Origin of the sequence: Pedobacter soli, from assembly GCF_900101435.1 — a bacterium.
Classification (GTDB): domain Bacteria; phylum Bacteroidota; class Bacteroidia; order Sphingobacteriales; family Sphingobacteriaceae; genus Pedobacter; species Pedobacter soli.
The window spans coordinates 115344-201572 of record NZ_FMZH01000010.1 but is presented as its reverse complement, the minus strand read 5'-3'; the positions used below and the strand labels follow the sequence as shown (position 1 = coordinate 201572).

Genomic DNA, 86229 nt, shown 5'->3' with positions numbered 1-86229 from the left:
AACGCATAGGCACAATGAAGCACATCGTACTCCTTGCCTGAAAAATTTAATCTAGCTTTGAAAGCCATAGTTTTAAAATTTAAAGGTTTATAAATCGATTATGAGTAGCCTCTGCTACATCGCATATTCAAAACCAAATATCAGGCCAACAATTCCTATAATACTCATACAGAAGCACTAACAAAATGCAAAAGCGGTTCAGAAAGCGTTATTACGAATTGTTAAAAGCGTTTTACAAAAAATAAAAATGTGGAAAAATTCTAAACTGATCGAAATCAGATACAAACAATTATTCAAAAGCATACAAAAACTGATTAATAAATCTACAATTTGATGCATCTATCAACAGTTTGAATTTCAGGATAACAGCAAAAAAAATCCCCCAATTAAATTGGAGGATTTATATTTAGCCTGACTGAATTAGTGTTGCAATACTTTAGCAATTTCTTTTTCAATCGATTTGATTTCTTTTGGCTTTAAGTTTTTGGTCACATCTGCTTTTGTTTTTTTCTCATCGGCATATTTTACACCAACCCTTAAAGCTTTTAAACCCGAAACACCTTGCAATTCTTCCAATTCAAGCTGCTCTAAATCATCGTTTAAAAAGCCCTGCACCTGCATGTATTTAATGTACTCTAAATACTCTTTGGCTTCTTCGGGATTAAAGTAAACCATGGCAATTTTATGCGGTTGTGTTAATCGCTCTGCAGTACCTTTAACCAATACTTTGTCGATACGTTTTTTAACCACTTCGTAACGGATGTTGTACGCTCCTTCTACATCGAAACGGCGTTCATCGTTCCTGAAACTAATATCGATAGCATTAGAATGAATAAAAATCAATTGCGTAGTTTCAAGCTCGCGCGGCATTTCGGCAATCAAGCTTTTGGATAAACGGGCAATATCAACCATAGAAGTCAGTTGCCACAGGCGGATATTTTTCAGGTAAAGCAAATCGAAAGGTTTTTCGGGTGCAATTTCCTGACCAATGTAAATATCATACTCCACCCCATCTGTTCTGAATTTGGCAAAATAGCAAGGATAAGAAGCCTGCAGCTTCGATTGCGATTTTTCCAGGTACTGACTTACTTCGGTATTGATCAGCTGCATGGAAACTTCCAACTGCCTGCGATTTTCGAATGCAGCACCAGTTTCGGGCACCACTACTTCGAAATACTGATCAATAACTTCGGCTGTTTTAGGGTGATTACCTTTAATGATTGACAGGAAAGGATAAACCTCTACCTCCAAAAACTCATTCAGCTGACTTTCCTCGTTCGATGAAGCAAAATCGCCAATACGTTTAATCCAATCCTGACAGTTGAAAATCAGCTTATCAATCAGCTCTAAAGAAACATGCTTGCGGATGAGTTTTAAAGTATCAATCAACGTATTCAACTGCACTTCCATATCATCTTTAAGTGCCTTATTACGTTCGATAGTGGAGTTTCGGATATCAATAGCACCAAAAAGCGGATACAAATGCTTAAAGGTGATGGTTTCGATCTCCTTTAACTTGTGATAACCATTGTTTTGCTGAAGGAAATGCCAAACGGCTTCGTTAAATTTCCACTGCACCGAAGGTTGCAAAGCGGTAAATTTATCCATCAGGATTTCATCCATTTTGGCATCAAACTCTTCAATACTGTATTGAAAAAGCTGACCAATTAAAGGCAATGCGGGACGTAACCTTGACAATAATTTATCGTCAACCACTACTTCATCGTTAGAATAAACCTCCAACACGCCTGCAAGCTGCTTATTGTAGTAAATAGGCAATACAGAGTAAGAACAAACGCCTGCGGCCTTTAAAACCTTTAAAAAAGGATCTTTTTCGATCTGATCATCGTTAATGGCACTTACAAAAATAGACCGTGGATTTTCCTTATATTTATCAACCAGCGAATAAAAAACTTCTTCTTCTAAATTGGAAGCTTTTGCCGAATTGATGAGCATGCTCTGCGAAAATTCCTGATTATCGAATACCAGCTTATCGTTAACAGTTAAAAATGGCATTAAACCAAATTCGAGCTTACTGTTACCACTTAATGTTTTTAAAGCATGTATTACGTGGGTGTAGGCTTCGGTTTGGTAATTGTGATCAACCAGAGCACCACGAATGCCTTCAATAGAGTGCTGCAAAGTAACATCGGTAATGGAAATGATGCTAAAACCTTCAAAATGAAAGTTTTTTAAAGGCAGGTGTTCTACGAGGTATTCTAACTCTGTTTCTTCCTGAAAATGTTTACCCAGTGCCTCAAAATTCAGCTCAGGTAAATCGCCCTTATGCATAATATCTACAAACTTGGTATCGGTTTGGATATTATAGTATTGCGTAAGTTTGGTTTCCTGATTTAAATGGGCATAAATAATTTCATTTTTAAGTACCGAAGTAAAATTGTAAAAACGAGCTAAAATGGTATTGTAAATAAATTTCAGCTGTTTCTTTTCTACCGGCTCATTATCTTTGGTTACCTTGTTTTTAGGATCATGATCTTTAAAAAACTGGTAAAAAGCATTGGTACTAAAAAAGATCTGATCTGGAATTGGGGTACTTAATGCCCAAAACAAATCGTCTTCATTATCCATTAAAGGTGTTAGAATGGTAAAAATCAATTCTAACGTATCTTTATATTTTGATAAATCTTCGGCGCTAATGCCACCTAAAAGCACATCGTCTTTTTCTATTTTTTGAAGTAGAAACCTGTAAAATTCTGATTTTACCGATTTCTCTGTTTTCAAACGGCCCTTTAAATACTCCACAAGTGGACGAAAAGACAGACTTGATTCTACCTGGCAATGAATACATTCATTTTTATGTATCTGTATTACATTGGTGTTCATTGTATAAGTTTTGCTATAGTGTAAAAATTATAGTTATCTAATTAGTTACTAAACTATTGCAAAGGTAGTTACTACCTGATGCAATGTTAGTCTGCTGAACGTAATACTTCGATAAAACATCCATAATTATGTTACACAAATTTAGTACCTAAAATTCAACGATACGTACGGATACCAGCCATCGCTCGAGTGTCCCATCACAAATCGTACAACTGTTAGTGATGCAGGTGCGAAATAAACTCCTCCTCCAACACCGTGGTGCCATATTGTTGATGGTTCGTCACGTTTCCAAACTCTGCCAACATCGTAAAATCCTAACAAGCCAACTTGTCCGGGTAAAACATAACTTACCAAATCTCCAAGCTTTGCTCTGAGCTCCAAATTGTTGTAAAACATGTGCTCGCCGGCAAACCTGAACTGGCGGTAACCTAACAGATTGCCTTGTCCGCCTAAATATAAAGCCTGATAAAAAGCCGGTTTACCTACCGTAACCCCACCGCCAAAACGATCGGCCAGGATAAAGTTCTTTCTGCCATCTAAATTTTTATACAGGGCAATACTGGCGGTAAACTGTGCTATAGAATTGGAGTACTTGTTTACACCCTTGTAGCCCAAAAGTTTAAAATCGACAAAACTGCCCAATGTTGGCAGGAGGTCGTTATCGCGGGTATTGTTGGTAAAGTTTACAAATGCACCGGCAAACATCTTTTCGTTGCGTACAGTTAAACTATCGGATGAGTGCAACTGCGCGCCATTTTCGATAAACCTGCCGGCATTATCTTCTTCGTTAAATTTATAATACTGAAAAGCAGGTCCCACGCTGAAAGTAGATTTTGGCCGGCGCCAGCGGATGGCAGCATCGAACTGGTAAATGTTAAAACGTGCCCGATAATACCTGATATCGTCGCCATGCTCATCGAAATGGGTTTCGTTACCAAAGCCAAAGAAATTTTGGGTGTTATTAGGCGCATTGATGTCGGCTTTTGCCACAATATCGCCTTTCCCTAAAGCTTTTAACCACTCGCCTTTGTAGTTAAACCTGAAAGCCTTTGTAGAAAAGGAATGTAAAAACGAAATGGTTTGCGCATTGCCGTAAGGTTGCTTTCTAAAACCCGGATTGGTTTGTTTATAAATTAAACCTAATAAAACCCCATCATCATTATTGTAGCCTGCGTTTAGCAACCAGGTATTACGGCGGTACATATCTTTAGGAATGTAGCTAAAGTTGGCGGTATCGTTTGAGATAATTTTCCTGATTTTATGCTGATCTTCGCCAAGGTAAGTTGCCTTATCTGTGCGGCCATAAAGTTTCACATTGCCATTGCTGTTCGCAAAATCGTAAACTTTAGCTCCCTTGCCACCAATGATGCGAATTTTGATGCCTGAATTTTTATTATTCAGGATCAGGCTGTCGTTTCCGTTGTGCATGTACACCCGAAGCTCTTTGGTTACTTTGGGATCGAAAGAGCGGTTAAAGAGTTCGTCTTTAATGTTACCTTCTTTCGAAATTTTATTGATTTTAACGTTCAGGCCATTTTCGGGTGCATCGGTAATTTGTATGCGCTCGTTCTTATTGGTTACTTCTATATCTACAATGCGGTTAAAGAAATGATAATACTGGTTCATTAATTTAGGCAAAGTGGCAATCCTGTTGCGCAATTGTGCCAAAAAGGCATCGTGATGCAGCGAGTAGCTCGGCTCCGGCAGTTTTTTCAATGCTTTTTCAAAAACAGCATCGTTATAATTAGCACAAAAATCTTTTACAATCTTATCAAATTCTGCTTCACCGATATTGGCTGTCCAGCGACTGCTGATTTCTCTTCCTTCCCATAAAAACCAGTTAATATTCTGAATACCGCGTTCGTAACCCTGCATCATAGGCAAAAGCGACGATGATTGGGTATAGCGCTGCAACTTGCCATCTGAGCTGAAAAATACCTGATCACGATCGCGTGGTACAGGCGTATAGCGCGATCCGTCTTTGGTTTTGGTTTCTTTCCAGCGCCACTGGTCTTCGTGCCTGTCCCAGTCGCCCAGTAACACATCGAAAGCCCTGGCCTTTACCCAAGCGGGGCCATCCAGGCGGTTATCATTATCTTCGGTTAATTTTTTATCCATTTTAGGCGAACTGTCCGATTCGCCAACAGGTTCGCGTTCTTCAAAAAGACATAAGGTATTGGCAAAAGCGGGTTCAAATTCGCCCAGATTATCGTCAGGAGAAACCCAGCCTATAATGGGCGTACTGTGTGGAATGCCTGCAGCTTTTGCCAAATCTGGCACTACCAACGCCGAAAAGGGATGCTGTGCCGACATGTTATCTTTAATTACATCTTTGGCAAAGGTTTCGCGTAAGGCCGGGGGTAAAAGTACTTCAGGGTATTTTTCTACGCTGCGCAGTACATATTCTTTCCCGTTTTTATCTTCTAAACGTAAAGACCGCGATTGGTTACCACCACCACGTTGCGTAGCTTTTAAACCACCCATCATTTGCGAAACCCTGAGTACCGGCACCTTGGTACGTTCGGCATATTCTTTACGGTAGTTCTCGCCAAAAATATAACGGTGGAAACGCCCAACACTATCATATTCGGGTTTGATGCGTACAAAAATACTATCGGCAGGAATGGGTTTATCGCGGTTGCGCACTTTTTGGCTAATGGTTTCGTATTTCTTGGTGTAGCTGTAAACACGTTTAACGCTGGTATCGGAATAGATGTAATATTCGTAGCGCATATCGTTGTTCATTAGCTGATCGGCCACTACATAGCCCTGCTGCATTTCGTGAAACAGTGAGGTTTTACCTTCCTTATTGGGCGAAACTTTTGAACCTGAGCCACTAATGATCTGTAAATGTTTGCCTTTAATTAACTGCAGGCCATGTTCGTGCCCCGCCACATAAGTAACGTTTGGATAATCGCCAAATACGCCAGTAACAGATTTGATCATATCTTTATAGGCGGGGTGGTTTAAATCTTCGGGGCTTAGTAAAGTTGAACGCAACAAGGGATAAACCGAGCCCAAAACCGGCATAGGAATATACAGGTTTTTGTTTAGCGAAGTGAGCGGAAAAATGTGGTTGCGCAAGTTGAAATAGCCGCCATGCGGCCCATAACTTTGAAACGGATGGTGCGATGCCAGAAGAATCATTTTATCTTTATTTTCTTCGAGCAACTGCTCCATTTTTACCAGTATTTCATCTTTGGTACGGCAATCGCAATCGCCGCTATTGTTGAATTTGTTGTACGGGAATAACCACCATTCGCTATCGTAGGCAATAATGGTCAATTTATCGGTTAATTTAATGGCTACGGGATCGGGGCAACCGTTATCGGGAATCAGTTTTAGCAATGGATCGTTCTGGGCACGGAGGTAATCGCCCTGGGCCTGTATTTTGGCCAGCCCTTTTGGTCCCGATTTATCCCAGTCGTGGTTGCCGGGCAAAAAATATACTGCAGCCCCCATTTTACGCATGGGATCGAACTGAGAGTGTAATATCTTTTTGGTTTCTTCTTCTTCAACACTGCCGGGCAAGCCCATTCCGGTTGGATAAATGTTATCGCCAAGATAGAGTACGGTAGTCTTTTTAGGGATGACTTGTTTGGCGGCATTTTTTAAATCCTGCATTTGTGCAGGGTTCATTTCACCGGCATCGCCAAAAAGAATTACGCGGTATTTTACGTCATCCTGTGCAAAAGCAATGAGGTTGGTTAAACATAAGATTGAAAAAAGGGTAAATCTTTTAATCATATTCCGGTGTTTGTATAAAGATAGTTAATTTTAGAGTTTGTTTATCTATTCATCAGTTATCCATATCGATCGTCACCCTGATCCGATAGCTATCGGATTTCGGCCCGGCCAGTCGAACAGGTATTTCAAGGTTTATGAGATGCTGAAACAAGTTCAGCATGACGATCGCAAGGAAGTAAGCTCCGCGAGCCTACTTTTTCAGTTTAAACATTAAAATATTTCCGGCGGCTAAAGTGCCTCCCTCGTTGGAAATGTAAAGATTGTTGTCTTTATCGAAAGCAATACCCTCTGGCTGGTTGTAGAAACTGCCCGGTAAAGGATAAGTAGCCTTCACTTTAAAACCGGCATCGGTTACCACCAGCAGTTTATTGATTGATGAAAGCACATACCATTCGTTGGTAGCTACGTTTTTAGCCAGGGCCGACGGGCGGAATTTGGTTTTTCCGGCTCCAGATTTCTCTTCGATTTCTTTGTGCGAAATACCAAATTCACCAGCTGGGGTAAAAGTTCCATCAGCGGCTACTTTAAAGCCATAAATACTTGTTGATTTTGCTTTGGCATCGGCTTTACTGTCTTTCGTCAGCACGTAAATCATCCCTGCTTTTTCATCGGCTGCCAAACCTTCATACTCGGCCTTTGGCACAAGATCTTTCGTTTTAACCACATTAGCAACTTCAGGAGCATTAATGCCCGAAATAGGGAAAGTATGCAGTTCGCCATTGCTTTTTAACACCACTACATAATTATTGATAATGGCCAAATCTTCGTAATCGCCTTTGCCGCCAAATTTGGTAAACTTTGCTGTTTTATCGGTTAAACCGAGGTGAAAAAGATCTCCGTCCTCATCCTGAATGGCAAATACCTCTTTAGCATCGCCGTTATGGAAAACAATACCCGAAATTTCGAACAAACTTTGCGGCATATTGTATTTCACTGGTTTGCTTAAATCGTAGGGTAAGCCTGTTTTTTGGGCTTCGGCTACAGCTGTATTTTCGGCACCTGTGGTTTCTTTATCATCACGGGTACTATTTACGCATGAAATGCCTAAAAAAGCTGTTGCTACCAAAAGGCCTGAGGCAATGAAAGTTCTTTTATAATTCATAGGAAGTAAAATTTAATGCTTGTTTTTTAATAGTTGGTAAATACCGTATTGCGAAGCAACAGGCGTTCCTGTGGTTTCAACCGGTATATTATCCATATTTTCATCAATACAAACAGCCTGCACATTATCTTGTTTTTGAATGGCTATGATATCGATAATTTCCTGCCTGATTTGTGCATCGTAAATCGGGAAACAGACTTCAATACGCCGGTAAATGTTGCGGTTCATCCAATCGGCTGAGCCAAGGTATACCTCTTCTTTACCTAAGTTATGGAAAATAAAAATACGGCCGTGCTCTAAATAGCGATCAACAATACGCGTAACTTTAATGTTTTCGCTCATTCCCTGTACACCGGGTACCAGGCGACAAATACTGCGCACAATCATATCGATTTTTACACCAGCAGCTGAAGCCTCATAAAGTTTATCGATCAAAACCTTCTCTTCGAGGTTATTCATTTTAATGGTTATTGCTGCTGCTTTGCCCTGTTTGGCATGTTCAATTTCGCGGTCAATTAAGCTTAGAAAAACCGTTTGCAGGTTAAACTGTGCGACTAAAAGATGCCTAAAATGAATCAGATCGGAAGCGCGTGGTTTTACCCTTTTGGCCAGAAAAATAAACAAGAGCTCAACTTCCCGCAGCATTTCTTTATTGGCGGTCATTAAAACATGATCGGTATAAAACGCGGCTGTACTTTCGTTAAAGTTTCCGGTTGAAAATAATCCCGAATAATGCATCCTGTCGCCCACCTGCCGTTTAACCAGCGCTACTTTGGCATGTACTTTTAAAGCGGTTACACTATAAATAATATTCACCCCCACTTCGCGCATTTTCTTTGCCCATTTGATGTTATTGGCTTCATCAAAACGGGCTTTCAGTTCGACCAAAACGGTTACTTTTTTACCATTTTTAGCTGCGCTGATGAGTGCATTTACAATTTTCGAATCGCTGGCTACACGGTAAAGGGTTACATAGATCTCGCGTGTATCGGCATCAATGGCAGCTTCGTTAAAAAACCGCAAAATGCTGTCGTAACTCTGGTAAGGAGTATGTACAATGATATCCTTTTTATAAATGGTTTCGGTTAAAGTGCCTTCAATTAAATCGGTATTGCAGATTTTTGGCCAACTTTCATTTGATAGTTTTGGCGAATTTACCGGAAAAGCCATAAAATCTTTGAGATTGTGGTATTGCCCACCCTCTATCCTGTTGGCTTTTTTTAAATTGAAGAGTTTTTTCAGGCCATCCATCACTTCACCGGGGATACCGGGCTGATGCAAAAAGCGGGTAGCTAAGCCTAAATCGCGTTTTAAAAGCTGTTTTTCGAGCTGATCGGATAAACTGCCCGGATATTCATCTTTCAGATCGAGTTCGGCATCGCGGGTAATTTTGAAACTGTAACAACCGGTAATTTCCTGACCAGGAAAAATCCTGCCGAGATGAAAACGGATAATATCATCCAGAAAAACAATAAAGGTACCATCTGCGGCATCTACTTTGTAAAAACGCGGCAGCTGATTGGAAGGAATGTTCAGAATAACTGCTTCGGTTTCTTCTCCCTGCTTAAGCGTAACTAAAAAGTATAATTCGTTGTTGGCAGGAAAGAAGTCTTTGTTATCTTTCAAATGCACCGGTTGCAAAAAGGCCATTACCTGGCTCAAGAAATAACGGGTAAGATTTTGCTCAATTTGTGCCGGGATGGCTTGACCGTAAATTAAGTTGATCTTATTTTCTTTAAGCAACGGGATTAATTCTGTGCGCAGCACTTTACCATAGCGTTGCTGCTGATCGGAAATAAACTGATTAGCGGTATTTAATAAATTATCGTCGATTTTAATGTCGTTATCTTCGCGGTTGCTCAATTTCTCCAACGCGAGTAAAATAGGCATGCGTACGCGGTAAAATTCATCGAGGTTGGATGAAAATATGGCCAAAAACTTAATACGCTCCAGCAAAGGCACTGTACTGCGTTCGGCTTCCATTAAAATGCGCTCGTTAAATTTTAGCCAGCTTAAATCGCGGTTAAAGAAAGTGGTTTCGGTTATTTGTTCCATTACAGTTTACCGTAAGCTGCGTAAGCAATAACAAAAGCAAATACTGCGGCAATTAAGCCCCACATAAAGATGTTGTAGGCCAGACGAATCAATTTGTATTTACGGCCTAAAACCACACCTTGCGAGTACACATCTGTAATTAAGGTGCCGTATAAAAAGTCTTTATCGTTCATTACCTTAATCATCCCTTCGGTATAGCTGGGCAAACTCATTTTATAAAAGTTACCAAAAAACAGCAGGTTTACCTTTTTATTGTCCATATCTTCTTTGGTAAATTCTCCTTTGGGGATAGATGGACGGGTTGACAGGATGGAAACCACCACACAGGTTAAACTCACCAAAAGCAAAATAAAGGTGGGTATAATGAGGTTACCGTGATCTTCGAGCCTGCGCAACAGCAAACTCACAATTAACGATAGCATAATGGAGTTTACAGTAATTAAAATATGGGCCTTATTATCGGCCATATCGCTCAGGCGCTGGTTATTAGCCGAGGTAATGCGGAACATGGTTTCGATGCCTTTATCAGGGCGATCGTCTTTATCTTTCTTTTTCTTTCCGGTTACCACTTCTGGCGCAAAGTTTTTGGTTTCGGCCAGTTCGGCACTGATTTCTTCCTGGGCTGTAAGTTTACTTTTTAATTTGTCAATATTGGCTTGTTTCTGATCGCTTAACAACAGGTTTGCATAATCGGTATGGTAATGGTGCGATTCCATAAACTGAATATCTTTCTGGCGCCATTCGGTTTTGCTGATGTCCTTTTTGTAAATCAGTTCTACCTCTTTATGCATAAGCTTACCTTTTTTGCGAAAATCGGGTAATCCGAGGTGGAAAAGATCAGCATCACAAAGTATTTTATCAATTTGGTTGGTAGGTTGCTGTGGAATTTTAGTAGCCAGAATAGCGCTTTTAACCCCATCACAAATATTGGTACTTACGTTATGTTTCTCTAAAAAATGATCAGCCAATTCGGCCCCTTTAGCCTCGTGGTTTAATGCGTCTTCAAAATAGCCGGTATCGTGAAAATAAGCCGCAACGGTTACGGTGAAGAAATCTTCATCGCTTAACTGGTAGTGGTTGGCAATTTGCTGCGCGGCATTAACCACTTCTTCGGTATGTGCTAAATTGTGGTAAACCAGCCTCGGATCGTTATGGGTTTGGAAGTAATGGCTTACATGGCTGGCTACATCTTCCTGCAATTGTTTATAGTTCATGAGCGTATTCGGGCTGTGATAAAGTGTGGTTTTGAAGGAAATGCATTTTCTTTAAATCAATTAAAGCTAAAATTGTTTCGTTTTTATGATCATAAAATTACGCTAATTTAAACAAAAACAATGTTCATCTGCCTTAAACAATAATAATGCCTTTAATTTTTACATTGCTTCGCCAATGTAAAAAATAATCAACAATCAAAATGATACATTTCAAGAATAAAAATCACTTTTAAGAATCAAAGGTGTAAAAACAAAACTTAATGATCTTAATCTCTTAATGGTGAAGAGACTAGAGCTGAAAGCAGAAAGACCAAAGCAGAAAGTCGGAAGTCAGGAGACCGGGGTCGGAAGACATGGTGCAGAAGAGCGGAAAGCTTAAAGACTAAAGTAGAAAGTCTAAGATCCGGAGACCGGGGACGGAAGTTTTGGCGCAGAACTAAAACTTAATGACCTTAATCTCTTAATGATAAAAAGACAAAGACGCAAGACTAAAACTTAAAGCAGATCGTCATTTCGAGCGGCCCGAAGCAGGCGGGCGTTCTGCCGCGCGCCAGTCGAGAATGACGACTTACTTTTTGGTAGGGCAAGCCAATTACCTGATCTGGTAAATTACCTCATGTGCTTCCCAAAGAGCCGGCACTTCGAGTTTATGCACCAGTTTCTCTAAAACAGCCGCTGGCACTATGGCATCGCGGTTTTTATTCTGCTGAAACAGCAACTGATGTGGCACTTCGATATACACTACACGCACTTTCGCTTTATAGGTATTAAAAAGCTCGATCAGTTGCACACGCATCTGCCCGGTAATATTGGTCGCATTCCACACAAAAGGCTGTTGTTTACGCAGATACACGCGCGCTTGTTCTTTGGCCTCCTGTATTACCCTGCCATTACCAGCCTTATCGGTTGCTTTTATACCCCATTTTACACGGATGGCATCTAAAGAAATAACCGGCCAACCGGCATAATGCTGCCTGATAAAAGTATCTTTCCCTGCACCGGGCAGACCGCTCATTAACACTACTTCAGCTTGTGGCTCATCAAAAGGTACATAATCCAGATAGCTGTCTTCGTGCTGCAAATAATGTATTTTAGCTTCGGCTGAGACAAACGAGCGTGCCTGCCCCCAACACTGGTGCTCTTTACAAAATTCTTCGAAACAGGCTATCCGGTATAACATATCTTCCTGATCGATACAGATGCGACCAAGCATATCGGCACGTGCCAGTAAAGCCAGCCATTGGGTATTTACCTCCATGCTTACTTTAACCAAAGCCTTAAGCGGATCGGGTTTTTCGAACAACCAAATCGGAAAACCATGGTAACGCACCAGGCCAACAATCTGCTCGCGAATATGAAAAGGCACCTTACCATCCAGATACAACAATTTACGGGCAAACTGCGCGCCTTTACGTGCATGCCCATTTGATGTAATGCTCCCATCGGGTTCAAATACGGTTGTGCTGTACTTTTCTACATCGTGCAACAGCGCGGCTGTCCACAAAATTTCCTGCTCCTGTGCAGGTAAAGCTTTAAAATCAGCTTCATTTTGCAGGGCAGCCAAGACCATCTGTGTATGTATAGCCACATTGCCTTCGGCATGATATCGTTTATCCTGCTCCACCCCATTCATCCGATTTACCCAGTCGAACTGCGTTTCCAGGTATTCCCAGTTTTTATTTTCGCTAAAGGTCCACATGTTTACCTCCTTCGTTAATTAAGGCTGCACGTTTCCAGTTTCTGGTCCAATGTTCATCGGTTTTAACGTGCCCCTTACGTACATATTTAAATACATTTTGGGCAAAGGCATCAGCCTCGTAGCCCGCGGCATTGCGGCTAACAATTCCCTCCATGGTGGTTGCTTTGTTATCATACACATCGAATGGGTCGAAAGCGCCACGACCAGCAACCAAAGTCAGTATTTCGCTTTCAAATTGTTTCTGATCAACCGGTGTTTGTTCTGTTTTAAGTACCGGCACGGTTGGTAAATCAATCAGTTTTGCATAAAATTCGGTTTCTTCCCAACTTAGCCAGCGGCCATGCTCGCGGATGCCGAAAACGTAAAAATGATGTTCGAGTTTACGGTAAGCGATGGAATGTGTAGCATATAAATTTTCCATAAAAAATTCCAGATCGCCCAGATCATGTTTTACCATTTGCCAGAAACGCCTTAAGCTTGCTGTCCACGGTGAAGTAGTTGGCGCCGCATGCGAGCGAGCAAAAACCCCATAGCGGGACAGGCAGTTGTTTTCGCCATCTAATTTTTCGGTATGTATCAATGTTGGGATCTGTTGTATGTTATCCCAATAGTCGTGCTGTATCCGGTCATCGCTGGTTGTACCCGGCGAAAACGGATAATGATACGTACGACCATATTTTTGTGAAATAGTCATCTTGTAATCAGTAAAAATAAAAGAAATAGTAATTACTCCCTTCCAGATTTGGAAAGGTCATTTAACATGAATGTGCAAATGAGATTACATGACGCAATAGGTTATTATTTTTTAATACTGCTGCAAAGGTAGTAAAACCAATTTATAATTACACAAAAATCAGGGATAATGTATTTTTAATCAGCATACTAAGAAGATTGTGAGGTTTTAAGACGCACAAACTGGATATAATCGGTATTAACCGGATCAATGCCATGCTGTTTCATTTCTTTGGCAATTTGTGCCCGATGATAGGTGCCATGATTAAAAACATGCAGTAAAATATCTGGTACAGCAGTTTCGAAAGCTGTACCGGCAGAGTTGCGGTATTGAATTAAGGGTAAAGCGTGGTCTTCAGGATTTTCAATCGCTGCAAGCCCCTGCCCGCTTTCGGCCAGTAATACGCTGCAGGTTTCGAGGTTGTGCTCCTGCCAAACGCTAACTGTAGGCTGCTGTCCGTTAATACGATACAACCAAATCATCTGGGCATTCATGATATGGCTGAACAGATTGACACAGGATTGAGGCAGTACATCTGCATTTGTTTTTAAGGCAGCCAGCAAAGTTGAGTTGGCCCAGTTGTTATAGCTGCAAAATTGTTGGAGCATGGTGTTCGGATTTATTCAAGCATTTTATTCAAATTTTCTCTCAAAACAGGCATACGGTAATCGTTAGTCATTACGATGTTATTCTTCGCATCGAGTAAAAAAATGGCTGGAATAGCATTAATGTTATATTTTTTATAGATTTCATTTTTGTCGCCAGGCAGATTAGAAATATTTGGCCATTGCATCAATTCAATGCCCAATGCTTTTTTCCAGGCATTTATATCGTGATCAACAGAAATACTTACCATATTGACTCCTTTGACTTTATACTCATTGTATATTTTTTTCAATTCGGGTATTTCTGCCCGACAAGGGCCGCACCAGCTGGCCCAAAAAACCACTATGGTTCCGTTTTTACCTTTTACGGTGTTTAAGTTGATGGTTTTTCCAGCCGGATCTTTATAACTGAAAGCAGGAAAACTGGCACCAGCTACCAGATTCTTACTTTGCTCATTAAAAATCAATAAGCGCTTACCTTTTGGCGTATTGAGTACTTCCTGAGAAAATACTTTTGTAATTTCATTCAGTTCATTTGGAGTAAACAAATCAGCATTTTGATAAACATTGACCATCATCACCCAGCTTGAAGTGTTTTGTTTGCTTAGTGTTAAAAGCTTTTTTTTAAAAGAAATTAAACTATCGTTTTTAATGCTCAAAGCTTGTGAAAGGGCTTCCTTATTTCCAGCTTTCTTTAATGAGTCTATCCGATTGTTCATTTTATATACCCCCGGGATTAATAAACCAAACTGGTTCAATATCTCAGTTTCTGCTGCTCCTGCTAATACTAAACCTTTACTGTCCTTTATATCTCCGGCAATACTCATTTTAGCATTTTCAAGTATAAAACTAACCGACCTCGTTTTAGCATTAAATTTATTCTGAAAAGAAAGATTTGTTTTCTTTTTCGTCAATGAATCAACAAAATAAATGTCTGTTGCCCATGATGGTTCAAGAAGAGTTGTATCCCGGTGGAAAACAAAATGATCATCAGTTATCAATGCAGAATCGATAACAGGCTGGCTTAAATTATTAGCCAAATCTCGTTTCATCGTAGCCAGGTATAGCATGCGTGAGGGAATATTTTTCACCATACCATCGATCTCGTAAGATTTTACTTGTTGGCCTAAAGCAAAATGACTGATGAATATTATAGCAGAAAGCGTTAAGATTTTCTTCATAACTACTTTGATTTTATTTAAAAAATTGAACAACCAGCAAATGAACGACAAATGGAAATAAATAAAGGTCAGAATCTAACATCAAAAACGCCATCCTTTATTACAACCGAATCCTGCAGGTTATTAACATTATATAAGGTTCCGTTTAATTTACCGCCAACAAAGGGCACACCGCTATCTTTAGGCTTTTCGTACCTGGTAATCTGCACTTTGAAGGGTGGCTTTGTTTCATTAGTAGTGTATACTTTTAAATCGGCTGATCCTAAATTAGTAACCAGGTAAATGCTGCTAGCAAAACTTTGTTTGTATGGATCGCTGTCTGACAACAAATATTCCTTTTTCTCAATATCGAAAATACGAACCTGGAATTTTGAATCCGTTGTTGTGTTTAAAAACATTTTTGGCACCGTTACATTTACGGTATACATTTCTTTTTGTGTACCATCTCCGTAACCGATACCAGTCCAGCTTCCGCTAAATTTGTCCCTGTTTTGATCGATTGAACCCTTGATTTCAAGCGATTGCCCTGCAATTTGCATTTTGATAAATTGAACGTAGGGCATTTTAGCGGGTAACTCTGCATTTGGTTTCTTACAAGAGCAAAGCAACATGATTATGGCCAGGTTAAAAAAGAGTTTCGTAAACATTTTCATAAGACAGGTATTTGTGTGAGCGCTTTAAACAGCCCCCATGCATCAAAAAAAAGATTCATAAAAGCCAAGCAATGTAAAAATAACAAATAACTAATAAAATAGTAATTAATCAAAAATTCTTTACACAAACGTTTGCTCCATTCGAAAATCAGGGGTAAAAAAACCAACTAAAATTTTATTAACCAACTGATTTACAACAACATTCTATCTTATTTTACATTTAACTCTCAATACACGCTATTTAAAACTACAACCTCAATAAAAATTGTAGCATAAAAAATTGTAGCTGTGTTTATTTAAAAATACAAGTTGTAAACAGGCAAACGTTTGCGCTTAGAAACTTATTTTTTTTCTGCTTCCAGTGGCTAACTTGAGTGAGGTTAGCAACAATAATTTATCTTTTATTGTGCTACAGTCTTCTATTTCGGGTTAGCGGCTAAGTATAGCAAAATCATCGTCTGCATACAGACAAAGTATTCCGGGTTGAATATTGAGGCTAGGTTAAGCAAAAGTAATCTCTTGTTTTTACAAGACGATTGGATAAGTGCAACTTAATTAAAACAACCATATAACTAACCAAAATCACAAAAAATGAAAAAAACAACTTCATTTGCTGCAAGCATGTTTTTTTTGCTTAGCCTTTTCTCCTGTAAAAAAACTGAATCGTTACAGGATACCCAATCCGCAGAAATTAAAAAAAACATCGCCGTTACCGAGAGCTTAGGGGGCACCTCGTTAAACGTGGGCCTGGGTGGTAATGCCTACACTGCCGGCACCGGCGGGTTAATTAATGATACAGGCTTACACAACTGGACCTCGGCCAGCACCATTACCAGTGTTTGGTTCAGGCTAGGGCTTACGGGTAGTTTAACTGTAGCAGTAAAAGGTACGGTACCATCAGGAAGCAGTAACATTAAAGTAACCATTAATGGTACCGTGTTTAATAAAACCATTACCGGTACCACAGCCACCACCACTAATATTGGTACCGTAAACATTACCACAGCCGGTTATGTTAGGGTAGATATACAGGGGGTGAGCAAAACAGGCAGCTATTTTGGCGACATTTCTGATCTGGTAATCAGCGGACCAACAGTTGCCTCAAACGTGCAATATGCCAACGATGTAACCAATTATTACTGGTCTAGACGAGGCCCATCGTGCCACTTAAACTACACCGTTCCATCGGGTACCGAATGGTTTTACAGCGAGCTGAATGTTCCCAGCGGACAGGATAAAATTGGTTCTTACTTTATGGCCGATGGTTTTAGCGGCGGATACTTTGGCATGCAGGTAAACTCGGCTACGGAAAGAAGGGTTTTATTCTCTGTTTGGGATCCATCTACAGGATCTACTACGCTGGTAAGAAAAGGAACGGATGTAACCACCAATGGTTTTGGCGGCGAAGGTACCGGAGGCCAATCGTACATGCTGTTTAACTGGGTGGCCGGTACTACCTACAAGTTTTTACTGCAAGGTAAACCAGATGGTGCCGGTGGTTCTGATTATACAGCCTGGTTTTATGCACCCGAAAATGGCGTATGGAAAGTTTTGGCGCAATGGAAACGTCCGAATACTACCGCTTACTTAACCGGTGTATATTCGTTTATCGAAAACTTTAATCCAGATCAGGGCTATTTACAAAGAAGCTGTAATTATGGCAACCAGTGGTACAAAACCAGCGCAGGCAGCTGGACTGAGGTTACCAATGCGAGTTTCAGTTATGATGCTACTGCTTCAGCAGAGCAGAGAATGGATTATCAGGGTGGTGTAACCGGCAATAGCTTTTACCTTAAAAACGGAGGCTTTTTCGCTACTTATACCAATTATGGTACTGCTTTGAGCAGAACAGCTACAGGTACAGCGCCAAGTGTTAATTTAACTACTTTACCATAATGGCTTTAAGGTAAGTATGAGTGAATTTGAATAAGAGAATAATCTTCGCACGTTAAACATTCAATCATTCAAATTCACTCATTCAATAATTAATTTAGGTCTCTAAAACATTTCAGCCTTATAACGTCTTAACTTTTCAATATTCAATCATTCGTTATTTATCATTAAGAAATTAAGTGCATTAAGAAGCTTGCTCAAATTATAACAGACAGTTCTTCGACAGGCTACATTGACAAACACATAAGAATGTCGTCATTGCGAGAAGGCTTTTTCAGCCGACGAAGCAATCTTTATAGCAAGAATTACGGGCATGAAAGATTGCTTCGTCGTTCCTTCTCGCAATGACGAATTTTCGCAAGCACTACACATTATTTAAAAATGATTGAATTTTGAATGAGAGAACGGTCTTTGCTCCCAAACATTCCAACCTTACAACATTTCAACTTTCCAACATTCAATTATTTTTCCTTCACCTTCTTATCGTATTCTTTCTGCAAATCGGCTAATGCAGCATCATAACCTTTTCTATCGATAAAGACAGTGGGGTTATAGGCATCGCCAGGTTGGTGTTTGCTATGCAGGTTAAACTGACTGGCATGAGAAGATAACCAAATATCGAAGGAAAGCTTTTTCATGGCTGCAAGTGTATAGGCATAATCTTTCGCAATCTCCGGATAAGCATTAATCTGATCAAACTTCTCGTGAGTGACAATGGTTGGCATATTGGCAATGAGTACCCGATACGTTTTTTTACCATCATTAATCTTAAAAAGGAAACTGCATGATCCTTTGGTATGGCCAGGGTGATGCAATAATACGAGTGCCATATTACCCAATTTAATCGAATCGCCATTTTTTAGCAGTCTATCCGCCTTTAACGGCGTATATGAACTTACCTTACCGCCCAGTGCATAATCGGTACGGCCACCACTCGCCAATACATCAGCATCTTTTGCATCGATTACAAGCTTAGCTCCGGTTTGTTTTTTGATGGTACCCATTGCCCCCATGTGATCGAAATGGGCTTGTGTGGTAGAAAGTATTTTAATATCAGCAAATTTGAAACCCAGCGCTTCTACATTGGCCTTAATCTGGCTGGCCGAATTGGCCAATCCGGTATTAATCAGAATGTGCCCTTTTGGGGTTGTAACAAGATAGCAGGCCAGATCGTAAGTGCCTACATAATACAAATTGCCTGCAATGCGGAAAGGTTTATAGGGTTTAGACCATTCAGCCGGGTTATTGGCCGGTTCTACTACCTGCTGAGCGGCAACAATAGTGTTAAATAATAATGCAGTAACTGCAATCAGGGTTGTTTTTATAGATATCTTTAGCATTTACAAAGATTTAAAATCTGTACCGAATTGCAGCATTTTTAACTGTATTTTTCGCTAAAAATTAAAAAGAGGCTGTATTATAATTTCTCTGAAACGAAGCTATTTTTTACCATATCAGGCATTGAACAAAGTAATCAACCAATACAGGCTTATTTATCTTAAATGGTTAAATAATGGCTTCAGGAGAATGTTATACATTTTTTCACCACCTCAGACAACTAAGACACCTTAGCCTTTTTTCATGCTGAGCGCAGCGAAGTATCTCTAAAAAGATTATGCTAATACGGACGGGATACAAATCCCTTTCGCTGGCGCAAGTCTTAGCCCCCCAGCCTGGTGAAATGGACTGACTTGTGCCTTACCAAATCAATCTCAGTCAAATGCAATGAAATCTGGTTGACAACCCATTTAGATTGCTTCACCCCCGCTCACCATACACCCCTGCTGTTCGCAATGACGAATGGGTGCAGGTGTTCCCGAACTTAATTTATTTAAATCTTTTCGTACCGCAATGCCAGGCAACCATTAGCTAAAGTTTGCGTGTCCATCAGCTTTAAGCCCAGATTTGCAGGCAACTGCATTTCAGCAAACAAGCGCCGGCCTGATCCAACCATTAGCGGATGCACCACCATATGAAATTCATCTACCAAACCCAGCTCAATTAACCTGGCGGGCAATTCTACCCCACCGGTAGAAATCGCTTTACCGGGGTGTTGCTTTAACCTGAGTATTTCTGCCTCCAGGTTATCGCCAATAAGGGTTGTTTTCTTGTCGTTAACTTCTTTTATCGTGCGCGAAACCAGCACGCGGTCTAAACCCGAGAATACCTTCGCAAAAGCATTTGCAGCCCTGTCCATCGATTGTGTTTCAGCAACTTCGGGCCAGAATGGCACCATCAATTCGTAAGTTTTACGGCCATAAACAATCAAATCTACCCCTTCCAACAATTCCCTGAAATAATCCTGAATTTCATCGCCGCCAGTAAATTTGGTGTGATCGCAGCACCCATCTAGTGTGATGTTAATACCATAAATCAGCTTTCTCATTCCGCTTAGTTTTATCTGGCCTAAAATTAGGAAAGTTTTGATGCTTTTCATCAATTAAGCTTTTCCGAACGATCAAATATTACACCACTACGCAGTGGAATACTTTCCTGCTAAAATATTTACGGCTTCTGTACTTCAGCCGATATTTACTAACTTGCATCTTAATGAGTGCTACTAATTATTCGATTAACGGACGGATTTGGATTGAAACCCCTGAGGGCAAAGTTTTAGGCCATGGCAGGGTAGAATTATTGGAGCGTATACATGTTACAGGATCGCTGCGCCAGGCGGCTTTGCAAATGAAAATGTCGTATAAACAGGCTTGGGATCTGGTAAAACACACTAACGAAGGGTTTACCGAGCCATTGGTCCAACTTTCGAGGGGTGGTACTGGCGGAGGAAAGGCCATATTAACAGAAAAAGGACATCAGGTAATTGCAGAATTCAAAAAAATCCAAAAAAAATTCATCGACTTCATGAAAGAAGAAGAAAATTTGATCAAAATTTAAAAAATTCCCCGCCCTACTTTCCAAAACACACCCAACTTAAACTTTACCTTCCAGTAAATATCAAAAATAACCTTGCAAAAGCAATTATTGTTATTAATTTTACCGTTATACTTTTAAAAACATAACGATAAAATCAAATTACGGGCAAATCCCTAACAGATGAACAGCTTTGCTAAGGTTATCACCACACTTATCGGATCGTTTACATTACTGATTTGGGTAGGTAAATTGGATCCGGCACCTTATCCCCTTACCTATCCTTCTAATTTTGGCAACCGCATTTCGATCCCCCAAAACAACCCGACAACCCAGGCAGGCGTTTACCTTGGACGCAACCTTTTTTACGAACCCTTACTTTCGGCAAACAACAAAATATCGTGCGGCAGCTGCCATGAGCAGAAACGGGCTTTTACCGATGGTAAAGTCTTTAGCAGCGGTGTTGATGGCACTTTAACAAGCCGGAACTCGATGGCATTGGTTAATTTACTATGGGCACGCAGATTTTTCTGGGATGGCCGGGCTACCGGGCTTGAAGCACAGGCGGCATTTCCACTGTCCGATCCACACGAAATGGGACAGGCATTAACCGTATCGGCAGCCAAATTAAGGCAGTCTCCCAAGTATCCGATCTTGTTCCAAAAAGCATTTGGCGATACCGCAATTACAGTCAACAGGATTACCATGGCTATTTCCCAATTCGAACGGACATTAATTTCTGCCGATTCGCCTTATGACCGGTACCTCAAAAATACCTACAAGCCCAGCCCCATCGAGTTGGAAGGCATGCGATTGTTCAATACTATGCCACAACCACGCAAAAAAATCAGAGGAGCAGATTGTGCCCATTGCCATGGTGGTGCGAAAACCTATCTGGAATTGTTTCACAATAACGGACTTGATGAAATTTCTACCGACAAAGGAATAGCGGCGATTACGGGTATGGACAGCGATCATGGACGCTTTAAAATTCCAACACTTAGAAATATAGCGTTAACGGCGCCATATATGCACGATGGTCGCTTCAATTCGCTGCAACAGGTGCTCGATCATTACAGTGAACATTTAAAACAAAAACACCTCAGTCCATTCTTAAAAGGCAGTTCGAACAAAATAGGCGGAACATCACTCCAACTCTCCGCACACGAAAAGAAAGCTGTAATTGCCTTTTTAAACATGCTTACCGATACCACATTTATCCATAATCCTGAATTTTCTAATCCCAACCATCCTTAAACCAATAAAACGACCACCTAAAAACAACTATGACTAAACTTTATCTTTCCCTTCTTTTTTCGGCATTTTGCCTGTGTGCAGCGGCACAAACCCACACCACAAACACAGATTCGCTTCCGATAACCAAAAGAATATTTAAGCTTGGAGAAATATACATTAAAGGAAAAACAGACAACAGCAGCAATACGATAAGCAGCGATAAAATTGAGCAAAATGGCAAGCTCGACGTTGCTACCGCACTAAATATATTACCTGGTGTTAGCTTAAGTAAAGTTGGCGCCCGAAATGAATCGGTTGTGCTCATCAGAGGCTTTGACCTGCGGCAGGTGCCCGTTTATATTGACGGAATTCCGGTTTACGTGCCATACGATGGCTATGTTGACCTGGGCCGTTTTACCTCTTTTGATGTGTCGCAAATCAATGTCGCCAAAGGCTTTTCATCTATCACCTACGGTGCCAATACACTGGGAGGCGCAATCAACATCGTATCGAGAAAGCCGGTAAACAAGTTTGAAATTGATGCCCGTTCGGGATTGATGAGCGGCGATGGGCACCGGCTGAACCTGAATGCGGGCTCGCGACTGGGCAAGTTCTATTTTCAGGGAAGCATTTCACAGCTGAAACAACAGGGTTTTCCACTTTCTGAAAGCTTTATAGCTAAAATCAACGAAGATGGCGGGAGGCGTGAAAATGCTTACCGAGAAGACACGAAATACACGGCTAAAATTGGCTTTACACCAAAAGAAGGCGATGAATACGCTTTCAACTACGTAAAACAGGATGGCAAAAAAGGTAATCCGCCTTACGTTGGCGATGATACAAAGGTTACAACCCGTTTCTGGCAATGGCCATACTGGAACAAAGAAAGCTATTATTTCTTGTCAAACACCACCATTACACCAGCAAGTTCAATCAAAACACGCCTGTATTATGATAAATTCAGCAATTTATTGAGTGCATTTGACGACAATACTTATACCACGCAGAAAAAAGGTTCTTCATTCCAAAGTATTTATAATGATGATACTTATGGCGGATCGATCGTGTACAACAACCAGTTAAATGCTACACATTTTCTGAGTGCATCTGCCCAGCTTAAAAACGACAGGCATAAAGAATACAATGTTGGCGAACCTATCCGCACTACCCGCGATTACACTGCATCCTTGGGCCTGGAAGATGCTTTTCGCCTGAACGAAAAACTGACCTTATTACCGGGAATAGGCATTAACCTGCGCAAAAGCCTGCAGGCTGAGAATTATAATGCAACAACCAAAACGATTACTGAGCACCCTAAAAACGATAACTATGCTTTAAATGCGCAACTGGGTGCAGTTTATGAGCTGGATGAATGGCAAAAAATCAATGTATCTGTTGCCCGTAAAACCCGGTTTGCAACGATAAAAGACCGTTATTCTTACCGCATGGGAACTGCTATTCCCAATCCCGACCTGAAATCGGAAGCAGCCCTGCATTACGAAGCCGGCTATACGGGTAAGGTGATGAACCAGCTGCAAATTACCGCCAACCTGTTCTACAGCAGGATTTCTGATGCCATTATGCAGGTAAATAACGTATTGCCGAATATCTTTCAGCTGCAAAATGCCGGTAAAGCGGAGTTTTACGGCACCGAATTATCAGCAGATTACAGCATTTTACCCGATTGGAACCTGAGCGGACAGTACAGTTACCTTAAGCGGACCAACTTAAGTAACAGGGATTTGAAATTTACCGATGCACCTGACCATAAACTATTACTTTCTTCAGGATATCAGTTAAAAAAAGCCGCTTCGTTGCTCGCAAGCATTGAATACAACTCATCGCGCTACAGCACCAGTTATGGCACTAAAGCCGCCGGGTTTGCCCTAACCAATGTGGGCGCAAGGGTTAAAGCTTATCGCTGGATTTCATTAGAGGGTGGCGTAAACAACCTGTTTGATAAGAATTACGCCATCAGCGAAGGTTACCCTGAAGCGGGAAGAAATTATTTTATCAATTTAGTTTTTAATAACTTGTAAGACATGAAAACTACTAAAATCGCATTACTGACTTCCCTGTTAACTATAGCCTTATTCTTTAGCAACTCTAAGGTTAATGCACAGGCTAAAACGGCCTCGGCCAGTATTAAAGGAGAAGTTAAATCGGAGCTCATTTTAACGCCGACAGATGTAGATAAGCTGCCCAAAACCTCCATCAGCCAAAAAGACCGCACAGACCAGGAACATACCTACAGCGGGGTTGAATTAGGGCTTGTGCTTAAAAATGCCGGGGTAACACTTGCTGAAGAACTGAAAGGTGAAAACCTGACCAAATACCTGCTGGTTGAGGCCAGCGATGGTTATCAGGTTATTTTTTCACTGGCCGAAATCGATCCTGCTTTTACCTCCCGCAAAATTATACTGGCCAATAGAAAAGACGATAAACTGCTTGCTGCCGATGAAGGTCCATTCCGGATCATTATCGAGGGAGAAAAAAGGAAACCCCGAAATGCCCGGCAGGTAATCTCATTAACTGTAAAGTTTGCGAATTAAATTATTTAGGTCCAACACCTGGCACAAGCCATTTTTCTAACAGAAGAACGGCTTGTGAACATATTATTGTTTTTTAGTCAATCAGTGCTATGCCTGTGCTGGCTAATCAATTATTCCTGCCAGTATCTTTTTCGGCCCGGGGAATTTGAATTGCAAATAAAATTGCAACTTTGTAAATAAAAACCTGACATTATGAAGATTAGCCTAAATATCATTTCAGGGAAAGGCAAATACTTTTGCGGATTCATCCTGCTTTCGTTTATTACGGTAATCTGTCTCAGTATGGCAGATCATAACGATTTTGAAACAGCGAGAAGGGAAGTTTTGCTTCGCAAGATCGGGCACGAACTGCTATTACAATCGGGCGATGGTACATCGAGGGTGATGCCTGTAAAAAAGATCTCCGAAAATGAATATCAAATCAGTTTTGAAAAAGAGCTTACTTTTCGAACAGACCTTCTCGTAAATACTACCCACCGTTTGCTGGCCGGAGATCCGCTGGCAAAAGATTATGTTGTAAACGTAATAAACAGTAACCAACCGGGTGTAGCCTATGGATTTGCTATATCTAAAAATAAAAAAGATGATATTATAGCCTGCAAAGGCAGAGTGCAGCCCAAAGCACCTTACCTTATCAACATTAAATTTAAACCGGAGGGTATAAACATTGCAAAGCCTGAATATCTGCTGGGAAGCCTGCCTTTTTTAGCATTTGTGGGCTTTATTTTTTTAAGATCTGCTAAACCGCGAAAAGCATTAACTGAGACTGAGAAGGTTCAGCATACAGACATAATACCTTTAGGCCCGGCCTTTTTCGATGCGAAGAACCGGAAGCTTTTGGCCAACGGAAACACGATTGACCTCACCGGAACTGAAACACGTTTGCTCCTCATTTTCGCCTTATCGCCTAACCAAACTATAGCAAGAAGCCGGTTGCAAAAAGAGATATGGGAAGATGAAGGCGTTATTGTAGGCCGCAGTTTGGATATGTTTATCTCAAAACTTAGAAAAAAACTTGAATTCGATCCGAATATCAATATTGTAGTTATACGCGGTAAAGGTTACAGGCTTGAAACTAACGCGTAAAAATCGACCCTAAGTATCGATTACTAAAAAAAATACTGTTAGTCTTTTAGCAGATAAGGACCTGAAGATTTCCAGCCAATTTTTCTATTCGATAGCAACCAGGTGCGTCCTTTATCGTTATTGCCCTGATAAAATAAATAGGTTTTACCATCGTCGTCCATAAAAATAGCCGGGTGACCAGATTCGCTGGCGTTCCATTCGCCTGGCTTTCCATTAGCCAGGAAAGGTTTATCACTTAACCGCTGCCAGCTAATACCGTCGGTACTTTTTGCTACCCCGATTTGCTGGGGCACATTGTTGTAACTGCCTGCATAAAACATGTACAGGTATTTGCCTTTCTGAATAACCGATGCGGCTTCGATGCATTCGCCCTCCCACGCATACTTAGGCGATAAAATAGCGCTATCTACCGCCTGCTTCCAATCGTTTCTATCGAAATTGGTATTAGCTGGTGCTACAGCCACCCCCTGTTTCTGGATTTTACCTGTAGCATCGCGGGTAGCAAAATACAGGAAATACTGATTTTTAAACTGATAAACATCGGCATCTATGGCCCTGCCATTTGTCCAGCTTCCTGTTGGGTGAAATATGGGGTTTGTAGCGTTTCTGGTAAAATTTAAGCCATCATTGGCAAAAGCATGGCAAATGGCATCTTTTTCGAAATTGCCATAAGTTTGGTAAAAGATATGCACCTTACCATTAATTACTTTAGCGCAAGGTGCGCAAAGTCCTTTACTTTCATAAGCCGCTTCGGGATTAACTTCGCCAATTTTTTTCCAGTGATAAAGATCGCTGCTTTCAGAAATCCCTATTTTCCAGCCATCCATACCATTACCTGTTTTAGGGCTTTTAATGGAATAATACATCAGGTATTTGCCCTTAAATTTGATAACAGAGGGATCTTTGCTGAATGGTACGCCTGTAGCGGTAGTATCGGCATAATACATTTTAGGATGTTGGGCCTTAACGTTAAATACGCAAAACAAAATCGAAATGGCCAGGATATATTTAAGCATGCTTATTAAATATTTGATTTGAATGTTGAGGTTATTTAACTACCGGAAAAGCAACAATTCTAACCTTGGTAAAACCAAATGGCACGAGTGTTAAGGTTTCAACTTCGTTATTCACCTCCCCTTTATACAATCCCGACCGATCGCTTACGGGTTGTCGCGCAACCCCGTCAACTACCTTCCAGTTGGGAATCTTTTTACCTTTAGCTTTGATTTCGATGGGCGCACTATTCAAATTCCATACAAAACTTTGCGGCATGGGTTTAAACGATACGGAAAGATTTTTGGCTGGATCTGCGATAATGCTCTCCAGTAAACCATAATTCCAGTCGCTTTTAGGGTATACACTAAAATAATCGCCTTCAACCTTGTTGTTTCCTTTTTCCCACTTCTCTTCCAGCTTTAACGCATATACTAAAGGTCCACGTTCAATAGTCCGCGAATTGTGCCCCCAGTTAGAGGTAGCCATCGTCATAGGCAATTTCAATGTAACCTTATCGCCATTGTTCCATTTTTGGTTTAACGCCGCTATTGTACCGCCTTTGGCCGATTTTATTTCTTTGCCGTTCACCATAATTTTAGCTTCATTACACCAGGCGGGTATCCTTAAGTGGAAAGGGAAAGCCACTGCTTTTTTGGTAGAAAATGCGAAGTTAATCTCATCTTCAAAGGGATAACTGGTTTCTTCTTTAATGCTAATTTCCTGGCCGTTTACCATTGTTTTCAACACATTAGGTGCATAAACCAATGCCGCCAGCCCATTTCCATCTGTTTTATACCAAAGGCTCTGGGTATATTTTGTCCATCCCTGGTGCATATTAGCCAGGCAACAGGTATAACCGCTTCTCATCCCCAATACGTTATTCATTTCCCGATCGAAGGGTAACGAAAAATCAAAAACACCACGGCTGATCTGCACCTGATTGGCCATTTGAAAATACTGTTTATTGTTATAGTCGTCGGTTGTTTGAGGCGGAAGCGCATTAAATGTCATGCGTTCTAAAGCATCCATATAGGTTTCATCGCCGGTAATTTCTATAATTTTTTCCAGCGAATACATGGCCTCTACAGTAGCACAAAGCTCAGTGCCTTGCGTAGGCAAATTTCCATGCAAATCTTCGTCTGCAGAAAAAATCCCCATGGGTAAACCGTGCAAAGTCATCAGATCTTTAAAGCCTACTTTCAAATCTTTAAGATATTGGGGATTCCCACTGCGTTGATAATCAATTGCTGGTGTTTTGAGTGCCATGGCCACATTTACACCATGCCTGCTCATCCACTGGTCGTTATTTTGATAGGTGGCCGCATTAATTACCCAATCTCTGTTACCTAACCAGTTACTCCATTGAAAAGATTGCTTTTGAATCAGGTCTGCTAATTCGAGCAACAATTTATCGCCATTAATGCCATATAACCACTGCACCATGAGCACGTTGTCGTGCCCGCGGGAAGTAGCCCATTCCGTCCAGTTACCAATTTTCACCTTTTTAAGCGCTTCTTTCTGGTAATTGAAATATTTTTCCATAAAGGTAATCACCCTTTTATCGGCAGTTGCAGTATAATATTGTTGCAATACTTTCAGCATGACCATTTTTGGCCACCAGTCGTCGCCATTTTCAGGATGTTGAAGGGTAATTTCTTTGCCTTCGCGCTCTGCTTTGGTTATGGCGCCAAAATATCCCGATGGGCGTTGATTATCCAATACCCAGTTAATGTATTTCAGCACTTTTTGTTGTAATGCTGCATCACCCAGCTGGTAAGCCAGCGGAACAGCGCCATCGAGCCAGTAAGGTGTTTCTTCCCACGAATCGCCCTTGCCCCCTAACCAACCGTTATCGTCCTTAACCTTTCCATATACTTCATCTAAATGACCGGTTGTGCCTTTAAGCATAATTTCGAGCTGATCTTTTAACCAGCCTTGCGGTTTAATTGCGCCCAATGGTACAGGCATATATTTGGGCTTGACGTAATTATCTGCTTTCTGCTTTGGAGGATCTTCTGTATGCATGGCTTTAAAGGATAAAAGACCAAGTGAAATAAGAGAAAGTGCCAGCTTAAACTTCATGATGATGCGTTTTAGTAATTTGGTTAGCAGCCTTTTTACAAAGCCCGATTCAAAGTAAGGAATTTTAGCCTCCTTTTAGTAATACATTCAGTCTCAATATTTCCACTATCTGTATCAATTTATTTTCAAAAAGATATTTATTAACCACTTTGCCTTTGATAAGTGACCGAACGGATACATCTGAGATAATCTTAAAGAACTAAGGCTATAAGGCTAAGCTATGATATAAAATGTATATCTTTAGTAATCAGCCGGGTTAATTATTGAACTTACAGCCTACCTCTGGTAAAGCACAAATAATCTCATCAACATCCCAATGGAAACCTTTACCCATATTAAAACTGTACTTGGTATTATTTTAGGACTTAGTATTACACATTCTTTAAAAGGTGTGGTAAAAATTATTGAGCATCCCGATCGGTACAAAGTATATACAACCCATTTGTTATGGGCCTTTTATATGTTTTTAAGTACGGTATATTTTTGGTGGTTTGAAGTTCATTTAACCGAGATAAAACATTGGGATTTTTTGAAGTATCTCTTTCTAGTGATTTATGTGATCACGTATTATACCCTGGCAGCTTTGCTTTTTCCAGAGGATATGAAAGATTATAAAGATTTCAAATCCTATTTTTTATCGCGAAAGAAATGGTTTTTCTATATCCTGGCCGTACTTTTTTTATTCGATGCCTTCGATACTTATTTAAAAGGACCGGACTATCACATGGCAATGTTAAAGGTATACCCGGTAAGAGAAAGCGTTCATATTGTCGCCTGCCTGTTTGCAGCAAGAACAGACAACAAATGGGTGCATTTGTTTACGGTTTTAGCATTTATTGCTTTTCAAATTTTCTGGATTTTAAACTACTATATGAATGGCTGAGTTAAAGTCATTCATATAGCAGGTATGCTTTCAATTGGTGCAGTACTCAAAATTATTGGGGTTCTATACCGAAATAACTGTTAGGTTAAACTGTTTAGTCCCACAACACCTCCTGGTATTTGAGTGTTTTACGAAACGTTGCTTTATCAACAGAAGAAATCTGGGTTTTAAATGTACCTTCAAATAAAAGCACAGCTTCATCAAAATTTCTTAAGCCAGTGTTGTAAACCTGCAGGAGATATTGGGCAGGATCACTTTTTAAACCTGCAAAAACACCTTCGCCCTGCGAATTGCACAGGATGGTTTCGATAAGTTCTGCGTGGTCTTTTGCGCTGTACTTATATAAATACAGCATCTGGGCCGATGGTTTGGTACCCCATCTTTTCATCCTACTCTGCAGGTACTCCCACTCGCGTTGCACCTCTTCTTTTTCATACTCTACATAATGTTCTTTTTTTGCAAAGGAAGCGCATAAATTATCAAAGTAATTTTTGCCGTTGAAAGGATTCAGAAAGTTCACATTGCCCTTTACTCTGTAGGCAATAAGCCCGAATGCATCATTGCTGCCGGCATCCTGACTAATATCCAGTAAGGTGGTGATGCTTCCGCCGGTAATACCGCGCCAGTTATTAGTGGTAAAGCTGTAGCAGTATTTGTTCCAATAATTCTGCATCAACAGCGATTTTGCTTTCATATCATCCGATCCCATGTTTGAAATATCAATTCCCTGGAGTTTAAAAAACCTGCACCAGTAAGAAGGCCACTCCTGTGTACCACATTTATAGCCTGTTGTTGCATCGAATACAACATATTGTGCATCGTTTTTTGATGGAGGTAATATTTTGGGGGCAGTAAACTGTGGAAACGCTTTAATTGCTGGTACCGCTTGTACTGCCAGAGGAGCATCTGCATATTTTAACTGAAAACAAAGACGCTCAAATACGAGCAGGTCTTTATTCTGTATGTGCAGCGCAATGCTCCTTACCGGGCGTTCAATGGTATTATCGGTATATTTATTTTTGTAATAGGCGCCGTATTTAAGTGCACGGCTTTGAACCACAGGCTCTAAAAAAAACAGATATACGGTTGATGTCCTGATTTTTTCGTGTGTGATAAACTGAAGGTCTTTCCAGGGAATATTACGGTAAGTACTGCTCACCCGAGCAAATTTCTCCGTACGCGTAAAACTTACCGACATAAAGGTGTCGAAACTGTGGGTTAGCGTATTACATCCTGCATCGATAGCATTATTGTAATACTGCAGTTCATCTGAATAGCTCGAACTGTTAATAAGACGACTTAATTGTGCTGCAATTTGCGCACGCGACTGTGCATATACATTTATATTGCTCAGCATTAAAAGTAGTGCCAGCACTGTACCGGTATAATATTTTAAAGATTTGTTCATGGTTATATGCAATTAAGTCTGTCTGGTTTTTCCGTAGTTTATGATTGTCTCTGCAACCAAAAATACACTGATCATTTTAAATGCTATATCCCCATTATAGGGTATTTACGAAATGAACTTCTCAAAGATTAAAACAGGTTAAAAGTCACAAAAAAGCCCTTCAGAATATACTGAAGGGCGATTTTTAATCAAAAAAACCAATCTGGTGTTTCATGAAGCATTTTGGCATAATAAGTCATCTTCAAATTGAAAAAACCATCAATTTATTGCATGCTTAAAGAAAAACGCTCATTATCTCCATTCGCCTCTTGCCACAATACTATTTTTGCTCCATCTGCCGGATTATTGGCCTTTACATTGAGGCAGCTTGATGGCGCACATTTAGGTTTCAATTTGTAGTATCCGTCATAATCATATACGAGCTTAAATAATTGAGCCGAATTATTGTTTTGAGTAGTATAAATTTCAATCGGCGTATCGTTTGCCGGATTTGCCCCTGTAACATCTAATGATGCATTTGTATTGTGCTGAGGAACCAGCCTGTAATATCCATAATCAGCAGAAATGAGTTTAAATTTTTGATTTGGCCCAGCATTCCATTGCCAGATCTCAGCAAGCGATCCAATTGGTGTTCCAAGTATATCCAAAGCGCTGTTAGCATTAATTTTTGGGCTTAATCTATATATCGAGTTGTTAACGATGCCGGCCGGCTGAGTAATTGGAGTTACCTGCTGCATAATAACTCCTCCCACACATTCCAAAGCGGTAGTGATGTTATCGCTTGGTGTGTTTGCTGTCCAGGTGTTCCAGATCAGGTTTTTATCTGTTCGCCTAACACTCCATGCGGCATCTGCATTTTGTTTCATCCAGGTATAATAAGTACTCCAAAGATTGTTGTCTCTAACAAATTCGCCTAACGCTCTCACAAATTCCGACTGCCAGGTACCTTGTCGCGTTCCGTTTGTCAAAATGCCATTTACTGTTTTGTTATTCCTGACGTAATCAACCGATCGTTTGGCATCATCGTAATACAAAGAGTTGCCCGTTAACCGGTGAAGATGATTGGCTGCCCCTACAAAAGCACCTATATTATAAACATTGGCAGAAGAGCTTACTGTGCCGTTGGGTAAAATATTTTCGTAAACAGCGCCGGTTGACGCATTGTAGAGTTTAGACTTCACCCAATTGTATATCGCAATTGACTTATTTAAATAGGTAATATCTTTGGTCGCTTCGTAAATATAGCAACCCAAAATCATTTCGGGATTATTGCTCAAACCCGACTTGTCCTGATGAGAAACATCCCACCATAAACCACCATCTAATTCGGTGGTCCATCCACGATCGTAGCTTCGGTTAAAGGCATATTTGGCCTGATTTAAAAAAGTTGTATTTCCGGTAATCTGATAACCGCGGGCAAAGGCAATGCCAGCCCATTGGAGGTCATCATTATAATCGTTCCAATCCCAGTCGTACAAACTGCCGCTACCTTGATTTTGCTGCAAAAATGTATTCAGCAAATTGGTAATCAAAGTTTTATGTGCAGCACTCTTGGTTCTGAGATAAACATCTTCAACCATTTGTATGTCTAGGGCCTGTCGCCAAAAATAATCTTTTGATGAAACGTTGAGCGCTTCTTTGTAATACTGCGTATTTCCTGAAGTGACCAGAAAACTAGTATTGTAAGCATCGAAAGCTGCATCTGCGTTGGCATTAACATCCAACAGTAAGGCATTAGGGCCTACAGCCATTTGGGATTTTGAATTTTTAAGGGTTAAATCGGATAGCTCCGGATCGGATTTTTTACAGGAAGTAAAATTAAGGGCGGTAACGAACAAGCAAAATAGTGCGTAAACCATTCTGCGATTCAGATTTTGGTGTCTCATAAAGTAAAAATTTAAGGTTTATATATTCGGTTTAAAAAATTCTTAAAATCGAAAAATCCGTTTCAATAACTCCTTGAAAACAAATTAATAAGACAAATTAAATGCTTAATAACAGATCAAATTTGTCTTATCATTCATATTTTTTGACTTCACATGCTTTTAGGTGGATGAAAGCACGTAAATCTCAAAAGGCTAACTTAAACTTGACTGAAAAGTATAGACAACAATTCCGAATGGCAGATTAAATACTTTGGATGTATAGGCTGATAAAAACGAAAACTCCTCGCGAATAAAAATCGGGAGGAGTTTCGGTCAGGGATACTTATGTATGAAAGTTACTTTAATATAGCGGCAAATCCGCCGTTGCGGACCATTTTTATAGCGATGTGATCACCTGCTTTAACCTGAACCGTTTTTTTCCTATAGTCCATTGCCTGTTTTCCGGCATTTATACCATCTTCAAAATAAGTCATGGTATAGGTCTTATCTTTTTCAAGAAAATCAAAATTCAGCTCAATGTTTCTTTCCTTTTCTTTACCATTAACTATTCCACCGATAAACCATTGTGCCCCTTTGCGTTTGGCCACAACAGCCACTTCGCCGGCAACAGCAGCCAGGGCTTTGGTCTCGTCCCAGGTGGTGGGTACACTGGCAATAAATTCTGTACAATCAGGGTTTTTGTAGTAAAGGGTTGGATTATCGGCCAGCATTTGAATACCACTTTCAAAAACCACATAAAGGGCCATTTGGTAGGCCCTGGTACCTACACCAGTTGCATTCGGTCTAACAGCCCGGTTTACTTCTGGTTGCATATTGAGCATTGCGCCGGGCGTAAAGTCCATCGGCCCTACAGCATTACGCATAAAAGGTAAGAATACACTGTTATCTGGCGTACATCCGCCCATTTGTTCTAATCCCCTCACCCCTTCATACGAAATCAAATTCGGGTATTTATATTCCAGGCCTGCAGGTTTAAATGAACCATGAAAATCTACAAAAATCTGATGTTTAGCTGCCTCTTTCACTACATCTTCGTAGTAGTTTACCATCCATTGGTCGCTGCGATCCATAAAATCGATTTTTACGCCTTTAATTCCCCAATCATGAAAGGTTTTAAATAAACCCATGTTATTATGCACAGTTAACCAGGTTAGCCAAAGCATAATGTCAACATTTTTGGTTTTGCCATAGCGGATCAGCTCCTTAACATCTACTTTTGGATTTGGGGTATATGGATCTGTAGTGCTCTTAGCCCAACCTTCGTCCATAACAATATATTTTATTCCGTATTTGGAAGCAAAGTCGATGTAGTATTTATAGGTGTCCAGGTTATATCCTGAGACAAAATTCACATCAGGTCCGTAGGGGGTAGCATCATTCCACCATTCCCAACTGGCCTGCCCCGGCTTAATCCAGCTTGGATCTGCGATTTCGCTTTTTGCAGCAAGTTTTAAGGTCATGGTGTTTTCCATTAACTGTTTGTCATCAGCAGTGATTACAAAATAACGCCATGGAAAATTCCTGGTGCCTTTGGTTTTTGCAATATAGTCGGCTGATTTGGTGATTTTCTGACTACGATCGCCATCTGGGGCAAATTCAAGCGGAGCTTTGGGAAAAGTACCTTCCAAACCGTTATTACCATTGCCTTTTAAAAAAAGTGCGGGATAATCGGAAAGATCAGATTCGCTGATGAGAATTTTATATTTCTTTCTGGTATCGATTAAAAGGGGCAGATTGGCCATTTTATCGGTGGTTTTCCAGTCTTTTGATTCGATATGCTGATAGGCCTCTTCGTAAGCGGTTTTAAAGCCATTATTCTGCTGTACATGCAACAGGTAATCGCTCGGAAAATTTACCGCGAACTGTTCGTTAAGCACTTCAACCTCTCCTTTTTTAGTTGTAATAAAACGATAAGCCGCTCCGTCATCAAAAACACGGAATTCAACAGCATAATCGCCTTTAAAAGTTAAGATTAAGCCATTATAGTCATTTTTTACGGTAGAGAACTTTAAAGCAACATAAGGTTTGATTACCCCATCCCCTTTCGTTTTCCTGGTTGATATTAATTTCGGGTTTTCGCCAAGCGTTCCTGTTTTCAGGCTTAGTGAAAGTGCATTTTTACTCAGCAATTCCTCGTTTCGCCCTGCTATTGCATAATAAATTTTATCGCCAAGGCTAACCGACAGCTTTATTTCGCCATTGGGAGATGCTAAATCGATCGGTTTTGATTGTGCCCGCAGCTGAACTGATAGTATGGTCAGCTTAATCAGGCAAAATGTAATTTGTTTAAAAAAATTCATGTATAATTTAGGTTGTGTGTTGCTTATTTTTTGAGTCTTAAAGTTTATAATTTAATTTCAGTTGTGGTATTTATTCTTTCTTTTAGGTTAAACTTCTTGAAGTCCGGGGTTTATTTTCTTTTGTATTTCAGGTTAATTTTTAACCACCTTGTACACAGCTCCATGTGCATTTTCCGGACCAGTATCTGTATTAGTCAAAATATAAATCTCATGCGCGGCATCGCTGCCAAACGCGGTAATTTTCGAATCACCAGGTAAATTTTTCAATGTTACCTTTCCGCGATCCCATTTGCTACCCTTTTTTTGAAGGTAATAGATAGGCCCCGTCCAATCTGCAAATAAATATTTTCCTTTCAACTGAGGTATGGTCATTCCGTTATAAATGTATCCTCCTGTTACCGATACTCCTTCCCTGTGGTGGTATTCGGCAATCGGTTTAATCGTTTTAGTAATTTCACAACCTGAAGCAGGATTATGGCAATGGTTTCCTTCAATCAGTCTCCATCCGTAATTGCCACCTTTAACCACAATATCTACTTCTTCCCAGGTTGATTGGCCGACATCCCCGGCAAATAGATTACCAGAGGAACTGTCAAACGAAAACCTCCAGGGGTTTCTAAATCCGTAAGCCCATATTTCAGGCTTTACATCTGCCCGGTTAACAAAAGGATTATCTTTGGGCACCAAATACCCCGTGGGAGTATTGATATCGATGCGAAGGATTTTGCCATGCCAGTTGCAAAGATCCTGGCCATTGCCAATTTTACCATGCTCATCACCCTGACCACCTCCATCACCCAGCGAAAGATATAAATATCCATCGGGACCAAACTGTATACAACCACCATTATGGTTTCCATCTGGTTCCTCAACAGTTAAAATAATGCGCTCACTATTTTCGTTTACATACCCATCTGCATTTTGCTGGTACTCTGCCAATACCCCGGTATGATTTGATTTCTGCTTAGAAACCCTGTCGTAGTAAAGATATAGTTTTTTATTATCACTATATTGAGGATGTAAGGCCATCCCCAGCAAACCTCGTTCTTCATATCCCCTGTTTAATTTGATTAACTTATTTTTCAAATCAATTAAGGGTTCGGCAAGAAGCTTTCCTGCGCTGATGATACGTACCTTACCTGACTGTTCGCTAACCCAGATTTCATTTTTATTGGGAAAAACTAAAGCGGTTGGTGCCTGAATCCCGGTTGTTACCTCAGTAACCGCCAGTGTTAACGGTGGAATAGGTTTGCTGGCCTTTTCTTGCTGAGTAACATTTTGTGCAATAACAGATAGTGGTACAACAAGTACTGCGATTGATAAAAATAAGGGAATGCGCTTCATTAAGCATCGGGTGTTTACCATATAGAAAATGTGTTTTTTCATTATTTGTATTTTTGTGTTTAATGGCTGATTACAACCTGACATAAGCGCTCTTAACCCCAGATATCACCAGCTTTCACCAGGAATTGAATGTTTGTAACTCCTGATTCAACATACTTTAGTAACCATCGGCACTAAACTGGCTACTTGCCCGGTTAGCACACGATGGTTATTGGGAGCGTATCAATTTTTCATTAATTAAAAAGCATACAATTCGGCCAAATGTGTTACGCTCGAACTGTAAGAAGAGTTGATCGTTACTTTGAAATAACGCGCCTGTTTATTAAAGCCCTGTTCGAAAAATACGGTCTGAAGATTTTTATTATTCTGTAAAACCGTACTACCCGCATCTGTCCAGGTGATATTGTCGGTACTGATCTGAACATTCACTTCATTCGGTTTACCACCCTGATCGCCCTGTCTTGGCAGAAAAGATAATCCATGAAAAACCTTAACCTCGCCCATATCTATGGTTAAGAAATGTGGAGGAGGCGCCGAAGTTCCTTGCCACTGCGAGTGCCAGAATGTATTATTATCTCCATCAAGTACAAAAACTGCCCTGCCGTTATTTGGTCCTTCGCCATTGGCTTCCTGCGAAGAAAACCCGGCAATTGCAAATTTTGAACGTTCATAAGCCGGATAGTCAGCTAAATCCGGTAATGCCCTTACAATATAATACACTGTTTTAAGCGATTCTTTTACTTTAACTGCCGGACTTGAAATGGTAATGGGCAACAGGTAAGTCTTAAAGGCATCCATCGCTCCATCACCTTTTGCCTTAAAGGTAATTTTAAGCGGTTCACTGCTGGTTTTGCCCTTAGGGATAAATGAAGTTGTGGCCGAAAGGGCGTATGAACTTGCCGGCAAAACCTGGTAATTTGTTTTATTAGCAGTATTATACGAGGCAACCAGTCCATTATCTACTTTAAAACTTACCGGTACATCTGCATCTGGCACTCCGTAGCCACCATAGGCCGCACCATAAACAGCTGTTTGTACGAGGTTATCTTTTACCTTAAGTGTTGTGGTAACAGCCCCATTTACTCCCTGTGGCATGTAAACACTGGTATAACTATCGATGGGTTGATCGGGAAGATCAACCTCGTCTTTGCAACCATACCAGGCTGTTGCATTTATTAATCCCAGCAGGATGAAAAGGATTTTATATTTATTTTGAGTTATCATAATTTTAAAATCTAATAAGATGACGAATTACCAGCCTGGATTTTGAACTACATCTTTGGAACGGTCCATTTCATATTGCCTTATAGGGAAGAAATAGGATGCAGGCGCACGAAAAATGTGAGTGGATGCGACTACCCTTTTATAAAAAGTATCATCGTTCTTATTTACATCCATTCCATGCACATCACCCATCACCTGCGGGGCAATTTTCCAGCGTCTGATATCAAACCAACGGTGGCTTTCAAAAGCAAGCTCAACCCTGCGTTCTTGCCAGATACGGGTTCGCATATCGGCCTGACTTGCAGGTATTGCCAGATTAGCGCTACCATATTGAGGAATGCCAGCGCGCTCACGGATCAGGTTTAAGTATTTTAATATATCTGCATTGCCCGGAGAAAATTCATTAAGGGCTTCAGCGTAATTTAAATAAATCTCACCTAGACGGAACAGCACCAGGGTGCGGGTTTGTTTTCTGCCATTTCCACCCGAACCATCGTTAGTCTGGGTTCCTACATTTTTTCTAATCAGGTATCCTGTTTTGGTAAAGTCAGTTGCATGGCCGTTTTTACCGCTTCCACCTAAAAAGAAAAATGAAATTGGTGCCGCCGCAGTCATGTTACCGCCTTGAAAAACAGCGTTATTATAGGTTACCGATGCATAAAACCTGGGCTCCCGGTTAACATACATATTATATACCTTAACATTATTTACCGTTGTAAAACCGGTTTCAGTATAAAGGGGAGATTCGCTGATGGTTTTTCCGTCGTTCATGAAGTAAGCGTCAACAGCTTCCTGGGTTACCCCGATACCATTCCATCCGCCAGCCTGCCTCGGCATGCTATTAGTATCAAAACCTGGCAAATTGTTTGATTTCCGGTCGAAAATCTGCTCTGCATTCCACTGTTCAAAAAAGATGCCCTGATAAGATTTCAGTGGATCGCCGCCCGCATCTTTGTACAGATTGTAGAGGCCAAGATCTATTACCGCCTTAGCAGCATCTGCGGCTTTCTTCCATTTCTGTTGATCGTAAGTCTGGTTAATCAGCACTTTGCCATCTTTATTTTTGAAACTTGCAAAATCGGTGTTGCCATTAAATTCCGGACTGGCAGCGTAAAGTAACAACCGCGATTTTACAGCCAAAGCCATACCAACAGTGGCCCTCCCAAATTCGTTGTTGCTTGCCTGGCCATTACTTGAAGGCACGCGGGGTAAAACTGCCGCAGCTTTATCCAGTTCGCTAACCACATAATTTACGCACTCATCGTAAGTACTGCGCGGAAACTGCATTTCAGCAGATGGAATATCAACAGGAATTTCAGTTTCCCCCACCAATACCACAGGGCCGTATTGGCGCATGAGTAGAAAATAATAATAAGCCCTTAAAAAACGTGCTTCAGCTTTGTACTGATCTATTAACTGCTGCCCATTTAAGGCAATTATTTCTTTATTGCCATCGATATGATTGATAAAATAGGTTGCCGATCTTATTCCTTTGTAATAATATCCCCACCTGTCAAAAAGTGCATTTGTGGGACTGATATTCCCCATGTTTAGGCTATAATTATTGTATTTACTCCAGGTGATATCTATTTCATCAGTATTTCCTTCCCATGGGGTACCGTTCCAGGTGTCAGAAAGGTCGTCAACATAGCTGTATACGTTAGCCAGATATTGCTCTGAGGGGCCTTTTTTTTGGAAAACCTGATCAATGGTAATCCTGTCATTGGGCACCTGATCCAAATATTTTTTACAACCAGAATTGAAAAGCAATGTCGTAGCGATCATTACCGTGCTGATTTTGATAATTTTATTTTTCATTTCTTTATTTTTCAAAGATTATCTGAAAGTACATTTGACCCCAAGGTTGTAGGTTTTTAACAGCGGATAATTTGCGCCCTTACCATCACCAAGTTCTACGTCCCATAATTTGAAACTGCTTGCTGTCCAAAGGTTATAGCCGATGAAGTAGATGTTTAAGTTTGACATCCCGGTTTTTTTAAGCCATTTCGCTTTGGCAAAGTCGTAGCTCAACTGGGCAGTCTGCAGGCGTAAAAAAGCTCCGTTGCGCACCCACCAACTACTGTTTGCGTAATTCATATTGTCATTACCATAGGTAAGTCTGGGATACATAGCATCCTGCCTAGGGTTTTCAGGTGTCCATCGATCTGTGATCTGTGCCAACAAGTTACCGCGCTCTCCACCCTGGCTAAATGGCTGTAAACCATCTCCATTAAGACTAATATCCACATTACTGATTCCCTTAAACCATGCAGATAAGGCAAAACCTTTCCAGTTAATTGTTGGACCAAATCCATAAACAACCTCCGGAATACTTCCATAACCAATGGGTCCCTGGTCAAATCCATCGATCCGGCCATCACCGTTAAGGTCTTTATATTTTATATCACCTGCTTTATTGGTACCGGTTTGGTAAGGACTGTTTGCCACATCGGCATCACTTTCAAAAAGCCCCAGGTCTGTATAGCCAAAACGCTGACCATATTTGCGCCCGATGCGTTGCTGCCATGGATATGGCCAGGGTGCGTTGGCATCGTTAATTACGATGGCCCTCGTCCAGGTAAGTGAGCCCCTGAAACCCAGCTGCCAGTCATCTCCAATACGCTTATTATAATCTAACGTACCTTCAATACCACGGTTATGGATTTCACCAAGGTTTGCGTATGGTAATTTTCTGATACCTACATATTCGGGCACATCACCACGTTCACGGAAAATACCGGTTCTGAATTCCTGAAAAACATCTGCAGTTAAAGACAGGTCGTTATTGAGTGCTTTTAGCTCTAAACCTATATTTTGTTTAGTTGCCTTCTCCCAGGTTACGCCTACAGCATAATCGCCAATGTCGTAACCATTGATATTTTGGTCTAGCCCATTACCGTAAGAATAGTTACCGTTTCCGCCGTCTACTGTTCCGATGTAAGCAAAACGGCGGCCACCAATGGCACTGTTTCCAACTTCACCGTATGAATATCTGATCTTGGCAAATTGAAGCACGCTTTTGAGGGGTTCGAAGAATTTCTCTTCTGACAATACCCAACCTGCACTAAATGCAGGAAAGAACCCAAAACGTTTGCCTGGCTCAAATGTTTCTGAACCATTGTAACCGAAGTTAACATCGGCAAGATATTTATTATCATAGGCATAGGTTGCGCGGCCGGCAACACCTAAATACCGGTATGGTATGGATGCGATGAAATCGCCTGCAAAGGCATCTTCTCTATCCTGCGAGTTGAAAATGATCATTCCTCCAACGGCATGTTTACCAAAATTACGGGAATAATTAATCTGTGCTTCGGTAGAGAACTGCCTTGTACCACCATTACTTCTGTCATACCCCAGGAAACTTGTCCCGGTAGAAACCTTATCTAAAATGAGATTACCTGCAGCGTTGCGACCTGTTGCCAGATAGCCATCAACACTTTTTGTTCTTCTAATGGTATGCGAGTTATAATTGTCAAAAGAAAACATAGCTGTTGCAGAAAGTCCCTTTAAGATCATCCCCAAATCCTGGGTAACCCTGATGTTGCTCCATAACTGGCTTCTGAATTCTGTAATGTAACCCGTTTGGGTCAATAGTGTATAGGGGTTGGAAATATCACCTGTTCTGATTGCTGAGTTGAGACCATTCGAATAAACTTTAGGTACCAATATAGGCGGCATAATATAAGCCGACCCCCAGATAGATTCATTTGAACTACCTGGATAATTACCGTTACTAATCCATCCCGAGGCTCCAAAATCTACCTTTGTTGTTTTAGTTACGTTGAGCGTTAGATTTGAAGTAAAATTGTATCTGGTAAATTTAATTGCTGAGTTATAGCTGGCAAGCTCATCTGTTTTAAACAGTCCTTCTTCATCATAATAACCCAATGAAAGGTAATACTGAGCGTTAGGAGAACCTCCGTTTGCATTCACCCTGGCCCTGCGGTTCTGACCGGTTTTATTAAATAGTTCGTCGAACCAGTTTACATTCGGATATAAGTCCGGATCTACGCCCGATGCTGTTTTGTTGATCCGGTCTGCCGAATATTTCGGATTTGGATCTGTTGGATTACTGCTTTTATAAGCTTCATTTGCGATCTGCAGATAGGTTACCCCATCGGCAAATTTGGGTGTACTGGTAAATTGCGTAATACCCTGATCATACTGAACATTGATTAAAGGCTTACCTTGCTTACCTTTTTTAGTCTCGATGATGATTACGCCGTTTGCTCCGCGAACCCCGTACACAGCTGTAGCAGAGGCGTCTTTCAGAATACTGAAGCTGGCAATATCTTCAGGATCAATATTGGCAAATTCCCTTTGTACGCCATCTACAAGGATGAGTGGCTGGCTGCTGGTAAAGGTCGAAATACCCCTGATATAAATTTCAGAGTTATCATAACCCGGTTGACCACTGCGCTGTACACCGATAACACCGGCCACACGGCCAGCCAGGGAGTTTGTAAGATTGGCAACAGGCTGCTTAAGTTCGTCGGCTTTTACCGTACTGATCGCTCCGGTTAAAGTTACTTTCTTTTGCTGGCCATAAGCAACCACAACTACATCATCAAGCCCCGTTTCTGATTCTTTCAGGGTAACATTGATCTGCCTGCGATTATTTACAGGTACCTCCTGAACAAGATAGCCTATAAAAGTATAAACTAAAGTTGCATTGTTGCCGTTAACGCCAATGCTATAGGTTCCATCTTTTGTGGTTAAAGCAGAAGTTGTACCGTTTTTTACTTTTACAGAAACGCCTGGGAGTGGTCCGCCTTTTGAGTCGGTTACCTTACCGGTTATTTGAATTTGTTGTGCCAATAATGGGTTAAACCCAGCTGTTGTGAGCATTACCAGACAGGTAAGGCCAATAACAAATAACAACCGGTGTGCAATGTGGAATGATTTCCCACACCGGTTTAAGGTGTAAATTTTAAACATTTGTCTATTTGGTTAAGTTAAATAATTTGTGTTGGGTAACAGGCTATTGGCGGCGCTTCAGTTGTTGCTAAAGCGCACATTAAGATCTCATTATCTTTTTGCCAATAGTCGAAATAGTTTATTGCATCCGGGCGGTCCTCCTTTCCTCTTTTCTAATTCTTGTTAATGTTCCATATGTGTAAATCATAGGTAGATGATTTAGCGTTTTGAAGCACGAACAATAGCTGGCATACCATATAGCCTTGCAAAAAAGGGCGAAAAAAATCTATGGTTGTAAACCTGGTCATATTTTAATCGGGGAAATAGTTTGTTTTACTTTTTGTCGCTCAATAATATTTCGTAGCTAAACGATGTCGGTTTTGCATATACCAGATAGGGTTCTAATGGTTTAGGGCCACATCCCCACGAGCCTACACCGAGGGTTTTATGACTGATGCATAGTACAGTTCCTTTACTTTTGGGTAAATCAATTTTATATTCTACATTTTCCATTTCTTCATCGCTGTATGGAAGTACCCCAAGCTGAAATAAATCTTTTCCCTTTTTTACCGTTAGGCCCAAACCATTAGCGTTGCTAATATTTGCCCATCTTACATCTTCGTGATTGCCATTCTCCATTGGCTTTTCATACCCTGTCATTTGTTTGGCTACGCTTCCTGAATAATAGCCAACATCAAAGCCGCTTTTTCTATCGGCATAATTTTCCATCGGCCCTCTACCCAAATAAGCTAACTGGTTTAATTCCTGATTTAAGAACAGACGAACTCCAATTCTGGCCAAAATCAAATTGGGATCGCTAAAATCAACATCGTTATTAGCAGTGATTAAGCCAGCTGCATTAATGGTATACACTACGTTATGGTGAACCGTAAAACCTGCGCTGCCTGTACCCGTTAGCTTTACGGCAATTTCTACAAGCCCTGCAGCAAGCTGTTTAGCCTTCACCTCATTGGTAACCCATGTAATTGATTTTAATCCGTTTTTCTCCCAGTCTTTATAGGCCCACATATCATCTTTGCGATGTGGTGCGCGCCATAGATGCAGCATTGGGCCACCATTTTGCTGCAACAGGCTTTTTCCGTTTTTTTCCAGTTTGGAGAAAGTGCCTTTTAGTTTATCAAAGGCTACTGTAAAGCTGCTCCCCTTAATCTCAATAATTTCGTTTGAATTGTTTAAGCTAAGGTTTCCTGTTACCTGAACTGGAGCGGTAGGAACAGAAACCGGCAATTGAAACTGTTGCGCTGCAACCTCATATCCTTTTTTTGCCCAGTTTTTATCTTCTTTTAAATCAAAAGATATCCTTAAAAAGTACTCCGATCCTGGCTTAGGTTGTACCATGAATGGAATTTTAACCTCTTTTTCGGTGCCAGGTAGAATAGATCCGGTAGTTAAGCTGCCTGCGGAGATTTCCCTTCCATCTTCACTAACTTCCCATTTAGCAGCAAAATCATTGATATTGGAAACCTGATAACGATTTTTAATGGTTACGATACCATTTTTCAGATCTTTTTCTTTGATACTGATCCACTGATAAGCATGTTTCAGTTCAGGAAAGTGAGGCTTGAGCGACCGGTCAGAAAAAACCACGCCTTTATGGATAAAGTACTGGTCATTCGGATATTCACCAAAACCACCACCAAATGCTGTTATCGGATGCTGAGGATCGCGTTTATTGTAAATGCCCTGATCCTGCCACTCCCATATTGCCCCGCCTAATAAGGAAGGATATCTATCAAATAAATCATTGTATATATCCACTGAGCCCATCGAATTGAACATGGCATGTGCATATTCGCATAAATAAAAGGGTTTGGTAAGATTTTCTTCTTTCGCATGTTTTTCGAGATTTACCACATCGGTATACATCTGGCTATCGATATCGGCCGGATTTCGGTTGCCGATCCCAAATCCTTCATAATGTGTCGGACGGGTGGGGTCAATTGCTTTAATTGCTTTCAGTGCTGCCTTGAAATTCGTTCCGCCGCTTCCATTTTCATTGCCTAAAGACCAGATAATAACAGATGCGTGGTTCTTGAAATTTTCTGTGTTGGCCACATTGCGGTCAATAATAGCCGCTTTAATACGGGGTTCTTCATTAAACTCGTTCATCGCACCATGGCATTCTACATTTGCCTCAGCTACGAGGTAAATCCCATACTCATCGCATAACTCATACCACCGCGGATCATTGGAATAATGACTGGTGCGTACGTGATTGCAATTGGCTTGTTTAATCAGAACAAGATCTTTTATCATCTGCTCTTCAGTAACGGCGTGCCCCACATCAGGCCAGTTTTCATGGCGGTTAACCCCTTTTAATTTAACAGCTACCCCATTCACCAACAACTGGCGACCTCTGATTTCGATCTTTCTGATCCCGGTTTTGGCAGATAAGATCTCCTCAACCGAATTGCCTGCTTTTAGTTTCAGTACGGTTGTATAGAGTTTTGGTGTTTCGGCAGTCCACTTTTGAGGATTCTGAACCTTAAATTTTAAATTAACTTCGATCTCCTCCCCTGGCTTTAAAGCGGGTACATTCGTTTTTGTGGATGTACCGGCAACTAAAATTTTGTCGTTATAGAGTGATGCTTCTAAAATGCGGGGGGTAGTTACCGTTTTAGTGTAGTTTTTTATTTTAGCCGAAACACTGATCTCTCCATTTTTATACTGCTTGTCAAGCTCCGTTTTGACAAAAAAATCTCTGATGTGTACCTGCGGTGCGCTCCACAAAGTCACATTTCTAAAAATGCCACTCAGGCGCCACATATCCTGATCTTCCAGGTAGCTTCCTGTAGTAAAGCGGTAAACTTCAACAGCTAAAATATTTTCGCCTGGTTTCAGGTATTTGGTAATGTCGAATTCGGCTGCATTTCTGCTGTTTGCGCCATAGCCAACCCTTTGGCCATTTACCCATATAAAAAAGCCTGCATCAACCCCATCAAAAGTGATGAAAGTCTTGCGTCCTTTCCAATTGGCCGGAACGGTAAAATTCCTCCGGTAACTTCCAACCGGGTTTCTTTCTTTAAAAGCAGTAAACCTTTCCGGTGGTGTGCTCATTACCCTTGGAAAATCCTTTTGAAAAATATAATTGAAATTACTGTAGTAAGGCGTCCCGTATCCCTCAACCTGAAAATTTGATGGCACCTTTATCTCTTTCCATGCCGAAACATCATAATTTGTTTTATAAAAATTAACAGGACGTTTTTGTGGCCAGTCTACCCAGTTAAACTTCCACATTCCGTTTAAACTTTTGCTGAATGATGATGAATGCCGCCTGGCCAGCAGCGCTTCATTTAAATTTCCATAAGGCATCAGTGTTGCGTGTGCAGCTTCTTTATTGATACCAATATTTTCAGGATCCTCAATTTCGTGTGGCACAGCAGTGGTATCTTGCGCCGAAAGGAAATTACCTTCTTTATTTTGGGCACTTACGATAGCGCAGCATAAAAAAAACAAGAAAAAAACTGTAATGATTTTAGGAAAAATTTTACTCATAAAAGGTTTTACTAATTTGTGTGTTATGGTGTACAATAGCGGGCTGTTTTAAGCCGCATGGTACAACAGCCGGTTGATGGTTAGTAACTATTGCTTTGAACAAATTACCCAAAATAAGCCCCTAAGTAGTTTGTCAAATCATGCTTATTTTTTAGCAGGAAATACATTTAATTGCATTCAAAGCTGTATTATCAACTTATAAGCTCATTTTTGTTATAGGCTGTAGAAATGGTGCTGCTGTGCATAAATTGAAAACCTGTTAAAGAATAAAATGAGTTTTTTAATTATAGTTTTTAAATTGTGCTGCTAAAAATCGCTGATTCTGTCAGTACCAATATCCCGGCTAACCAAACATTATGCACTCAAATGAAAATTAATAACCGTTCGAAAAAAACGTTAATAAGGCCATTACAACTGGCCCTTCTGGTAGTGTTTAATATATTATGGTATAGTCCTGCAGTTTTCGCTCAATCATACACTTTTAAATTTAAGCACCTCACGGTTGATGAGGGCTTATCGCATACTGATGCGAATGATATTGCCCAGGATGACCGGGGCTATATCTGGATTGCCACCTATTTCGGGCTGGATAGGTTTGATGGATATGCCATCAAACAATATTACAACAACAACCTTCCCTTAAAAAATGCCTATAAAAACAGAATTAGGTTTGTTTATCCGGATAAGGAAGGTTTAATATGGCTGGGTACAGAGGATGGTTTACAATATTTTGATCCGCGCAAAGAAAACTATGTAGATCTGATTGACGAAAAAAGTAATACATCTCCTTACCTGGCTAAAATGGTTAAACCTAAAGGCAATGTGTTTTATGCGCTTCGTGATAATGAGTTAAAGGTCTATGCGATAAAAGGAAAAACCCTGGAACCGGTAAAAATAAACCCACCCAAAGCTGTACGTTTCTCTGATATATTTTTACATCCGAATGGTTTGGTTTATCTATCGAGCAACAAAGGGATCTGGACGATAGATAAACGCAATAATTTTACACATATACAGTTTAACGGATTAGCTGATCAGGAACTTAAGCTGATTTATTTTGACCATGAAAACAATCTGATCACCGCACAAAAAGACAAAATATACCTTGCTTCGCCATCTGCAGGCGGCCGATTCTTCACAGTGAAAAAAGAATTTCAGCATCCCGGTATCCACACCTTAAAAGATGTTATTCAGAACGGAAAAACTGATTACTGGCTCAGCACGGGCAGTGGTTTAATCAGATTGGACAAAAACCTGAATTTTATCCAGTTGGTAAACAATAAGAATTCGGGCTCCCTTAATTCAAATGCACTTACAAAGGCAATAATAGATCGGTCGGGCTGTTTGTGGGTAGGCACTTTCGGGAACGGTGTAAATTACTGCGATTTAAATGAAAAGCTTTTCTATACACTTAAAAATGATCCACAGTCACCGAGTTCCCTTTCTGGGAATTTCGTAAGATCGGTATTGGCCCAGGGCGAAAATCTTTGGATCGGGACAGCTGCGAATGGCTTGAATCTCTATAATCTAAAAACCAAAAAATTCACATTCTACAACACCTACAGTTCATCTGTACGACTAAAGAGTGATGCAGTTACAGCTTTAGTGAAAGACAGGAACAGGAATTTATGGATTGGCACAAACAATGGAATAGAAATTTTAAACCCAGGTGGTACAGCCCTTTTAAAACCCAGTGGTTACGACAAATTTCCATCTTATGTTATTGAAACCCTGGTTGAAGATTATTATGGAAATATATGGTTCGGAAACCATACTCAAAAATTTGGCGTAATTTACCGGGACTCGCAAGCTAATTTTAAGGTAAAATATTATGGTGAAGGGTACTTTATCTTTGCTGACAAGGATAAACCACAATTATTTGTATCCAGCACAAACGGCTTAAGAAGGTTTTCTATCGACAAGGAAGGAAATATAGTTAATACTTTCGAGTACCGCGCATCAGAAAAGAAAAACGCACTAAGTTCAGATTACACCTACCCCATCAGCAAGCAAAACGACAGCACTTACTGGATTGGTACAATTGGAGGCGGATTAAACCGGCTTGAGTTGAAAAAAAACAATACCCATAACATAAAGATATTCAACGGTAATTATGGTGTTTTCAATGATGTAGAAAGCATGGAAATTGATACCGAAGGAAATATATGGATGGGTGGGAACGGACTGGAATGCCTGAATCCTAAAACGGGAAAATTAACACGTTATGAAAAAAATGATGGTTTACAAGGCAATAGTTTTAAAGTTGGTGCTTCATACAAAGGAGACGATGGCACCTTATACTTTGGAGGTATAAACGGTTTAAACTACTTTTTTCCGAAAGATATTAAGTATAACAGGATATTGGCCAAACCTATACTTACAGATATCAAGATAAATAACCTAAAACCTGAGTACAACGATACCAAATCGCAGGTATATATTGGCAGTGATGCAATTGGATATGGCAAAGAGCTGGAAATAAATTACCGCCAAAATAATTTCATCATCTATTTCTCCGCAATGCATTTTGCAAACCCGTTAAAATGCAATTACAGATATAAGCTGATCGGGTTTGATAACGAATGGAAATATACTGATGGTAAAAACCCAAGTGCGGCTTACAGCAATCTTGATTTTAAAACATACAAATTTGTTGTGCAAGCTTCAAATAACGATGGTTTATGGAGTAATCAAAATGCCGAAACCTCGATATCAATTACCCCTCCCTGGTGGAAATCAAGCCTGGCTAAGTTTATCTATTTTCTGCTATTCTTTGCCGCATTATCTGCTATTTATATTTTTCAGGCGCGCTGGTACCTGTTAAAGCGGGAAATTGCAATAAGAGAAGTGAACGAAAATAAAAGAGAAGAAATGCACAGGCACCGCGAGGAGTTATCCGATCAGCAGTTGATGTTTTTCACCAACATTTCTCATGAATTCCGTACGCCACTGACTTTAATTCTCGGACCTCTTGAAACCCTGATTAACCAAAACAAAAATACCCTGCTAAATCATTCATACGAGCTAATGCACCGGAATGCCAGGCGTTTACTAAACCTGATCAGTGAAATTATGAATTTTAGAAAAGTTGCCGATCAGGTTATCAAGCTACAGGTTGAACAGGTGGCCATCGATAAATTTTCACACGATCTGGCGCAGGAATTTGAGGAGCTGGCCATCAGCAAAAACATATCTTTTCAGATTACCGACCATTTAAAGGAGGGGGCTAAAGGCTATTTTGATATTCAGATTGTAGAGAAAATTCTTTTCAATTTGCTCAACAATTCATTTAAATACACCGCCGAAGGTGGCAAAGTGGTGTTTGAAATATTTGAAGACTTCAAATACTTCAGTCCGGCATATCCTACAGGGTTTGAAATACTATATACCAGATACAGGGCTGGGAAATATATTTATTTTAGGATATGTGATACAGGGATAGGAATTTCAAACGACTCTATCACCCAAATTTTTGATCGCTATTACCGGATCAGTACCGAACATTTAGGTTCTGGCGTTGGCCTGGCCCTGGTTAAAAGCCTTACAGAACTACATAAAGGCGACATTTATGTTTACAGTGAACGAAACCAGGGGACTGATATTCTCATTGGCATACCGCTAAGTAAAAATGATTACAGTGAATCGGAATATTTGCCTTTAAAGAATCATTCGGCTTCTAAACTAGAGCCCATAGATCACTCTCTTTTAATCCCATTGGCGCAAAAAGAAAAAAATGATGTTGCCAAAGTACACCACAAATACAATAAAAGAATTTTAATAGTAGAAGATAACCCCGAACTGTTAAATTACTTAAAGCAGACCTTTCAGCAAGACTTCCACATATATGAAGCTGAAAATGGAATTGAGGGGGTTAAATTAGCCATTGAGCATATCCCCGATCTGATTATCAGCGATGTAATGATGCCCGGTATGAATGGCATTGAGTTCTGTAAGCAGGTTAAAGAAAAATTTGAAACCAGCCATATTCCTTTTATCATTCTTTCGGCAAAGGATGCCTTAGAAGCTAAAATTGAAGGTATGGAATCGGGAGCTGACTATTATTTCGCCAAGCCCTTAAGCAGTGAACTTCTCCTTTTAACCATACTTAATATCTTTGAGCAGTCGGAAAGATTGAAAGAAAGGTACACTAAAAACTATCTGAGCGAGGCTACCGAACTCGTACATTCTGATAAGGATAAGAAGTTTGTATCGAAACTTTTGGGCGTAATTGAAGATAATATTAAAGATGCTGATCTGGATGTTGACTTTTTGTGCAATCAAATGTTTATCAGCAGAACCAAGTTATATCAGAAAATCAAAAGCATTTCTAATCAATCAGTTGGCGATTTCATCAGAACCACAAGACTGAAAAAAGCCATTAAAATTATGACCCACGAAGATGTTCCACTTTATGAAGTTGCAGAACGCACCGGGTTGCAAAGCAGCTCGACGTTTTCAAGAGCATTCAAGAAAGAATTTGGAAAATCGCCTCTTCAATACATACAAGCACTGAAAAACAATAAAAATCCGTAGATATTGTATCTTTTTTTGATGCAAGGCCATAATGCGTATCATTTATATAGCTAATCATCCAGTAAAAAGCATAATAGTATATCTTTAAGGTATTATCATCACACGCTTCCCCGCAGCTGAGGTAACATTTCTCATTTGGTCCGTCTACACGGCTTCCACAGCCATAATTCTGGCTTCAAATTCATCACCCGATACAATGGCCTTGGCTTTTATACGCATTTTATATACATAAACGGTATTAGCCGAATATTCCAGAATGGTGGCAATAGTCTGTATATCATGAACCCCTAACCTAATCAGGGCGAAAATCCGCAGTTCGGTATTTAACAATTCAGGATTTTTGGGCCAAATCTGGTCATCTGCTTTGAGCAGGGAATTGAAAACTTTGGTAAAGTTCGGAAAGATACTAATAAAGACACGATCGAAAGTAGCGAACAGATTTTGCCGTTCTTTTTTAATGTTAATTTCATCGAGTGACTGTGAAATCTCGGTATAGCGCTTGGCTAAGAACTTCCGTTCTACATTCTTTTTTAACCGGTCAAGTTTAAGGATGTATCCGGTGATGACATTAAAAAAATATCCGATATATTTCTCATTTACCGTGGCATATTCGCGCAATTTATCGTTTGTAGCAGACAACTGCTTGTTTAGCGTTTCAAGGCTCAGGTTTTTATCCTGAATGATCTGCTCCTTCACTTTCAATTTTCTTAACTGAATAAAGATCAGAAAGGATGCAAAAGAGATGATGGTGGTTATCAGGGAAATAGACAGAAAATAAATCAAAAATTTATTCTTTTCGCGCTGCGTAGCCAGATTAATCTGTGTAGCAATATCGGGCAATATCGATTCGATTTTTAGCTTGCGCAGTTTGTTTCCATAAAACCCTGCATCATCCCGTGAACGTTGAATAAACAGATAAGCATGCTCTAAATCGCCATGATGAAATAGCGATTCGGCCAAAAGTAATGTGGCCAGGGTTTCTTTGGTTGAAGAACGGATATCGCAGATTGCCGATTGGGCAAGTAAATGTATGCGCTCGTTATAATCAGCAGGTTTACGATAAAAAGCGGCCAGTGCAGTATAAATTCTGGCTTTATCATGAATTGTTAGTGGATATGCTTTCAGCAATTTCGTAAAATAGCGAGGCTCCTGATTGGTTTGTCCGGATATAATCTGTCTGTTACCTTGCGCGAATAGCATCTCAAAAGAGTTTGGCGCGCAAAGCGCAATGGCTGAATCTAAATAAGCTACAGACTTTGCATTATAATTTTGCGTAAAGTTGTTGTCGTTATTATAAATGGCAAGGTTGGCATAAGCACCAGCTTGCAAACTATAATATTCATATAGTTGTTTTTTATTCAGGGTTCCTGCATGGATTTCTTTCAAATAATCAAAAGTTTCTTTAAACATTCCTGCGTGAAGTAATAGCGAAGCCATTTTAATCTTACTGATGTTAACCTGATCTGCATCTCTATTCTTTACACTCCAATCGAGCATTCTTTTACCATACACATATGCAGAATCGAAAGTATAATATTCATATTCATCAAACAATTGCTGTAAAACTTCGTATGGGGAGTCGCTTTTTAATTGAAGTCTGTATTTTAAACTGGTAATTTTCGAAAGTTTACGGCTGTCATAAGCATGTTTTTTAGCCAACTCAGTCTTTAGCTCCTTTAGGTTGTCTTCTGGCGAAGTTACCTGTTTGGCATGGGCAGAAATTACAATTGTAAATAAGATAAAAAAGACAGGTTTCATTTTGGGTAGATTTGGATGGCAATGATAAGGATTTAGCTGAAATTAAGCATGCAATAACTGTTTGATAATGCTGTTTTGAAGCGGCTAAAATCAGTATTTAACTAACGCAAATTATCCCTTAATAAACACAAAGATAATGGTACTTAAAATTGATCCCGGTCAGTGCTTAACTCCGTTTTGGCGCTTTTTAGCGAATAATAATCTAAAGCATCATTTAACCGGATGAAAGAACCTTTCATTTTACGTAAATGTAATCAGACGTTTAGGCTCCTGCTGTTCTAAATACTTTATATTTTTCGGGCACACAAGTTTCACATACAACTGAAATACAAATAAATACCTTTTAAAAATACAGTTTTCGCTTATATATTCCACATACCAGGTGATACAGCTCATTTTCTTTCCGTTGGGTGTAATATTTTAGCCCAATGATTCTTCCCTAACAAGAAACTAAAACCTTTAACCAAATATTAATTCTCCTGAAACGGTATCTTTTTGAACTGTTCGGGCTGGGAAAAAAGCAGTATGAGCAATAACAATTCTCCCTAGTTTCCATCATCAAAGATCGTGGCTCCGGGCAGGTTTAAATTATTACCCGGCAACCACCTTGATTTGAATAAACCGGCTAACCATTTTAACTAAACTAGACATTTTCCTATGTACAAAAACTTTTTACGCCTATTGAGCTGTTGCTCATTATTTTGCGCGCTCGGGCTTTCCGTGCAGGCACAAACCAGAACGATATCCGGAAAGGTGACCGATAAGGCAGACGGGCAGCCATTGCCTGGGGTCACTGTTGCCGATAATAATAAATCTGCTTCTACCACCACAAATGAAAGCGGGCGTTACTCCTTCAATATCCCTGCAGGTACAAAAGCTATTACTTTTTCTTTTGTAGGTTATGAGGCAGTAACTGTTTCCCTTGGCGCTGCCAATACCATAAATGCAGTGCTGTCATCTACCACAAACACTTTAGAAGAAGTTCAGGTGGTTAGCGTTGGATATGGTACCCTCAACAAGCGCGAGGTTTCCAGCGCCATCACACACGTTTCTGGTAAAGACTTGCTGGCGGTGGCGGCCAATAGCCCACTCATGTCTTTACAGGGAAAAGTGCCTGGACTAAACATCAGTAATACTGCAGGGGCCGATCCCAATTCAAGTCCGAGTGTTCAACTTCGTGGGGTTTCTTCGCGAAACGCCGGATTAGGCCCGCTTTACGTTATTAATGGTGTACCTGGCGGAAATATCGATAACATCAATCAAAACGACATTGAAAGTATTGATGTGCTTAAAGGTGGCGCGGCATCTGCTATTTACGGAACACGTGGTAGTAATGGGGTAATCATCATCACTACCAAGAAAGGTAGCGCGCAATCGCAAATGTTTTATGATGGTTATGCGAGTTTTGACTACCTCACCAATAAACTGGAAAACCTTTCTGCTGATGAATTTATCGCCAACCGCGTAAAAAACCAGAAAGGACAGGATTACAAAGGCAACACCGACTGGCTGGCAGCAGTAACCAATTCGCCGGCATTTGCACAAAAACACACGCTCCAGTTTTCGGGGGGATCGGCCAAAACAAACTATTTTGCTTCAGCCGATTATCGCGATGCTGACGGTGTTGACCTTCGCGCGCATAAAAACGAATATGGGGCCCGGCTTACCATCAACCATGCTACAGATAACAATATGTTTGTAGCTGCCCTTACCGTTGCGCCGCGCTACATGAAAACCAGCAATTCGGATCAAGGTAATTTCAATAATGCACTCACTTTAAATCCTACCTATTCAATTTTCGATAATGCCGGGAAGTACAATTACATCAATACCGGTTTCTTTTCCAATAACCCGGTAGAAAATGCAAATGTGATTAAATCGGATGCTGAAATCAAGGAGCTGGATATAAACGGTTCGCTCAGGATGAATATCCTTTCCAACCTGTACACAACCGTTACCCTGTCACAGATTAGCAGATCGGCTAAGCTCCTTAACTTTACCCCTTCTACCCTTTCCTCAATTGTTTATGCCAATAAAACCACACAAACCAATTATGCATCGCAGGAACAACAGGAAAATGACCAGAAAAATATCGAGTGGACGGGCAACTACAACCTGGATCTGGGGCGCCACCACTTTAAGCTACTGGGCGGGTATTCCTACTCCCTTTACAATTACAAACAGGTAAAGGCACAAAATTACGATTTCCCTTTTGACAGTTACCTGTGGAACAATCTAGGTTCAGGCCTTTATAACGGCGGTGCGGCTGGTCAGGGCCAATCTGCCGTTGGCTCTACACAGAACGGCTCTACACTGATATCTTTCTTCGGCCGCTTAAATTATGATTTTAACAACCGGTACATTTTCACCGCCAGTTTGCGCCGCGAAGGTTCTTCTAAATTTGGGCTAAATAATAAATGGGGAAACTTTCCAGCTGTTTCTGCTGCCTGGCGGCTTTCTGAGGAAGCTTTCATGAAAGGCGCTTTGCCATGGGTTAATGAACTTAAAGTCCGTGCCGATTACGGGATTACCGGTAACCAGGATTTTGACAATTACCTCTCGCTTCTGCTTTATGGCGGTGCAGGTTACTTTCCTTATAACGGGCAGTACTATCAGGTGTATGGTCCTTCCTCAAACGTAAACCCCGATTTAAGCTGGGAAAAATCGGTAAATTTTAACGCGGGGATCGATTTTACTATCCTGAATAACCGCATCAGCGGTTCATTAGACTATTACATCAGAACCAACAAAGACCTTTTGGGCTATTATAATGTTCCGGTGCCGCCCAATACACAGGCTACTACCTTCAGTAATGTAGGTACCATGAAAAACTATGGTTTAGAACTCGCCATTAGCGCTGAAGCCATTAAACAAACCGATTTCGGTTATAATATCAATGTTGCGCTAGCCTACAACCGCAACAAATTTATTTCATTCTCCAACGAAATTTATAAAGGCGGCACCTTTCAGGATGTAGCAGGCCTTCCGGCACCGGGCTCTCCCGGAAATATCCAGCGAATACAGGAAGGGCATAGTATTGGCGAATTCTATACCCTGCGTTCTGCCGGCGTAAATGATGCCGGAGCATTGCTGGTATACCGTAAAGACGGATCAATCGTACCAGCCAACCAGGCATCAAATGACGATAAACAATTTGTAGGTAACGGACTCCCAAAATTTATCGGATCCATCGGGAACACTTTCCGTTACAAGCGTTTTGATCTGGGTATCTTTTTACGTGGCACCTTTGGGTACAAGATTTTCAATACTGCAGCTTTCTACATTGGTACGCCATCCAGTCAAAGTGATGCTAATGTGCTCAAATCGGCATACGACAGCAGCAGTAAATACTCCCTGCTCACCAATAGTGCAACCACTTCTATTGCCTCAGATTATTTTCTGGAGAACGGTTCCTTTGTAAAAATTGATAATGTTTCGCTCGGTTACCGCCAGCCACTTGCCAGCAAATATCTCAAATCAATCAGGCTCTATGCTACTGGTCGTAACCTCCATACCTTTACCAGCTTTACAGGAGGCGATCCGGAGGGTGTACCTGTTAATGGTCTCACGCCAGGTGTAAATACCTCTTTAAATTATTATCCTTCAACTCTTCAGCTAATTTTCGGATTACAGGCAACATTCTAAATATAAAACGATGAAAAAATTTAGCATTTTAATCTGCAGCATCCTGCTATCGCTTACACTTACTCCAGGATGTACCAAACTAGACGAACAAATTTATGATAAGGTCGATGCAGCAAATTTTCTCACCCGCAGGGATGATGTAATCAGAGATTTCCTTCGGCCTTTTGAACACGCTTACTGGAGCATTCAGGGTAATGACGTGTATGCCGTAGGCGAAGATTGTACCGATGAGCTGGGCACCTATAACCGCCAGGGCGATTGGCAGGATGGTGGTTATTACCAGCGGATGCACTACCATACCTGGACCCCACAAGATAACTTTACCAACGGGGCATGGCGAAACTTTTACCAGGGTATTGTGCTTTCCACCAACTCGTTACAGGATATGGAAGGCATTGCAGACCCTGCCAAACTAAATGTAACCCCTGCTGAACTCACCGATTTTAAAGCTGAACTGAGAACGCTCAGGGCCTGGTTTTATTTACGTGCTTTCGATTTTTATCGTAATATCGAAATTGTTACCGATGTTAAAAACAGTACCCAGGGAGGAACACAATCTCCTCCTGCAGAAACCTTTGCCTATATCGAAAAAGAGCTGAAGGCAGCACTTGCCGATTTGCCGTTACGGGAACAACTTGGTGAGAATGGCATTGGCCGGTGGACAAAAGCTGGCGCAGCAACCTTACTGGCACGCTTATACCTCAATGCCAAAGTATACATTGGTGTAGATAAATTTATAGAATGCGAAGCGGTTTGCAAAGATATCGTCGCCGGAAAATATGGAAACTATGCCCTTGATACCCGCTGGGATGCACCTTTTGATTATACCAACAAGAGTTTAACTTCCGAGGTAATATACGGTTTCCCTGGCACGCTTGCCCGTACGCACTGGCAATACGATAGCGGGATGTTCTTTTGGGGGATGACTTATGATGCCGCTCCCCTATATTGTGGTTTCACAGATTTCGGAAAGTCAAATCCGCGTTTTGCACTTCAACCCGGACGTGATGTAGACAGTGTGGAATATACGCATCAGCTCGGAAAGCCATTTATTAAGTTCCAGAAATATCCTGACGATATTCGCCTTAAGAAATATAAAAACCTGGGGAACAGCAAGCGTGAAGGAATGTTTCTTTACGGTTATCTTCCTTATACCAAATCTGTAAATGGTGTATCCACTCCTGATACCGTTCGCGGAAATAAAGGCCCATACGCGCTATTTATCCGTGATCAGGTAGGCTTTTTCCTGGACACCAAACCGGGAAAAAAAATTACAGACAAAGAGTCTAATATGAATCATGCAGATCATAATTCGGGGGTTTTTCTGGTGAAATATCCTGTATACCCTACTCCCGATCCCAACCGCATTACTTCTGCCTATGCTGAAATCAGGCTTTCAGAGGTTTATTATACTTTGGCCGAGTGCAGGTACCGGGCAGGTGATAAAGCAGGGGCCGCCGGGTATTTAAACCAGGTAAGGCAGCGCAACTATCCTGCGGGCTCAAACAGTTTGTATAATCCCGCAGGCGATCAGCTAAACGATCAGGAAATGCTCGATGAATGGGGCCGTGAGTTTATTGGTGAAAACCGCCGCCGTACTGACCTTATCCGCTGGGGAGTATTCAGCAAAGGCAGCTGGTGGGATAAAAAACCCGATGCGGATAACCATACTGAGATTTTCCCGATTGGCAGGGATATCCTGAACACCAACACCAAGTTGAAACAAAACCCTGGTTATTAAATAAGATACCCTTTTTTAAAGGTTACAATGGTTAGTTAGAAGCCTGCTGGAACTTACCGCAGGCTTTTTTTCATTGTAAGGTAGATTAGCCAATATATCAGGCAGAGCATGCGCTGATACACATGACATTTGGCCCGCCAGGTGTATATTTTGCAACGGGATACATTATAATCAGACCAGAAAACCAGCTATGCGTGAAATGATAGTGGTAAATATCATATCTTTATTTTTATTGATTGCTTTAGCCTTCCTGACTATGATTTTTGTTGATCTTCCGATCTTCAAATATTTTTATGGCAGGATAAAAAATATAATTTAATCCATTCTATGAAAGCTTTTGTATCCCTGTTATTGTTAAGTTCTGTTGCTTCTTTATCGTTAAATGCACAAGAACTGGATAGCATCAGGTTTAAAGTAGCAACTGCACCCGAATGGACCAATCTGTTTAACAGAACGGATGGCTGGTTCGGTGGCGACGGGATTTACAGCATTGCATTAAACGGGAAGGAATCTTCGCCGCCTAAAGCGAAAAAAACATTGTTTATTTTTAGCGACAGCATGATCGGGAAGGTAAGTGATGGCAAAATGGAGCCTAATGCCGTAATGATCCACAATGCAGTTGCGGTGCTGGATGGTCATGAGCCCGATCCCAATAAAATCAGTTTTAGCTGGAAAAAGGTCAGTCAAAAACCCGAATCTATCTTCGTGCCCAAAACACCATTAACGCAGGCTGGTGACTATTACTGGCTTGGCGATGGTTTTGTAAACCAGGAACTGGATAATGCCACTTTCATTTTTGGTTACCGCATTAAAAGTACAGGTGGTGGTGCTTTTGGCTTTGCCGAAGTGGGCAATACTTTAATCAAAATTAAGGCTGATGAGGCCTTGCCTTTTCAAAATTACGAACAAAAAGATACCCCATTTTATCTCGACCACGATGGTGAAACAGGTTCTTTTGGGGCAGGCATTTATATCAATACCAAACAGGCCGGCGAAGTAAATGCCGATGGTTACATTTATGTATATGGTACTTCCGGAAAAACCAAGAAGCTTTTAGTTGCCAGGGTTCTGCCAAAAGATTTTGAAAACTATAGCAAATGGAGCTACTGGGACGGAGCCAACTGGCAGGCCGACATTAAACAATCGGCAGCGGTAACAGATCAGGTTTCAAACGAGCTCAATCTTTCGCAACTGCCTGATGGACGTTATGCACTGGTGTTTCAGCAAAGCGGTATTGGCAGACAGATTTGTATGCAGCTGGGCAAAACACCTTACGGCCCTTTTGGTAAAGTAATTAAACTGTGGGATACTTCGGAAGCCATTGAGTTGAAATCATTTTTTACTTATAATGCAAAAGCACATCCCAGTTTATCAAAAAAAGGAGAACTACTGATTAGTTACAATGTAAACTCATTCGATTTTTTAAAGGATCTGCAAACACATCCTAATCTTTACCGACCGAGGTTTATCAGAGTAAAATTTGAAGGAATGTAAGATGAGGGGGATTTCAACAGTTACTCTGTTGCCTGCGGCTGCATTAGTTAAGCGATTCAAGCTATCATAGGTATAACTGAAGGTATTGGCCGTACGATTGGTATTATTCAGGACATAAAAATAAAAAGCCTGGTGCTTTTCCATTTTTGAATTGTATTAATGTAATTCAAAATTGCTTCTAAATGGATGCAGGCGCGTTGCCAGAACGAGGATTATCCTGACCAAAATGAAGAAAGTGAACAACAGCTATCAGAGAAATGTAGCTAAATCATACACAACTACATATTCTACACATGCATTGCATTAATACATCGCTAACATAAACGCAAAGTTCTGTTAATGTTTCGGTAACGTGCGCGGGCTAATTTTGCGCCAGCATGAAGGATATATATGTAAGCAAAAGTGATGAAGATTTAATGTCTTTGTTAATTAATGAGGATAGCCTTGCTCTTGAAACGCTGTTTAACAGGTATTATCCGGCCTTATGCAAATTCACTTCCATTTACATCAGAGATTTTAGCAAAGCCGAAGAACTCGTTGCAGATTTGTTTGTGAAATTATGGGACAAGCGGAATGACTTACAAATTAAGTCGATTAAAAAATATCTTTTTGCCTCAGCCAAAAATCTTTCTTTTAATGAAATACAACGTGTAAAATTAAACACGTTAAGCTTAAACGATCAAGAAGATTATTTGAATTATCCTGATGTTTATTTAAACCCGCATGATTTACTGGCCAGCCGCGAATCGTATACCGAAATTATCAGCTTGATTAATTTGCTGCCCGAACGTCAGCGCGAGGTGCTTCTCATGAGCCGGATCGACATGCTTGAAAAAAATATGATTTCAGAGATGTTGGGCATCTCTGTCAGAACCGTAGAAACATTGTTGTATCAGGCAGTAAAAAGCTTCAGGCAGCTGGCAGCCGATCGGCCGGCCATTTAAATGCCAGTTTTAATTCGAGGCAACCGATTCGGGTTGTTAACACTTTATTAATCATAACTTAACCTTTTCAGCTACGTATCTTCTTCGTTTCTCCTGTCTTTACAAATAGAACAGCAGGAATAATGGACCAACATTACTATAAATTAATTGAAGATTACAGCAATAAAACGATCCGAAGCGAAGACCTTACCGATTTATTGATCTGGGTAGAGAGCAGTCAGCAGAACCAGCAGCTTTTCAGGGAAACGCTACAGGCTTTCGAAGCAGCAGATCAGTTTTTGAACAAGCCTGCACATCAGCAGCAAAGCTGGACATCCATTCAGCAGCACCTGGCAAAAAACACCACTGTGCAAACTGCAGTAATTAAAAAAATCAGTTACGGCAGGTACATCAGCATCGCCGCAGCTGCAATCGTTATTTTAATGCTGCCGGTTATCTACCTTACCCTAAACCGTACCAAACCAGTTGTTGCGGTTACTTACCATGAGATCTATAATCCCAAAGGCCAGAAAAGACTTGTAGCCATGCCCGATGGATCAAATATTTACCTGAATGGCGATAGTAAAATCCGCTATGCCCAAAACTTTAATACGGGCAAGAGACTGGTTTATCTGCAGGGTGAAGCTTTTTTCGATGTGCAACACCGCGATAAACAGCCATTTGTAGTTTACACCGGAAAAGTAAGCACAACTGTTTTGGGTACTTCATTCAACATTAATGCTTACCAATCTGCCAAAACAATTAGCATAACCGTTCAAAGCGGTAAGGTTGGGGTTATTGTAAAGCATAACGACAAAGCAGAAGCGGTTAAATTTCTTTTGCCAAACGAACAGCTAAACATCATCAAAGAAAATGGGGCGGCCACAAAAACTACTGTAAACGCTGCTGAGTTTGACAGCTGGCGGGAGTACAAACTGTTTTTTTATAATAAGCCGTTAAGCGAGATTGCTGAAATAGTTGCCAGGGAATATGATGTTAAAGTGGTAATTAAAAGCGAAGCCTTAAATGCAATGAAACTTACCGCAAAATTTAATAAGAGTACTGTAAATCAGGTTATGGAAGTAATTGCCAGGCTATCTGGTGCAAAATATAAAATCTATGAAAACAAGGTAATTATTTATGAACAATAAATTAGGAAAGTAGATATGGAATAAGCTTACAAAAATAAAATGGCCCGAAATGCTGGACACATTCCGGACCCGGAAAACTGTTTAAACTCATTTGAAAAGTAAAACTTAGTAAAGATATGAAAATTAATACCAGATGGATGAAAAACATCCATCAGTATCACTCCAAACTGATCATCATAATGGCATTCATTTTTGTTGGTATGCTCTTGGTCAGCAATGATGCAAATGCACAATCGGATAAGAAAATCTTATTCGAAGCAGACGGAATAACATTAAAAAAAGCTTTTGAAAATGTAGAAAAGCTTAGCGGAAATACAATCGCTTACAACAATACCCAATTAAACGATCAGAAAAAGGTTTACGTTGCCCGTGGTTTACGCCCTGTAAACGAGGTGATGGATCTGCTATTAAAAGGATTACCTTTTAGTTATAAGATTAATGCGAATGGTAGTATTGTTATTACCTCAAAAAATATAGTTTCAGGGAAATTAGCCGGCGTAGTGGTTGATGAAAATAACGATCCGGTACCGGCTGCAACGATTAAAGTAGTTGAATTAAACTTGCTGGGCCAAACCAATACTAATGGTGAGTTTAACCTGAATGTGGCTGCCGGTACTTATACCCTCGAAGCGAGGTTTATCGCTTATGAAATAGCACGTAAACAACAGGTTAAAGTAACTGGCGGTGCTACAACCCAGGTTAATTTTAAGCTAAAGGCGGCTGATAATTCACTAAATGAAGTAGTGGTTACGGCTTTAGGTATTAAAAGACAGGAAAAAGCACTTGGTTATGCCGTAACCAAAATCGATAGTACACAGTTAACTGATGCGGTATCGACCAACTGGACCGACGCTCTTTCGGGCAAGGTTGCGGGTTTGAACCTGATCAGATCGAACAGCGGTCCGGCGGGTTCAAACAAAATTATTTTGAGGGGCGAGAATAACCTTACCGGTGACAATGAGGCTTTGATTGTGTTAGATGGAGTAGTCATCAACAACAGCGGAGGCAGAAGGACTGCAAACGGTTCTGATGGTGTGTATGGTACCGGCAGCGATAATATGCCAGCCGATTATGGGAGTTCGATCAACGATATCAACCCGGAAGACATTGAAAGTGTAACTGTATTAAAAGGCCCCGGAGCTGCCGCTTTGTATGGACAACGTGGTGCAAACGGAGCAATTATCATTACCACTAAATCGGGCAACTCGAAACGTAAAAAAGTGGGCATCAAATTTACTTCTAACGGATCTTTTGAAGAAGTAAACCGCTGGCCGGATTTGCAATATGAATATGGTCAGGGTTTGGACGGGGCTCCCTATTACTCTTACGGCACAACTGCCGATGGTGCAAGTACAAGCGGAACCAGTTCGGCTTACGGACCGCGTTTCGATGGTCAGATGTTTTTTCAATACGATCCGGTTACGCAAACTACAGGTAAAACCAGAACTCCGTGGGTACCTTATAAAAACGAAATCAGAGACTTTTTTAGCACCGGGGAGAATTTAACCAACTCTTTAAGTTTAGATGGCCGTTATAAAAACACCACCGCCCGTTTTTCGATTACCAACCAGAACAACACCTGGATTGTGCCTAAAACGGGTATCGAGCGTACAACAATCACTTTATCAACCAATACAGATATAACCTCGAAGTTAAAAATTGCTACCAAAATCAATTATGGCAACCGTTTTAGCGATAACTTACCCGGCGCAGGTTATGGTAACCAATCTTTAATGTACTGGTTCATTTTCTGGCAGCCAAATGCCAGTATCGATTGGATCAAGAACTATTGGGTAAATGGGAAAGAAAATTTATCAATTAAATATCCCTTCAGCTCATTTCCAGAAAACCCATATGCGGTAGTCAATGAGTTCATAAACCGAACCGGCCGTAACAATGTTACTGCAAATATCCAGGCCAGTTATCAATTCAATAAAGAATTGAGCTTGCTAGTTAGATCGAGTATCGACTATTCTGAAGAAAGACGTGCTCAGGAGCGTCCGTATGATGCGGGAAGCCGTTTACCACAGGGTTCTGTACGTCAACAGCACATCAAGGCCCAGGAAACCAATATCGATTTCTTATTGAGGTATGAAAAAAAGATCAGTAAAGATTTTACGATCAATACCACTTTGGGCGGTAGCCAGTTAAGGAACAAATACAATAAATCAGATCTGCGTGCCGATGGACTTGTGATTCCGAATGTATATGAACTGACCAACAATTTATATCCGTTAATTTCTATTCCCGATACAAGCAGATACAGGATTAATAGTTTTTACGGGGTTTTATCTACCAACTATAAAAATTACTGGTATGTAGAGCTTACCGGCCGTAAAGATTGGAGTAGCGTATTGGCCACAGCCACCAGAACAGACAATGTTGGGTTCTTTTACCCGGCAATCAGTACCAGTTTTGTGCTTTCAGAATTCTTTAAGTTACCGAAGGTAATCAGTTTCGCCAAATTAAGAGCTTCGGTTTCTCAGGTAGGTAGTGGTGGTACTACGCCTTACCGTACCGCCTACACGTATTCTTTAGCCGCCAATGGTACCTATCCGGACAGTTCACTAGTAAACCCAACTATTTTACCGAATGAAAATTTAAAACCTTTGAAAACTACTACCTATGAGGTTGGTACTGAGGTAAGTTTATTTAAAGGCAGATTAGGCTTTGATGTTGCTGTTTATGCCGGAAATACCAAAAACCAGATTTTAACCAGGATTGTAGATCGTTCTTCTGGTTTTAACCAGGCCCTGATCAATGCCGGACAGGTAAATAATACAGGTGTTGAGGTAGCGTTAAACGGAACACCAATTAAGACAAAAGGTGGCTTCAAATGGACCATGAACGCCACTTTTGCTTCCAATTCCAATGTCATTAAAGCATTGTCTGATAGTTCGATCATCCTGCGTACCGGTCCGGTAGCGGGTGGCCAGATTGTGGCAAAAGTTGGTGGCAGTATGGGCGACTTATACGGTAGAGGTTACGTACGCGATCCGCAAGGAAATGTGGTTTACGATGCAACAACCGGCTTTGCTAAAATTACCAATGATGTAGTTTACTTAGGTAATACCATGCCTAAATATAAATTCAGTATTGGAAGCACGTTCGCTTATAAAAGTTTGAGTTTAAGTGTATTGTTCGATGCACAGGTAGGTGCAGTTGCACACTCTTTGTTAAACTACAAAATGGTAGAGCAAGGTAAACTAACCAGCACTTTGCCGGGAAGATATAATGGCATTATTGGTAATGGTGTGGTGCAGCTCGCTGATGGCTCTTATGTGCCCAACACTACTGTAGCTTATGATATTGACGAATATTACCGTTCACATATGGGCGCTGATAATGCTGAAGGAAGTACATTCAGTACCGATTTTATCAAATTCAGGGAAGCTTCTTTAAATTATAAGTTTAATCCTAAATTTTTAAGAAAATTAGGCCTTTCTTCTGCAACTTTTGGTGTGTACGGACGTAACCTTTTTATCTGGTCGCCATGGCCAATGTTCGATCCCGAATTTGGTACGCTTAGTGGTTCTGATATTGTGACAGGTTTCGAAATCGGTCAGTTTCCCTCAACCAGAACTTATGGTTTCAATTTATCAATAGGCATATAATCTTTTAAAAAAATGAAAAAGAATCTATATAAAGTTATTGCAGTTTTAGGTGTGTCTATGACCACACTTTCAGCTTGCGATAAAAACTTTCAGGAGGTTAATATCGATCCGATCAATATCCTCACTTCTACCCCAGATAAATTATTGGCTCCGGCTTTGGTCAATTCCCTTACCCCTGGCATGATGCGTAACCGTAACTTCAATAACGAGCTCATGCAAGTTACAGTTAGCATTAGCGATGGAGAGGGTACTGTTTTCAGATATGAATACCGGAATACCTATTCAGATTATCTCTGGAATGCCTGGTACATACAGTTAACCAATTTTAAAGATATTTATAAACAGGCCGGAAAACCCGGCACGGAAAATAAATCTTACCAGGGTATTTCTTTGGTGTGCCAGTCGTGGATATACTCTATGTTATCTGATACTTATGGCGACATCCCCTATTTTCAGTCCAATAATGCAACGGGTGGCGTTTTAGAACCCGCCTTTGATAAACAGCAGGCTATTTACCTGGATATGTTTAAAAAACTGGAAGAAGCAAATACTTTATTAACTGAAGGAACTGCTATTACACCTTCAAGCGATCCAATCTTTAAAGGCGACATCGCAAAATGGCGAAAATTCTGCAATTCCTTATATTTAAGGTTATTGTTAAGGGTTTCGGGTAAAACAGAAGTAGCTGCGCAGGTAATTGCAAAAATTAAAGAGATTGTAGATACCAATCCTGCAAAATACCCTATCATGGCCAATAATGCAGAATCGGCCACTTTAAAATGGACTGGTTTAACCGGAACCGATCCCTTTGTTAATCCATATGTAAATGGCGTAAGGGTACAGGATTTCAGATCGCCAGCCATTGGAAGCTTTTTCATTGAGCGCCTGGCAAACTGGAATGATCCGCGCATAGATATCAACAATGCCAATGGCTATGCAAATAACGGTATCAACCGATTGGGTATCTCACAGGGACCTGGCGGCTTTGTAGGGGTGCCAAGTGGCTATGCTATTGGTGCCGGCGTGGTTAAACAAGCCTATTTCTATTCTTATGATCAAACCAGTTCAAGTGTAGCAATTGGTGCAAGATCTTTGCAACAATCGGCACAAACCGGAATATTAATGAATTATGCCGAGGTTCAGTTTATTTTAGCCGAAGCTGCATTAAAAGGTTATATCGGTGGCTCGGCAGAAAACTATTACTATGGTGGTATGACCGCGGCGATAAACTATTGGGTACCCAATTTTCCTACCTCTATTACCAGTCCCGTATTTACCAAGTATGTGAATGAGGCAGATATCGACTGGTTAAATACAGGCTCAACTGAAGATAAGCTCGAACAAATTCATGTACAGAAGTATTATGCATTATTTCTGGTAGACATGCAACAATGGTTCGAATATCGTCGTACGGGGCACCCCGTGCTGCCAAAAGGCCCAGGTTTAAGAAACGGCGGTGTAATGCCTGCAAGGATGACTTACCCTGTTTATGTTCAATCTGCAAACCCAACAAATTACCAGGCTGCTGTGGCAGGGCAAGGGCCAGATGTAATATCAACAAACGTTTGGTGGCAAAAACCCTAATTCGGAAGTATTAAAATTATTAACATGAAAAAGATATTATTATATAGCATTCTTTTATTTACCGTTCCTTTTATATGGTGCGGTTGTAAAAAATCGAATTATCCGGGAGGTGTTGTCAGTAACTATATTCCGCTTTTCGATTTGAGAAGCCTTTACAAAGGTGAGGATGTGACTTTGAGTACAGATAACATGTTTGGCGCTAACAGCATTGCCGCCGTAGTTATTTCAGATCACTCTGGTAAAAACCTGCCTGAAGGTATCCTTATTGTTCAGGATCGTATCCGGTTAAATGAATTGCGTGGTATTCAAATCCCTATAGGAACAGAAGCTGCTAAATACGTGCCTGGCGATTCTGTTCAGATAAACGTAGAAGGCGGTGTGTTAAAACGCGTTAACGGTAACTTACAAATCACTAATGTAAGTCCATCAGCTGTTAAAAAAGTAGCATCAAACCGAACAATTGCCAAAAACAGAGTTCCCAGCAGTTTTATTCTTGCTAATCCTGATAAATACGAAAGTACGTTGTTGGCAATTGTAAAGGGTGGTTTTGATCCCCTCCCTACACCTACCGATATCTTATCGGGTGATAAAAAATTAAATGATGGTTTTGGCGACATTACTTTACATACAGCTGCCAATGCAACTTTTGCAAACAATAGGCTGCAGTTTTCGGCTAACTATTATGGGATCATCATCAATAAAGTGAATAGCACAGGAGACCTGGTTCCAGAGCACCACATGAGAACAATAAAAGATGTAATTACCTTAAGTTCAACGCCGGAAATTCCTGACTTCATTATCTCAGGGTGGATTCCTGATCCTAAAGGAACCAATGCTAACAACAATTACATCCAGTTTATCGCAACAAGAGATATCGATTTTGCAGCTACGCCATTTTCAGTAGTGACCACAAATAATGCCGGCGCCTCAACACCAACAGGTTTTCCTGCAAATGGTTGGGCCACTGGTGGGCTCCGCACCTATAAATTTAATTTAACCAGCGGATCAGTGAAAAAAGGAGGTTATTTTTACGTGGGCGGAACAGGCAAAATGATTAACAGTTCGAATTCGACCCCAATTCCTGCAGCGCAATACATCAGGGCAATTAACTATTCTACCACTGCAGGTGATGGCTTCGGTTCGATTACCAATACCTTACTAGCCAATAGTGGTAATGCCTACGGTATTGCCGCATTTAAAGGCACAACCGTTACATCTACCACCAGACCAATGGATGTGGTATTTATACACAACGGAGGCAGTTTATTTACACCAGGTCCGCCTGCCCAGGGTTATTTAATTACCAATACCGATTTTTATGATGTTTATGATCCTTTAGAGGTCGATATTTCCGATTCCAACAAAGGATATCAACCCTATTACCTACAAGGAACCAATACACTCAAGTTTAATTACCATAATAATAGCGTGGCAGATTTGGGCTGGTATTATAAAGCCGGCGGGGTTTATAGCGTAACATTAGGTAAATGGGTTAAAGCCAGAAGCATGAAATATATTATTTTATCGAAAGTTGCTCCCGTTGCTACCATGGCTACCATAGAAGATGATAATGTTGTGATCAATTATGGTGCTGCCGGTGAAGAAATAAGCAGAGATACTATTCCACCTACCAGAATCAAATAATATTTTGTTAACAACGGAAAATACCCAGGCATTCATATGTTTGGGTATTTTTTATTCCATACCTTGCCCGGTTAATGCTCCTCGCTTTCAGGTCTAAACTTATTTAAAGCTTAAGAAAGGCTTTCATTAACCCAAAAAGTTTTATTTAGTTGGTTTTGGAATGGTTTAGAAAAGGGAAAGTTAATTTTAATGCTCGTTACCGGATCATTCTGGAGGTAGGTTTAGTGGGCTTATTGGTGGAGTGTTCAGGTTATTTTAAGGATGCTCTTCCTCAGCAGAATTCTGCCGTTTATTTCCGAAGGTTATCAGCTGGGGGGTATACCGATAAAAAAGCTTTTTGCCCGGAGCATTTAAGCGGCTTTTGTGGTGGAAAGGAAAAAGCAGCTGCAGGGTAAAAAAGCAGTCGTAGATTTGGCAGGTTTTCCTCCGGCATAATTGCTATCTTAGGCCAGATAGAGCAGATACGATGTTTAATACTTTCAAGGGTAAAAAAAGTAGCATTCAGAATGATATTGCAAAGGTGAAAGTGGCTAAGGTGCAGTTGAGTTTGTTTTAGGTCAGTAAGGTTTTTGTGGAGATTATTTGAGTCAGTTAGTTTATAAACTGCTCCTCCTTTTTGCAATTCACAGCTGACCGTAAAGCGAGATAAATCTGACTTTTTTGGTAGAAATGTCAGGATAGTGAAATATTGATAATGCCCCTCACCTTTCTGGCCTGCCTGGTTTGATTTTTGAATAGTGCCCGGTATGAAAAAGTATCTTCCATTTTTATTTGCAACTGCGGTTTCGCTGGTAGCTATTTTGTCCTCTTTCACACTGGCCGATCCGGAATTAGGAATTTCTACTGCTCTGCTAAGCTGGGTGAGTTGCTTCTGGATCATTTCCGGTAGTAGAAAAAACCGCAACTGTCTTTCTTAATTTGTATTCCAATAAATCCTGGCTGCCGCAGGAGATCCTGGCGGGTGGCCCAAAAGGCTTCGGCATTCCGCCCCAATAGCCCATAATTTGGCTTATCTTGTCAAGATGCGATTATGCTTGAATAATGAGCATATATCCCTAAAAGTTATTTCTTCCCCAATTTTGGCAGGCAGCAATTGCTTAGCAGCGTTGCAGAGGCAGATTGGCAGCAGCATTCATCGGTTCAGGGAGGAGCTTTAAGCTAAGCTGTAGTTCTGCTGCGCTATTACTTATTCCTTTTTTTATAAAACTTCTGCCTGTTATGGCGGTTTAGTTAGTTATGAAATCTAATTTTGTCATCTTAGGAGGAACCGGTCATATCGGATCGGCTCTGGCCGAACAACTTTTAAAACAGGAGAAATCTGTGCTCATTATCGGGCATAACGAGGAGAAAGCGGAAGTTTGGAGGAGTCGGGGCGCAGGTTTTGAGACTGCGGATGTGCTGGATAGCGAAAAACTACATGAGCTTTTTGGACTGGCTGATCGTCTTTTCATTTTAAATCCGCCTGCATATCCTGGCAAGGATGCTGAGGCACAGGAGCGAAAACAAGTTCAGAGCATACTCAGTGCACTAGCAGGGCTAAAGCCCGAGCAAATTGTGATGGCCTCAACCTATGGCGCCAGGGATGAGGAAGGGATATTTGATCTGGGCACCCTTTATGCGCTTGAGCGGGGACTCAAAGCCCATGAATCTCCCCTTGCCATTATTAGAAGTGCTTATTACATGAGCAATTTAGATATGCCTGCGGAAATGGCGATTGAATCCGGAAAATTTGATACGCTGTTGCCTGCTGACTTTAAATTACCGATGGTCTCGCCTGTCGATATCGGTCATTTTGCGGCGCAAGTAATCAATGAGATGCGGACGGGAACTTTTTATATTCAGGCAGCCGGGGAGTATAGTGCAGCAGATGCGGTGGGTATATTAAATGATATCCTGGATAAAAATATCAGGGCAAACGAAATTCCTAAAAAAGATTGGGCCGCTTATTTGCAGAAGGCAGGATTCTCTGCTGCTTCAATCCGCTCATTTACCGGCATGACTGAGCTTACCATAAATGAAAAATTTAAGGCCCCGGATCCTTACTTTGGAAAGACCACGCTGGAGCATTACCTCAGCGGGCTGGTGCAAAAATCATCGGTCAAAAGAAGCTGATTAAACGATGTCTTAGGGATAACAAAGCCGCCCAAACTGGCGATTTCATCCAGAAGGATCCTCAAACATCACGTAGTCATATTTCATTCAAGCGCTGTCTTTTTGTTTTAACCCGACCTCCGCATCGCTTTCCTTTTCAAGCGGGGTCAGTTGCCTGCTAAACAGCCTTTGCTTTTTATTCCGGAGTTTGCTGCCGCTCGATTTTTTCCGAATAGCCATCGCTCCAAAATATCCTGATGTTCCGGTACTGCCCGTTCCCGAGCGATTCAAATCGTACCTGGTAATCTTTCCCGACCTGATAAAAATCCTTTTCAATCGGTACCATAACAGCTGGAGCGATATTCTTCTGATTTACATCCCTGAAGAAAAGTTGTCCACCTTTGCCGGTAATCTCAAATTCTGCAAACCTACCTGTAAAAGAGTCTAAATTAGTTTCAGTGATCCTGACAGAAGAAAGCATCGATTTGTTGTAATTGATTATCCACACCAAAACATCTTTTTCTTTCCCGGTGGTTTTAGCAATTTTATCCGACAATATTAAATTGTGGGCGGTGGTCAAAGGATTCTCCATTGTGCTAACATCAGGAATCACTCCTGTCCCTTCCCAGTCAGTTCCAGTTTTCGCATTTTCTGTTCGCTGATAAGGTATAAATCCTACAAAGCCATTACCTAAACTAAAGCTACGGGTTAGATGTGCTCCTCCACTGGTTGGGCTTCCCACTACCGTTGCTCCCCTTTGCTGTTGTAATACATATGCAAATCCTTCACCAGCGGAGTAAGTATTTCTCCCGGTCAGCAAATACACGGGCATATTAAGATGTATGGGGTTACGATTGGATTTATATCCCTTAACATAGCTGTTAGTCCATTTGTTACCGATCCTGCTATAGGACCGGCCAATGTTTGTCTTTTGCTGAAAAAAATAAGAAAGTATCTCTCCTGAAGCTTTTCCATTGCCACCGCGGTTCGAACGCAGGTCAATTATCAGGGCCTCGCAATTGACAAGATAGCCCATTACCGAACCAAGCGTTTTGCTAAAATCTTTATTGGGTAACGCAAATCCGTTGAACTCCAGGTAACCAACGTTACCTGGTAGCATTTCAATCTTTTTGAAGTAAAAGTTCTTCTTCTTTTCACTTTGCAGATCAGTAACCAGCTGTGTTGGCCTGCTATTGTAACTCAATATTTCTTTCTCAAGTGAAGGATTGTAAACAATACGAAAATGTTTATTGTTGAGTACGGACTGCAATTGCTTGAAAAGTGTACTTGCAAGCAAATTCGGATCAAGTATGTTGTCATACGAACCACTATCAATTTTGGAATGTAAAAACACCGAAGCATATTCTGCTTTTTCCGGAAAAACGTAATTCGTCACCAGAGCGGCCCCCAATTGTTTAATAGTCTGATGGATCTGCTCTTTGGAAAGCTGTGTTGACTGCTGAGCTAAGGCCCCCATGCACACAAACAAGAGCATCGAAAGTATTACTAAATTCCTTTTCATAGTTTTTTTTTAGCAGGTATGGATTGATTTTATCTTAGTTGCCGGAGCGCTCAGCTTTGAATGAAGTGTTCCTTGTGATCCGGCTGAGTAAATCATCCAATAGTACCAATTCATCTTTGCTCAAAGTATCAAGTGCGGTATTTCGGTTAGTCTCAATTACCGGCTGAATAACTTCTAAAATAAGTAGCCCTGTTTCTGTTAAATCCAGTAAAGACCTACGCCTGTCATTACTGTTGATATTGCGGATCAGAAATCCCTTAGTAACCATCAGTTCAATCATGCGGGTTATAGAAGCCATATCTTTAAAAACAGTTTTGGCCAGTTCGTTTTGTGGAGTTCCGGGATTTTCCTGTATGGCCTTCAGCAGCAACCATTGGTCAATTGTGATATCGATGCCGGCTGCTGTTATGTTGTGCTGGGCGTATTGCCTGTAACTTTTTATTGCACGTTCAAGTGTATAAAAAATGATGTCCTCTAACTTTTCCATATTTTATTGACACAATAATAATTGATATGTCAATTAAATGCAAATTTTTATTTTGTTATGATATTGGATATTTCGGCAAAAGTGTAGGCGCTGATTTTTGGATCAATATTTCTTCGCTCAGCAATTCCTTTTAATTCTTTAAGTTCAGGCCAGATAAAGGGCTCAGCAGTTTAAATGTTACTTGATATGATCTTGGATCCGTCGGATGGGATTTGAGGGCTTCTTTTGGAGGGATATTTAGCTTTGCTCTTTAAATTATGCTTTTCCGATCTTTAGGAAAGCGTGTGCTATCGTCATCTGACCGGATGATTGGGAGTGTTTCCTCGTGGAAGAAAATTTGAGATCGAGGCCTGTTTTTGTTCAGAGGGAAAGGGACAATTTAGGCAGCCGCCCTGGCAGTCGAATTTGCGTACAGCTTGGTCCGAAACGGACTGTACAGTTTCATTGAAATATGCAATCTGGCCAGCACTACAGTAATCTACCAGGCTTTAGCAGCTGAATTTCTAAAACAGAAAAGCGCAGTCCACGCACTAACCAGGCTGCACTCTTTTCAATCAAAATAACTGAACTTAACCCTCCTGATCAGCTCTGAGGCATTTGGGGAAACTGCTTGCTCCACATTCCAGAATACATTCCACCTAAGCCCAATAGTTCCTCGTGGCTTCCCTCCTCAATGCGTTTGCCTTCTTTTAGTACCACAATCTTATCGGCATTGACCACTGTACTCAACCGGTGTGCAATCAATATAATCGTTTTCCCCTGTTCCCTAAGTAGGGAAATAGCGTGATGGATATGCTCCTCGGATGAAGAATCGAGTGAAGAAGTAGCCTCATCGAGTATCAGTATCTCCGGGTCACGGTAAAGTGCCCTGGCAATAGCCAACCGCTGGCGCTGTCCACCCGATAAATTGGTTGCATTTTCACCAAGATAGGTATCAAAACCATTGGGCAGGCGCTCTATAAAATCCATGATGTGCAGTTGGGCGCAGATACGGATGATCTTTTTCATGTCTGGTTCCATGTCCCCGACAGCAATATTCTCGATTACGTTCCCGGCAAAAAGATGTACATCCTGTGGCACGACGGCAACCAGTTTGCGCAGCGATTCATTGGTAAGGTAATTGATGTCAAATTCCCCGATCATGATATTACCCGACTGCAAAGGATAGATATTCTGCAACAAGGAAAGCAGTGTAGTTTTTCCCGAGCCGCTTTCGCCCACAACAGCCGTGATTTTTCCCCTGGGTACTTGCAGATCAAAACCATCAAATACCGTTACCCGCGTTCCGTACCTGAAATGTACATTCCTGAATACGATATCGCCAATCATATCCGGGGTAAGATCAGTCTTGTTTTCTATTTTTTCACGTTCCAGGTCCATGATCTCAAAAAGCCTGTCGGCAGCGATACGTGCATCCTGAAATACTTTGTTCATACCGATCAGGCTGATCACCGGCCCAGTAAAATAGCCGATAATGGCATAAAACGATAACAGCTCTCCCGGGGTGATCATATTCTGCAGTACAAAACCCGCGCCCGCCCAAAGGAGGATTACCGCAAAAATACTGGAGATAAAACCACTGGCATTCCCTACCAGAAGCGAATTGGTACCTGAGGTATATACGGTTTTTAGCAGGTTAATAAACCTGATCTCGGTCTTCAGATTGGAAAAATTCTCCAGTCCGAACCGCTTGATGGTACTCACCGCATTTACCGATTCTACCAGCTGGTTTTCCAGCTCAGCGCTTTTTTCCATCAACTGTCGCTGGGTAGCCTTATTCAGCCGGTTGGATATATAATAAATGAGTGCATACAAAGGAACGACGGTGAGCATAATCAGCGCCAGTTTCCAGTAATAGGTGAACATTAGGGCAAAGGAAAAGATCAGGATAAAAACATTGACGGCAAAGCCAACCAGTACATCATTGATAAACGCCCTGATCTTTACCGCATCGTTCATCCTGGAAATGATTTCACCCACCCGCATGGTATCAAAAAATGCCTGCGGTAATCTTAAAAGATGCTTATAGTAACCTAAAATGAGCCTGGCATCAATCTGCTGCCCGGTCTTGATGGTTAGTAGCGTTTTTGCATAATTGATAAAGATCTGTACCAGAATGATGATGATCATGACCGTACCCATCAGGTTGAGCAGGTTCATATTTCCCTCCGGGAGCACATTGTCTACGATCTTCTGCAGGAATATTGAGGTAGAAAGCCCCAGTATGGTATAAAATACTGCTCCTATCAGTACCTGTAACAGTACCGATTTATGCGGCATTAAAAGATACAGAAACCTTTTTTCCAGCGAAATCCGCTCGGTTCCTGCAGTAAAATCGTCTCCAGGTAAAAGCATAATCAGCACACCGGTCCATTTTCCCCTGAACTCATCCGGTGTCAGCCTTTGCATTTCGCCGTAAGCCGGATCCATCACCTCTACATAGGATTCGGTAATGTGGTACAGCACGATATAATGGGCAATGTTGTTGTGGTTCACATGTGCAATAACCGGCAGCGGAATGGTAAAAAGATTATCATAAGCTGCTTTGACACCCTTTGCCGAAAAACCGAGCCTGGCCGAGGCTTCTATCAGCCCCAGTACATTGGTTCCTTTCTTATCGGTGGAAGCATATTGGCGAATACGCGCAATGGGCATATCCAGTCCGTAATGGATGGCGATAGATGCCAGACATGCCGCACCGCAATCGGTTACATCATGCTGCTTGATAATGGTTTTCCTTGTCTTTTTACCGGACCAAAAGCCCTTAAAAAACTGTTTGATGCTTTTCATAGACCTGCCTGCTGTTTTGTTTTACTTTCCGGGATGACATTCGGGTTCAGCCAATCATCCGCCTTATCATATAATAATTGGAAAAGGGTCCTTCTGGTTACAAAAAAACGCGCCTGGAGTGTCATCCCTTTTTTGATCCTTCCCAGATAGCCGTTACGCAGCTTTAAACTGTTTTTATCTAACAAGCACCTCACCTTAAAAAACGGCTGTGCGCCGTTTTGCATAAAAACGTCGCTGGAGATGGAAATTACCCTGCCCGTTGCCAACCCCCACTCGTTATAATTATAGGCATCGATCTGGAAACGTGCCTTTGTGCCCACATGCAAAAGTCCGATATCTTTGGGCTGAACGTAAGTTTCGGCAATCAGGCCTGAGTCAGGTGATATCTCGCCCAGAATCTCATTAGCTGAAATCGAACTGCCCGGCTGGATGCCTTTTAGTTGCTGCACGGTACCGGTAAGCGGCGCCTTGATCGTATAAAATTCCTTTTCTTCCCGATACTGTCTGTCCTTACTCCCAAGCTGCTGCCTCTGGATATTTAACTGATTGAGTTCGGTTTGCCATTTACTTCCCTGCTCTTCCCCGATCAGCGAGAGTTCATTAAACACATTGTCTTTTTTAAGTTTTACCTCATCGTATTCCAGCGCAGAAACGGCCTTTCTTTTGTAGAGATAAGCATAGCGGTCATAATTTTTATAGGCCAGTTGATAACGGGCTTTTGCCTCGGTAACCCGCTGCATAAAAAGGCTGTACTGCTGACCGTAAACCCCTGATTTAAGCGGCAGTTTCTTAGACCAGTCATTTCTGCGGTAAGCATTAATTAGCAAGCCCAGGTCATACAGCTGATCTTCGACATCTTGCTGCTGGAACTCATTAAGTTCGCCCTGACTTTCGATATTCTCTTTTTTAATGGTCAGCAGCACCTGCCCTGCCCTGACATGCATATTTTCCTCGATAAAAAGCGAATCGATCCTACCAGCTACCAGAGGCTTGATCTCATTGCGCTCAGCAGCGGGCCTAAACAGCCCTGTACTTTTTACATTCACATCTACCCGGATCAGGAACATGGCCAGAAAAGCTGCGATCAAAACGGCGAGCATCACCTGATAGATCACCTTGGTGTAGGAATTATGGGTATGAAAATGGTATTCGGCCGTATTTTCAATAACCTCTTTCGGGAATATGTATTTATCGCTGTCCATAAATTAATTTCAATTGCCAATCCATAGCTATCGCCTTGAAACCGGTGACAGCCGGCAAGCCCTATCTTAACAGGATTGTCATTTTATTGTTTTAGCCAAACCATCCCAGCCCCAGATCGATATCCTTTCCAATGGAAAGCGTTGTACTGCTCTGATGGTCCCCATAAGCATTCTTAAAAGTGATACTCAACAAACTATCGGCACCTGCACTGAGCAAAATGCCAAAACCCGCCGCATTCCCGCTTTGTAAAGCGCCACCACTAATCTGGGTTAATTCTTTTTCTGTTAGGTTTTCCATAAGGTCATATTTATTAAAAAAGAAAAAGGAGGATAAAAAATTTACCCCCCTAAATCTAGTATGAACTGGTAATTATCTGCTTAATGATTCGAACAGGCCTTTTAAACTACCACCGATGTTGTTCCCGATAGAAAAGGAGCTGGCACTTGATTCATCACCATCCCTGCTTTCGGTCTGGAATGACAATAAATTGCCGATACCGATCGATCCCAATAAACCGCCTGAATTTGAAGAATCATTGTTTCCAAACAGGCCGCCACCATTAATCTCTTTCATTTCTGTTAAATTCAATTCCTGCATTTTCATAATAAATAGATTTAATTTTGCCTACTCTTAAAGGTTTTCGGCTTCCCCTTATTATAACAAACGCATCTTTTACAAATACGGATGTGCCTAAAAGCCTGTTTTCAACAACGACTCAGCGTACATTAACCATAGTGGTTGTCGATAAATTAAAACAATTAACCGCTACGAGGTGTTAATGCGCACAAGTGGCTAAAAACGAGCGCATAAAAAAGGACTTCCGAAGAAGTCCTTTTTATAAAATTGAGTTTTTACGTCAAATTAGCTGGTTAAGCTTTTGAATAATCCTTCCAAGCTTCCACCGATGTTATTCCCCAAAGAGAACGAGGTTTTACTCGATTCATCACCGTCGTGCGTTTCGTTTGAAAATGATAACAAGTTACCAATGCCGATCGATCCCAAAAGACCGCCCGAATTTGACGAATCATTACCACCTAATAAACCACCACCGTTGATTTCTTTCATTTCGTTTAAATTTAACTCTTGAAGTTTCATAACGTTTCTAATTTTAATAATGCCTACTCTGTTTGAGGTTTTCGGCGACTCCTTTTATTCCATCCTTGCGGACTCACTATAACAACGGCCGCAAGCCTCGATAAGTTTAAGGTTTACAAGCGCCGCAGCGAATAACTTAATCGCACCTGTTGTCTCTTCAATCATACTAGAAACTTAAAACATACGTTTTCACGCGCGAGATTCGCAATCTCCTTCAGAACGACACGCGCTAAACATAAATATTGGTTAGGGATTAATTTTTGTTTCGGTTTTCTTTAAATATTTCTTAAGTACCAAATCGTTTCTGCCAAAATCATTGAACATTTTGTTCTAAATTAATTAAAAGTTGCTGTTGAAATGAACTGTGAAAATGAACACAAATTGATTGTAAAACCTAAAAAAACGGTCTTAAAAGGCACAAAAAAGCCCTTCAGGTTATCCTGAAGGGCGATTTTTTGTCAGTGGGCCTAGCTGGGTGTTTGACACACCACTTCCTATCTGATTTACGTTTAATCGCAGATTTGGCTAAAAATATTTCAGATGTAGATAAATAGCAGAATGTTTAATTTTTGGATTAACTTGCTTCTAAGTTTAACAATATAATCTTAGCTTTTTAACAGACTGGGTATTTCGGCAAAAGTGTAGGCGCTGATCTTTGGATCAATATTTCTTCGCTCAGCAATTCCTTTTAATTTTTTAAGTTCAGGCCAGATAAAGGGCTCATCAGTTTAAATGCTACTTGATGTGATCTTGGATCCGTCGGATGGGATTTGAGCGTTTCGGGGCTTCTTTTTTTTGGCGGGGGCGATATTTAGCTTTGCTCTTTAGATTATGCTTTGCCGATCTGTAGAAAAGCATGAGCTATCACCATCTGACCGGATGATTGGGAATGCTTCCTGGTGGAAGAAAATTTGTGGTCGAGGCCTGTTTTTGTTCAGAGGGAAAGGGACAATTTAGGCGACTCCCGGCGGCCAGATTCGTATACAGTTTGGCCCGAAACGGACTGTACAGTTTTAGTGAAATATGCAGTATAGTTGGTAATTTAGACGGATAAAGAACCAAATGCTTTTTTCTATACGGCTGTTCAGTACGGTTCAAACTTCAGCGGAAGCGAAATTAGATAGAAGTCATAAGAATTTTTTCGCAGAAATTCCATAAAAAACCTGCTGATACCAATCGGGTTAATTTACTATTGTACTTAACCAAAAACTATGCGAGTATAAAAGTTGATAACGATAGTGCTTTGATTGTTATATCATTTCAAGATTGAATGTAAAATATGTTGAATTAGAAGAATATTGCCAGAAATTATTTTGTATTAATCTTTACGAGGTGAGCGGCAACTTTAATCATATAATTTTTAAAATCACCTGAAACAGTCTCTGGTTTAAACGCTATTTGCTTAACTGGTTCTTTAAAAAGTAAACCGTACCAAATTAGTCCGCCCAAATATTTTCCGGCATCGTTGGCATGATTGGGATCGAAAGCTAACTCCTGTTTATTCCAGAAATAGCCTACATTAATAGAATTGGTTTGATCTGGAAGATTTGGTGCTAACAGATGTTCGAAATCGAAATCTGCATCTTTTTTATACCCATACTTTTTACTGGTGGCTACTTCCTCAAACGCATCGCCAACAGGCAAAATTCTGGCATTAAATTGTTTTGCTAATTTATGATAGGCCGCCTGCGATCTTTGCCACATTTCCTTTTGATTTTTAGCTGATTGAGTTTTGTCTATTCTCCCAAACTTCTTTGCATCAGTGCGATAAGCCCAGGTTTGATGAATTACAATTTCAGCATTAGGCTGAAGTTTCTTAATATAGTCAACAAGTTTTTGTGCATATGGGTTATAGCTTGATGAATCGCCGGAAAGGTATGAATATTGCTGAATGGTAACTACATCCCAGATACCTTTTGACAATAGCATTTTTAACGATTTGCCGCCATACGGCTTTCCTTTTGTATCGGTTGAATCCTTTTCAAATTTTTCTACATAGCTCCAATGCTGCTCCAAAGAATGTCCACCAAGCTCTGCCCTGCCAATAATTAATGTTTTACCTTTTTCTTTGGCTATTTGAGGAAGAAAAGTTGTTGCATTTTGCGAAAAACTATTTCCGATTACAAACAAGCGTAAGGTGTTATTGCCGGTTTGGCTGAAAGCATTAAAGCTAAAAACCAGCAAAAAAAACAGTATACTGCTGCCTTTAAATTTTAAAAAATTTGATTTCATTTAAATGTATTTTTATTTCTACCTCGCTTTTGGATGGGCTTTCATGTATTTGTAGATTTCTACTCCGGAAAGTAAGAATGCACCCACTCCATACACCTCTGTACTATTTGCATCTACTTTATCTGGGCTGGCACCAATTGGCTGAACATAGCCTAACTTACCGTCCGGATGAACTGCAGAAGTTAATGCCACCCACGATTTTTTAACAACGGGCAAGTAAGTTTTTTCATCTAATAATCCCTTATTTAATCCCCAGGCCATTGCATAACAGAAGAATCCCGTTCCGCTCATTTCTTTAACTGGAAAGCTAGCCGGATCTAACAAAGAGGCATGCCAACTGCCATCAGGCTGCTGTAATCTAACAATTCTGGCCAGCATATCTTTATATAGTTTTATAAATCTTTCCCGATCGTGATGGTTTTCAGGCATATTTTCTAATACCCGTACCAGGCCTCCGAGTACCCATCCATTGCCTCGCGACCAAAATACTTTAGCTCCATTCTTCTCTTTTTTATTGAAATAACTTTCATCTCTGAAATATAAACGCTCAGCCGGATCGTACAAGAAATCGGTGGTTTTCCACCAAAGTTTACTGGCCATATCCAGGTATTTTTGATTACCCGTTGCTGTACTCAAATACGCCAAAGATGGTGGTGCCATAAAAAGCGCATCGCACCATGCCCACTCCCGTTTCTGAATATTGTTTCGCCAGTTTAATGGCTCATCATGGGGAGCTGCGACAATACTATCGGCTAAAAGTGTGAAAGGTGTAATCATTTTCTGCTCTCTGTATTTGCTGTATAGCTGTGCATACGTTTGTCCTACACAATAATCATCAGCATAAAAACGAATGTGTCCGGTATTCCACCCTACATCATTTCCGATATCAACCAAGGCTTTGAGGTATTTTTCATTGCCTTTCATATTTCCTAAAGCGAAAATCCCGGTGTAACAAGCGCCATTGGTCCAATCTGCCTTGCGATGATTAAAACCTTTGGTATGCCAGGTATTAAATTGCCAATCGGCCACGCGCTTCATTATCTTAGCAATGTCTTCGGTTTTAAAGGATGAATCTCTGCTATCTGCAACGTTGGCAAAGCCAGTAAACCAAGTACTACATAACATGGCTATCGAGAAAAACATCAGCTTTATTTTGAAATAATTCATTTGTGTAATCATCATTTTATTATTTTACTTCTTCAATTTTTAGAACAACACTTTTGCGGTTTGAGTTTACTTTGGGATTAAAACCAATCGTCATCAAAAACTCACCCGAGTAAACGGTTTCAGCATTAATATTGCTTTTGGTATCTGGGTAAAGGTTAATTTCGGAAAGTTTATATTGCTTTTTGGCATCTAAACCTTTTAATTTAATAGGCTCTTTCGAGCCTTTCTCATAACGGTTATTTACAAGATAGTTAAACACCACGCCACTGGATTTATCGGCGCTAATGTACATGATTGAAGCCACATCACGTTGCCATGGATCGGACAGGCGGTATTGATCGCCATGCCAGACAATGTCTTTTATTTCGTTGTAAGCTGTTACTGTTTGCTGGCAAAATTTAAGTTCTTTCTCATCAAGCTTAGCCATATCGATATCGAAACCCAGTTTGCCCATCATCGCAACATCAGTTTTAAATTTCAGGTTTTGCCTGCCCCAATCGGTAACATGATTGGAAGTTGCAATTGAGGGAAAGAAATAAGAATATTCCCACTGGATAAAAATTCTTTCCAATGGATCGGTGTTATCGCTCGGCCAGAATTCTGTAAAATATTTTAAAGCAGCATAATCTACCCTACCGCCGCCACCTGAACACAACATCATGGGAACCTGTGGATATTTTGCCCTGATTTTTTCCAAAACCTGATATAAACCTTTAACATATTCCAAATAGAGATGCGTTTGATTGCTTAAATGGCTTGAGTAAGCATTGTAGATTACCGCATTACAATCCCATTTAATGTATGCCAGCTTTGGATTTTTAGTTAAAAGACCATCAACAATTTTGTAAACAAAATCTTGTACTTTAGGATTGCTCAAATCTAAAACCAATTGGTTTCGATACAATTTTTCAGGCCGCTTGGGCTGCTTGATTATCCAGTCGGGATGTTTTTCATAAAGTTCACTCTTAGGACTAACCATTTCAGGCTCCAGCCAGATACCAAATTTTACGCCCCTGGCATCGGCCTCTTTCACTAATGAACTTATCCCGTTAGGAAGCTTTTTCTTGTTTTCCTGCCAATCGCCTAAGGCAGCGTTATCGCTGTTCCGGGGATATTTTTTGCCAAACCAACCATCATCAAGTAAAAAAAGATCTACACCTAATTTTTTTGTATCACTTAGTAGCCGCGCCAGTTTTTGCTTGTCGAAATTAAAAAAAGTAGCTTCCCAATTATTTAACAAGGTTAAACGAGAACCATTACCCTCTAAAATGCGGTAATTTCTGGCCCAATTTTGGAGCTTTCTGCTGGCATCGCCTTTACCTAAACTGGAAAAAGTAAAGAGAAATGCAGGCGTGGTAAAATTAGTATTTGGTTTTAGCTCGTAGGCTGAAGCATGATTATTTACCCCTGCGATAATACGTAGATTATTCAAAGGATCTAGTTCTAAATCGATCCTGAAATTCCCCGACCATTCCATGCTACCGTAAAGCACCTCGCCATGATCTTCTTCTGCAGGTGCATTTAACGAAATCATGAAAGTTGGTGGTTGATAGAGATGCGCCCTTGTACCCAGTTTGCTATCTAATACCCTATATCCATGCGTAAGTTTAGATTCTTCTGGCTGCATTTCCCTGGCCCAATCGCCATGATATTGCTTTAGCCAAAAACCATTTGCTTTGAGATAAAGATTTGCCGAAGCGTATTTATCCAACCTAACGGCTTTTTTTTCGTTATGCTTTATATTTGTCCATTGCTCCACTACATCTTCGTTCGCATAAACTTTATAGTTCAGCGTTACCTCAAATGGATAAACCGGATCCTTTAACAGTACAGTAGTTAAAAAAACGTTGTTTTCCAGCATCTTAGCTTCATGACTAACATAGTGCAAATCAAGCGAGGTATTTCCGTCGGCATGAACAACAGCCATGGCAGGCTCGACCAGATTTTGAGACCCTGAGGCGGTGTAAGCAGCATTCAAAATTCCTGAATAATCATCGCCTTGCTGATATAGACCTGCAATTTTATTGTACTCTTCTTTGTTGCTGAGTTTCTTCCCGAAATATACAATCTTTGGCACACCGCCCTTATCAGTTCTTAAGACTATTGCATTATTTTTGCTTTCAACTGGGATTAAAATTGTTTGCGCACTAGCACCAAAAGCAATAAATACCGTTAGCAGAACGACAATTAGTTTTTGGAAATTTAATATGGAGTTGCTCATCATTTTTGCTTAACATTTTTATTTTTGATAAACCCTCAGATAATCTATCTCAAATCGGGCAGGAAAGCTAGTTTTCGATGGATCGCCACCTTGTTTTCCGCCAATAGCCAAATCAAGAAGCATGTAATGAGGTTGTTTAAATGGGTTATTGCCTGTTCCATCCTGATTAATTAATTTATCCATCTCGAGCTTATTCAGCAATTGATCATCTACATAAAGCGCAATACTTTTTTCATCCCAATCCATACGCCAAATATGAAATTTATTGGCCCAGGCCTGGCTACCCAATGAATCGATATTTTTTTCGACGCTAAACCAGGCGTCTTTTTTATCCGCGCCCATGTAAGCAATATTGGCTAAAAGTTTTTTGCGGTAGTATTCCATAATATCAATTTCACCAGTAGCTGGCCAGGTGCCTTTTATACCTAAAGTCCACCATGCCGGCCATATTCCATCGCGGGTATCAATTTTGCCACGCATTACGAAACGGCCATAAAGCCAGCTGTGCAAACCTTGTGTTTTGATACTCGAAGAAGTGTAATCTGCCTGCTTTCTGTTTCTTTTCCAATCGTCACTTCCCTCAACAAAATTCGGATTCGTTTTGCTTTCCCTCCTCGCCTCTAAAATTAGCCTTCCGTTTTCGCACCAGGCATTATCTTGCTGATACCATTGAAATTCTTCATTTCGTTCAAAGCCATTTTCATATTTCCATTTGGTTCTATCGGGTGCTCCGCTGTAATTAAATTCCTCTTTCCAAACCAGTTTATATCCATCACTTTCTAATTTGGGAGGTTTTGCATTCTCGCTTTGTTGTGCAAATAGCGAAATCGATACAGGCAGGTAACAAGCAATCAGCAGATATTTCAAAAAATATTTTTTCATATTGATTTATTGGGGTTAAAAGCCTCAACTGTGGCTAAATTTGATTAGCCTATCGGTATTGCGTTAAACTTAAGGGAAATAAGGTTGGGTAGGTCCATGCATAATCATGGCGCGGGTAAACAATTGGGCGATAAGGCGCGACAAAATCATCGAAATCTTTGCTGTGGTAAATTCCATTCAATGCCTCTAATAAATTTGCTGGCCAAAAACCGGTTGCGGTATCTTTATTTCCGGTTACCGGTTTTTTGAACCATGTCCATTCTTCAGGATGCTGATTGTGGTATAAAAGATAATCTAAGGCCTTTTTTAAGGATGTTCCATTCTGTTCCAGACTGAATAAATTTTCGCTTGTTTGATTATAAACGACCCAGAATGAGGCAGAGATGGGAGCCAGCGAAAAATAAGTGTACCAGATACCATTACCCTGACGTTTAACTTCTTCAACCATATGCCCATCAGGAGCGATTTGTTTAAAAAGTTCATTTTTGATCATTTCAACATTCTTTTGAAAATCTTCCTGATCATTTAAATAAACATCGGCTAATAAAGAGGCAAACCTCGACCAATCGCCTGAATTATTATTTCGGTAGCGAATGCTGTTGGCAGCCTGGCGAAAAACATTTTTTGTCCACCAGATAAATTGCTGCTGATCTTTCGCTTTCCAACTCTTGTTATTTTTTAACAGTTCTGCAGCCATCATCATGGTTGTGCCTGAATACGACATCACCAAAGAACCGTCCAATTGGGAATATTTCTTATTTGTTGCTGCCCATGAATTTAAAAAATAAATAGCCTTGAGCGCATATTTGGCCTGACCTGTAAGCTGGTAAGCCAGGGCACAGCTATAAGCCGAAAAACCATCAACCTGTAAGGCCAATGAAGTTCTGCGATGCCCCTCTTTATCAGCATAAAAACCCGGAATACTAAAATCTTCAACAGCATGTTGGTTAATCAGCAAGCCAGAATCGGCTTTGATTATTAAGGCTTTAAAAGCAGTAAAATAGGGTTCTTTTTTATTCCTGATCTGTGCTTTAACAAAGTCGATTTGCCTTTGCGGGTGCATGCCTCCGGGTTGATCACTGGCGTATATTTTATTTTGATAGCCCAGCCAGAAGATCAGGCACAGGACGGTGTAAAGAATAAGTTTTCGTTTAAGTTTGTTCATTGTATTACTATCTGGTTAAAAGCGACTTAGGACAAGTGCAGTTCTAGAGACCGAAACAGATCTGTAGTTTAATTCCCAATCGATGTTTCGAAGATAAAGTCTATGTTTTAAAATACTTCGCCCTGCAGGCACAATATTAGATGGAAACGTTCCCAAAAAATGGGAACGTTTCCAAAAAAGGTAAAATGAGCCTCAACAAACATGTAAAAAGCCCGTTAGTTTAACAACCAACGGGCTAAATTAAATGATAAGCGTTACTAATAACCTGGGTTCTGCAACATCAAAGGCATTTTTTGTATCTCTGCCAGCGGCAAAGGCAATAAATACATGGCATCTCTAAAATTTAACGGCCGGGGTGCAGTTCCAATGGTATGTTTATAAGTATTAGTAGCACTCCTGGTAATAATATCCACACTGTTAAAACCTTTCAAAACGGTTGAGGCGATCTTCCACCTTCTGATATCGTTCCAGCGATGATCCTCAAAAGCCAGCTCAATACGGCGTTCGTTACGCACTACTTCACGCATTTCGGCAACAGTCATATTGGCTTTCAAGCCATATAGACCATCAGTTCCGGGTAAAATGCCGGCACGCTCACGTAAAAGTTTTAATTTATCATAAGCTTTTTCCGGCTGACCGGCCTCGGTGATTGCTTCAGCATAGTTCAACAAAATTTCGGCATATCGAATTAATGGCCAGGCTCGTTCGGTTGTACCAGAACTGGTGTTAGTTAAATTTTCATCGAGCATTTTCCGTGAAAAATATCCGGTAAACTTATTTTGTGGCGTATAGGCATCAGAGGTTGTATTAAGAATTGTAGAACCAGTACTTGTGTAGGTAAACACCTGCGTTTTTACACCCGTATTGCTGATATAAGACAAACCATTGTAAATCATCGAGAATTCGAAGCGAGGATCGCGGTTTAGGTAAGGATCGTTTGCATTGTAGCTCGTGCTCTCCTTAATGGATTTTCCATCCCGCATCGGGAAAGCCTCTGCCAAACTCTGCGTAGGTTTCATCACACTGCTACCCGATCTTGTTGGGGGTAAATAAAAAGTTTCAAATTCTTTTTGCGCCGGCCTATTGTAGGCAAAAATATACTCACTGTTTACCCTTTTTAAAAACAGCTGGTAGAAACCATTTCCAGGCCTGGTGGTATTGTCTACATTAAGTGAATATAAGCCTGTATTAATTACAGCTTCAGCAGCATTTGCTGCAGCCATCCAACGGTTATTATCGGCAGTTGGATAACTGATT

Annotated in this window: 54 protein-coding genes (1 of these 54 cut by a window edge); 17 read left to right on the top strand and 37 right to left on the bottom strand. The window is 40.7% G+C overall.

Annotation, left to right across the window (positions count from 1 at the left end; genetic code table 11):
- Positions 1 to 420 precede the first annotated feature (420 nt).
- The 10 genes from BLR37_RS19805 to BLR37_RS19760 form a co-directional block, all read right to left on the bottom strand.
- Positions 421 to 2742 (bottom strand): GAF domain-containing protein, encoded by a 2322-nt coding sequence (locus tag BLR37_RS19805; protein WP_143009632.1) that lies wholly within the window; start codon positions 2740 to 2742, stop codon positions 421 to 423.
- Positions 2743 to 2985: 243 nt separating this feature from the next.
- Positions 2986 to 6591, bottom strand: a complete 3606-nt coding sequence (locus BLR37_RS19800) for a BamA/TamA family outer membrane protein (protein ID WP_090771638.1) — start codon at positions 6589 to 6591, stop codon at positions 2986 to 2988.
- Positions 6592 to 6781: 190 nt separating this feature from the next.
- A complete protein-coding gene (locus BLR37_RS19795) occupies positions 6782 to 7693 on the bottom strand; it encodes an SdiA-regulated domain-containing protein (RefSeq protein ID WP_090771636.1) in 912 nt (303 codons plus the stop codon).
- 12 nt (positions 7694 to 7705) lie between these two features.
- On the bottom strand, positions 7706 to 9748 hold the full coding sequence (gene ppk1 / locus BLR37_RS19790) for a polyphosphate kinase 1 (RefSeq protein WP_244154711.1): 2043 nt from the start codon (positions 9746 to 9748) through the stop codon (positions 7706 to 7708).
- The gene (locus BLR37_RS19785; protein WP_090771634.1) at positions 9748 to 10962 is read right to left on the bottom strand and encodes a Pycsar system effector family protein; all 1215 of its coding nucleotides are present in this window, start codon (positions 10960 to 10962) and stop codon (positions 9748 to 9750) included. Before BLR37_RS19785 ends, ppk1 begins: the two co-directional genes overlap by 1 nt.
- A 592-nt stretch (positions 10963 to 11554) precedes the next feature.
- On the bottom strand, positions 11555 to 12661 hold the full coding sequence (locus tag BLR37_RS19780; protein ID WP_090771632.1) for an AAA family ATPase: 1107 nt from the start codon (positions 12659 to 12661) through the stop codon (positions 11555 to 11557).
- Positions 12648 to 13355 carry an RNA ligase family protein gene (locus tag BLR37_RS19775; RefSeq protein ID WP_090771630.1) on the bottom strand — a complete coding sequence of 236 codons (708 nt, stop codon included), beginning with the start codon at positions 13353 to 13355 and terminating at the stop codon, positions 12648 to 12650. The genes BLR37_RS19780 and BLR37_RS19775 overlap by 14 nt, the downstream gene beginning before the upstream one ends.
- Before the next feature lie 188 nt (positions 13356 to 13543).
- Positions 13544 to 14002: a DinB family protein gene (locus BLR37_RS19770; protein WP_090771627.1), complete on the bottom strand. Its 459-nt coding sequence runs from the start codon at positions 14000 to 14002 to the stop codon at positions 13544 to 13546.
- Between the two features lie 11 nt (positions 14003 to 14013).
- A complete protein-coding gene (locus BLR37_RS19765) occupies positions 14014 to 15180 on the bottom strand; it encodes a TlpA family protein disulfide reductase (RefSeq protein WP_143009631.1) in 1167 nt (388 codons plus the stop codon).
- A 68-nt stretch (positions 15181 to 15248) separates the two neighbouring features.
- The gene (locus tag BLR37_RS19760) at positions 15249 to 15833 is read right to left on the bottom strand and encodes a DUF5025 domain-containing protein (RefSeq protein WP_090771623.1); all 585 of its coding nucleotides are present in this window, start codon (positions 15831 to 15833) and stop codon (positions 15249 to 15251) included.
- A 591-nt stretch (positions 15834 to 16424) separates the two neighbouring features.
- Here BLR37_RS19760 and BLR37_RS19755 point away from each other — a divergent pair.
- Positions 16425 to 17729: a DUF3472 domain-containing protein gene (locus tag BLR37_RS19755; protein WP_090771621.1), complete on the top strand. Its 1305-nt coding sequence runs from the start codon at positions 16425 to 16427 to the stop codon at positions 17727 to 17729.
- 458 nt (positions 17730 to 18187) lie between these two features.
- Here BLR37_RS19755 and bla read toward each other — a convergent pair whose 3' ends face one another.
- Together bla and BLR37_RS19745 are read right to left on the bottom strand one after the other, a co-directional pair.
- Positions 18188 to 19066, bottom strand: coding sequence for a subclass B3 metallo-beta-lactamase (bla, locus tag BLR37_RS19750; protein WP_090771619.1), 879 nt, complete (start codon positions 19064 to 19066; stop codon positions 18188 to 18190).
- A gap of 491 nt (positions 19067 to 19557) precedes the next feature.
- The gene (locus BLR37_RS19745) at positions 19558 to 20112 is read right to left on the bottom strand and encodes a dihydrofolate reductase family protein (RefSeq protein ID WP_090771659.1); all 555 of its coding nucleotides are present in this window, start codon (positions 20110 to 20112) and stop codon (positions 19558 to 19560) included.
- Between the two features lie 164 nt (positions 20113 to 20276).
- Here BLR37_RS19745 and BLR37_RS19740 point away from each other — a divergent pair, with 164 nt between their 5' ends.
- The 5 genes from BLR37_RS19740 (at position 20277) to BLR37_RS19720 (ending at position 25471) form a co-directional block, all read left to right on the top strand.
- The gene (locus BLR37_RS19740) at positions 20277 to 20621 is read left to right on the top strand and encodes a winged helix-turn-helix domain-containing protein (protein WP_090771617.1); all 345 of its coding nucleotides are present in this window, start codon (positions 20277 to 20279) and stop codon (positions 20619 to 20621) included.
- A 159-nt stretch (positions 20622 to 20780) separates the two neighbouring features.
- Positions 20781 to 21854, top strand: coding sequence for a cytochrome-c peroxidase (locus BLR37_RS19735; protein ID WP_090771615.1), 1074 nt, complete (start codon positions 20781 to 20783; stop codon positions 21852 to 21854).
- 29 nt (positions 21855 to 21883) lie between these two features.
- Positions 21884 to 23872: a TonB-dependent receptor plug domain-containing protein gene (locus BLR37_RS19730; RefSeq protein ID WP_090771612.1), complete on the top strand. Its 1989-nt coding sequence runs from the start codon at positions 21884 to 21886 to the stop codon at positions 23870 to 23872.
- 3 nt (positions 23873 to 23875) lie between these two features.
- On the top strand, positions 23876 to 24385 hold the full coding sequence (locus BLR37_RS19725; protein ID WP_244154710.1) for a molybdopterin-binding protein: 510 nt from the start codon (positions 23876 to 23878) through the stop codon (positions 24383 to 24385).
- 192 nt (positions 24386 to 24577) lie between these two features.
- Positions 24578 to 25471: a winged helix-turn-helix domain-containing protein gene (locus BLR37_RS19720; RefSeq protein WP_090771610.1), complete on the top strand. Its 894-nt coding sequence runs from the start codon at positions 24578 to 24580 to the stop codon at positions 25469 to 25471.
- A 38-nt stretch (positions 25472 to 25509) separates the two neighbouring features.
- Here BLR37_RS19720 and BLR37_RS19715 read toward each other — a convergent pair whose 3' ends face one another.
- Positions 25510 to 26487, bottom strand: a complete 978-nt coding sequence (locus tag BLR37_RS19715) for a family 43 glycosylhydrolase (protein WP_090771608.1) — start codon at positions 26485 to 26487, stop codon at positions 25510 to 25512.
- A gap of 31 nt (positions 26488 to 26518) precedes the next feature.
- Positions 26519 to 28549: a beta-L-arabinofuranosidase domain-containing protein gene (locus BLR37_RS19710; RefSeq protein ID WP_090771606.1), complete on the bottom strand. Its 2031-nt coding sequence runs from the start codon at positions 28547 to 28549 to the stop codon at positions 26519 to 26521.
- A gap of 316 nt (positions 28550 to 28865) precedes the next feature.
- Here BLR37_RS19710 and BLR37_RS19705 point away from each other — a divergent pair, with 316 nt between their 5' ends.
- Positions 28866 to 29432, top strand: a complete 567-nt coding sequence (locus BLR37_RS19705) for a hypothetical protein (RefSeq protein WP_090771604.1) — start codon at positions 28866 to 28868, stop codon at positions 29430 to 29432.
- A 94-nt stretch (positions 29433 to 29526) separates the two neighbouring features.
- Here BLR37_RS19705 and BLR37_RS19700 read toward each other — a convergent pair whose 3' ends face one another.
- From BLR37_RS19700 to BLR37_RS19665, 8 genes are all read right to left on the bottom strand, one after another.
- Positions 29527 to 30840 carry a hypothetical protein gene (locus BLR37_RS19700; protein WP_090771602.1) on the bottom strand — a complete coding sequence of 438 codons (1314 nt, stop codon included), beginning with the start codon at positions 30838 to 30840 and terminating at the stop codon, positions 29527 to 29529.
- Positions 30841 to 31103: 263 nt separating this feature from the next.
- Positions 31104 to 32726, bottom strand: coding sequence for a glycoside hydrolase family 76 protein (locus BLR37_RS19695; protein WP_090771600.1), 1623 nt, complete (start codon positions 32724 to 32726; stop codon positions 31104 to 31106).
- Positions 32727 to 33061: 335 nt separating this feature from the next.
- A complete protein-coding gene (locus BLR37_RS19690; protein ID WP_090771598.1) occupies positions 33062 to 35026 on the bottom strand; it encodes a glycoside hydrolase family 97 protein in 1965 nt (654 codons plus the stop codon).
- Between the two features lie 132 nt (positions 35027 to 35158).
- Complete coding sequence (locus BLR37_RS19685) at positions 35159 to 36412, bottom strand: PQQ-dependent sugar dehydrogenase (RefSeq protein ID WP_244154709.1); 1254 nt, start codon at positions 36410 to 36412, stop codon at positions 35159 to 35161.
- Positions 36413 to 36607: 195 nt separating this feature from the next.
- On the bottom strand, positions 36608 to 37594 hold the full coding sequence (locus tag BLR37_RS19680) for a BT_3987 domain-containing protein (RefSeq protein WP_090771594.1): 987 nt from the start codon (positions 37592 to 37594) through the stop codon (positions 36608 to 36610).
- A 27-nt stretch (positions 37595 to 37621) separates the two neighbouring features.
- Positions 37622 to 39412, bottom strand: coding sequence for a RagB/SusD family nutrient uptake outer membrane protein (locus BLR37_RS19675; RefSeq protein ID WP_090771592.1), 1791 nt, complete (start codon positions 39410 to 39412; stop codon positions 37622 to 37624).
- A gap of 18 nt (positions 39413 to 39430) precedes the next feature.
- Positions 39431 to 42535 (bottom strand): SusC/RagA family TonB-linked outer membrane protein, encoded by a 3105-nt coding sequence (locus BLR37_RS19670; RefSeq protein WP_090771590.1) that lies wholly within the window; start codon positions 42533 to 42535, stop codon positions 39431 to 39433.
- A gap of 312 nt (positions 42536 to 42847) precedes the next feature.
- Complete coding sequence (locus tag BLR37_RS19665) at positions 42848 to 46030, bottom strand: glycoside hydrolase family 2 TIM barrel-domain containing protein (RefSeq protein WP_090771588.1); 3183 nt, start codon at positions 46028 to 46030, stop codon at positions 42848 to 42850.
- 366 nt (positions 46031 to 46396) lie between these two features.
- Here BLR37_RS19665 and BLR37_RS19660 point away from each other — a divergent pair, with 366 nt between their 5' ends.
- Entirely contained in the window at positions 46397 to 50563 is a 4167-nt protein-coding gene (locus tag BLR37_RS19660) for a hybrid sensor histidine kinase/response regulator transcription factor (protein ID WP_090771587.1), read from the top strand.
- Between the two features lie 144 nt (positions 50564 to 50707).
- On the opposite strand, the gene BLR37_RS19655 is transcribed toward BLR37_RS19660, so the two are convergent.
- Positions 50708 to 52321 (bottom strand): DUF6377 domain-containing protein, encoded by a 1614-nt coding sequence (locus tag BLR37_RS19655; protein ID WP_090771584.1) that lies wholly within the window; start codon positions 52319 to 52321, stop codon positions 50708 to 50710.
- Positions 52322 to 52978: 657 nt separating this feature from the next.
- On the opposite strand from BLR37_RS19655, the gene BLR37_RS19650 reads away from it, so the two are divergent.
- The 8 genes from BLR37_RS19650 to BLR37_RS19615 all read left to right on the top strand — a co-directional run bounded on the left by BLR37_RS19650 (position 52979) and on the right by BLR37_RS19615 (position 68117).
- Entirely contained in the window at positions 52979 to 55966 is a 2988-nt protein-coding gene (locus BLR37_RS19650; RefSeq protein WP_090771582.1) for a SusC/RagA family TonB-linked outer membrane protein, read from the top strand.
- Between the two features lie 10 nt (positions 55967 to 55976).
- The gene (locus tag BLR37_RS19645; protein WP_090771580.1) at positions 55977 to 57707 is read left to right on the top strand and encodes a RagB/SusD family nutrient uptake outer membrane protein; all 1731 of its coding nucleotides are present in this window, start codon (positions 55977 to 55979) and stop codon (positions 57705 to 57707) included.
- Between the two features lie 327 nt (positions 57708 to 58034).
- Positions 58035 to 59201, top strand: a complete 1167-nt coding sequence (locus BLR37_RS19640) for a DUF4185 domain-containing protein (protein WP_090771578.1) — start codon at positions 58035 to 58037, stop codon at positions 59199 to 59201.
- A 377-nt stretch (positions 59202 to 59578) separates the two neighbouring features.
- On the top strand, positions 59579 to 60145 hold the full coding sequence (locus tag BLR37_RS19635; RefSeq protein WP_090771576.1) for a sigma-70 family RNA polymerase sigma factor: 567 nt from the start codon (positions 59579 to 59581) through the stop codon (positions 60143 to 60145).
- A gap of 122 nt (positions 60146 to 60267) precedes the next feature.
- Complete coding sequence (locus BLR37_RS19630) at positions 60268 to 61275, top strand: FecR family protein (protein WP_090771574.1); 1008 nt, start codon at positions 60268 to 60270, stop codon at positions 61273 to 61275.
- A 116-nt stretch (positions 61276 to 61391) separates the two neighbouring features.
- Complete coding sequence (locus BLR37_RS19625) at positions 61392 to 64889, top strand: SusC/RagA family TonB-linked outer membrane protein (protein WP_244154708.1); 3498 nt, start codon at positions 61392 to 61394, stop codon at positions 64887 to 64889.
- 12 nt (positions 64890 to 64901) lie between these two features.
- Positions 64902 to 66473 (top strand): SusD/RagB family nutrient-binding outer membrane lipoprotein, encoded by a 1572-nt coding sequence (locus BLR37_RS19620; protein WP_090771572.1) that lies wholly within the window; start codon positions 64902 to 64904, stop codon positions 66471 to 66473.
- Positions 66474 to 66497: 24 nt separating this feature from the next.
- Positions 66498 to 68117 carry a DUF5689 domain-containing protein gene (locus BLR37_RS19615; RefSeq protein ID WP_090771571.1) on the top strand — a complete coding sequence of 540 codons (1620 nt, stop codon included), beginning with the start codon at positions 66498 to 66500 and terminating at the stop codon, positions 68115 to 68117.
- 289 nt (positions 68118 to 68406) lie between these two features.
- Here the strand turns inward: BLR37_RS19615 and BLR37_RS19610 are convergent, their stop codons facing one another.
- Positions 68407 to 68997: a hypothetical protein gene (locus tag BLR37_RS19610; protein ID WP_090771568.1), complete on the bottom strand. Its 591-nt coding sequence runs from the start codon at positions 68995 to 68997 to the stop codon at positions 68407 to 68409.
- 356 nt (positions 68998 to 69353) lie between these two features.
- Here BLR37_RS19610 and BLR37_RS19605 point away from each other — a divergent pair, with 356 nt between their 5' ends.
- Entirely contained in the window at positions 69354 to 70229 is an 876-nt protein-coding gene (locus BLR37_RS19605; protein ID WP_090771566.1) for an NmrA family NAD(P)-binding protein, read from the top strand.
- A 175-nt stretch (positions 70230 to 70404) separates the two neighbouring features.
- Here the strand turns inward: BLR37_RS19605 and BLR37_RS19600 are convergent, their stop codons facing one another.
- The 13 genes from BLR37_RS19600 to BLR37_RS19540 form a co-directional block, all read right to left on the bottom strand.
- Complete coding sequence (locus BLR37_RS19600; RefSeq protein WP_090771564.1) at positions 70405 to 71730, bottom strand: S41 family peptidase; 1326 nt, start codon at positions 71728 to 71730, stop codon at positions 70405 to 70407.
- A 34-nt stretch (positions 71731 to 71764) separates the two neighbouring features.
- On the bottom strand, positions 71765 to 72217 hold the full coding sequence (locus tag BLR37_RS19595; RefSeq protein ID WP_090771562.1) for a MarR family winged helix-turn-helix transcriptional regulator: 453 nt from the start codon (positions 72215 to 72217) through the stop codon (positions 71765 to 71767).
- A 582-nt stretch (positions 72218 to 72799) separates the two neighbouring features.
- Positions 72800 to 75007: a peptidase domain-containing ABC transporter gene (locus tag BLR37_RS19590; RefSeq protein WP_090771561.1), complete on the bottom strand. Its 2208-nt coding sequence runs from the start codon at positions 75005 to 75007 to the stop codon at positions 72800 to 72802.
- Positions 75004 to 76209: an HlyD family secretion protein gene (locus BLR37_RS19585; protein WP_090771559.1), complete on the bottom strand. Its 1206-nt coding sequence runs from the start codon at positions 76207 to 76209 to the stop codon at positions 75004 to 75006. The genes BLR37_RS19590 and BLR37_RS19585 overlap by 4 nt, the downstream gene beginning before the upstream one ends.
- A 91-nt stretch (positions 76210 to 76300) precedes the next feature.
- Positions 76301 to 76507: a bacteriocin gene (locus tag BLR37_RS19580; RefSeq protein ID WP_090771557.1), complete on the bottom strand. Its 207-nt coding sequence runs from the start codon at positions 76505 to 76507 to the stop codon at positions 76301 to 76303.
- A gap of 72 nt (positions 76508 to 76579) precedes the next feature.
- Entirely contained in the window at positions 76580 to 76813 is a 234-nt protein-coding gene (locus BLR37_RS19575) for a hypothetical protein (RefSeq protein ID WP_090771555.1), read from the bottom strand.
- 258 nt (positions 76814 to 77071) lie between these two features.
- Positions 77072 to 77305, bottom strand: coding sequence for a hypothetical protein (locus BLR37_RS19570; RefSeq protein ID WP_039478364.1), 234 nt, complete (start codon positions 77303 to 77305; stop codon positions 77072 to 77074).
- A gap of 1308 nt (positions 77306 to 78613) precedes the next feature.
- A complete protein-coding gene (locus BLR37_RS19565) occupies positions 78614 to 79537 on the bottom strand; it encodes a DUF4886 domain-containing protein (protein ID WP_090771553.1) in 924 nt (307 codons plus the stop codon).
- An 18-nt stretch (positions 79538 to 79555) separates the two neighbouring features.
- Positions 79556 to 80719 carry a glycoside hydrolase family 88/105 protein gene (locus BLR37_RS19560; protein WP_208599694.1) on the bottom strand — a complete coding sequence of 388 codons (1164 nt, stop codon included), beginning with the start codon at positions 80717 to 80719 and terminating at the stop codon, positions 79556 to 79558.
- A gap of 4 nt (positions 80720 to 80723) precedes the next feature.
- Positions 80724 to 82781, bottom strand: coding sequence for an alpha-galactosidase (locus BLR37_RS19555; RefSeq protein WP_244154707.1), 2058 nt, complete (start codon positions 82779 to 82781; stop codon positions 80724 to 80726).
- A gap of 162 nt (positions 82782 to 82943) precedes the next feature.
- Positions 82944 to 83807, bottom strand: a complete 864-nt coding sequence (locus tag BLR37_RS19550; RefSeq protein ID WP_090771549.1) for a glycoside hydrolase family 16 protein — start codon at positions 83805 to 83807, stop codon at positions 82944 to 82946.
- A gap of 49 nt (positions 83808 to 83856) precedes the next feature.
- Positions 83857 to 84972, bottom strand: coding sequence for an alginate lyase family protein (locus BLR37_RS19545; RefSeq protein WP_090771547.1), 1116 nt, complete (start codon positions 84970 to 84972; stop codon positions 83857 to 83859).
- 257 nt (positions 84973 to 85229) lie between these two features.
- Positions 85230 to 86229 carry the 3' portion of a RagB/SusD family nutrient uptake outer membrane protein gene (locus tag BLR37_RS19540; RefSeq protein ID WP_090771545.1) on the bottom strand. Its footprint extends 752 nt past the window's final position, so the window shows 1000 of its 1752 coding nt (coding positions 753-1752); its start codon lies off the right edge, out of view — the gene reads right to left on this strand; it ends in the stop codon at positions 85230 to 85232.

Coding starts and splice junctions, on each gene's coding strand:
- BLR37_RS19800 (WP_090771638.1), bottom strand. CDS start 6,591: ATGATTAAAAGATTTACCCTTTTTTCAATCTTATGTTTAACCAACCTC.
- BLR37_RS19795 (WP_090771636.1), bottom strand. CDS start 7,693: ATGAATTATAAAAGAACTTTCATTGCCTCAGGCCTTTTGGTAGCAACA.
- ppk1 (WP_244154711.1), bottom strand. CDS start 9,748: ATGGAACAAATAACCGAAACCACTTTCTTTAACCGCGATTTAAGCTGG.
- BLR37_RS19785 (WP_090771634.1), bottom strand. CDS start 10,962: ATGAACTATAAACAATTGCAGGAAGATGTAGCCAGCCATGTAAGCCAT.
- BLR37_RS19780 (WP_090771632.1), bottom strand. CDS start 12,661: ATGTGGACCTTTAGCGAAAATAAAAACTGGGAATACCTGGAAACGCAG.
- BLR37_RS19775 (WP_090771630.1), bottom strand. CDS start 13,355: ATGACTATTTCACAAAAATATGGTCGTACGTATCATTATCCGTTTTCG.
- BLR37_RS19770 (WP_090771627.1), bottom strand. CDS start 14,002: ATGCTCCAACAATTTTGCAGCTATAACAACTGGGCCAACTCAACTTTG.
- BLR37_RS19765 (WP_143009631.1), bottom strand. CDS start 15,180: ATGAAGAAAATCTTAACGCTTTCTGCTATAATATTCATCAGTCATTTT.
- BLR37_RS19760 (WP_090771623.1), bottom strand. CDS start 15,833: ATGAAAATGTTTACGAAACTCTTTTTTAACCTGGCCATAATCATGTTG.
- BLR37_RS19755 (WP_090771621.1), top strand. CDS start 16,425: ATGAAAAAAACAACTTCATTTGCTGCAAGCATGTTTTTTTTGCTTAGC.
- bla (WP_090771619.1), bottom strand. CDS start 19,066: ATGCTAAAGATATCTATAAAAACAACCCTGATTGCAGTTACTGCATTA.
- BLR37_RS19745 (WP_090771659.1), bottom strand. CDS start 20,112: ATGAGAAAGCTGATTTATGGTATTAACATCACACTAGATGGGTGCTGC.
- BLR37_RS19740 (WP_090771617.1), top strand. CDS start 20,277: ATGAGTGCTACTAATTATTCGATTAACGGACGGATTTGGATTGAAACC.
- BLR37_RS19735 (WP_090771615.1), top strand. CDS start 20,781: ATGAACAGCTTTGCTAAGGTTATCACCACACTTATCGGATCGTTTACA.
- BLR37_RS19730 (WP_090771612.1), top strand. CDS start 21,884: ATGACTAAACTTTATCTTTCCCTTCTTTTTTCGGCATTTTGCCTGTGT.
- BLR37_RS19725 (WP_244154710.1), top strand. CDS start 23,876: ATGAAAACTACTAAAATCGCATTACTGACTTCCCTGTTAACTATAGCC.
- BLR37_RS19720 (WP_090771610.1), top strand. CDS start 24,578: ATGAAGATTAGCCTAAATATCATTTCAGGGAAAGGCAAATACTTTTGC.
- BLR37_RS19715 (WP_090771608.1), bottom strand. CDS start 26,487: ATGCTTAAATATATCCTGGCCATTTCGATTTTGTTTTGCGTATTTAAC.
- BLR37_RS19710 (WP_090771606.1), bottom strand. CDS start 28,549: ATGAAGTTTAAGCTGGCACTTTCTCTTATTTCACTTGGTCTTTTATCC.
- BLR37_RS19705 (WP_090771604.1), top strand. CDS start 28,866: ATGGAAACCTTTACCCATATTAAAACTGTACTTGGTATTATTTTAGGA.
- BLR37_RS19700 (WP_090771602.1), bottom strand. CDS start 30,840: ATGAACAAATCTTTAAAATATTATACCGGTACAGTGCTGGCACTACTT.
- BLR37_RS19695 (WP_090771600.1), bottom strand. CDS start 32,726: ATGAGACACCAAAATCTGAATCGCAGAATGGTTTACGCACTATTTTGC.
- BLR37_RS19690 (WP_090771598.1), bottom strand. CDS start 35,026: ATGAATTTTTTTAAACAAATTACATTTTGCCTGATTAAGCTGACCATA.
- BLR37_RS19685 (WP_244154709.1), bottom strand. CDS start 36,412: ATGAAAAAACACATTTTCTATATGGTAAACACCCGATGCTTAATGAAG.
- BLR37_RS19680 (WP_090771594.1), bottom strand. CDS start 37,594: ATGATAACTCAAAATAAATATAAAATCCTTTTCATCCTGCTGGGATTA.
- BLR37_RS19675 (WP_090771592.1), bottom strand. CDS start 39,412: ATGAAAAATAAAATTATCAAAATCAGCACGGTAATGATCGCTACGACA.
- BLR37_RS19670 (WP_090771590.1), bottom strand. CDS start 42,535: ATGTTTAAAATTTACACCTTAAACCGGTGTGGGAAATCATTCCACATT.
- BLR37_RS19665 (WP_090771588.1), bottom strand. CDS start 46,030: ATGAGTAAAATTTTTCCTAAAATCATTACAGTTTTTTTCTTGTTTTTT.
- BLR37_RS19660 (WP_090771587.1), top strand. CDS start 46,397: ATGAAAATTAATAACCGTTCGAAAAAAACGTTAATAAGGCCATTACAA.
- BLR37_RS19655 (WP_090771584.1), bottom strand. CDS start 52,321: ATGAAACCTGTCTTTTTTATCTTATTTACAATTGTAATTTCTGCCCAT.
- BLR37_RS19650 (WP_090771582.1), top strand. CDS start 52,979: ATGTACAAAAACTTTTTACGCCTATTGAGCTGTTGCTCATTATTTTGC.
- BLR37_RS19645 (WP_090771580.1), top strand. CDS start 55,977: ATGAAAAAATTTAGCATTTTAATCTGCAGCATCCTGCTATCGCTTACA.
- BLR37_RS19640 (WP_090771578.1), top strand. CDS start 58,035: ATGAAAGCTTTTGTATCCCTGTTATTGTTAAGTTCTGTTGCTTCTTTA.
- BLR37_RS19635 (WP_090771576.1), top strand. CDS start 59,579: ATGAAGGATATATATGTAAGCAAAAGTGATGAAGATTTAATGTCTTTG.
- BLR37_RS19630 (WP_090771574.1), top strand. CDS start 60,268: ATGGACCAACATTACTATAAATTAATTGAAGATTACAGCAATAAAACG.
- BLR37_RS19625 (WP_244154708.1), top strand. CDS start 61,392: ATGAAAATTAATACCAGATGGATGAAAAACATCCATCAGTATCACTCC.
- BLR37_RS19620 (WP_090771572.1), top strand. CDS start 64,902: ATGAAAAAGAATCTATATAAAGTTATTGCAGTTTTAGGTGTGTCTATG.
- BLR37_RS19615 (WP_090771571.1), top strand. CDS start 66,498: ATGAAAAAGATATTATTATATAGCATTCTTTTATTTACCGTTCCTTTT.
- BLR37_RS19610 (WP_090771568.1), bottom strand. CDS start 68,997: ATGATCCAGAAGCAACTCACCCAGCTTAGCAGAGCAGTAGAAATTCCT.
- BLR37_RS19605 (WP_090771566.1), top strand. CDS start 69,354: ATGAAATCTAATTTTGTCATCTTAGGAGGAACCGGTCATATCGGATCG.
- BLR37_RS19600 (WP_090771564.1), bottom strand. CDS start 71,730: ATGAAAAGGAATTTAGTAATACTTTCGATGCTCTTGTTTGTGTGCATG.
- BLR37_RS19595 (WP_090771562.1), bottom strand. CDS start 72,217: ATGGAAAAGTTAGAGGACATCATTTTTTATACACTTGAACGTGCAATA.
- BLR37_RS19590 (WP_090771561.1), bottom strand. CDS start 75,007: ATGAAAAGCATCAAACAGTTTTTTAAGGGCTTTTGGTCCGGTAAAAAG.
- BLR37_RS19585 (WP_090771559.1), bottom strand. CDS start 76,209: ATGGACAGCGATAAATACATATTCCCGAAAGAGGTTATTGAAAATACG.
- BLR37_RS19580 (WP_090771557.1), bottom strand. CDS start 76,507: ATGGAAAACCTAACAGAAAAAGAATTAACCCAGATTAGTGGTGGCGCT.
- BLR37_RS19575 (WP_090771555.1), bottom strand. CDS start 76,813: ATGAAAATGCAGGAATTGAATTTAACAGAAATGAAAGAGATTAATGGT.
- BLR37_RS19570 (WP_039478364.1), bottom strand. CDS start 77,305: ATGAAACTTCAAGAGTTAAATTTAAACGAAATGAAAGAAATCAACGGT.
- BLR37_RS19565 (WP_090771553.1), bottom strand. CDS start 79,537: ATGAAATCAAATTTTTTAAAATTTAAAGGCAGCAGTATACTGTTTTTT.
- BLR37_RS19560 (WP_208599694.1), bottom strand. CDS start 80,719: ATGATGATTACACAAATGAATTATTTCAAAATAAAGCTGATGTTTTTC.
- BLR37_RS19550 (WP_090771549.1), bottom strand. CDS start 83,807: ATGAAAAAATATTTTTTGAAATATCTGCTGATTGCTTGTTACCTGCCT.
- BLR37_RS19545 (WP_090771547.1), bottom strand. CDS start 84,972: ATGAACAAACTTAAACGAAAACTTATTCTTTACACCGTCCTGTGCCTG.